The organism is Bacillus cereus group sp. MYBK227-1, assembly GCF_051916325.1.
In the GTDB taxonomy this organism is placed as follows: Bacteria; Bacillota; Bacilli; order Bacillales; family Bacillaceae_G; genus Bacillus_A; species Bacillus_A cereus.
The window spans coordinates 288,357-403,699 of record NZ_JBQAGK010000003.1 but is presented as its reverse complement, the minus strand read 5'-3'; the positions used below and the strand labels follow the sequence as shown (position 1 = coordinate 403,699).

Here is a 115,343-nt window from a genome sequence, read left to right as displayed (position 1 = left end):
GTAAATTCTATATTCGCTGTCAATTTAGGCCCTTTCGTATCAATTGCCTCTTTCACAACTTGTACGAGTATCGCTTGCCCTTCATGTATACGATAAGAAGATGGTACATCATCGTATGAAAGGTAAGCATGTTTTTCTAAACCGATGTTTACAAAAGCTGCATTCATTCCAGCAATTGTTCTTACGACACGTCCAACATAAATATGCCCAACAATCTCTTGCTCTTCATTACGTTTCCATAAAAACTCAACAATCTTTTTCTTCTCTTCAATTGCAACGCGCTTTTCCGAACCAGCGTAATTCACATATAACGTTTTCAAAATTATTTCCTCACTTTATAATCTTCTTTGCTTTTACAATAATAAAAGGTTAGTGCTATCGTCAACACTAACCGATTAATTCTTCAACTGATGAAGTTGTTCGTTTTTCAGTAAAATATGCATAGAGCAATTCATTTTCATCCAATGTGTAATGCTCTTTATATTTTCCACGGACGATAATAGAATGCTTATATCCTCTACGAAATTTTGTGAAGATCGTATATAAACGATCTTCCGTTTGCACTTCAATAGGTGCAATCTTTTCGATTCCTCTTTTGTTTCCATAATAACGTTCTAATAAAAAACGCATAAATGCATACCGTCTTTGTTTCCACTCTTGATATAATGACACTGCTAAAAATATGAGTAGTACCCACATCATAATATTGTTACTATTCCAGAGTAACTGCCATCCTAATATTACACTAAAAAAAACACATGACAATTGCATCATCTTTTCATGTGCTTGTAAATAAGGGAAACGATATGATAATACATTAAACAATACTTTCCCGCCATCTAACGGCCAAATAGGAAGTAAATTAAATGCTAAAATAATTATATTATTCCACATGAAGAAATAATATAAATCTGCATTCAACCAACCAGCTTTGAACAACATATAACCTACCAGCATCATCCAAACATGTTGAATCGGTCCAGCAATTACGACAACAAGTTCCTCTTTCAATGACTTATTACCATGTTCCTCAAGCTCGGCAACGCCACCAAACGGCAAAAGCTGAATTCTTTTTATACGCCAATTATAGTGTGCTGCTGCAAAAGCATGCCCAAGTTCATGAATAAGAACAATACAAAATAACAGTAGTAACTCTTTAAAACGCGCAGTAAAAATACCAATGACAATAATAACCCAAAATAATGGATGCACGGAAATTTTCGTTAAAACGTCCCTATATTTAATCAAATGATATCACCTGGATCGGATCAATAAATTTCTCATTCTTTTTTATCGCGAAATAAAACTTTCCATTTTTATCATTTGTATCATTACTCACCGTTCCAATTTTTTGTTTCTTTGAAACGTAATCATATAATTTCACTGACATATCGTTTAAGTTTGCATACCATGACTCCGTACCATCTGCATGTTGAATTTGAACTGTATTTCCAAGTTCCTCTTTCTTGCCTGCAAAAACAACTAACCCTTCATTTACTGACTCCACTTTTGCATTTGTAGCTGTTTGGACAAATACACCTTGGCCATTTTTTTGAAACCCTTGCATTACCTTTCCAGAAGCAGGAATTGCATAATCTTTTTGCTGAATACTTCCTTCTTTTTTCTCGTTCGGCGAATAGAATACAAGCGGTTTTCCAAATTGCTTTTCGTACCATTTCGCTACAGTAGCAAACTGAAATTCCTCTTTCATCACTTTTTCTGTAACAGCTTTAGCTCCATTGAATGAAGAAGGAGCATTCTTATATAAAATAGCAACCGAAAGAACTAATATTGCTGATAATAAAACTTTGAAGAAAAAGACTTCCTTTCGAAATAAAGGATGCATTTCCTTTTCTCCATCTTCAATAAATACTGCTTCACTATCAAAATTCCCTCCGTTAAAATACTGCTCTTCCTCCATCCTTTCTTGCTCGGCCTTCCTTTTTGCAATCCGCTTTTTAATTTCTTCTACGCGTCTATTCTTCATACTGTCTCCTTTCTTTCGTTAAGCTAATTTCATTAGAAACAGTTGTATACAGTTTGTACATATGTATGAGCTAAGAAAGAAAGATATTCGTGTGAAGAAAAAAGAAAGCACCTCGCATATGTGCGAAGTGCTCTTAACGGATTCCAAAGAAGTTTTTCACCTTTGCAAATACCGATACCTTTTCTTGTTCAAATGCTTGTAATGGTACATTCTCACCTAACAAGCGTCTTGCAATATTACGATAAGCCAACGCTGCTTTTCCGCTTGGTTGCAACGCCACAGGTTCACCTGTATTTGTAGCTCGAATAACTTCATCGTCATCTTCGACAACACCAAGAAGCTCGATTGACAATGTACGTACAATTTCATCAACATCTAACATATCCTGTTCATGAAGCATATGACTACGTACACGGTTAATAACAAGTTTGGGTGGTTCAATATCCTCTTTTTCTAAAAGCCCAATAATACGATCCGCATCGCGCATTGAGGATACTTCTGGAGTCGTAACAACGATTGCTTTATCCGCACCAGCTACCGCATTTTTAAATCCCTGCTCAATCCCCGCAGGACAATCGATTAATATGTAATCATAATCTTGACGTAATACTTGTATTAATTCATCCATTTGTTCAGGTGTTACCGCTGATTTATCACTCGTTTGTGCTGCAGGTAATAAATAAAGATCATCAAAACGTTTGTCTTTAATAAGAGCCTGAGGTAAACGGCAACGCCCTTCAACGACATCAACAAGATCAAATACAATACGATTTTCCAGCCCCATTACTACGTCTAAATTTCGAAGACCGATATCTGTGTCAATTAAGCACACTTTCTTTCCAGATAACGCTAGGGCCGTACCAATGTTCGCAGATGTAGTAGTTTTACCTACTCCGCCTTTTCCAGATGTAATTACTATTGCCTCTCCCACAGCTATACAATTCCCCTTTCTAACTTTGTTAAATTAGGTCTAAGATGAGTGAGAAGTTGCAGGCGATCGACAACAATGTGATTGTTCTCATTAATATACGCACATTCTGCCGCCTCCGCTCCGTCTTCTTTCTCTTCCGGAGCCCGCATTGCCACATCACTAATTCGAAGTTGCATCGGGTTCATAACAGATGCAGCGATTACAGCATCCGAATCCCCATAATACCCAGCATGTGCAATTCCTCTTAATGATCCTACGACAAAAATATTCCCCCCAGCGATAACCGTTCCGCCTGGATTAACATCTCCAATTAACAACAAATTTCCTTTTACATGTAAAACTTGTCCAGAGCGAACAATTTTGGAAATAGGGACAATTTCTGTTTCTTCTTTCCAAGCTATTGCTTCTGCTTTAGTGATAACATCACTTTCAATTGAATCCACAACAAGATTCTTTTTATTACGAATTAACGTACGAATCTCTTCTTGTTGGACTTCTGTTAAATAACGATTTCCTACTTTCACATGCACTTCAATTAAAGAGCGCCCATCACCATCGTAGTAATGTGTAGAAAGTTTTTCGTCTAATTCCATCAATAATTCTGAGAATGAACAACAATCATCTAAATGAAGCGTTATCCCATCTTTTGTCCCTTTTATCGTTACATTTTGTTGCTTTTTTTCTTCCACTAAAGTTCACCCCACCGATTCAATTCGACATAAAATTAGAAAATCCTTTTTTCTTTTTCTTCCATCGCTTTTGAAAGACGCACTATATATCGTCTCAGTGGGAAACAAACTATCAATAAGAAAATAGCATTTAACAATAAAGTAGAAAGGAGACGATCTGTGAAAAAGACATACGCTGGCATATGAGTACGTCCTAATAAAGTTAAGAATCCATACACATAATACTCTAGTGCTACAACGCTAGCTAATATGATAGACACAACAATAAATAAATTCAATTGTAGTACTTTCATCACACTATATACTAAATAAGCTAAAATCGGATAAGCAAAAATATATATCCCGACAAGTTCTGTGTATACGGTATCAAATAAGAAGCCAAATAATAGTCCGTAATAAATCCCTTGGACCGGACTATAATACACTGTAATAAAACATAAGACGATTATAAAGAAATGCGGTGCTGCTATGCTGTCTTTCCAAAATACATCCGTTGGAACAACAGTAGCAAACATATTTTCAAATAGAAACACAAAAAGGAGCAAAAGAGGAAGAGCTGCTCTTTTTAATATCTTCATCATCTCTTCTTCTCCTCCTATTCTAATGGCGCTGAAGGTGTTGCACGTTTAGCAACCGTAATATGCTCTACGTCATTTAAATCAGCGGCAGGTTTTACATAAGCTGTTTTTGTTAAGCCATATGCATCCGGCTGAACTTCAACGATTTTTCCAATTACAAGACCTTTCGGGAAAATATCACCCAGTCCAGATGTTACAACTAGTTGATCTTTCTCTACCGGTGCATCAGAGCCAATCTTTGTGAAAAGAAGTAATTGCTTTTCTTTGTCATAACCTTCAATCAATCCAAAGATTTTCTCTTGCCCTTGTACAATAGCAGAAACGCGATTTGTTCGGCTCATAGAACTTAGTAATTCTACTGATGATGTAAACTGAGATACACTTTTCACTCTTCCAACTAACCCTTGTGAAGTTACTACAGCCATATCTTTTTTAATTCCTTGCTGTGCCCCTTTATCAATTCCAATTAAATCGTACCATTTATCTGGATTACGAGAAACAACAGTAGCTGGAATTTCAGTATACCCGCTATTTAACTCTTTTTTACCAGTTAGCTCTTGTAACTTCTTGTTATCATCTTCTAATTGTTTTACTTTCCCTGATAGACCTGCATAATTATCTAATTTTGCTTTTAATTCTTTATTCTCTTCATACGTGCGCTTTACATCCTCTACATTTTCGAAGAATCCAGCTACGTATTTCGCTGGCTTTTGGAATACACGTTCTACAACACCGACAGTATCTTTAACAAACTGCTCTGGCCATGTTAAACTGTTCCGTTCTTTCAATGAGATTCCAATCAATGCCACGAGAAGAATAATACTAACCAACAAAACAATTAATCTTTTGTTTAAGAAAAACTGTGGCACGTTCACACCCTCTTAATTTCACTGATTTTTATTTTGCAATATTATCGAGCAGCAGTTTTGAAAAGATCGATATTGTCTAATGCTTTACCTGTTCCAATTGCTACGCAATCTAATGGATCTTCTGCAACAAGAACTGGCATTTTCGTTTCTTCACTAATTACTTTATCTAAATTACGTAGTAATGCCCCGCCACCTGTTAATACGATACCGCGGTCCATAATATCAGCCGCTAATTCAGGTGGAGTTTTTTCTAACGTATTTTTAACTGATTCTACAATCGCATCTACTGTATCTTTTAATGCATCTGCAATTTCTTCTGGCTGAATTAGTACTGTTTTTGGTAAACCACTTACTAAATCACGACCGCGAATTTCCATAGGCTCGATACCTTCTGGCTCGCCTGCAGAACCAATTTCTAATTTTAATGCTTCAGCTGTTCTTTCACCGATCATTAAGTTATAGCTTTTCTTAATGTACTGAATGATTGAATCGTCCATATCATCACCAGCAACACGGACTGACTGGCTTGTTACAATACCACCTAGAGAAATAATTGCAACTTCTGTTGTACCGCCACCGATATCAACAACCATACTACCAGTTGGTTCCCAAACAGGTAAGTTTGCACCAATTGCTGCTGCAAATGGCTCTTCGATAGGATAAGCATCACGAGCACCCGCTTGACGAGTCGCATCGATTACTGCACGTCTTTCTACAGCTGTAATACCAGATGGTACACATACCATTACATACGGCTTACGTGAGAAGAAACCGTTTGATTTTTGAGCTTGTTGAATGTAATATTTCATCATTGTTGCAGTTGTTTCATAATCAGCAATTACACCGTCTTTCATCGGGCGAAGTGCCACAACGTTCCCTGGTGTACGACCAATCATTTGTTTTGCATCGCTACCTACAGCAACGATTTGTTTCGTATCAGTTTGTAACGCAACTACTGAAGGTTCACGTAAAACTACACCTTTTCCTTTTACATATACAAGCGTGTTCGCAGTTCCTAAGTCTATTCCAAGATCGCGAGTAAATCCACCAAATCCAAACATATTATTTATCTTCCTTTCTTGTTTTCACGGACTCATTTTTTCTTACTTTATATTATAAAAACAGTACGTTTTTTATATCTTTATCCTTTTTGTAGATAAATTTCTACAAAAAACTCATAAATCACATTATAAAACAAAATAAGTAAAAAGCATAGTCTTAAATATGACCTTTTTCCTTTAAACTCACGAATTTATGGTCACCTATTATAATATGATCAAGCACTTCAATTCCGATAATCTGGCCGCATTCTACTAAGCGTTTTGTTACTGCAATATCTTCACGGCTCGGCGTGGGATCTCCTGAGGGATGGTTATGAAGACATATGATAGAGGCTGCTGCACGACGGAAGGCTTCTTTAAAAACTTCCCTCGGGTGTACAATTGACGTGTTTAAACTTCCAATAAAGATCGTTTGCCTATGTATAACTTGATTTTTTGTATTTAAATATAAACAAACAAAATGCTCTTGTTGTAAAAAACGCATTTCTTCCATCATGTATTTCGCACAATCTTCTGGACTTCGAATACTATATCCATTTTGATATTCTAAACGTACCATTCTTCTGCCTAGTTCAAAGGCTGCCATAAGTTGCGATGCCTTTGAAATCCCAATACCATGTATACTAATTAGCTCTTCTAATGTTGCATCTTTCAACATACGTAAGCCATCAAATTGATGTAAAATTTTATCTGACAACTTTAAAACTGTTTCTTCTTTAGAACCTGTTCTGAGTAACACTGCGAGAAGCTCTCGATTTGATAAACTTCCAGCACCTTCTAACAATAAACGCTCCCGTGGCTGTTCTTCTCTTACAACATCACGAATACCGTTCATCTCTCCACCCCTTTATTTGTTCTCTCAAAGAAAACCCCATGCAATTTTACGCATGGGTTACATCAATATCAAATTGTTTTAATTCCCGAACGAGACGTGCAATTGGTAAGCCAACTACACTATAGTAGTCCCCTTGAATATTTTGAACGAAAATAGATCCTTTACCTTGAATCCCATAACTACCGGCTTTATCAAAAGGTTCTTTCGACGCGACGTATGTATCAATTTCCTCTTCTGTTAACTCCCAAAATGTAACTTCTGTACGCTCATAAAAAGTAACCGTTTTTTCTTTTGCTATAATTGCAACACCTGTATACACTTCATGTGTTTTCCCAGATAGTAATTGCAACATCTCTTTCGCCTCATCCTCATTAGAAGGCTTACCAAGAATACGCGACTCATATGTAACAATTGTATCTGCACCTAACACAATGTGATCACTATTATTTTCTGCCACCGCTGATGCTTTTTGCAAGGCAAGCGACATTACAATATCAGAAGGCGATGAATATGCACCAATTGTTTCCTCTACTTCACTTACAACGATTTCAAATGGCACACTAGCTAACTCAAGCAATTCCTTCCTCCGAGGTGACCCTGAAGCTAAAATTATTTTTCTCATATTTTCTCCTTCCTTTCTCACATGAAGCAGAACAATTTATATTAATCGTATCAAAGGAATAGTTTGCCCACAAATGAAAGAAATATTAATTTCTCTAACTAAAATAACACTTCTTTATTGCATACGATTATATTCCTGTCATAGAGAAAGCACTTTGCTCTAAATTCAAAAGAAAAGAAAGAAGTATATGTACTTCTTTCTTACTCATTTTATTATCCTATCATTTCACTTTCTACGAAACAATTTTTTCATACGAGAGTAAACCATCAATAATAACTTGATTTAATTTCGCCAAAGATTCCTTATCCATCTTCCCATCTTTTACTGTTTGTACAGCTACCGACGTATACATATACAGTTTCTTTGCTTCTTCTTGTTTCATACTTTTCCCTTCTTTTTCAACCTTTTTCCATTCTTTTTCAATTACTTCTATATCTTTTGCGCTGCTTTTTCCACCAACTTGTACGCTAGAAGCATATTTTGCTAAATGAGTGTATAATGGCTGCACTTTTGTTAAAAATGTTCCTACTTCTTTATCATCTTTCAGCAATGCTTTATCTGTTATATCCCAGTTCTTTTTTAAAACGGAGACACCATCATTTTTATACTTAGTCATTAATTGATTTATAGACTGTTCATCGCTAGCAATACCAACAACTATTGCATACTTATCACCGCTCGGTCTCAAAGCACCAATGCCCCCATTGCCTTTCCATTCTTCAAGAGCTGCCTGTCCCTTTTCTTCAGAAGAATAAAGCCCCCCTTGAACAAAAAATAATTTCATTGGATCCAATGACGTTCCTGCTTGTGCTTTTTGTTTTTCTTCTTTCGGTGCTGGTGTTTGTTCTGCCGTTCCACCCACCTTTGATTCTCCATTTCCAGTCGGCCTTGAAGCTGTCACTTCACTTCCTCCTGTCGTTCCTTGTCCAGTAAGTAAATGAAGCATCCCCATTCCAAACGCCGTACCGATAATGATTGCAGTTGCAACGATTACAATTAATGTATTACTCCACTTCTTTCGGTATTTTTCCACAGACATTGATTTCGCTTTTTGAAACGGAACAACATTTTTCGGTCGTTCACTTTCTACTACCATCCATTCAAATTCATCTTTCTTTTTTTCCTCATACTTCGCTTCTGTTCCATTCACTTTCACTGAGATCGTTCGTGATTGCTTGTCCATACACTCACACCTCACCTCTTATCGTTGTCCGCATCATATCATATTCATTTCATAAAAAAACGAGATATTTGTCAGAGGAATTCGCCAAATAACCCTATATATTTATCTTATATGTATGCATTTGACTTCATTTGTAGAACAAAAAAACTAGATAGCAAAGACTATCTAGTTTTTCTCGCAAATATATTTTCGTACTTCAGAAATGAAATAAAGAGAACCTGTTATGATAAAAACATCATTTTCTGCTATCATTTCAACTTTTGTATCAATTGCCTCTTTCCAATTTTCAAAAACTAATTTTGATTCTTTCTGTGAATATGATGCAAGCTTATCAGCAGAAATAGCACGATCAAAGGCGAATGTTGTAAAAATAATTTCATCTGCAATGGTTTCTAATTGGCCTACCATGTTATGTAATTGTTTATCACCAAGGGCAGTAAATAACACTATTACATTTTTATCTTTGTAATGCGCTTCTACTGTTTTCACAAGGCTTTCGATACCTTCTGGATTATGAGCACCATCTATAATAATATCTGGATTACTTTGCATTTTTTCAAAGCGCCCCACCCAATACGCTTCCTGTAATCCAGTTCTTATTTCTTCTTCCTCAATTAAAAATGATAAGTATGTTTTTACATACATGACTGCCATAAGCGCAAGTGCTGCGTTTCCTACTTGGTGGCTGCCTTTCATTGTGATTCGCACATCTTCAAAAGAGGCGAAAGGACAAGTGAAATCGAACTGTTCTCCATCTTCACTAGACTGTTTATGTAATGCTGTAAAATGGTTGCCCATCTCGTATAAGTTTGCATGATTTTCCTTTGCAACATTTTGAATGACTTGCAAAGCTTCTTCATCTTGTACACCAGTAATTACCGGCACGCCAGACTTAATAATCCCCGCCTTTTCATATGCAATTTCTCCTAGTGTATTTCCTAAAATATGCATATGATCGTGACCGATATTCGTAATAATCGTGAGAACAGGGTGTATAACATTGGTAGAATCAAAACGTCCACCAAGCCCTGTTTCAAATAAAACAACATCACAGAAATTGAATTTGCCGAAATAGCAAATCGCCATAACAGTAATAATTTCAAACTCTGTCGCTTCCCCTAAATCCGTTTCATCTAGTTTTTCCACGACTGGTTTTACCAGCTTTACAAGTTCAGTAATCTCTTCGTCTGCAATTGGTGTTCCATTCACACTAATGCGTTCATTAAATGATTCGATGTAAGGAGAGGTAAACGTTCCTACCTTATATTTCACGCCTTCTAACATGTAACGCATATATGTTAACGTTGAACCTTTTCCATTTGTACCAGCAAGATGAACACATTTTATATGACGCTCTGGATTTCCGAGCTCTTCTAGCATCCAATTCATTCTTTCTAATCCTGGTTTAATACCAAATTTCAATCGGCTATGAATCCACCCTATCGCTTCTTCGTATGTATGTATCACGTATGCTTTTCCCCTTTCAAAAGACAACTTTCATAGTTCTATTATACGCAAAGAAAAGAGACTCACCAATATAGTGAGTCTCTAAAAATATTTTTACTTTTCAAGATCTGCTAGACGTTGACGAACTGCTTCGCGTTTTTCTAGGTAATCTTGCTCTTTCGCACGCTCTCCTTCAATAACCGCTGCAGGAGCTTTCGCTACGAAACCTTGGTTAGAAAGTTTCTTCTGTACACGTTCTACTTCTTTATCGAACTTCTCAAGTTCTTTCTCAAGACGAGCTCTCTCTTCATCAAGATTGATAAGATCAGCTAACGGTAAGAATAACTCTGCACCTGATACGATTGCAGTCATTGCTTTTTCTGGCGCTTGTAAGTCCGTTTGAATTGTTAATTCGCTTGGGTTACAGAAACGCTCAATGTAAGAGCTATTTTTCGTAAGTTGAGCAAGTACAGCCTCATCTTTTGCTTTAATTTGCATTTGAACTTTTTTGCTCATTGGCGTATTTACTTCTGCACGGATGTTACGAACAGAGCGAATGATATCAACTAGAAGGTGCATTTCTGCCGCAGCCTCCGTATCTTGTAAATCTTCGCGAACTGTTGGCCACGCAGCTACTGTAATAGACTCGCCTTCATGCGGTAAATGTTGCCAAATTTTCTCTGTTACGAATGGCATGAATGGGTGTAATAGACGCATTGTTTGATCTAATACGTAAGCTAAAATAGAACGAGTTGTTTTCTTAGCTGCTTCATCTTCACCGTATAGTGGAAGTTTCGCCATTTCAATATACCAATCACAGAAATCGTCCCAAATGAAGTTGTATAATGAACGACCAGCTTCACCGAACTCATATTTATCCATGTTACGTGTTACGCTTTCGATTGTTTCGTTTAAGCGAGTTAAGATCCACTTATCCGCAACTGATTTTTCACCAGTTAAATCGATTTCTTCATACTTCATATCATCCATGTTCATTAATACGAAACGTGATGCGTTCCAAATTTTATTAATGAAGTTCCAAGTAGATTCTACTTTTTCCATGCTGAAACGTAAATCTTGACCTGGTGCACTTCCTGTTGATAAGAAGAAACGCATTGCATCTGCACCGTACTTCTCGATAACATCCATTGGATCAATACCGTTACCAAGAGATTTACTCATTTTACGACCTTGCTCGTCACGAACTAAACCGTGAATTAATACATCTTTAAATGGACGCTCGCCTGTAAACTCTAAACCTTGGAAAATCATACGAGATACCCAGAAGAAGATGATATCATAACCCGTTACTAGTGCATCTGTTGAATAGTAACGTTTGAAGTCTGCTGAATCTTCATTTGGCCAACCAAGTGTGGAGAATGGCCATAATGCTGAACTGAACCATGTATCAAGTACATCGTTATCTTGATTCCAGTTTTCAATATCTGCTGGTGCTTCTGTACCTACGTATACTTCACCAGTTTCTTTATGGTACCAAGCTGGAATACGGTGTCCCCACCATAATTGACGAGAAATACACCAGTCATGAATATTTTCCATCCAACGTAAATATGTGTTTTCAAAACGCTCTGGTACGAACGTTACTTTTTCTTCTTCTTTTTGTTGAAGCGCTACTGCTTTTTCAGCAAGTGGAGCCATTTTTACGAACCACTGTGTTGATAAATAAGGCTCAACAACCGCACCGCTACGCTCACTATGACCTACTGAATGCATATGTGGCTCGATTTCTACTAATACGCCAGCTTCTTGTAAGTCTTTTACTAATTCTTTACGGCATTCGAAACGATCCATACCGTTATACTTACCAGCTTTTTCGTTCATCGATCCATCTTCGTTCATTACTAAGATGCGTGGTAAGTCATGACGGTTACCTACTTCAAAGTCATTCGGGTCATGAGCTGGTGTAATTTTTACAACGCCCGTTCCGAAATCTTTTTCTACGTACTCATCAGCAATAATCGGAATCTCACGGCCTACGATTGGAAGTGTAACTGTTTTTCCGATTAAATGTTTGTAACGATCGTCTTCTGGATGAACTGCTACTGCTGTATCACCAAGCATCGTTTCTGGACGAGTAGTAGCAAGACGAATGTGACCAGAACCATCTGTTAACGGATAGTTCATATGGTAGAATGCACCTTGAACTTCTTTATGAATTACTTCAATATCAGAAAGAGCTGTACGTGTTGCTGGATCCCAGTTGATGATATATTCACCACGGTAAATTAAGCCTTTTTCGTATAATTGAACGAATACTTTATTAACCGCATCTGATAAACCTTTGTCTAATGTGAAGCGTTCACGAGAATAGTCTAGTCCTAAACCAACTTTCCCCCATTGTTGACGAATGTGAGAAGCGTACTCTTCTTTCCACTCCCAAGCTTTTTCAAGGAATTTTTCACGGCCAAGATCGTAACGTGAAATACCTTCTTCACGAAGTTTTCCTTCTACTTTCGCTTGCGTTGCGATACCAGCATGGTCCATTCCTGGAAGCCATAGTACATCGTATCCTTGCATACGCTTCGTACGAGTTAAAATATCTTGAAGAGTTGTATCCCAAGCATGACCTAAGTGTAACTTACCAGTTACGTTTGGAGGTGGAATTACAATTGTATACGGTTGTTTCTTCTCGTCTCCTGTTGCTTCAAAATATTTGCCTTCAAGCCACCATTGATAAAGGCCTTCTTCAACGGACATATGATCATATTTAGTTGGTAAATTCTTTTCCGTGTTTGACATTATTTTCCCTCCTTAAAATAAAAAATGTCCCTCATCCAAAAAGGACGAGGGACATCGCGGTACCACCTTTATTTACAAACAAATTCATAATTTGCTTATACTCTTAATTTGATAACGGACAAATCCGTCTTTTCCTAATAAGAACTATTCCGTTCAGAAAAGATGCTCCAGGGCTACCTTCTAACATAACTATCTAGAGAATCTCCCAGCTAATGATTCTCCTCTCTGAAGACGTTTCATGTTATACTCTTCCCCTTCAAGGCATTTATATGATTGTTAATTATTATATACAATAGTGTAAAAAACGAAACCTTATTCGTCAAGATAAATTTAAAACTACAGCTTTTGGTGCCAAAAAGAAGATAAGTAGAATCCTCTACTTATCTTCTTTACCCCGCTATTTGTGGGCAGTAAGACCTCCACCTCAAAACTCAGCTGAAGCAAAGAAGTTAGATGGGAGCCCTGGTGCCCGTAAACGCCCAATTAGTGAAGGCTAATCATCAGCGGGGAATGTTTACTTTATCCGTTCCCTTGCTGGGCAGCTTGTAATTGTGACAGGAAATATTCTATATTGCTAACGAGCCAATGCGATTGTTGCAAACTCTTTACTCCGCGCAGTTCATTTTCCTCGTTACGATTATCTCTTCTTTTCTTATAAGACTGGATTTGCCGAATAAATTGCGATGGATACGTCATATACGCAAACATAAGTAGTTGCTCTTCTTTCGTAAAAGGGAAATTTTTTTGATAAATTTGAAACCATTCAAACCGATCACTTCTTGCGATTGGATATGTGTTTAAAGACCGTGAATAAAAACCTACTATATCTTGCACAGGCGTTGCAAACTTCGATTTTTCTAAACTAATAAAATAGCCATTCCGTTCATAGTCAAATAAAAAATGATTCAGTGACACATTACCATGCACAAAAGTAATACGCGTTTTCTCCTTTTCTTTCATCGCATCGTTCCACTCATTTAATTGCTTCGTTGCAAATTCACGCGCTCTCATTACATGATGATAGTACGTACAATATTGCAATTCAAACGGGGACATATACCATTTTGATTCAGATTCTACGAGAAACTCTCCTAACATCTCACCATCATTTTCCCAACGATCGGATATACTTGTATAATGTTTTTCTAAATCTTCTTCCGTATACGTTTCTTCCTTCATAGTTTTTTGATGCAACGTTCCAAGTGTCTGAAACATTTTATGGTATTGATCATTGTCCTCACCGTTTCCTTCTGCACGTTCTAACCAAGGCATTAAATAATAATTATACGTCCCGTCACTTAAAATATAACTTCCATCCGTCGCATGATATATAGGTACATAATTTGAAAAACCTTTCTCCTTCAAATATTGAATATGATGCAGAAAGTTATTCCGCTCTAACTTTCTGCCTTCTATTTTCTTGAGTGCATATGGACCTTGATTCGTATAAATTTTCATTACATTTCCGTGCTCTTCCATATGCTGCGTATCCAATCTATATTGCCTCACGATAGGTTCATAGTGATTTCGCAACTCAATATCCATACGAATAACCCTTTCTATTCAAAACATAGCCTCTAAGAAAGGAAGTGAGTGAAAACACTCACTTCCTTATTTCGCCTTTACCCTTGAAACGGGAATATAAATAATTTGCCCCGTATTTAAAAATATATCTTCTGTTTGATTGACACGGTATAAATTTTGTACAGACGTTTCATAACGGTCTGCAATAGATTCAATTGTATCCCCTTCTTGCACGAAATACATTCTTAACTTTGTAAATTCTTCTTCCGGTTCTTTCGTAAATAGTTTTGTTAAATAAAGCGCATTTTCATCTCGCTGTGAGTACTCTTCTTCTTGTTCTTCCTGCTTTTTCGCTTTTTCTTTCTTGAAATCTTTTCGTCCGAACAGTTCAAATTGCGGCGTTGTTTCTTGCTCCTCTTCACGTTCCACAAATTCATGTTCTTCTATTTTCTCTTCTTCTAATTCCTGCTCTTTTCTTTCCTCTAATTGGAACGGTTCAAATGCGTAATCTTCCCACTCATCTGATTCCTTATATGCTGGTTCTTCTACATGCGGCGCCGGTCTATTTTCATCCTCTTGCGCTGAATCTTCTTCTAACTCAGCATACACCGTTTCTTCCTCTTCAACTTCATCCTCGCTTCTCTCTTCATCACACAAACCGGTAATAGATATATCCGCTAATAATTGTAAGCAACCATTTTCCTTTAATTCATAATCAAATTCCTCGATTGATACATATAGCTCTTCAATTACTTTCACTCGATTTCTCGGAATTGATATTTCAAGTGGAAAGGAATGAACAAGTTCATTAACCCCATCTTCTCTTGTTTCTACATAATCAATTGACTTTGCTGGCGATAGTTCTCTTAATGAATACGCGGAATCATCTTTTCGTGCAACATACTCTCCCGTTAAATCTAATTGTCCTCTCACGATTACTTCATGATCAAGCTCTTCTATCTCAACGTCTGGATCTAACGAAATTGACAAAAGTTCTTCGACTTCCTGTCCTTTTTGGAACCACACAGATTCTTTTAATGAAAATCGTAATGAATGATCTGTAGCCACTTCTTTTCCCCCTCCCAAACTATATGTCATTACAGATTTATGTGTGGGAAGCTTACTTTATGAATAAAAAAAATCGCTCCCCTTATGGAGAGCGATTTTCTCTAATACACTACGCTTTTAATTTTGACATTGCAATTTCAGCTGCTGCAATCGTCGCTTCAATATCTGCATCACTATGTGCTGTCGATAAGAATAAACCTTCGAATTGAGATGGTGGTAAGAATACACCTTGTTCTACCATTTCACGATAGTAAGCCGCAAAGAATTCTAAGTTTGAAGATTTTGCTGCATCGTAATTAATAACGGGTTCATCTGTAAAGAAAATACCAATCATAGAGCCTGCACGGTTAATATGATGCGGAATGCCATGTTTTTCAGCTGCTTTACGTAATCCAGCTTCTAACATTTCAGCTTTACGCTCAAATTCTACATATGATTCTGGCGTTAACTGTACTAACGTTTCATAACCTGCCGCCATTGCAAGTGGATTACCTGATAAAGTACCAGCTTGGTAAATCGGTCCGCTTGGCGCAACTTGGCGCATAATTTCTGCTTTACCACCGTATGCTCCTACCGGTAAACCACCACCGATTACTTTACCTAGGCATGTTAAATCAGGCGTTACGCCATAATAACCTTGGCCACAATTATAAGCTACTCGGAACCCTGTCATTACTTCATCAAAAATAAGCAATGCACCGTTTTGTTCTGTTACTTCACGAAGACCTTCTAAAAATCCAGGCTGCGGAGGAACAACCCCCATATTTCCTGCTACTGGTTCTACAATTACACAAGCAATATCATCACCGAATTGTTCAAACGCGTATTTTACGCTTTCTAAATCGTTATAAGCTACTGTAATCGTATTTTTCGCTACACCTTCTGGTACACCAGGACTATCTGGTAAACCTAAAGTCGCCACACCAGAACCAGCTTTAATTAATAACGAATCACCATGACCGTGGTAACAACCAATAAATTTCAAGATTTTATTACGACCTGTATAACCACGAGCTAAGCGTAGTGCACTCATTGTTGCTTCCGTTCCAGAGTTAACCATACGCACAATCTCAATTGATGGCACGCGCTCAATAACAAGTTTTGCTAATTTATTTTCAATTTCTGTTGGTGCACCGAAGCTTGTACCTCTTTCAGCAACAGATTTTAACGCTTCTACAACACGATCATTTGCATGACCATGAATTAAAGGACCCCATGATAATACGTAGTCGATGTATTCATTCCCATCGATATCATATACTTTAGAGCCTTTTCCACGCTCCATAAACAACGGATTCATCCCAACAGACTTAAAGGCACGAACCGGGCTATTTACGCCACCAGGCATTAAGTCTTGCGCCTCTTCAAACGCTGCAATTGACTTATCAAACTTTTTCATTATTTAGCGCCTCCTTCTTGTAACCATCTTGCTGCATCTTTTGCATGATACGTAATAATTAAATCTGCCCCTGCACGTTTCATACTAATTAATTTTTCAAGAACAACTTCTTTTTCATTAATCCAACCATTTTGCGCTGCCGCTTTAATCATCGAATATTCACCACTTACATTATAAGCGACAACTGGTAAATTAAAGTTATTTTTCACATCACGAACGATATCTAAGTAAGAAAGAGCTGGTTTTACGATTAAGAAATCTGCACCTTCCATTACATCTGATTCCGCTTCACGGAATGCTTCCATACGGTTTGCCGGATCCATTTGATATGTTTTACGGTCACCAAATTGCGGTGCACCGTGCGCAGCATCACGGAATGGTCCATAAAATGCTGATGAATATTTCACAGCGTACGACATAACTGGCACGTGTCCAAAACCATTTTCGTCTAATGCATGACGAATTGCTGTTACGAAGCCGTCCATCATGTTTGATGGCGCAATAATATCCGCTCCTGCTTTCGCTTGACTTACAGCTGTTTTCGCAAGAACTGCAAGAGACTCGTCATTTAAAATAATCCCATCTTCAATTACACCGCAATGACCATGGCTTGTAAATTGACATAAACATGTATCTGCAACTACTACTAGCTCAGGGAAATCACCTTTAATTTGCTGAATAGCACGTTGTACAATTCCATGATCACAATATGCTGATGATCCAACTTCATCCTTTTCAGCAGGTAAACCAAATACAATAACAGAACGAATACCTAAATCAACAACTTCTTGCATTTCAGCTTGCAATAAATCTAAAGACATTTGATATACGCCCGGCATAGAAGGAACTTCATTACGAACATTTTCACCTTCTAATACAAAAATAGGGTAAATAAAATCTTCCGTATGTAAAAACGTTTCACGCACAAGTGCACGCATGCCCCCGCTTTGTCTTAAACGACGATGACGATTAAATTGTAAAGAGTTCATAGATTTCTATCCCCATTCTTTCATTTTATAGATTCACAAACATATTGTAGTAATGCTTCTACAGTGTACTCTTTCGGCACAATAACAGACGGAAAATAAAGACTTGCCTCTTTTTCCGTAATAGGTCCTATACAAGCAATTGTACATTTTTTTGTCCATTCTCTCCAGTTTGTACCCTCAAGTAAACGAACAAAACTAGTAACAGTTGAAGGGCTCGTAAATGTAATAATGTCTACTTTCCCTAACTTCAATGCTGCTATAAGTTCTTGCTTTTTTTCTATATTCACTTTCGTACCGTATACGATTAGCTCATCTAGAGAAACACCAATTTCCCGAAGTGCAACCGGAATTACCTCTCTTGCTAAATTCCCTTTCGGAAATAAAATACGTTCGTTTCCACTTAATTCTTTTAGAAACTCTTCTGCAAATGCTTCTGCAACAAATGAAGTCGGAACAAAATGAACTTGATAGCCCCTTTTTTCTAACTCTAATTTTGTTTTCACACCTACCGCAGCGATTCTAATGGTTAGCGGTAGTTTCTTTTTTAAACTATCTAGAAAAAAAGCTACACCATTTCTGCTCGTAAAAATAACCCAGTCGTATGAATGTAGCTGCTCTTCAATATGTTGAATTTGCCTATGAGACATACCTTCCATACGCAAAAGCGGAATTTCCAATGGAATTCCGCTCTTTTCTTTCACTGCTACACTCATTTGTTTCGCTTGATGCTGGGCACGTGTAATCAATACCGTTTTTCCAGCGAGAGCGTTCATATTTATTGTTGCTCCTTATTTGCAGCAAGAATGAGTTCTTTGGCGCCTTGTTTAATTAAACGGTCCGCGGCCTCTAACCCTACTTCCTCAGGATTAGTACCCACTACTGTCTCTTTTAATAAAACAGAGCCATCCATAGAGCCGACAAGAGCTGTTAATTCGATTGCATCGTTTTCTGTAAGGGTTGCATATCCAGCAATTGGAACTTGGCATCCACCTTCAAGTTTATGAAGAAATACTCGCTCCGCTGCCACTGTTCTTTCTGTTATCGTATCATTAATATGCGCTAACAACTGCAATAAATCCTTATCATCCTCACGACACTCAATCGCTAATGCACCTTGTCCTACAGCAGGTACACATAACGTATCATCTAAATGTTCTGTAATAACATCATTATCCCAGCCCATTCTTTGTAATCCAGCTGTCGCTAAAATAATCGCATCGTAATCTTCTTCTTTTAATTTACGTAAACGTGTATCGATATTCCCGCGAATCCACTTCACTTGTAAATCTGGTCTCGCAGCGAGTAGCTGTGCACTACGTCTTAAACTACTCGTACCTAAAATAGCACCTTCCGCTAACTCTTTAAACGATGCTCCATTTTTTGAGATAAAAGCATCACGAGGGTCAACACGCTTTGGTGTACAGCCAATCATTAAACCTTCTGGAAGTACGGCTGGCATATCTTTCATACTATGTACAGCCATATCGATTTCTTTCGTAAGTAACGCATGCTCAATTTCTTTAACGAACAAGCCTTTTCCGCCTACTTTTGAAAGAGTAACATCTAAAATAACATCACCTTTTGTGACAATTTCTTTCACTTCAAATTCATATGGTAGACCTAGGGCTTTTAACTGATCAATAAACCAGTTTGTTTGCGTTAATGCTAGTTTACTCTTTCGTGATCCTACAATAATTTTGCGCATAATTCTCTCTCCTCATTATAAATACCAAAAGTGGAAATTGGACAAACTGCTTAATAGAAAAATGTTTACTAGCATTACGAGAAACGATCCGATATTCCACTGTACAATTTTCTTACCTTGCAACACATCTGCCGCTCGTAAATATAAACCTGTGCAATACACAAATAGCACGACAAAAGATCCGATTACTTTCGTATCATACCAATGGAAATTATCCAATTTTGTATATCCCCATATACATCCTAATAAAATTGCTAGTAAGAAAAATGGAACAGAAAATAAATTTAATCCGTAAGACATAGATTCTAGCTTCGGTAAATTCCCTAACCTTCTTAATCTCGCATTCCATTTTTTCTTTTTTAATAGGCGATATTGCAATAAATACATAATAGAAAAAATGAACGATACAGTAAACGTTGCGTAAGAAATAATTGCCATACCGACATGCACGTATACAAGTTCTGAAACTAATTGTTCCGCAAGTACTGGCGACATCTTTCCGAGCGGTGTAAAAATAGAAAAAGCGCTTACGCCAAATGCTACAACATTTGTAAAAAAGACTAAAAAGTCAATTCTCATAAATCGATTAATAACTAACGACATCGTAATCAATAACCAAACATAAAAATAAATCCCTGATAATAAAGTTAAAATAGGATTCGTTTCTGAATCTGTAGCTCTAAGCAACATAAAAATAGACTGCAGGACCCATACAATCGCAAGTAACCAAAAAGCAAATCGGTTCGCCTTTCGGTTACTTTGGAAATAATCTATAAAATATAAACTAATGCTACAAGCATATAAAATAATTGCAATATGATAAATAATACTGTTATTTAAAAAACTCATCCGATCATCCTTCCAAATTATAAAGATGGAACGGATGGTGTCCACACTCTTTTATGTTCTACTTCTTCCGCACGACTCTCTACTTCTTCCGTTTCTAAATCAAAAATCTTTGCAAATAACGCTAATTTTTCGCTCGCTCCCTCTTCAGCAGCTATTTCTTTCGCTACTAAAATTGGGTCTTTTAATAATTGATTAATAATACTTTTCGTATGCTTACTAATAACTTTTTTCTCACGATCACTAAGGTTTGGTATTTTTCGCTCTAGGCTTACCATCGTTTCACTTTGGATTGCAAGTGCCTTATCACGAAGAGCTGATATTAATGGAACAACACCAAGTGTACTTAACCACGTTTTAAATAGAACAATTTCCTCCTCAATCATAAATTGAATTTTCTCTGCCTCTTTCAAACGCTCAGCACGGTTTGCCTCCACTACTCCTTGTAAATCATCAATATCATACAAGAAAGAACCTTCTAGCTCATCAATCGCTGGATCAATATCACGCGGCACTGCAATGTCAACCATAAATAATGGACGACCAGAGCGCATTTTCTCCACCTTTGTCATCATCTCTTTCGTAATGACATACTCAGATGCACCAGTTGAACTAATTAAAATATCTGCTTCTAATAATGCACATTGTAATTCACTTAACGATTTTGCATGTCCCATATATTTCTCAGCCATTACTTCTGCTTTCGAAAGCGTCCTATTCATAACTGTTACTTTACGAGCACCACTTCCATATAAGTTTTGTAGTGCAAGTTCGCCCATTTTACCAGCACCAAGAATAAGCACATGACAATCTGTTAACTCGCCAAATATTTTCTTTCCAAGCTCAACAGCAGCATAACTAACAGACATTGCACTTTCCCCGATTGTTGTTTCTGAGTGGGCACGTTTTGCTAATGTAATGACTTGCTTAAACAATTCATTAAAAATTGTGCCTGTTGCTTTAACTTGTTGCGCTTCTAAAAAGCTATCTTTTATTTGACCTAAAATCTGCGTTTCTCCGACTACCATTGAATCTAAACCGCACGTTACGCGAAATAAATGATCTATTGCGCCATCTTGTTCAAAAATAGTTAAATATGGCGCGACTTCTTCTATTTCAAGCTGAAACCAATCAGCTAAAAACTTCTTAATATAATACCGTCCCGTGTGTAATTGATCGACAACAGCATAAATCTCAGTGCGATTACAAGTTGACACAATGACATTCTCTAACACGCTCTTTTGATTTTGTAATGTAGTCATCGCTCGCTCTAGTTCTGCTGCCTGAAATGTGAGTTTCTCACGAAATTCTACAGGGGCTGTTCGATAATTTACACTAACAACAAGAATATGCACGCAGCATGTCCCCCTTCACCCGTTTTATCACTTTATCTACTATCATAATACAACTTTCCTCTTATGAATCTGACAATCGTGTGAACAACCGATTATTTTTTAATTATTCTCCGTATGTAATAAAGGAGATTCAGTAACACTAATAAAAAAATTTCTACTTTATAATGATTATAAATTAATAACTCTATTTGTACGTTACCAAAAAAAGCCCTCATAATCAAGTGATGGAAACTATTCCATATAAATTATAACATCATCTTCCCTATCTTCTTTCATCATGAAGGAAAATATGTATGATTGTTCCAAAATGTAACAAAGACTTTCTCAATACAATGTATTTGACATTGCATTTCTTTTTCGTTATATTAGTTTTACAAAATTAAATTGTGCACAACTTAATTAGAAGGGAGTTATTTATGACAGAAGACTCTTTGCATCTAGATAACCAACTTTGTTTTTCTATTTACGCCTGCTCTAGAGAGGTTACTCGTTTTTATCGACCTTATTTAGAAGAAATGGGTATTACGTATCCCCAGTACATTACTTTACTCGTACTATGGGAGCAAGATGGACTAACAGTAAAAGAAATTGGAGAACGTCTATTTTTAGATTCTGGTACGTTAACACCTATGTTAAAACGTATGGAATCATTAAAACTTGTAAAACGTGTTCGTTCCAAAGAAGACGAGCGAAAAGTTTGTATTGAATTAACAGAACAGGGCAAAGATTTAAAGGAAAAGGCTTGTTCATTACCGACAACGATGGCTACAAACTTAGGAATTACAGAGCAAGAATATCGCTCTTTATTAATTCAACTAAATAAACTGATTGACACAATGAAAACAATTAATGATGGAAAAGGGGAATAAATATGGATAAATTATATACTGCTTCAGTAACAGCAACAGGTGGAAGAAATGGGAAAGTAGTTTCAGATGATGGCATATTAAATCTTGATGTAAAAATGCCGAAAGCACTAGGTGGTGCAGGCGGAGAAGCAACAAATCCAGAACAACTATTTGCAGCTGGTTATGCAGCTTGTTTCGATAGTGCATTACAACTTGTCATTCGTACAAAACGTGTGAAAGTAGAAAGTACAGAAGTAACTGCTCACGTTTCTATCGGAAAAGATACAGATGGTGGTTTCGGCCTATCTGCTGTACTTGATGTACATGTGGCTGGCGTTTCACATAGCGAAGCACAAGAACTTGTAGAAGCGGCTCACGGTGTATGTCCTTACTCGAAAGCAACACGAGGAAATATTGAAGTTACATTAAACGTACGCTAAAAAATTTAGCAAAACAAAAACGCGCGACATTCGTCACGCGTTTTTTGTTTTTGTAAATTTATGAATTGCTTTCCACGCTTCTTCTTTTCCAAGTCCTGTTTCAGAAGAGAATAGAACAATTTCATCGCCAATTTCAACAGCAAGCGTTTCTTTTACAACTTTTAAATGCTTTTGCCATTTCCCTTTCGGAATTTTATCGGCTTTCGTCGCAATAATAATTGTTGGGATTTCATAATGCTTTAAGAAATCATACATCATCACGTCATCACTTGTTGGTTGGTGACGTAAATCAACTACTAATACAGCTGCGTCTAATTGTTCACGCGTTGTAAAGTACGTTTCAATCATTTTCCCCCATGCAGCGCGCTCCGATTTAGATACTTTCGCATATCCATAACCTGGAACGTCAACAAAGTGCATCATCTCATTGATTAAGAAAAAGTTCAGCGTTTGCGTTTTTCCTGGTTTAGAAGAAATACGTACTAACTTTTTACGATTTAAAATTTTATTAATAAAGGAAGACTTCCCCACATTTGAACGACCTGCTAATGCAATTTCTGGTAAATCACTGTCTGGATATTGTTCTGGTTTAACAGCACTAATTACAATATCTGCTTTTGTTACTTTCATTGTTTCACTCCTACTAATGCGTGCTCCAATACTTCATCTAAATGAGATGCAAGCACAAACGTAAGGTTTTCTTTTACGCTCTCTGGAATATCATCTAAATCTTTCTCGTTTTCTGCTGGCAAAATAATTTTTGTTAAGCCTGCGCGGTGAGCACTTAATGTTTTTTCTTTTAAACCACCAATTGGTAATACACGACCACGAAGTGTAATTTCACCTGTCATACCGACTTCTTTACTTACAGGAATACCTGTTAGCGCAGAAATAAGTGCCGTTGCCATCGTAATACCTGCTGACGGTCCGTCTTTTGGAACTGCTCCTTCTGGAACGTGAATATGAATATCATTTTTCTCATGGAAATTCGGATCGATCTGAAGCTCTTCTGCACGAGAACGTATATAACTAAACGCAGCTTGTGCTGATTCTTTCATAACATCCCCAAGTTTCCCTGTTAAAATTAGTTTCCCTTTTCCTGGCGCTACAGAAACTTCAATGGCAAGTGTATCGCCGCCTGCTGCTGTGTAAGCTAGACCTGTTGCCATACCAACTTGGTCTGTTTTTTCAGCTTGCCCATAACGGAATATGTGTTTACCAAGTAAATCAACAATCTTTTTCTCTGTCACAACGATACGTTTACGTTCTGCTGTAACGATAATCTTCGCTACTTTACGGCAAACTTTTGCAATTTGGCGCTCTAGCGTACGAACACCAGCCTCACGTGTATAATAACGAATAATCTCAAGCAGCGCTTCATCACGCACTTGTAAATTACCTTTTCGTAAGCCATGTTCTTTTAATTGTTTCGGCAATAAATGCTCACGAGCAATGTGTACTTTTTCAAGTTCTGTATAGCCAGCAATCGAAATGATTTCCATACGGTCAAGTAATGGACCTGGAATACTTGAAAGTGTATTAGCAGTTGCTACAAACATAACTTTTGATAGATCATATGGTTCTTCAATGTAATGATCACTGAAGTTATGGTTTTGTTCTGGATCTAATACTTCAAGTAATGCCGCTGATGGATCTCCACGGAAATCGTTAGACATTTTATCAATCTCATCTAATAAGAAGACTGGATTAACTGTTTTCGCCTTTTTCATACCTTGAATAATGCGTCCTGGCATTGCTCCAACATATGTACGGCGGTGACCACGAATTTCAGATTCATCACGCACACCACCAAGAGATACACGGACGAAGTTACGATTCAATGATGTTGCAATTGAACGCGCTAACGAAGTTTTGCCGACCCCAGGAGGGCCTACTAAACAAAGGATAGGTCCTTTTAATGAATTCGTTAACTTCTGTACAGCTAAATATTCAAGTACACGCTCTTTCACTTTTTCAAGACCGTAATGATCGTTATTTAAAATCTCTTCCGAATGAGCAAGATCAATTATATCTTCTGTTGCCTCTGTCCACGGAAGCGCTAATAACCAATCAATATAATTGCGAATAACACCACTCTCCGCAGAACTTGCTGGTAACTTTTCATAACGATCTAATTCTTTCAGCGCAGCCTTCATTGTTTCTTCCGGCATTCCTGACTGTTCAATTTTCTCACGAAGTTCTTCTACTTCTCCGCCCTTGCCTTCTTTGTCGCCAAGTTCAGTTTGAATCGCCTTCATTTGCTCACGTAAGAAATATTCTTTTTGCGTGCGCTCCATGGAACGTTTCACTTTTTGCCCAATTTTCTTTTCTAGGCTAAGTAACTCTTGTTCATCTTGAATAATTGAAATAAGTGTTTGTAATCGTTCTTTTACAGATACAATCTCTAGAATCTCTTGTTTCTGCTTCGTTTTAATCGGCAAGTGAGAAGCAATTAGATCAGCTAATCTCCCTGGTTCTTCCACATCAGCTACCGTTGCAAATGTTTCATTTGAAACTTTTTTCGAAACTTTAATATATTGTTCGAAATGCTCCAGTAACGTACGCATAAGAGCTTTCTCTTCTAAATCATCTTCTACTTCTTCAGTTACCGTTTTAATCGACACTTGTACTACATTTTCTTCTTCGATAAACTCTATTACTTCTGCTCTATGTAAACCTTCCACAAGGACACGAAGCGTACCGTTCGGCAATTTTAACATTTGCTTCACTTTCGCCACCGTACCTACACTATATATGTCATCTTCTTTCGGATCATCGATATTCATTTCTTTTTGCATTGCTAAAAAGATGATATTTTCATCCATTGCCGCCTGCTCTAGTGCTTGTATCGATTTATCACGTCCTACATCAAGATGCAAAACCATCGTTGGATATACGAGAACGCCTCTTAATGGTAGGAGGGGCACGATTCTTTCGTTCGTATTCATACTAGACATAGCACCTCCATAATAAATTAAACTCCTGTTCAACTATTTTATATTACAATACACCTAGATGCAATTGCTGAGATTCCGCGCAATTGTAAATAGCTTGTTTTTCTACCTCACGAAAAGAAAAAAGACTCCGATTAAGCATACAAACTTAAACGAAGTCTGGCAAATTTTATTATTGTTTATTTTCACATAGATTGTGCATCAGTTTCGTCTACCTTAGTATGTACATCTAGCTCTCTATGCATATTTTCTTGCATAAACGTTAACTCAAATACTTCTTTTAACTTACGGACAGGAATAATTTCAATTCCCTTGATCGTATACAAAAATGGTTGCATATTTTCAGCAGGAATAATGACTTTCTTAGCTCCCGCTTTTTTCGCAGCTTTTATTTTTGCGTACACGCCACCAATAGGTTTTACTTCTCCGTGTATACTTATTTCCCCTGTCATCGCTACTTCATTATTTACATACGTGCGGTGCACCGCAGAATATACACCTGTTGCCATAGCGATTCCTGCAGAAGGGCCATCAATCGGGATACCACCTGGAAAATTAATATGTATATCATATCCTTCTGGCAACACATCTAAAGAACGAAGTACTGTTAATACATTATCAACAGAGCCTTTCGCCATACTTTTACGACGAATCGATTTCGTTTGACTACCAATACTTTCTTCTTCCACAATTCCGGTAACATTTACCGATCCTTTATCTTTCGCCTTGATTGCTGTTACTTCAATTTCTAATAACGCACCTGTATTTGGTCCGTATACAGCAAGACCATTTACAAGACCAATCCTTGGAATCGGATAAATGCGCTTTTCATATTTCGGTGTAAGCTGACTTGAGTGAACAACCCACTCTATATCTTCATCCTTAATGAAAGAACGTTCTTCATTTATCGCCATACCAGCAGAGATTTGCACGAGATTAATCGCTTCTCGTCCATTCCTTGCATACATCCCGATCATTTCAATACCATTTTCACCTATTTGCATTTCCACTTTTTCCGCGGCATTTTTCGCTACTTTTTGAATTTCTTCCGTATCTAATTCACGGAAAAATACTTCTAAGCAACGTGACCGAATAGCAGGAGGAATTTCCTCTGGCGAACGTGTCGTTGCTCCAACTAAGCGAAAATCTGCCGGTAAGCCTTTTTGGAAAATATCATGTATATATGTTGGGATCATCGTATTTTCTTCACTATAGTACGCACTTTCTAAAAATACTTTTCGATCTTCTAACACCTTTAACATTTTGTTCATTTGAATCGGATGGAGCTCGCCAATCTCATCAATAAACAAAATACCACCATGTGCATCTGTTACAGCACCTTTTTTCGGTTGCGGAATACCTGCTTGCCCCATCGCCCCAGCACCTTGATAAATCGGATCATGCACCGAACCTATTAAAGGGTCTGCGATACCACGTTCATCAAACCGAGCTGTTGTCGCATCAAGTTCAATAAATGTTGCATTCGTACGAAATGGAGATTTAGGATTTCGTTTCGCTTCTTCTAATACAAGACGTGCTGCCGCTGTTTTCCCAACACCTGGCGGGCCATATATGATTACATGTTGCGGATTCGGACCACAAAGAGCCGCTTTTAACGACTTAATTCCGTCCTCTTGCCCTACAATATCTAAAAAGGTTGTAGGACGCACCTTTTCTGCTAGCGGCTCTGTTAAAGAAATCTCACGCATTTTACGAAGCTGTTCTAATTCTTTTTTCGATTCTCGATCAATTGAAACTTTTTGTGTTCGTTGATTTCGAAGTAAATGCCAGAAATACAATCCGACAATTACACCAAAAACAAGTTGAACAACTAAAAATATATTTGTCCAGCTCATTATTTATTTCCTCCCGCAATATTTTATCTCTTAGTATTTCCGCGGAGGAACGTAGCTAAACATAAAGAAAAACAGCAATTATAAAAATTGCTGTTTCCCTTTCGCATTATGCAGATGTTTTTGTATCAAGTACAGTACCGTCTTGTAACACCAATTTTGGCGGCTCATTATCAGCTACTGTTTCTTTTGTAAGAATACACTTCTCGATATCTTTACGAGATGGAAGTTCGAACATTACATCAAGCATTAAGCCTTCAATAATAGAACGAAGTCCACGAGCACCCGTTTTACGTTCAATTGCTTTTTTCGCAATTTCGATTAGTGCACCTTCTTCAAACTCTAACTCAACATCGTCAAGCTCCAATAATTTTTGGAATTGCTTAACAAGTGCATTTTTCGGTTTCGTTAAAATATCAACAAGAGCATCTTCATCAAGTGGCTCTAGGTTCGCAATAACTGGAAGACGACCGATAAACTCTGGAATTAAACCAAATCTTAAAAGATCCTCTGGTAATACGTGAGATAAAACATGCTTCTCATTCACATCAGCATTTTTCTTCTCAGAACCAAATCCAATTACTTTTTCACCAAGGCGACGTTTAATAATCGGCTCAATGCCATCAAACGCTCCACCACAAATGAATAAGATGTTCGTTGTATCAATTTGAATAAACTCTTGGTGCGGATGCTTACGACCACCTTGAGGTGGAACGCTTGCTACAGTACCTTCTAAAATTTTCAGAAGTGCCTGCTGCACACCTTCACCAGATACATCACGTGTAATTGATGGATTTTCGGACTTACGTGCCACTTTATCAATCTCATCAATATAAATGATTCCTTTTTCCGCTTTCTCTACATCATAATCAGCTGCTTGAATTAATTTTAGTAAGATATTTTCTACATCTTCCCCAACATATCCAGCTTCTGTTAAAGATGTTGCGTCCGCGATTGCAAATGGAACATTTAAAATACGCGCTAAAGTTTGTGCCAGTAATGTTTTACCACTACCTGTTGGCCCGATAAGTGCGATATTACTCTTCGCTAATTCTACATCATCAATTTTGCTGTTAGAATTAATGCGTTTGTAATGGTTATATACCGCTACCGCTAGTGCTTTTTTCGCGCTATCTTGCCCGATGACATACTCATCTAAGATTTCACGAATTTCTACCGGTTTCGGTACATCTTTGAATTCTACTTCTTCGTCCTTCGCAAGCTCCTCTTGTACAATTTCAGTACAAAGTTCGATACACTCGTCACAAATGTAAACACCTGGACCTGCCACTAACTTTCGAACTTGCGTTTGTGTTTTACCACAGAAAGAACATTTTAATTGCCCTTTTTCATCATTAAATTTAAACATATTTTCACACCCCTTACAAAGTGCTAACCTCTTGCCTTCGTATGTACACGATAAATGTATCGTATGTAAATACATATTATGTCACTACGTGGCGAGAAATACAAATAATATGACTAGTTATGTACAAATAAAAAATTTTTAAAACTTTTGAAATATGTATATTCGACTTGTAAAGGAACTTTTCCTTCTCCATCGAAAAGTTTTATAAATATATTTCTATATTTATAAAACAAGGCACGATTTTAATCGTGCCTTGTTATTTTATTATGCAGCGTTTTCTACTAAGAAGTCTACAGCTTTACGCACTTTAAGATCTTCAGCTAAAGCGTCTACGCTTCCAAGAGCTTGCTTGATAGCGTCTACTGGCATACCGTACATTTCAGCCATTTTTTCAACTTCTGCAGTTACTTCTTCTTCAGTAACTTCGATGTTTTCAGCTTCAATGATAGCTTCAAGAACAAGATTGATTCTTACACGTTTTTGTGCATCTTCTTTCATTTGCTCTTTTAATTTGTCAGCATCAGTACCTGTGAATTGGTAGTAAAGCTCAAGGTTCATACCTTGTTGGCTTAAACGTTGCTCGAATTCACGAACCATACGATCTAACTCAGTGTTGATCATAGCTTCTGGAATTTCGATTTCAGCGTTAGCAGCAGCTAATTCTACTACTTCGTCACGTACTTTGTGCTCAGCTTCGTGCTTTTTGCCTTCTTCTAAGTTTGTGCGAAGTTTTGCTTTTAATTCATCAAGAGTTGCAACCGCTTCGTCTGCTTCTTTAGCGAACTCGTCGTTTAACTCAGGAAGTTCTTTTGTTTTGATTTCGTGAATTGTTACTTTGAATGTTGCTGGTTTGCCAGCTAATTCAGCAGCATGGTACTCTTCTGGGAATGATACTTCAACGTCTTTAGACTCACCAGATTTAAGACCGATTACTTGCTCTTCGAAACCTGGGATGAATGTACCAGAACCGATTGCTAGAGAGTAGTTTTCGCCTTTTCCGCCTTCAAATGCTTCGCCATCAACGAAACCTTCGAAGTCGATTACAGCTGTATCACCGTTTTCAACAGTTCCTTCTTCTTTAACAACTAGTTCAGCTTGACGTTCTTGTAAAGATTTTAATTCGTTCTCTACATCTTCGTCAGTTACAGTTGTTTCAACTTTTTCTACTGCTAAACCTTTGTACTCACCTAATTTAACTTCAGGTTTCACTGTAACTTTTGCAGTGAAGATAAGGTTAGCATTTTTTTCGAACTTCTCGATGTCGATTTCAGGATGATCAACTGGGAAGATACCAGCTTCTTCAATCGCTTCACCGTATGCTTTTGGTAAAATGATATCTAAAGCATCTTGGTATAAAGATTCAATACCAAAGCGTTGTTCGAATAATGGACGAGGCATTTTTCCTTTACGGAAACCTGGTACGTTAATTGTTTTTACTACTTTTTTGAACGCAGCGTCGATAGAGTTGTTTACTTCTTTAGCATCAACTTCGATTGTTAAAACGCCAACGTTACCTTCTAATTTTTCCCATTTTGTAGACATTTATTCTTTCCCTCCAACTATAATAATGTATGCACATACCTCTATAGATTAAGATCTTCATTATCTCTTTTTTGAAATAACAAATACACAAATAATCCTCTAGCAAAAGCTTTCAGATATAATGTTCCAATCTACTAATTGCCCAGAAGACAACTACGGTATATTTTGTTCGAGAATAATATGAAACATATTAAGTAAGAGAATTACACTTCTCTTCTCTTACAAACAGGCAGTTTTCTGCCTTTTGCAACCCTTACATTATAACATAGAATATGCTCGTTTCAAGAACTGAACGATTCTTTTTCATAATTATACGGGCAAATATCCTTCTCTTTCAACACGTAATAACCATTGATAGGCAATATGAAACTCTTCCAATTCGATATTGTATGCTGCCATAAGCTCTTCTTCATCAATAGCCAATCCGAAACGCTTTCTTCCAATTCTCTCTAAAACAGCTGACCAAATCTCTTCTTTATCCATTAATAGAGCAAATGGGAAAACACTAATTTGCAATTCTTTCCAATATGTAACCATTGCTTCAAATATATCGGGATAATTTTGCTCTAATCGACTTGATAATTTATGTATAATGTTATTGGATTGCTCCTCATTATGACCTGTAAATGCTGGAATTACCTTAATCGTATTCCCAAACTTTTCTACCTCTATTTCCTCTTCTACCTGACTTTCTATCATTTTATACAAAATAGAAGTTTTCAAATAGGGGTGTTGCTCTTCTTCTATTAAAAATTTCTTTAAAACAGGTAATGCAAGATCTAAGTCTTTTAACGAAAGTCGCTGAATCGCTCTTAGCTTCTGTCCAAAGTTTTCTCCAAAAATTTCATTAGTAAACTCATCCAACTCAAAATTTGAATCCACTAGCGATGCGTCTCCCTCATTGAGCATACCTTCTGCAAATAAAGCAAGTTGCGCTAATTTTTCCTTTTGATCAGGCATTATATCTTTCGTTTGTAAAACCTTTTCAACAGTTTCAATAACACCTTCATAATCATTTGTTTGAACTAAAATAGTCACGTACGTTTCAAGAATATCACCAAATAAGACAACTCCTGTTTTAAGCAACTGTTCACATTTGTCTTTCGCTTCTTCCATACGTTTTAATTCGAGTAAACAAATAACTGAAGCTAATTCCGTTTGTTCCGTTTCCGCATTATACTGACGTAATATTTCAAAGCAGCGCAATGCATCTTCGAACTTCCGCTCTTTCAGCGCTAAAAAACCTTCATCAATATAGCGCTCTGATAGTTGTGGAAACAATACGACCGTATTTTCTTTTTTATCCATACGTCCGCCTCTTTTTCTTGATTTTAATTATGTTCAAAGTAAATATATCAAATGCGTAATGAGAACACAACATCCCAAAACTATTTGTTTGAAATATAAAAATATTTAATTTTTACATTCCAATACGAATAAATCTCTACTAAAAATTAAAATTGTACAAATAAAAATCCCCAGCAACAAGCGCAGAGGATTCATCATTAATGGAAAGCTTTTATAATTGTGGGGTATATTACAAGGGTAATAATTTGGAGAACAATAATTGCCATAACAATCATGCTAAAATAGAAGATTGGTTTACTTCGCTTCATTAAAAACATAATAATAAGCATCGTACAAGCAAACAAACTTAAGAAGAACAAACTTGTTGTCGAACTAAGTATACCACTTGGGACAAAGAACAATAACACTACACTACAAGTACCTATAATTCCAAATAACCATTCCATTCATTCACTCATTCCCTTTCCCTCTCATGGCTGTTTTCTCTAAGCAATCAAATGTTTCACAACATCAACTACATACGTTAATTTCTCATATGCTACAAATCCAAAAGCAACCGTTAAGCCCGTTACAACTAATCCTTTCATCATTTCTGCCTCCTCGTTTTATCGTTGTTATCTTCATTATAAAAGATTAGCAATTTGTTACCATCGAACTACCTTACAGTTACCTTACAGAATTGTAAGATTTCAAAAGAGGATAGAAAAACACCTCACATAGCTTAAGGTGCTTTCACGGAATTTCTCTATAATCACTTGCAAAATTAACTTTTTTCTCTTGGTTATTTTTTGGAGAATCCAATCTTAAACTAATAGATTTACTAAATAATTTAGGATCAAAATAATTATTCATTACTTTTCTTAACTTACCTTCAGATATTTTCGTATTACAAGAAAACAAAGGATGAAAATGATGTTAATATATTTTTATACAATTAAGAATTTAATTTACAAGGGGGATTATATATGTTTAAAAAAATGGCCGCAGATGTATTAGGACTAAGCGATGTAGGTTCTGTTATTACACCTAAAGACTATGATAAGGTCGATGCCGATGATTATGTAATGCATGAAGATGGAGAGAAAATTTACTTTCTAATTAAATCGAAATCAGATGAATATTGCTTCACAAACAAAGGGTTAATTCACTTAGACGGTACAAGCGCAACAAGTAAAAAACGTACACTACGCCGCTTTCGTTATAGTAAATATCAAATTAAAAACGTAGCACTCGAAACTGCAGGAACGATTGATTTAGATGTAGAAATTAAGTTTCAAATGGGCGATGAACATTACTCAATTGATGTTCATAAAAAACATATTGAAGAATTAAAAGATTTATATAAGGCTTTACTTAAAATCGAAGAAATTTCATACGACAACGATATTACATTACAATATGCACATAAAAGTTTAGATATGGCATCTAATGCCTTTAGCCGCATTTCAAACGCACAAGTAAATTTAGCAGAGCAATTTAAAGAAATGAACGAGATTGCCTTTAACTGGCTTGTTGATACGAAGAAACAATATAATGTGAAAGATTATGGTTTTGTATTTGAGAAGTTTATTAACAACTAATTTAAAATACACAAAAAACCTTGTTATCAAGAGATAACAAGGTTTTCTTAGCGTCCCAGGAGAGATTCGAGCTCCCGCTCCGCCCATTTCCGTACTATTTTATATATTTTGATCGCAGTCTTAATATATCTTCTCCTTCGCGAATGCCTGCCGATCCCTTCCTCACATTTTTTACGACAGTCCAATTCGGGTTAGTTTCATCACCGATGTTCTGTACTGTAAAATTGCCATCACCATATTTTCGGTGGCCTTCTGCCAATTTCTCCGTTAAATCATTCTCATTTGATCTCGCCATCTTTGCGCCATCTCCCTTTTTTATACGACCTTCTTAAACCATCTAACCAATCACAGGTCCAGTCAATTGGAGATTCTCATTTTCCGCTTCTATTAATTGTAACACACTGCCGGGGATAAGTTCCGATAACTGCTGCTCAACCGTACTAGAATGGTAAAGAATTTTATAATATTGCAAGTAAACAATTAAGAGAATCTGGATATGGATTTGAGTTCCATCATAAACCTATTAATTCTTTAAATTAAATAAGATGAATAGGGCGCATAAATGGCGCTCTTTTTATTTAAGGAAAAAAAGTACATATGCAACTGCTTAATATCAAAGGAAAGGTCGCAAATATTAAGCATGAACTACACTTATAACCCAAACATCAAATTTTAGACAAACAAAAAACCTTGTTATCTTTTGATAACAAGGTTTTTTTAGCGTCCCAGGAGAGATTCGAACTCCCGACCGTACGCTTAGAAGGCGTATGCTCTATCCGGCTGAGCTACTGGGACATGGAGCGGGTGAAGAGAATCGAACTCTCGACCAGAGCTTGGAAGGCTCTTGTTTTACCACTAAACTACACCCGCATATGTTATTTTCTTTTCTTCGTTAGCGCCGTTGCCCTATCGACAATATTTATTATATGTATAACCACACATAAAGTCAACACCTTTTTTAAAAGAGGATAAATTTTCTTATCCTCTTTTAAAAACTGCCTGTTCAACTAGTTGTCCGTCTAACGTTTCAAAACGAACTTCCATTTGATTTTCATCCATTTCTAATAAAGCAAATGTCTTTTCTACACGCTGACGTGGTAATAAAATACTGCCTGGATTAATAAATAAAACGCCCTCGATTAATTCCGCACCTAATACGTGAGAATGTCCGAAGCATGCAACTTGCGCTCCCACTTCTTCAGCATGGTACGCTAGCGTTTGTAATGTCATTTTTACATTATGTCGATGCCCATGTACAACTAAGAAGCGAATTCCATCTACATCAGTTACAATTTCATCTTGAAAGTTAGCATAATCACAATTTCCTTTTACAACATGGAAACCTTGCAGCTCTTCATGAGCAGGCGTTAGCTCTGAATCACCGCAATGAATCATGATATCTACTTTCCCTTCATACTTCTCTTTTAACTGCTGTAATTCCTTCACAGAGCTATGACTATCGCTTACGATTAAAGCTTTCATCAATCTCTCTCCCTTATTCTCCTAAAAACCATTCAGGGATTTTTTCTTCTAGCTTACGAAGAGCACGTCCGCGGTGACTAATAGCATTTTTTTCATCTGAACTTAATTCCGCCATTGCTTTTTTGTATTCTTCCACATAAAAGATCGGATCGTATCCAAAGCCATTTTCTCCGCGGCGTTGTTCTAAAATAAATCCTTCACATGTCCCGTTTACAATGACAGGCTTTTTATCACCTTCAGGGAAAGCTACTGCTAATGCACAGTAGAAGCGAGCTTTACGCTTATCAAACGGTATTTCATTTAATTCTTGTAAAACTTTATCAATATTCGCTTGATCATCTTTTGGCTCTCCAGCAAAACGAGCTGAATACACGCCTGGTTTCCCGTTTAACGCATCTACAATAAGACCTGAATCATCCGCAATTACAATTGCATTCAACTGTCTACTCAAACTATCCGCTTTTAAGATCGCATTTTCTTCAAATGTTTCACCAGTTTCTTCAACTTCTTCAATATGAGGAAAATCGTGTAATGATTTCACTTCTAAATCAAATCGCTCAAATAACTCAGCAAATTCACGTACTTTCCCCATATTTTTTGTCGCTACAACAACTTGTTTCATACTTTCCACCTCTACTCTATATGAGATACGATGTCACCTAACGCTTCTTTTTGCATATCAATCAGTTGGAAAATGCCTTGTTCTGCTGCATCAAGTAATTCATTTAACTGCGCTCTACTAAACGTCGCTTCTTCTCCAGTTCCTTGCACTTCAACAAACTGACCTTTTCCAGTCATAATTACATTCATATCAACGTCTGCTTTAGAATCTTCTGCATAGTTTAAATCTAAAACAACACCTTGCTCTTCAACAATTCCTACTGACGTTGCTGCTAAATAATCTTTTACTGGAATTTTAGATACTTTTTCTGCTTGTAATAACTTCTCAAACGCTAATACCATCGCTACGTATGCACCTGTAATCGAAGCTGTTCTCGTTCCACCATCTGCTTGGATGACATCACAGTCAATCCAAACTGTTCTCTCGCCAAGCGCTTCTAAATCAACTACCGCACGTAATGCTCGTCCAATTAAGCGCTGGATTTCCATTGTACGCCCTGTTACTTTCCCTTTGCTTGACTCCCTAATCGTACGTTGTTCTGTTGCACGCGGAATCATCGCGTATTCAGCTGTTACCCATCCTTTTCCTTCTCCACGCATAAACGGTGGTACACGCTCTTCAATTGTTGCTGAGCAAATCACCTTTGTATCCCCAACTTCAATTAATACAGATCCCTCTGGATGTTTTAAATAATTCGTATGAATATGTATATGGCGTAATTCTGTTTTCTCTCTACCATCTACTCGCATAAAAATAACCTCCTCTTAATTACTACTCGTTAGTATAGCCAAATTTAAATGTATGATATGTATACAATAAAAGAAGGAGAACCCAAAAAGCAATTCTCCTTTCTTACTTAAGTATATCAAATTATTCAAGATTAAAAACTACCTGTATTCACGTTTTCTGGACGATCTACAGGTTTTATTAACTTTCCGCCCTTTTCATCTATAAGATTTGCTTTTCCATTCACTTCAATAGAAATATTTTTCACACCTTTCTTTTCTGTTAAAGATAAAACTAACGACTTCAATACGTAATTTGAGATCATATTTTTATCTGGGTTTACAAATATATTTTCATTAAAGTTTAATGTAAGATTTCCGTCTTGTAATTTCGGATTCGTAATAAGCTTAACGCCTGGATTAAAATCATTCAGGAGCGATTGATGGATCGGACCTTTTACAAGTTCATCTATAATTGCTGCATAGTCATTTTCTTTACCTTCCGCAACGCGGCGTGTGACTGGTACGTAGTATTGCTGTTTATTATTATTTTGCGCCATAAAATACAGTGTGACTGGTTTTGTATTTGTTACATCTGCTACTTGTTCATCATCGAAGTTAATACCATTTGCACGGCTCACTCCTTCACCAAGCGGTGTACCACCAACCGGCATCTTTGCCAATTTCTCACCATTTATTTGGAACTGCACTTGTTTTATCTCTGTAAATTGCGTCAACGTCCAAGCTATAGATTCAACGATTTGACGCTCTTCTTCTTTCGCATAGTTTTTCATTTCTTTAGAGAAATCAATAACTGCCGTTCCGTCCTTTTTCAAATCTAAAGTCATCGTTGTATTCGCCGGAATGACTGCACGAAACCCATTCGGTAATAAATTCGTTACCGGTCCATCTTTCACAAGGTATTCTAACGTTTGCTTCACAGTCTCATTTGCTTTCGGAGTAGGTATAGCTAACGTTTGTGGTACAACATAACCATTTTTATCAACAAGGTATAGTTCTCTGTTTACCATTTGCCCTTGCTTATCTTTTTTAGCTACTTCTTTCTTCCCACCCTCTGTATACGTAACTTGTTTTGGCGGATCAATTTGTTCAGTTGCTTTCTCTTGATTTATAAAGCCACACCCTGTTAGTAAAACAGCGCTCACAGTAGCACCAACAACCCATTTAAAAGTGGATTTAGGCATGCCATTCCCCCCTAAAATCTAAGTTTGTACTATTATGTATACGAGCTGTTTCACGTTTTAGAACAAGCTGCGCCTCTTATAAATTGAAACTTTAATCAGTAGGGGTCTTACTCCCCAGCAAATAGCAAGATAAAACAAAAACTCCTGATTTCTCAGGAGCTCACTTATATAAATTCTACTATTATTCTTTTTCTAAATGAATATGCTTCACATTTTCAATCGGTTGACCGAACCATTTTGATGCAATTTCTTTAAACAAGCCTATTTTTCCTGTTGTTAAGAAGAGATGATCGCTTTGTTCTTCTCCTTCATTCAACATTTTACTATGATATAAGATTGTACTTACTTCACGTGCTGTTTCATCACCAGAACTAATTAGTTGCACTTTATCTCCCATTACTTTTTTAATAACAGGTCCTAAAATCGGATAATGTGTACACCCTAATATAAGTGTATCAATATCGGTACTTTTCAGTGGTTGCAGCGTTTCTCTTACAACTTCATACGCCATTTCACTTTCGAAATTCCCACTCTCTACAAGTTCAACGAAAGGTGGACAAGCTAAACTTTCTACCATAACACGGTTATTAATAGACTTTAACGCCTCTTCGTATGCACCACTTTTCACCGTTCCAATCGTTCCAATAATCCCAACGTGATACGTGTTTGTCACTTTTAAAGCTGTACGTGATCCTGGGTGAATAACTCCTACTACTGGAATTGGTAATTGTTTTTGCATCTCTTCTAATACAACTGCAGTTGCTGTATTACACGCAATAACTAACATTTTAATATTTAAGTCTAGTAAATGCTCTGTCATTTCCCACGTAAATTGACGTACTTCTTCTCGAGAACGTGGACCATAAGGACAACGTGCTGTATCTCCTAAATATATGATACGCTCTTTCGGCAACTGACGAATTAATTCCTTCGCTACTGTTAAACCGCCAACTCCTGAATCGATAACACCGATTGCTCTATTCAACTTCATCACCCGTTTTCTCATTCATCATCTTTTATGTTTATCATTATATTTTACACACTTTAAGTTCGCTCACTTCAAATGCTTCTGTATGAAAATTTTCATTTTCCCATGTATAGACTAGGACCTTTTTTATTTTGCTCCTTTTTTTCGTAATTTGCAAGATAGAAAAATAACCGACCTTCTATAAGAAAGTCGGTTTCTTCTATATAAAGTGCATATTCATTGCTCCATCTTTTTTTGAAAAGAAGACATTCCCATTAATAAGAAGAAATGAGCAGCAATTAAAATGACGATCAAAATAAAATTCAATCGATAACTATTTGTAGATTCCATAATTTTGCTCGCTACAGCTGGTCCAAATGCCATACCGAAAAAGTTAATTAAATTATATAAACCAAGACCGACTCCAACTTTAGCTGGATTTAATGTTTTCGGGATAAATGTGTTTAATGATACTTGAATTGCCGAATAACTCATAAATGTTAAAATAACCGCAAATAAAATAAAGAGTAAGTTCCCGTCCGGAATAATCCCTAAAATTAAAAAGCCAATGATCATAACTACAGAAGCTACATACATCATCTTCACATTCCCAAACGAAGGAATAATCTTTCCGGTAATAAAACTAGATACAATACCAAAGAGAGATGCAATAAACAATACAATTCCAATAACGAATGGAGACAATCCATGTCCTCTTCCTAACAGTAATGGTAATAATAATAAACTAGCACATAACGCCACATTAATGATAAATCCGACCGCTATTAAACGAAGTAATGGTTTATTTGTAAATAACTCAATATCAATAAACGGCGACTCCGTTCTCTTCATATGAGCCTTAAATAAAAATAGAAAAACAACAGATAACACAAAAAGCCAACTATTAATATTAACTCCTAATAAAATGGTCGTAATCAATACAAATAATAAAATTGCTCCAATGAAATCAAAGCGAAACACTTCATCTGTATGTCGCGCCTCTTCTGGCATAAATTTTACGAGTAAGAAAATACCAATCATTGAAATAACCATAAATAAAAATAAATACGGCCACCCTAACGTATTTGTAATTGCCCCACCTACTAAAGGTCCAATACCAACCGCTAATGCAATAGAAGAACTAATCATTGCTAACGCACCTGGTTTTTTAGCTGGAGCAACTAATTTCGCCACCGCAATCATACTAAGCGCAATAAACGCTGCTCCGCCGCTCGCCTGCACTAACCTTGCGAAAATGATAATTTCATAAGATTGATTCACAAATCCAACAATAGAACCAGCTACAAATATGATAATAGAAATAATTAATAGTCTTTTTACACTGTAACGATCAGCCAGCTTTCCATATATTATCGAACCAATACCGACAACTAAGGAATACCCTACTACAACCCAGCTTACTTTCGATTGACTAATTGATAAATCATTGGCAATATCCTCTAGCGCTACATTAAATAACACAGCGTTCATCGGTCCTAACAAAACAATAAAACATAATGTAAAAACAAACCATTTCGAATGGTTTCTTATATCTTTCCCCATGTGTAACACTCTCCTGATTGCAATTTTAAAACTATCAAACTATAGATAAAAAAATGAACTTATTTAAATGTTGTATCACCACTAAACAACTTCATTAAATGTATAAATGGTGCTAATTTATCGCGCGATAAATTGAATTCGAAACGAAACACGTATGTTGTTCGATATTCATGGAACTATCATAGTTTCAGCATTACAGTTTGTCAACGAAAAATATACAAAGTAAACTAATTAAGTCTTTTTAGTTTACTTTGTTCAAAAGTTATTATACACTAATTTCGAAGCCGATATAAGGAGGACTGGCATGATTATTCAAATTTACATTTTTTAACTTAATAAAATGAAACGCATACAGAACTTTTATATAAAAGAGACATTATAGGAGGATTATGATGAAGAGAAAAATGTTAGTTGTATTAACAAGCGTAGAAAAATACCCAAATTTAAATAGGGCTACCGGACTTTGGCTTGGTGAAGCTGTACATTTCGTAAAAAAAGTAGAAGAAGCGGGTTACGAAGTTGATTACGTCAGTCCACAAGGCGGTTATACACCAATTGATCCACATAGTTTAGCAATGGCGGAGAGTATCGATTGGGAATGGTATCAAAAGAAAGAGTTTATGAATCGCCTCGGTTCTACAATGAAACCAAGTGAAGTGAATCCAGAAGACTACGCTGTTATTTATTACGCAGGTGGCCACGGGGTTATTTGGGACTTCCCAGAAAATAAAGAACTTCAAAATATTAGCCGCAATATTTATGAAAACGGCGGAATTGTTTCTTCGGTTTGTCATGGAGCTGCTGGTTTATTTCATATTACATTAAGCAATGGGGATCGTTTAATTAGCGGTAAGAAGGTAACAGGCTTTTCAAATGAAGAAGAAAAATTAGCTGAATTAGATCAATTCGTTCCATTTTTAACAGAAGATAAACTCATTAAAAATGGAGGACTTTACGAAAAAGCCGCGCAACCGTGGGAAGCTTATGCTCTAGAAGATAATCGTGTTATCACTGGTCAAAACCCAGCTTCAGGTGGTCTAGTAGCCGAATTAGTATTAAAACAGTTGCAAAAATAATATGTACTAAAAAAGCAGATTCTCCTCTATTAAGGGAGATCTGCTTTTTTACGAAATCATTTGCAAAATAGCAATAACTTCTTTTTCAATTTCAGAATCATCAATTGCTTCTATATACTCTGGTTTAAAAAGTTGATACTTCTTTAATTGATAAAAATCAAGTATCGCTTTCTTTAACGTAATATCGTACTGAATACAAAAAGAATGATCTATAATACGTCTTAACATCACATCATCTTGTACCATAAATAATTGTGCATTCATTTTATTAAAATAACCTTGTTCCATACCCGCTTCAAAAAACATTTGCAAATTATGGTTACGATTTTGTTGGGCAGCGACTAATTGATCCGACAAATGCGGATATGCTTCTTTCAAATCTTGCAAAAAAACATCCGAAATATATGTCACACATTTTAAAGAATGGATAAACGTCTTTTGGAAACGTTCTGTAAATGACATACTTTCATCTTGATTATCCGCATCACCTTCGAGTAGATAGTTCATGAAATCCTCTACTACCGCCTCAATAATTTCATCTTTCGAAGAAAAACGTTTATATAAAGTAGCTTTACTAATATCCATATATTTCGCAATTTCATCTATTTTCAATTGGCTAAAACTTGTCTTTCTAATAATGGGCTTTATTTTATTAATATAAGTATTTGCACATGCGACTTTTCTCATTTAAAAGAGCCTCCCCTTTTGTCCATACAAAATAGTATAGCAAATTCACGAATGATTATAAATGAAGTTATTATACTCACTATGCCTTTTTAGTTTATTACATTTTCATATACTATACATAAAAAACTATAATCAATTATTACCAACTGGACGGTTACAAACCAATTTCGAGGCGGGAATTTTAGAATACAGTGAAACTTTAATCAGTGGGGGGGCGTTCATCCCCACTGATTATTAGCTCTCACCAATCGGGGGTCCTACTGCCCGGCAAATAGAGGGATAAAAATACCCACTACCTTTGTTAGTAGCGGGTACTTTTTCTATAATTTATTTACAGCCCTTTTTATAGCCTTACCTATTTCCACGCTAGACTGTGGATTTTGTCCTGTAATTAAATGACCATCTACTACTACATGCGGCGTAAAATTGGGGGCTACATAAAACAAAGCTCCTTCTTCTTTCAACTTACTTTCTAGCAAAAACGGAACGCGCTTTTCTAAATGTACAGCTCTTTCTTCATCGTTTGTATAACCTGTTATACGCTTACCCGCAACAAAAAACGAGCCATCCTTATTTTTCACACCGACTAAAGAGCTTACTCCGTGACAAACAGCCGCTACAATCCGGTTATTGTTATACATATTCTCAATCAAATTTGCTACATATGGATTACCTGGAAAATCTACAATCGCCCCGTGCCCACCACCAAATAAAACCGCATCATAATCCGAAAAATGAACATTTGAAATCGGCTTCGTATTTTGCAATAAAGAAGCTACATGCTTGAATTCGCGAGGTATACCATTCGGAATAGACACTCTATCTATAGGTACTCTCCCGCCTTTTATTGACACAATATCAACATCAAACTTAGCCTTTTTTAATACATGATAAGGAGCTGCGAGCTCTTCAAGCCACAAACCAGTCGGGTGTCCATTCATATCATGAGCACTTGTTGAAACTAACAGTATCCTTTTCAACATATCCCCTCCTTATTACCTATTTATGTATGAAACGTTTTTATCATTCATATAGCAAGTGAAGCAAACAAAAAAATAGCCGACTTTTATATAAAAGTCGGCTGCTTTCTTATAATTCGAGCTCTCCCATACGAAGAAGCTCCACAACTGCTTGTGAACGTCCTTTAACCCCTAGCTTTTGCATTGCGTTTGAGATGTGGTTGCGAACTGTCTTTTCACTTATAAAAAGTTCACCTGCAATTTCCTTCGTTGTTTTATCTTGAACCAGCAATTCAAATACTTCTCTCTCTCTCTTTGTGAGTAAAGGTTTAGATTGATACGCTTTTTCCTTCAACTGGTATAACCCTCCTTGCTTAAGCCAGAGCTGTGTATGTGTAAGTTGGGTGTTTATTTAGTCAAGATATTGTATGAACGAAATGTGCAGGTGGTGAATGAAAATGGGCTTTATTTCCTATGTTATTTTAGACTTTTATACAGTGCGTACACTCTTTTTATCCACTTACTTTCCAACGCGCCATATTTGTTCTAGCAATATACTTACAACCGTACCTACAAATAAGCCATTACCGAATATATATTGCATAACAGACGGCAAGGATTGGAGTGCTCCAGACGGTAAAAACATAACGCCGCTGCCAAATAATACTGCAACGCCTAAAATCGTTACATTCCTTTCACTCATCGGCACTTGTTTTATATTATTAAATCCAATTCCAATTAACTGTACGAACGAAGCCATTAAAACAGCCGATGCGACAGCTGATGGTAAAGATGCTAAGTAACGAATAATACTTGGAAAAAGAGACATTACGACTAGTAACGCACATGCCATTAAGAACGATCGGATATATTTTTGTTTTGTTAAACGTATAAATCCTGCCGTTGCTGGTAACGGAACGACACCTACAGTTGAAAATACAGAAGAGATGATATGCGAAATCCCCCCAACCCATGTTCCATCTTTCAACTGTTTTTGTTCAATAGTCGCTTTATGAATAGTTGCTTGATTAATTGCTATAATAGCTGCCACCGTATTCGAAACTAAAATACATACCATAACAAAACTTGATACAGCCATACCTGTATTCCATTTTGGAAGCCCCCAAGCAAATATATGTGGAAGTTGCACAAAATGAGTTACTTGAGATGGGATTGTCACTTTTCCTGCAATGAGAAAAATAATCCACCCACTAATTAATCCTATTAAAACTGCATAACTTTTGACAAAGCCTTTTCCAAAATTAGATAGTATAATAACGAACAGAAATATACTAAACGCGATCATTGCTGTAAATCCGTCGATTTGAGAAATAGTAGCTGTAATTCCTAACATTCCTTTTAAAAACACACCACTTAATTGTAAACATAATAAAAGTAAAAACGTCCCTGTCACAAGCGGCGTAAATAAAAATAAAATACGTCCTATAAAACCAGTTACTCCTAATCCTATAAAAATAATACCGGAGATTATCATTCCTAATTCTAAAATTTGCAGTGTACTATGTAATTGATCTTGTCCGGCCGTTGCATAAGCAAGTACGGTAAATACACCAACCCAAGATCCAGCCGGCCCATCCGCAATTGGTAGTCTATGCCCAAGCCATCCTTGTAAAAAAGAAGATATACCAACTACAAAAAACGTACGCTGCATTAAATAAAATATTTCTTCCGTCGTAAGATGAAATAATCCGCCAACGACAATTGGTAGTGCGATTGAATTTGCTAATAAAAATATAAACCATTGTAAAGTTCCCATAATATGATTTTGGTTATGTTGATTGTCCAATTTTTTCATCCCTTCTAGCTTTCCTATAAAAATATATTGTAAGAATAAAAAAGAAGAGTTCTATCCTCACCATTAGAACCCTCCTCAAAATATTTAAACGATTCTTCTACACAAGATTATTTAATTCCACCTCATTTAAACTTCCAACAACAATATTTCCTTTATACACGACTAAACGTTTTTCTGTTTGACGCGCTACTGCTTCAGCAGCGCATGTCGCATTCGTCAAAACAAAGCTCGCTTCATCCCCTACATTCGGCCATACTCGCTTCCCTTCCTTATTTAACGTTTCTTTTCCTCCTGTAATAAAGCGGAGTGCTTTTCCTAAAGACCTTTCGTCACTCCACCCAAAACGCTCTGCTAATCGATTCGCCTTTTGAAGCATATCACCTGTTCCAAACGGTGACCAATGATCTGTAATGCTATCATTGCCTAATGAAACCTTAACACCTTTTTTATCTAATAACGGAATTGGGATTACTTGTTTACCAATTGGCACTGTTGAAGTAATATCAATATTTACATTTGCGAGTCTTTCTGCCACTTCTTCAGCCTCTTTATCAGTAACACCACCAAGTCCAAGTGCATGACTAATCGTTACACGGCCTTGCCATCCTGCTTCTTCTGTTAAACTTGCCAATCTCTTCATCGTAAACGTTCCAAGATTATTCGCATCGTGCAAATGAATATCAACATCCGCATTAAATTCGACTGCGATATCCATAATTGTATGTAATGACTTTTCAATGTCATTATCCACTGTAGCTGGATCTACTCCTCCGACTAGATTGGCACCCATACGCATCGCATCTTTCACGAGTTGCACAGAATTACTGCGCAATAATCCATGTTGCGGAAACGCAACAATTCTACTAGATACTCGATTTTTATATGTTTCTAATGCCGCTAACGTCGCCTCCAAATTACCAAGCCCAATAATTGGATCAACATTACAATGCGTTCTAATATTCGTTGCACCATTTTGCAGTAGTAACTCTAGCATATTTTCCGCTCTATTTTGAGCAGTCGCTAATTGCTTTGGTAAAATTTTTTCTTCTTCATTAAAACGTGTAAAAATACTTTCTGCTGGCATACAAGCTTTCCATGGGCCACTATAATATGTTTTATCAATGTGAATGTGCATCTCTTTGAAAGCTGGCAACATTAATAAGTTCTTAGCATCAAAAGTTACTATATCTTCCTCTTGAACAATCCCTTTTATAATTTTTTTAATTCGACCATCTTCAATAAGTAAACTGCATAATTCTGTTTCTGTTTGTGAAATTCTCTCTTCTTCATATGTATATCCTGATTCAAGCATTACGTTAGTCAACCAATATACTGTCATCTCTATTTCCCCACCCTTTATTAAAAATCACCTCATAACTACAAGTTTAATATCCACTGAAAATTAAGACAATTAATACGATCGCTTCTCACAAAAAAATGTAATACAACCCCATAGTCTTCTCATAAATTTCCATATAGAATAAAAGTATGCAGTTTGATATAAAAAGGAGTTGATTGGAATATGTCAAAAAGGTTATGTAAATCCGAAACTGATAAAATGCTATTTGGTATATGTGGTGGTTTAGGAGAATATTTTGATATTAGCTCTACTCTTATTCGTATCATTTGGGTTATTGCTGTTTTATGTTTTGGGACAGGATTTTTAGTTTATTTCATTTGTTTATTACTTATGCCACGTTCGTACTAATGGCATCATTTCACATACTTAAGAAGAGCAAATCACCTATAGAATCCTATAGGTGATTTTTTCATGAAGAATATTTCATCGTTAAATGTAATACCGCCACTTCTTCTTCTTCATTTTTATAAATATGCTTCTTATTCGCTTCAAATTGAATGGAATCAAACTCATTTAATTCGTATACATCATTCTCCACTTGAATAGACATTTTCCCTTTCATTACCGTTACAAGCTCAATCGCACCTTCATGATGAGCTTCTGGCTCATATATACTATTTGATCGTAAACAAGCACGGTGCATTTCCATCCCTGTTTCTTTCGTATAACGGAACATCGTTTCTAAATGCCACGCTTGTCCTTCATCTACTGCAAATCCTTCTCCACAGCGCGCAACAGCTACAGGTTCTCCAGCAACCATTAATCTGGATAAAGGAATTGATAACCCTTTCGTTATTTTCCAAATGACAGCTAGTGTCGGATTTGTTTCCCCTCTTTCTATCTTTCCTAATGTTAATTTACTAACTCCTGTTTTATGGGCTAATTCTTCTAAACTTAATTTCTGTTCATTTCGAATTTGTCTCAATAACTGTCCAACTTGTTGAATGACTTCTTTCGTTTGCATATCTTCATTTTCTTTCATATATAAAACCACCTCAAAGTATAAAATAGTTTACTTTTAACAATTAAAAGTATATCATACTATACATAATTATTTATTTTCGAAAGGAGTGCTATACTTCATGCGCGCAATTTTATTAGGTCTTTTATCATCGGCCTTTTTTTCTGCAACCTTTATTATTAATAGAGCAATGAATGTATCTGGAACGAGCTGGGCTTGGACAGCTTCCTTCCGTTTTTTATTTGCTCTTCCTATTTTATTCCTTATCGTTTTATTTCGCAAAAACTTTAGGGGATTATGGGAAGAGTTAAAAAAACATCCATTGGCATGGATCGGATGGGGTTCTGTTGCCGGTATTGGTTTTTATTCTTTATTAAGTTTCTCAGCTGCCTTTTCTCCAGCTTGGCTCGTTGCTGGAACTTGGCAAGTTACGATTTTAGCTGGTTTACTACTATCACCACTATTTTTCGTGAAAATAGAAACAAAATCAGGTACGAAACTTGTACGCGGAAAAATTCCACTTCGTAGCTTATATGTTGCATTATTTATTTTACTTGGTGTAATTTGTATGCAAGCAACTGCCGCAGGCCATATTACAATGACTCAGTTCATTTCAGGTTTTTTACCTGTCGTATTAGCCGCTTTCTTATATCCGTTCGGTAACCGAAAAATGATGGAGCTTGTTGGTGGACGCCTTGATACGTTCCAACGTGTATTAGGAATGGCAATTGGAAGTCTTCCTATAACAATCTTGCTTGGTATATACGGATTTTCTACTACTGGCATTCCAACATCCAACCAAATGCTTCAAGGATTTTTGTTAGCATTATGTTCCGGCGTTATTGCAACGATGACATTTTTCTTTGCTACTGACTTAGCAAAAGATAACCTCGCTCTACTTGGAGCTGTTGAAGCAACACAAGCTGGAACGATGGTCTTTACCGTACTTGGAGAAATCATTTTCTTAAATGGTTCACTCCCTGGAGGACTTTCTCTCATCGGAATGATTATTATCATGTTAGGAATGGTTGCAAATAGTATTTTAAACCGTTCTGTTCCAGTCGTTAAACAGAAAAAATCGGCATAAAAAAAGGGTATGGTTCTATAGAGATGAACCATACTCTTTTTTATTGTCCCCCTATTTCGCCTTATCAGAATAGTATTTCATTGGCTGTTTATACTAAAACTTATGTTATAATACGTTTCATGCGCATTAATAGGAGGTAAATTATGTTAAAAAAAGCAATCGCTGAATTTATTGGTACATTTGTACTTGTATTATTCGGAACTGGAGTAGCTGTCACTGGCGGCGGAATTGAAGGAATTGGAACATTAGGAATCGCTATGGCTTTCGGCTTATCTATTGTAGCTATGGCATATAGCATCGGAACAATTTCTGGATGTCACATTAACCCAGCAGTATCAGTAGCTATGTTCATCAACAAACGAATGAACGCTATGGAACTTTGTTATTATGTATTAGCTCAAATTTTAGGTGGTTTATTAGGAACTGCAACGTTAGTAACAATTTTAAAATCTGCTAAAACACCTTTAGATAATTTAGGACAAAATGGTTTCGGAACTCTTGGTTTATCTGGAGCATTTTTAGTTGAGTTCATTTTAACTTTCGTATTTATTTTAGTTATCGTTGCTGTAACAGGTAAAAAAGGAAGTTCTTCTTTAGCTGGACTAGTAATTGGTTTCACATTAGTTTTAATTCACTTATTAGGAATTCCGTTAACTGGAACATCTGTTAACCCAGCTCGTAGTATCGCACCAGCTTTATTTGTTGGTGGAGAAGCACTTTCTCAACTATGGGTATTCATCGTAGCACCAATTCTTGGTGGTATCTTCGCAGCTATCGTAGGTAAATTCATTTTAAATACTGAAAAATAGAATTTTCAATATTTCTGAATAAAAAAATGCGAGCCCTCATTATGAGGAAGCTCGCTTTTTTTATTCTTTCATTTTAGACTTTAAATTTGTAACTAATTGATCTACCGTTACATTTGCAAGTACGTTTTCCATCGCTTCTTGCGCTTGCATTAAAATAATTTCTAATACTGATTGAATATTAGCTCCTACTGGACATTCAATGTTGGGATTTTCATGGAAGGAAAATAGTTGTCCTTCTTCTACAACTTCCACTGCTTTATATACATCAAGTAATGTAATTTCTTCTAAATCTCGAGCAAGTGTCGTACCACCTTTACCAGCTTGTACATCAACAAGTCCTGCTCTCTTCAACATTCCTGTAATGCGACGAATCACAACTGGATTTGTATTCACACTACCGGCAATCCATTCAGAGGTACAGCGAGAGTTTCGATCTATCGCAAGTAATGTCAGCATATGAACACCTACTGTAAAACGACTACTAATCCCCATCTGCACACCCTCCTTTTTATTCATTCTATTAAAAGACGACTCTTATTATTATATACTATTTTTAATTTATACATAAAGAAAAAGCATGATTTCAATAGGAAATCATGCTTTTCTCTCATTATTGACGCTTTATAAATTTCGCTAAATCTTTAAATTTCACTTTATCTGAGTAATTCATTACGCCGTTTACGTAAATGCGGCTTGTAACAGCATTTAATACTGCAATTGTCGCCAATAAGACTGCTAATGTTATCGTAATTTCTAGCATACCTGCTTCACCAGCTACAATACGTGAGAAGGTAACCATCGGTGTAAAAAATGGAACGTAAGAACTTACAACAACGATAGTACTATTCGGATCACTTAATGATTTAATACTAATAAAGAATGCAGCCATAATTAAAATCATTACCGGGAAAGATACAGCTTGTAAATCCTCCGTCTTAGATACGACAGCTCCAGCAGCAGCATACATCATCGCATAAAGTAAATATCCCGTAATGAAATAAACAAGAAACATGCTGATAACTTTTGCATCTAATTTTGTAAAGTCAATTGGAATACCAAATAGTGAGGCACTTTCTAAATCGACCCAACCTAACAAATATGGAATAAGATAACCACACGCCAATACGACAAGTTGCAATAACGCCGTTGAAACAACCGCTAAAATTTTCGCATACATCATCGTAAGAGGCTTCACTTTCGGAAGCATTACTTCCATTACACGTGACGCCTTTTCAGATGCAATATTCATTGCGATTGTATTTCCGAACGCTACAATAAACATATATAAAGCAAATGTAAAGAAATAGGCAATTCCGAAAGAAGATGTACGATCTTTTATCGCTTCTTGCTTCACTTGAATTTCTGTTTGTAATTGCTGTGCAATTTCTGGTGAAACATTATTTTTGGCAATCGTTACCATCGTATATTGTTGCTTTAAATATCCTGCCATAATTGCAGAAGTTGCTTGGCTTGGAAATCCATTATACATATATGTAATCGATGGAGCCCCACCCTTTTCCGTCACATGGAATAGACCATCTAAATCGCCTTCTTCTACTTGCTTATGCAGTTTATCAAAATCATCCTTTGAACCAATTGTTATTTTTGCTGATGGCAATAGCTTATTTAGCTCATCTTTTTGTACTTTATATGTGGAACTCTCTACTACAACTGCAATTTTATCTTTATCCTTATTTTTATCATCGCCTGAAGTAAAATGATTAAATGCAAAAATCCCAAACACAACTAAAAATAAAATCGCACTCGTAATTAATGATTTCTTAGATAAAAACGCTTCCCTAAAATAAAATGAAAATACGTGAGAAAATTTACGCATCGTTATTTCGCCCTCTCTACAAAGATTTCGTTTAACGTCGGCTCTAACATTTTGAATTGTCGTAAGCTAACACCTTGCTCTTGCAACTGTTGCAAAATCTTGAGAGCTTCCGCATCGTCTTGTACTTTCACATAAAGAAGGCCTTGTTGTTTTTCATACGATACATGTATAGCTTCTAATCCCTTTTCATTCTCTACTGTATCTTCAATCGTTAAATTACGGAAACCGTATTCTTTCTTAATATCACTTAGCTGTCCTTTTACGACTGCTTCACCTTTTTTCAAAATACATACATGTTGGCAAAAAGCCTCTACTTGTTCCATACGATGACTTGATAAAATAATCGTCTTTCCGCTCTGTACTTGTTCTTCAATAATACTAGCTAACATCCCAGCATTAACTGGATCAAGGCCGCTGAATGGTTCATCTAGAATGAGAAGTTCCGGATTATGAAGAAGAGCAGCAATTAATTGGATTTTTTGCTGATTCCCTTTTGAAAGCTCTCCAGCCGTTTTAAATTTATATTCTGGTATCGCTAAACGCTCTAACCAGTGATCAATAGCGTGATCCACTTCTTTCTTCGACATTCCTTCTAATCTACCAAAATATCGCAGCTGATCTATTACTCTACTTTTTGTATATAAACCTCTTTCTTCTGGTAAATACCCAATTGTTACACCACTATTTCCAAATGCTTTTCCATCCCATGTAATCGAACCTTCATTAGGCGTTAATAATCCGAGAAGCATTTTGATTGTTGTTGTTTTCCCTGCACCATTTCGTCCAAGTAACCCTAGTACTTCACCTTTTGGTAACGAAATTTGCAAACCTTTAACTGCTTTTGATTCCCCAAATTGTTTCGTTAAGTTTTGAATTTGTAAACTCAAGTATAAAGCCTCCCCTTTAGTATCATTCGTACTCTCTTTCAAAGACTATGTTTATTCAAGACAAAATATAGCACCACGCTTCATCCTCTTATATGTAAACATCGTCATGAATCCATCATTTTCTCTATTTAGTTAAAATTGTAAATAAAAAAGTTCTTTTTGTCAATTATAATTGTCATTACGACAATAAAAATTGTCAAAACAACTATTATTATTTTGCTCATCTTTCTAATATAGGACATACTACTATATATACAAAAGACAATATGCAAATGTTCATATAAAAATATTATATTTTAATATATAATATAAAATGATTTTCTAACATCAAGGAGGATACATATGAAGATGAAGAGGGGCATTACCACTTTATTATCTGTAGCGGTTCTATCTACATCACTTGTAGCATGTTCAGGAACACCAGAGAAAACAGTGGCGAAAGAAGAGAAAGTAAAATTAACAGAACAACAATTAATGGCTGATTTATGGTATCAAACAGCCGGTGAAACGAAAGCACTTTACTACCAAGGGTACAACATTGGTCAATTAAAGCTTGATGCAATTCTTGCAAAAGGGACAGAGAAAAAACCTGCTATCGTGCTTGATTTAGACGAAACTGTTTTAGATAACAGTCCTCATCAGGCAATGAGCGTAAAAACAGGCAAAGGCTATCCTTACAAATGGGATGATTGGATTAACAAAGCTGAAGCTGAAGCCCTTCCAGGCGCAATTGATTTCTTAAAATATACAGAGTCTAAAGGTGTAGATATTTACTACATCTCAAATCGTAAAACGAATCAACTAGATGCGACAATTAAAAATCTTGAGCGTGTAGGTGCTCCTCAAGCAACGAAAGAACATATATTACTACAAGATCCGAAAGAAAAAGGAAAAGAAAAACGCCGTGAACTCGTTTCTCAAACCCATGATATTGTCTTATTCTTCGGTGATAACTTATCTGATTTCACAGGTTTTGATGGAAAATCTGTAAAAGATCGTAACCAAACAGTAGCAGATTCAAAAGCACAATTTGGTGAGAAATTCATTATTTTCCCGAATCCAATGTATGGCGATTGGGAAGGCGCTTTATATGATTATGATTTCAAAAAATCAGATGCAGAAAAAGATAAAATCCGTCGCGACAACTTAAAATCATTTGATGTAAAATAAAAGAGGATGGCATTCGCCATCCTCTTTTATTTTACTTTCTCTGTTAAAGGCAAGATAAATACTTCCACACGTCTATTCTTTGCCTTTCCTTCTTGTGTATCGTTTGGAGCAATTGAACGGTATTCTCCGTATCCAATCGCACTAAATTTTTCTGGTTGTAATTCTTTATTTTGCAGTAATACTTGCATAAAATTAACTGCCCGCTGCGTACTTAATTCCCAATTCGACGCAAACTGCGCATTGGCAATAGGGACATTATCCGTATGACCCGATACTGTAATTTCACGAGGTGACGCTGAAACAAGTAAGCTAGACATCTCTTTTGCAATCCCTAAAGATTCTAATTTCACATCTGCTTTCCCCGAATCAAACAGTATATTTTCTAATATTGTCACCATTAATCCCTTTTCAGTTAATTTAGTTTGAAAAGAAGAAGATAATTGTTTTTCATTAATATATTGATCAATCTTTTTTTGTAATGCTTTCAATTCATCCATCTCTTTTTTTTCTTTAGCTCTAGCTTCTTCTTGTTTTTTTGCTTGTTCTGCCTCAAGGCTACTTGCTGATAATTCTTTTTCATCATTTGGCTTTTGATCACTTAAAAATTCTTTGTTACCTGTTCCCCCAGCTAATTCACTTCGAAAAGCAACTGCCATCTGTTTAAACTTCGCAGCATCTATACTACTCATTGCGAATAAAACGATAAACAATGCAAATAACAACGTTAACATATCAGAATATGGGATTAACCACGTTTCATCGATATGCTCATCATGTTTTTTCTTTTTGCCTCTTCTATTTTTCTTACTCCGCATTTTTTTCTGCTCCTTTTTCTAGCTTTTTACGCTCAGTTGCAGAAAGTGCACCTAAAATGCGGTTCTTCATAATAAACGGATATGTACCTTCTTGTAACATTAATAAACAATCAATGATTAAACGTTTTTTCTCAATTTCAGCTGAAGATTTTTGCTTTAACTTATTTGCAAATGGATGCCATAATACGTAACCTGAAAAAATACCAAAAATCGTTGCAATAAACGCACCAGAAATAGCATGACCTAACTTTTCAATATCAGTTAAGTTACCAAGCGCAGCTACAAGACCGATAACAGCACCTAAAACTCCTAATGTCGGTGCATACGTACCAGCTTGTGAAAAAATAGCAGCTCCCTTTGCATGTCTTTCTTCAATTGCCTCTAATTCAGATTCCAAAATCTGCTCTAAATCTTCTGCGGATACGCCATCAATCACAAATTTCATACCGCGCAAAAGAAATTCATCTTGAATTTTGTCTAATTGTTGCTCTAAAGACAAAATACCGTATTTTCTACTTTCAGATGTCCAATGAACAAATAATTCTAGCAACTGTTCATAACTTAAATCCTTTTTATTTGAACCAAAAAGAACTTTAAATAGTTTTGGAACCCTTTTTAGTTGATTCATCGGAAATGCAATACATACTGCAGCAAATGTACCAATAAAAATAATTAATGCTGCGGCAGGATTTAATAAGGCTGTTATGTCAGCGCCCTTGACGACCATCCCTACTACCACTGCTACAAATCCTAAAATAAGTCCAATAATTGTTGCAAAATCCATTCCCATTCACTCCTAGTCTATACAAGAAGTTCTTTATTCTCGATAATCGCTACATCTTCTTATGTATATATATTACATAAAAAATGCAAATCATGAAAGATAAGAAATGAATTATATAAAAAAATACTACAAATTCACACATTTTCTGACATTTTCTTTGCATTTCTATTACGTTATGACTCTTATATTCCTTTTCCAACAAACTAGATTTATAATAAAAAAACAATACACATTTTATGAAGAAGGGACTGTGATTACAAGGCATCATGAAAAAGATAATAATTATTTCTGCCACTACTATTGTAATCGGGATCACATCTTTCGCTTACTTTGGTTCTAAAACACCACTACATAATGAAGCAAAAGCTGTCGAAAGTCAAAAGCATAATAACCATAAAAAAGAAGAGATTCCTGCTTTTCCAAAAGCTGATCATAATGCAAAGAAAATAGACAATGACTTTTCAGTTGTAACAAATCCAAAATCTAATCTTGTCTTAATTAATAAACATCGAAAACTACCAGATGGATACATTCCTGAAGACTTAACGAGACCAAATGTACCATTTATTAGTCCAAAAGATAAAGAAAAAACATTGCTGCGCAAAGATGCTGCCGAGGCACTTGAAAACATGTTCAAAGCTGCGAAAAAAGAAGGGCTTGATCTTACAGCTGTATCTGGTTATCGTTCATACAAACGCCAAAAATCGTTGCATGATACATACGTTAGACGTCAAGGAAAAGCCGAAGCTAATTCGGTAAGCGCAATTCCTGGTACAAGTGAACACCAAACGGGTTTAGCAATGGATATTAGTTCAAAATCAGCTAAATTTCAATTAGAGCCTATCTTCGGAGAGACAGCAGAAGGAAAATGGGTCGCGGAACATGCTCATGAATTCGGCTTTGTCATTCGTTACTTAGAAGATAAAACAGATACAACAGAATATGCCTATGAACCATGGCACTTACGCTACGTTGGTAATCCATACGCTACATACCTATATAAACATCACTTAACATTAGAAGAAGCGATGGAAGACAAAAAATAAGAGAGCAAATTGCTCTCTTATTTTTCTTTCACTCTATTATTGTAGTAATTTCTTCTTCCATTCTTCAGGCCATGGTTCGCCTCTTCCTGTTTTTTTCGAAGCTTGAACCATCATTCCGCGACCTACTAAACAAATCTCTCCTTCTGCATTCTTCACCATATAATGTAAATCTAAAGAAGAATTCCCGACCAATCCTGCCTTTACATACACCTTCAGCTGTTCATCAAAATATATTTGCTTAATAAAATTACATTGTAAATCCGCAACAACGATCATCGTTTCTGATGATGCATGTGTCCACTCTTGCATAAATCCAAGTTCTTTAAACAACGCAATACGAGCTTCTTCAAAATAAGTAAAAGCAACGACATTATTTACATGTCCAAACATATCTACTTCACCAAAACGAACCTTTACAGGGTTGTAAAACGAAAAACCACTTTCCCATTGCTCAAAGTCTTCAATATAAGAAATCCTCTTCATTGTTATCTCTCCTTTTCATCTTGAAATAAACAGAATAAACAGAAAAATATAGTTATAAATATTGCCTCTTCGATATGAAGAGGCAATATTTATTAATAGTTATTATCGCTACCAAAGAAATCTTTGAACGATTGAATTGTTGTATCACGGTTTAATGCCGCAATTGAAGTTGTTAAAGGAATACCCTTCGGACATGATTGCACACAGTTTTGAGAGTTACCACAGTTTGCTAGTCCTCCATCTCCCATAATTGCACGTAAGCGATCTGCTTTATGCATTTCACCCGTTGGATGTGAGTTGAATAAGCGAGCTTGTGATAACGGTGCTGGTCCAATAAAGTCAGACTTACTGTTTACGTTTGGACATGATTCTAAGCAAACACCACATGTCATACATTTTGAAAGCTCATAAGCCCATTGACGCTTTTTCTCAGGCATTCTTGGTCCTGGACCTAGGTCATACGTACCATCAATTGGAATCCACGCTTTAACGCGTTTTAGAGCATTAAACATGCGACTACGATCAACTTGTAAGTCACGTACAACCGGGAATGTCTTCATCGGTTTTAAGCGAATTGGTTGCTCTAATTGATCAATAAGTGCCGTACATGATTGACGTGGTTTTCCGTTAATCACCATCGAACATGCACCACATACTTCCTCTAAGCAGTTCATATCCCATGCAATCGGAGTTGTTTGGTTCCCTTTTGAATCAACAGGATTACGACGGATTTCCATAAGTGCTGAGATAATATTCATATTCGGACGATATGGAATTTCAAATTCTTGGTCAAACGCTTGCGCATCTGGCCCGTCTTGTCTCGTAATGATGAGGCGGATTGTTTTCTCAGACATGTTGTTTATCCCCCTTCTCTTCACCCTTAGCAGCTACATCGTGTTTTGAAGAATAATCACGTTTACGCGGTTTAATTAACGAAATATCAACGTCCTCGTAATGGAATGCTGGTGCATTTCCTTCTCCCTCAAATTTTGCCATCGTAGTTTTTAAGAAGTTTGCATCATCACGATTTGGGAATTCAGGTTTGTAATGCGCCCCACGGCTCTCATTACGGTTATATGCGCCAATTGTAATAACACGTGCTAACTCAAACATATTTGCAAGTTGGCGTGTAAATGAAGCACCTTGGTTACTCCATCTTGCTGTATCGTTAATGTTAATACGTTTGTAACGAGCCATTAATTCTTCAATTTTCGCATCTGTTTCTAATAATTTTTTATTTTCACGAACTACTGTAACGTTATCTGTCATCCATTCTCCAAGCTCTTTATGAAGAACATACGCATTTTCGTTACCATCCATCGTTAAAATATTGTTAAATTTCTCTGTTTCGATTAATTCATTTTGCTCATATACAGTAGATGAAACAGCATCAGATGATTTAGAAAGACCTTTCATATACTCAATTGCGTTTGGTCCTGCTACCATACCACCATAAATTGCTGATAATAGTGAGTTCGCGCCAAGACGGTTACCACCGTGCATAGAATAATCACACTCACCTGCTGCAAATAAACCTGGAATATTTGTCATCTGTTTATAATCAACCCATAGTCCGCCCATTGAATAGTGAACAGCTGGGAAGATTTTCATCGGTAGTTTACGAGGATCATCCCCTGTAAATTTCTCATAGATTTCAATAATTCCACCTAGTTTAATATCTAGTTCTTTTGGATCTTTATGAGAAAGATCTAAGTACACCATGTTTTCACCGTTAATACCTAGTTTTTGCTCTACGCAAACATCAAAGATTTCACGCGTTGCGATGTCACGAGGTACAAGGTTTCCGTAAGCCGGATATTTTTCTTCTAAGAAGTACCATGGTTTACCATCTTTATATGTCCAAACACGTCCACCTTCACCACGTGCAGATTCACTCATAAGACGTAATTTATCGTCTCCAGGAATTGCCGTTGGGTGAATTTGAATGAACTCACCGTTTGCATAATATGCGCCTTGTTGATATACAGCAGAAGCTGCTGTACCTGTATTGATAATGGAGTTTGTTGATTTTCCGAAAATGATACCAGGGCCCCCTGTTGCCATAATCACGGCATCTGCTCCGAAACTTCTAATCTCCATAGTTTGTAAGTCTTGTGCAACGATTCCTCGGCACACACCTTCATCATCAACAACAGCTCGTAAGAAATCCCAACCTTCATATTTCGTTACAAGTCCTGCTACTTCGTGACGACGTACTTGCTCATCTAATGCGTAAAGTAATTGCTGTCCAGTTGTTGCACCAGCAAATGCTGTACGGTGATGTTGCGTTCCACCAAATCGACGGAAATCAAGAAGTCCTTCTTCCGTACGGTTGAACATAACACCCATACGGTCCATTAAATGAATGATACCAGGTGCTGCTTCACACATTGCTTTAACTGGTGGTTGGTTCGCTAAGAAGTCCCCACCATAAATTGTATCGTCAAAGTGGATCCATGGAGAATCCCCTTCACCTTTCGTATTTACGGCACCGTTAATTCCGCCCTGAGCACATACAGAATGTGAACGTTTTACTGGTACTAAAGAAAACAGTTCAACATTTACTCCTGCTTCTGCCGCTTTAATCGTTGCCATTAAGCCAGCCAAGCCACCGCCGACTACTATAAGTTTCCCTTTCATGCTCTCCCACTCCTTACTGGTTTGCTAGCTGTGGATCGATGAACGCTAATAATGCACTCACACCTACATAAGATAAACCTAAGAAAATAGCTAATGTTACATAAGTAGAGATTCTTTGTGAACGTGGAGATACTGTAATTCCCCAGCTGATGCAGAATGTCCATAGTCCATTTGCAAAGTGGAAAATTGTTGAAACAACACCAACTAAGTAGAATGCAAACATAGCTGGATTGTTTAAAATATCTGCCATCATATCATAGTTTACCTCTTTACCTAACATTGCTTGAATACGAGTTTCCCAGACGTGCCAAGAAATGAAGATCAGCGTAACGATACCTGAAATTCTTTGGAAGACGAACATCCAGTTACGGAAATAACCGTAAGAAACCGCATTGTTCTTAGCTGTAAATGCAATATATAAGCCATATATAGCATGGTACAGTATCGGTAAAAAGATGATGAAAATTTCTAGCGCATACCGGAATGGAAGGAGCTCCATAAAGCCTGCAGCTTTGTTAAAAGCCTCTGCTCCTCGTGTTGCAAAGTTGTTTACAATTAAATGTTGCGTCAAAAAGACACCAACCGGGATGACCCCCATTAATGAGTGCCACTTACGAAACGTATACTCGCGGCCTTTCATGTCCCCATTACCCCCCTTGAATGTTTGACTGCTGTTTTCAGATTAGTTTATGACAATAATGTTTTTTCACTATTGGCATAAGAAAAACTGAAAAAATTATTCGAAATATTTCAGCATAATTTGATACCAAGTTCATTTTACTCCTATTTTTGTCGAAGCGTCAAGAAAACGTATACATAATTTGCATATAATTTGCCAATTCTTTTTTTCTTCTTATATATTCAGATTTTCCTAAAGAAAAATCTGTTTTTATAAATGTGAAATGTTATATAATAATCCCTATAGAAAGAGGGGAATATTGTGAGTAAAAATACAATCGATACAACATCTTTAGAAGATGTTTCATTGAACGCCTTCGCTTATGAATTGCTACGTGAAGAATTACTACCTGATTTAATCGGCAACGATTTAGATGGTATTTTATACTGGTCTGGTAGAAACCTTGCAAGAAAATATCCGCTAGAAACAATTGAAGAAGTCATTCAGTTCTTTGAAAAGGCTGGCTGGGGCACTTTAAGCATTGTTGAACATAAGCGTCGTGAAATGCAGTTCCAACTTAAAGGCACACTCATCGCAGAACGTCAAAAACAAAAACGACATTCTTCTTATCAACTAGAAGCCGGATTCATCGCTGAACAAATCCAAAAGCAACGGAACGTCGTTGCAGAGTCATACGAAGAAAAGAAAAAACGTTCTGACTCTATTACATTTCTTGTAAAATGGGATATAAAAGATCTCATTGAAGTGTAAGCATTACCTACAGTCAACTAGACATATCAGTTTAGTTGACTTTTTTGTATTTTCATTCAGATGAGTTTATTTTAAATCTTCAGAAATTATACCAAAAAACAGAAGACGTTGTAAACTACAACGTCTTCTTATCTGTTAAATACGTATAAATCGTCTCCGCGACATTTTTCGGCATACCCGCTTCGACAAATTCCTCTATAGAAGCTTCTTTCATCTTCTTTAATGAACCAAAATGTTTTAACAATACCTTTTTCCGTTTATCACCGATTCCTGGAATATCATCCAATGCTGATTGAATGACAGATTTCCCATGTAATTGACGATGGAATGTAATCGCAAATCGATGCACCTCATCTTGAATACGCTGCAATAAATAAAATTCTTGGCTATTTCTCTCAAGCATCACAGGTTCCGGTGGATCCCCAATAATTAAATGGGAGGTTTTATGTTTATCATCTTTTACAAGACCTGCCATCGGAATATATAATCCGAGCTCATTCTCTAAAATATCACTTGCAGCCGCTAGATGGCCTTTTCCTCCATCAATAATAATCAAATCAGGTAAAGGTGAATTTTCTTTAAGCGCCCTTGTATAACGGCGCCTCACAACTTCTCTCATAGACTCATAATCATCTGGCCCTTGAACCGTTTTAATTTTATATTTTCGATACTCTTTCTTCGCCGGTTTCCCATCGATAAAAGCAATCATTGCAGAAACGGGATTTGTTCCTTGAATATTTGAGTTATCAAACGCTTCAATACGATACGGCGTTTCAATCCCAAGCTGCTTCCCTAAATGATCTACCGCTTTAATCGTTCGTTCTTCATCACGTTCAATTAAGTAAAACTTCTCTTCAAGAGCAATCTTCGCATTTTTATTTGCCAATTCTACAAGGTCTTTTTTCTTACCACGTTTCGGCTGCGTCGCTTCCACTTCTAAAAAGCGCTCTACTAATTCCGAGTCTATACTTCCTGGAACGACAATTTCCTTCGGCTTAAAATGACTACTGTTTTCATAAAATTGGCCGATAAACGTTAAAAAACCCTCTTCTGGTTCATCGTAAATTGGAAACATAGAAACATCACGTTCAATTAGCTTTCCTTTTCGAACGAAGAAAACTTGAACACACATCCATCCTTTATCCACTGCATATCCAAACACATCACGATCCACTAAGTCACTCATAATCATCTTTTGTTTTTCCATAATCGCATCAATATGAGCAATTTGATCACGCAACTCTTTTGCACGTTCAAACTCTAGTTTCTCTGAGGCCTCATACATTTTTATTTCTAGTTCTGAACGAACTTCTTTATGTCCACCATTTAAAAACTTAATAATTTCATCTACAATTTCTTTATTTTGTTCTTCCGTCACTTCTTTCACACAAGGCGCTAAACATTGACCCATATGATAATACAAACACACTTTATCTGGCATATTCGTGCATTTCCGAAGTGGATACATACGATCTAGCAGTTTTTTCGTTTCATGAGCAGATTGTGCATTTGGATAAGGACCAAAATATTTCCCTTTATCCTTTTTTACGTTTCGAGTAATGAGTAAGCGCGGTTGCTTCTCCGCCGTAATTTTAATAAAAGGATATGTTTTATCATCTTTTAATTGAATATTATATTTCGGATCATATTTTTTAATTAGATTTAACTCTAAAATAAGTGCTTCTAAATTCGAAGAGGTTACAATATATTCAAAATCAACAATTTCTCCTACAAGCCGCAGTGTTTTCCCATCATGTGAACCAGTAAAGTACGAGCGCACACGATTTTTAAGCACTTTTGCCTTTCCGACATATATAACCGTTCCTTGCTTATCTTTCATCAAATAACAACCAGGTTGATCTGGTAAAATAGCCAACTTCTCTTTCAAATGTTCGTGCACTCGTCTCCCTCCATTTCTACATACTTAGCATTTTTATTTTCCCTTGAAAACATACTATGCCCAAACACCCAACATACGTTCTTTTATTGTAACGGAAAGACTGTAAAAAAGAAAATAAAAAAAGCTACCAAATGGTAGCTTTTTTATTTTAGAAGTGTTTAGAAACTAATTCTACTAACGCTTCTTTCGGTTTGTAACCTAACGCTTGATCAACTACTTTACCGTCTTTTAATACGAAAAGAGCTGGAATGCTCATTACTTCGAATTGACGAGCAGTTTCTTGGTTTTCATCAACGTCTACTTTTACTACTTTTACTTTTTCGCCTAGTTCTGCATCAATTTCCTCTAATACAGGAGCGATCATTTTACAAGGTCCACACCAAGGTGCCCAGAAATCTAATAATACAACACCTTCGCTAGTTTCTGCTGCGAAGCTTTGGTCATTTGCGTTTACAATTGCCATTTTATTTCCTCCTTCAAGTATATTCTACCAAGAGTATATCATTAACTTATATACGTGGCGAATAATATGTATCGTTATGTATTGTAACAAAAAAATGTTCCTTTATACTATATAAAAATACGGATTAAATACTAAAAAGATGAGAGACAGGGGATCTCTCACCTTTTTCTATATATAGGGGTACTTCACTTGGAACTCAAGGGTACTTAAATCATGAATGTACTTTTAACTTTTTAAACTCTTCTGTTAAAAGAGGTACAACTTCGAATAAGTCACCGACAATACCATAGTCAGCTACTTTAAAGATACTTGCTTCTGGATCTTTATTAATCGCAACGATTATTTTTGAGTTAGACATACCTGCTAAATGCTGAATCGCACCAGAAATACCACATGCAATGTATAAGTCTGGCGTAACAACTTTACCAGTTTGACCAATTTGTAATGAGTAATCACAGTATTCAGCGTCACAAGCACCACGAGATGCCCCAACAGCGCCGCCTAGTACGTCTGCTAACTCTTTTAATGGCTTAAAGCCTTCTTCACTCTTCACACCACGTCCGCCAGCGATAATAACTTTTGCTTCAGAAAGATCCACACCTTCTGCTGTTTTACGGACAACATCTTGAATGATTGTACGTAAATCTTTCACATCAACTGTAATAGAAGATACGTCACCGCTGCGAGACTCATCTTTTTCCAGAGTTGCAATGTTATTTGGACGCACTGTCGCAAATAAGATGCCGTCTGTTACAATCTTCTTCTCGAATGCTTTACCAGAGTAAATTGGACGAGTGAAGATAACATTTCCACCTTCAACCTCTAAAGCAGTTACGTCAGAAACTAAACCAGCTTCAAGCTTCGCTGCTAATTTTGGTGATAAATCTTTACCAAGTGCTGTATGTCCAAAAACGATACCTTCTGGATTTTCTTCAGCATGTACAGCTAAAAACGCTTGTGCATAACCATCAGATGTATATGATTTTAATTTATCATTTTCAACTGTCACAACGCGATCTGCACCGTAATGAATCAATTCATTTGCAAAAGAGGCAACGCTGTCTCCAATTAGAAGACCTACTACTTCACCGCCTTCTGCAATTGTTTTTGCTGCTGCTACCGCTTCAAAAGAAACGTTACGTAGCGATCCATCACGAACTTCACCCATTACTAATACTTTACGAGCCATAGATTTTCCCTCCTGCATATATAATTTCGTATTTTATTAGATTACTTTCGCTTCTGTATGGAGCAACGATACAAGTTCTTTTACTTGATCTTGCAGCTCGCCTTGTAACACTTTTCCTGCATCTTTCTTAGGAGGCAAATAGATTTCAATTGTTTTTGTCTTTGCTTCCACATCATCTTCTTCTAAATCTAAATCATCTAATTCTAATTCTTCTAGCGGCTTTTTCTTCGCTTTCATAATACCTGGAAGCGATGGATAACGCGGTTCATTTAAACCTTGCTGTGCTGTTACTAAAACTGGTAATGAAGTTGCAATCACTTCTGTATCACCTTCAACATCACGCTCAATCTTCACATTTGTACCGTCAATTTCAAGTTTTGTAATTGTCGTTACATACGGAATATTTAACGCTTCAGCTACGCGTGGTCCTACTTGTCCAGATGCACCATCAATTGCAACGTTTCCGCCTAAAATTAAATCTGCATCTTTATCTTTTAAATATTCAGCAAGCACTTTTGCTGTCGTGAACTGGTCACCATTTTCTACATCATCTTCAATATTAATTAATACAGCTTTATCACAGCCCATTGCTAATGCAGTACGAAGTTCTTTCTCACTATCTTCGCCACCAACTGTTACAACTGTAACTTCTCCACCTTGTGCGTCTCTTACTTGAATTGCTTCTTCAATTGCATATTCATCGTAAGGGTTGATGATGAATTCCGCTTCGCCATCGTAAATTGCACCGTTTTTAATTACGATTTTTTCTTCTGTATCAAATGTTCGTTTCATGAGTACGTAGATGTTCATTCCATTTACCCCCTTGTTTTTCAGAAAGATTCTATCAATTTTAATTTTCTGTTAATTTATATTAAAAAAATAATTGAACTACCTGCCACTAAATGAAGGTTTTCGCTTTTCTAAAAATGCAGCTACACCTTCTCTTCCATCTTCACTCGTAAATACTTCACCAAAAATCTGTGATTCACGTTGTACACCTTCATAGTAATGAGACGATTTTGTCGTTTGCAATAACTCTAGTACAGCACGAGTTGTTGCTGGACTTTTTCCAGCAATTTGTTTTGCAACTTTAAGCGTATCATCTAAAAGAGATTCTTCAGAGAACAATCCGTTAACAAGTCCCCACTTTAATGCTTCTGCACCAGTAATTGGTGTACTTGTTAACATCATTTCACAAGCTTTCGCTTTCCCAACATAACGCGGTAAGCGCTGTGTACCTGCAAAGCCAGGAATTAATCCAAGTGTTAATTCAGGTAAACCAAGTTTTGCACTTTCAGTTGCAAAGCGCATGTGGCAAGACATAGCAAACTCAAGGCCGCCGCCCAGTGCCGCTCCATGAATTGCCGCAATAACTGGTTTTGAACATTTTTCAACACGCTCAAACGTAACTTGTCCAAGCTGTGCTAATTCTGTTGCTTGCTTCGCTTCAGTAACAGATGTAAATTCTTTAATATCTGCTCCCGCTGAGAAGAAACGTCCTTCACCGTGAATAACAACAACACGAATGTTATCATCCTTTTCCACTTGATCAATTAATTCAGTAACGTCATGCATAACTTGTGAAGACATCGCATTCGCTGGTGCGTGATTTAATGTCGCCACCGCGATATGATCTTCAACTCTTACAGATAGGAATTTCAACATGATCCCTCCCATTATTGACGATAACCACAAGCTGCAATAAGTAGCCCGTGTACCGTTTTTGAAAGTGCGACCAGATCATACTTATGATCGCTCATTACCCAATTGGTCACAACTTCATCTACTGTTCCAAAGATCATTTGTCTTGCCACGCGAACATTTAAATCTGCTTGAAATTCACCTTGTTTTATACCAGTCTCTAAAATCTCATCCATAACTTGTAAGTAGCCTTTTAATACTTCATTTATTTTAAGGCGCAAGTCTTGATTGGACTGCCTCAGCTCTAATTGCGTAACGATAGCAAGAGGATCATTTTGCGACAACAGCAAGAAGTGCGTTTCTACCAACATGAATAACTTCGATACAGCGCTTTCAATTCCTGCTGTTTTTTGACGAATTGTTTCGACAAATTCTCCCATCTTCTCTTGGAATAAGGATATTAATATATCTTCTTTATTTTTAAAATATAAATAAATCGTGCCATCAGCTACCCCAGCTTGCTTTGCGATTTTAGAAACTTGCGCTTGGTGGTACCCATTCTCCGCAATCACAATGACTGCCGCATCAATAATTTGATTGTATTTCGGTCTATTTTTCTTCACTTTACTGTCCCCTTCAAGAAGATGACTGAATGAATAGTCATTCATATTCTTATAATACTGACTATTTAGAAAAGTGTCAATCCTATTTTTTCAAAAAGAAAGGGCCTTAGCCCGTTTGCTCATCCTCATTCTTTCTCTTCTCTTCATCTATTAGAACACGGCGTAAAATTTTCCCTACTGTCGTTTTTGGCAATTCATCTCTAAACTCATATACTTTCGGCACTTTATAAGCCGCTAAATATTTACGTGCAAACTGATTTAATTCTTCCTCAGAGCACTCCGTACCTTCTTTTAACACAACAAATGCTTTAACTGTCTCTCCTCGGTACGGATCTGGAACTCCAATTGTCACTACTTCTTGCACTTTTTCATGCTCATATAATACTTCTTCAACTTCACGAGGATACACATTAAATCCACTCGCAACAATCATATCTTTCTTGCGATCTTTTACATAGAAGAATCCATCTTCATCCATGTAGCCAACATCCCCTGTATGGAGCCAGCCATCTTGCAATACAGCCGCTGTTTCCTCTGGCTTATTCCAGTATCCTTTCATAATTTGAGGACCTTTCACTACAATTTCCCCTATTTCTCCTGGCGGTAATGCCTCACCAGTTTCAAGTGACATAATGATTGCTTCTGTATCTGGCCACGGAACTCCAATGCTACCTGGCACCCGCTTTTCCCATAAAAAATTACTATGTGTAACCGGAGAGGATTCTGTTAAACCATATCCCTCTACTAGTTTACCACCTGTAACTGTTTCGAACTTTTCCTGTACTTCTACTGGTAGTGGTGCTGACCCACTAATACAAGCACGAATAGAAGAAATATCGTATTCTTTTAAAAGTGGGCTATTTAAAAGAGCGATATAAATAGTTGGTGCCCCTGGAAATAGTGTCACTTTATGCTTCTTAATCGCTTCAAAAACCATTTTCATATCAAACTTTGGAATAAGGACCATTTTGTATCCTTGCATAACACTCAAATTCATAACAGCCGTCATGCCGTACACGTGGAAAAATGGAAGAACCCCAAGAATGACTTCTTCTCCTTCTTTGCAATTATATAACCATTGAACTCCCATTAACGTGTTAGAGACGAGGTTTTTATGCGTTAACATAACGCCTTTCGGAAATCCGGTTGTTCCTCCTGTGTACTGTAAAAGAGCTAGATCATTTTCAGGATCACAAGGCACCTCAACATCCGTATTCACTTCTTTTTCTACTGAATTCCAAAGATGAATCGTTTCACTCTCTGATACTTTCACAACTAAATTTGACTGTTTTTTCTGCACAAATGGATACAATAGATTTTTAGGGAATGGTAAAAAGTCCGCAATACGAGTTACGATAATATGCTCAATTTTTGTAGCAGATTGAACATTCGTTACTCTTGGAAACACTAAATCGAGACAAAGAATTACTTTTGCTCCCGAGTCATGAAGCTGATATTCTAATTCTCTTTCTGTATACAGTGGGTTTGTTTGTACTACGATACCTCCCGCAAGTAATGTGCCGTAATAACCAATTACAGCTTGCGGACAATTCGGCAACATAATAGCAACTCGATCACCCTTTTCCACACCGAGCTTTTGAAGATAATTTGCAAACCTCTTCACCTTATCATGGAAGTCCGAAAACGTAATATCCTTCCCTAAAAAGTGAAGCGCTTTCTTTTCTGGGTAGCGAGATGCCATCTGTTCTACATATCTATGAAGCGGCTGAATATCATAAGAAATCGTACTCGGAATTTCCTCTGGATAACTTTTCAACCATGGTTTTTCCACCTTCATTCCCCCTTCAAATACATAAAAAATAAATGAATGTTCATTCATGATGGTTATTTTCATTATATTATAGTCACCATAGCGTTACAATCATAATATTCTGACTTTTATATAACTATGCTTTACTTCATTAACTTCTTATTATATGTAGAAACTCTCTTAATCTTAAAAGAGTAAGAGAGTTATGGCTTAGCTCAATCTTATTATCGTTAACACTGCTCCTGGGGTAGTTGTTGATAATGTTGCGACAGCTAACAAACCAAATAATTGTAAACTAATAGCATCTCCTGCTGCAAGAGTTGTAATAATTGTTGCACTAAATGATGTGGTTGCTACCGCAGGAGAATTTATCGTCCCAGCAAGTGCCCCTCCATTAATTGTAATCCGTGAACTGACTAATAATGAAGCCGTTATATTAATTGTATATGAAATATAATAATTACCAGCATTTGCAACCGTAAATACTGTGTTTCCACCAGAAACAGTAATTCCTGGACCGATGTTTTGATTATTTGGAAGCGGGACATTCGTTCCACCAAGAACTACCGATATCGCTGTTCCCGACGTATTATTTGCAAATGCATATGTCGCCGTGATACTTGTACCTGTAGCCCCGGTTGAACCCGTTGAGCCCGTCGCTCCTGTTGCTCCTGTCGGACCTGTTGAACCCGTCGTTCCCGTTGGACCGGTTGAGCCTGTTGCTCCCGTTGGGCCTGTCACTCCTGTTGAACCCGTCGCTCCCGTTGCCCCGGTTGAACCTGTCGCTCCTGTTGGGCCTGTTGGACCCGTTGCCCCTGTTATTCCTGTCGCCCCCGTTGGGCCTGTTGCCCCTGTTATTCCTGTCGCTCCTGTTGGACCCGTTGCCCCTGTTATTCCTGTCGCTCCCGTTGGGCCTGTTGCTCCTGTTATTCCTGTCGCTCCCGTTGGACCTGTGTCGCCTGTTACTCCTGTCGCCCCCATTGGGCCTGTGCCACCTGTTGCTCCTGTTGCTCCCGTTGGGCCTGTGCCACCTGTTGCTCCTGTTGCCCCCGTCGGACCGGTTGGACCAACCTTAGGAACTGTCCCATCGCAACTAAAACAGCATGAATCAACATGTACACCATTTTGATTATTACACCCACAATATCCATTTACGTTATTGCTCCATGAAGACATGTTGATCACTTCCTTTACATTCGATCTTTTTAGCGCAATCACCGACTTAAAAAACACCTATCTAAATAACAAAGAAATACTTTGCCTAGTTGGGGATAAAACACAGATTTCCTCCATACATTCTAGTAATTATTACATGCGATTCACTCTCCTTTTGCTTGTACTTTCGCCTTATCTCCACAGACTATTAACAATACACATTACACTATCGTACACAGCCACTTTCCCATTTAAACTTTCCACATTCGCCAATATTTTTAGTAAAGAGGCTTATTCTTCATAAATAGCGACTATAATATATAAAAATCCGTATAGTTCGTTATTTTTCGTCAAAATTTTAAAAATATATTGACACTTAAAATATCCTCATAGTATGATTTGGGTGTTGTAATTGATAACCATTTTCACTTATGGTACTAGTTACAAAAAACACTTAATTTGGGGGCAGAAGATGAAGAAAATTCTCAGTATTTTCATAGTAGTTCTTCTATTCGCTGTTGGATGCGGACAGCAAAAAGAGGAGAAAAAAGAAACAAAAGCGGACAATAAAAATCAAGCTCTAACAATTAAACACGCTGAAGGGGAAACGAAGTTAGATAAACCAGCAAAAAAAGTAGTTGTACTTGAGTGGGTATATTCTGAAGACTTATTAGCACTTGGTGTTCAGCCAGTAGGGATGGCAGACATTAAGAATTATAATAAATGGGTAAATACAAAAACAAAACCGAGTAAAGATGTTGTAGATGTAGGGACACGTCAACAACCAAACTTAGAAGAAATTAGCCGTTTAAAACCAGACTTAATTATTACAGCTTCATTCCGTGGTAAAGCAATTAAAAATGAATTAGAGCAAATTGCACCAACAGTTATGTTTGATCCATCAACAAGCAATAACGATCACTTTGCTGAAATGACAGAAACATTTAAACAAATTGCAAAAGCAGTTGGAAAAGAAGAAGAAGGTAAAAAAGTATTAGCTGATATGGATAAAGCATTCGCTGATGCAAAAGCAAAAATTGAGAAAGCAGACTTAAAAGATAAAAACATCGCAATGGCACAAGCATTTACTGCTAAAAACGTACCAACATTCCGTATCTTAACTGACAATTCTTTAGCTTTACAAGTTACAAAAAAATTAGGTCTAACAAATACTTTTGAAGCAGGAAAATCTGAGCCAGATGGTTTTAAACAAACAACTGTAGAATCATTACAAAGTGTACAAGATTCAAACTTCATTTACATTGTAGCGGATGAAGATAACATTTTTGACACGCAACTAAAAGGCAACCCTGCTTGGGAAGAATTAAAGTTCAAAAAAGAAAACAAAATGTATAAATTAAAAGGCGACACTTGGATTTTCGGTGGTCCTGAGTCTGCAACATCTTTAGCAACACAAGTAGCAGATGTAATGACAGCGAAGAAGTGATTACACAATGAATAGCTTACAACATACACTTCGAGCAAGTCTTGTATTCGGAGGAGGAGCAGCTCTCTTGCTCCTCCTTTTCTTTATTCATATCGGACAAGGTCAAGCAAACATTTCCTATAGTATGATTATTGATGCTCTTATCTCACCGAACCAATCACTAGAACATCAAACTTTAATTATGCTTCGATTACCTAGAGCTGTAATTGCCATTTTAGCTGGAGGCGCTCTTGCTGCATCAGGGGTTATTTTACAAACGTTAACGAAAAATCCACTTGCTGAATCCAGTACAATGGGTATTCACTCTGGCGCATATTTCTTTCTAGTAGCGGCTACAATTTTCTTACCGAAAGATTTACAAATTAATTCTCTTCTGTTCACATTTATCGGCGGTGCTATTACTGCTTTATTTGTATACCGTATTTCTGGTGGAAAAAAGGGAACCCCACTTAGAATGGCATTAGCTGGTATGGTCGTTACATTAATGCTCTCTGCCTTTACCGGAACGATGCAGCTTTTCTATGAAAATGAAACAGCTGGTTTATTTTTATGGGGAGCTGGCTCTCTTATTCAAAATAACTGGGATGGCGTTCAATTTGCTTTTCCATTTATCATTATTTCTTTCCTAGTTTTACTATTTATGTCTCGTAAACTCAACATTCTCTTACTTGGTGATGATGTTGCTATTTCTCTTGGTGAAAAAACAGCAGTAACACGTCTTATCGCCTTCATTGCTGCAATCTTTTTAACAGCAGTAATTGTTACTGTTGTTGGACCAATTGGCTTTGTCGGCTTAGTTGCACCTCATTTAATGCGCCTTATCGGATACCGTCAACACTTTACTCTTCTTCTCTCTTCTTTCTTATGGGGGGCAGTATTATTGCTTGGAGCAGATGTTGTCGGTAGATTAATAGATCCAACCGGTGCAGAACTTCCTGTTGGGGCAGTCACAGCAATGATTGGATCTCCTTGGCTTATTTACTTAGTGTATCGAATGATGAAATCGAAACAATATATGAATGATAACGGTGCGAATGCAGCTGGAGCTAGTTCCCGCTATTACTCTTATAAAAAGGTAATCATTATATCTATCACACTTTGTATTGTGACGATTGCTCTTGGTGTTACAATCGGTAGTAACGCTTATATCGAAAGCATTACTAATGTTATATCAGGTCAATTAACACAATTTGACAAAAATATGATGATGAATCTTCGTTTACCAAGAATGCTCGTTGCTGCTATTGCTGGCGCATGCCTTGCAATAAGTGGGCTTGTTTTCCAAAGTATATTACGAAACCCACTTGCCGATCCTTCTATTATTGGTATTTCATCGGGAGCTGGTGTCGGTGCTTTAACGATTATGTATGTCTTTCCTGCACTTCCTGGTTTCTTCCTACCAATTGGTGCATTTATTGGCGGACTACTTGCAGTTGGAATTGTCCTCTTCTTCTCTTGGAAATCAGGATTTAGTCCAACAGCTCTCGCTTTAATAGGGATTGGTATTTCTGCGCTTGGCTCAGCAATTATTCAAATCTTTATCGTTAGAGCCAATTTGAATGTTGCCGCTGCTTTAACATGGTTATCTGGCAGTACGTATGCAAGAGGGTGGAATCACTTAGAAAATATCATTCTATATCCATCTCTAATTCTTGTATTCATTATCTTTTTCTTAATAAAACAACTTGACGTTCTCGTACTGGGAGACGATTTAGCAACTGGACTTGGGCAACCAGTAAATAAAACACGTCTTGCTCTAATTGTGCTAGCGACACTACTTGCGTCAGTAAATATCGCTGCTGTCGGTACAATTGCCTTTTTAGGCCTTGTCGCACCTCACTTAGCAAGAATTGTTGTTGGTATGAACCATCAAAGACTATTCGTTTGCTCAGCACTGTTTGGAGCAATTCTTCTTTCCATTGCTGACTTACTCGGCCGAACAATTGCATATCCGAAAGAAATTCCTTCTGGTCTTGTCGTCGCTGTACTTGGAGCACCTTATTTCTTATGGTTGATGAGGAAGAGTGGGAAGAAAGTTAATTAAAAAGGAGGCTTCTTGTTAGAAGCCTCCTTTTTATATACTAAATAAAGTGAAACTTTAATTAGTGGGGGGGTTCTTCATCCCCACTGATTATTAACCCAAACCAATTGGGCTTTTATGAGCAGTGGATCTCCCACCTAACTTCTTTGCTCCAGCCGAATCTTGAGGTGGGAATTTTACTGCAGGTGAATAGCGGGATAAATTACTCTGATCTCACTAATTTCACAGATTCAGTACTCCCCATAAACTCATGATATACAGTTAATGTGTTCTCCTCAATTTTTAAATCAGCCTTATGCTTTATTTCCCCCACTAAAAATACAAGCTCTACAGAAATAATCCCTTGGTCCACACTTAATATTCGAAAGTCTCCTATAGTAGTCCCTTTCCCAAAAATATTATGTTCCATAAATTCTCCGCCTGTTTTCTCACTATTAATAGATTCTATTTCCAACCCAACTGGCCTGTCTGTACTTTCTGATGACATCCAAGACCCCTTTAACTTTCCAATATCAGCCTCTTTTTTCTTTTCATTTTTTAACTCTTCCTCTTTTTTCTTAACTTCTGCTTGTTGAGTTAGTAAGCCATCTATTTGCTTATTCAGCTCTTCGGCCCGTTGATTTTGGCCAGTATCGTTAACAATTTTATTTACTATCCCTTTAGCCTCTTCATACTTTTTATCATTCTTTAACTTCTCTGCCTTTTCCAATTGACCTATATATTGACCTTTTAACTCTTTATGCTCTATGAGCGAATCTTTTTGTTCTTTCGCTTGACTTTGAAGGATTGCGGAACCATCTTTCATCTTTTCTACTTCTTGAAACAAACCTATTGCTTGTTCTATATTTCCACTCGATTTCTCTTTTATCGAACTTATCATCTTAGTAGTTTGGTCTTTTAATACCTTTGCTTCTTTATCATCCTTTTTCTCTTCTAATGCTAGCTCAAATGATGCTACTGCCGTGTCATATTCTTTACTCGCTAACGCCAATTTCCCTTGATCCATTGCTTTTTTATAGGTTTCATTGCTACATCCTACCATTAAAAATAAAATTATGATTCCTAAAATCAATCTTTTCATAATATCCCCCTGAATTAATATAATTCTATATACACTCAATAGTATCATAAGATTTATATATAAAATTTTAAATACCATTATTAAAACATAAAGGGAACTTGTCATTTCTTCTCGAACTTAATCTATGAACATAAGTAGAGGGGGATAACAATAATGTACCAAACAATTGAAGGCTTCTTGCAATCATGGACATACGAAGCAGAGTCTACTCAGAAAATGCTTGATTCATTAACCGATGCATCTTTATCACAAGAAATTGCACCTGGACATTGGACGTTAGGAAGAGTCGCTTGGCATATCGTGACGGCAATTCCTGTTATACTATCTGGCACAGGGCTAAAGTTTGAAGGAGAAACGAAAGATTATCCTATCCCAACTTCTGCAAAAACAATTGCAGATGAGTACCGTAAAGTGAATGCGGCTTTTGTTGAAGCACTTCAAAGTAAATGGACTAATAAAGATTTAGCAACTATTAATGACTTCTTTGGTCGCCCTATGCCGAATTCTATATTTTTAATGACACTTATTAATCATCAAAATCATCACCGCGGGCAAATGACGGTTTTAATGCGACAAGCCGGCTTAACAGTTCCTGGCGTATATGGCCCCGCAAAAGAAGAATGGGCTGCGGCTGGAATGGAAGCTCCTAAAATGTAACGACAAAAAAGACAAGGTGTTTACACATCTTGTCTTTTTCTGTAACTTGTTTCATGTGAAACTATTTTTTCTAAATGGTTGTTTTATGGAATATATAGGTTAAAATGAATACATATTACGAAGAGGGGTAACCAAATTGAATACAAAAAATAAAAAAATAGCTATGGGAACTATTTTACTAACTTCTATTATTGGAGTTATTAGTGTATCTCTTTATTTCACCTATTATGGTACCCCTTGGGGAAAACAAACAGCAATTACGGAATCAAAAGAGTATATTACAAAATATTTTAATCTAGATGCAGAAGTCAAAAACACTTCTTACGATGCTAAAATGAATAGCTATGCAATCGCCTTTGAAACAAATAAAGACGGAGAGTTTACTATCGAATATAAAAGTCCTAATAACTTTAATATTTCTCCAGAAGTACAAGCGTATTTAAGCAAACACTCCAAATTTACAGAGTAGTAACGAAGCATACATATACAAAAAAGGAGTTAGTATAACACCAACTCCTTTTACGTATTCTTATCATACTGCTATATCTTCCTTCTCTATATTTTTAATGCCGTAATACGCAATCACAACTCCAATTGCTGCGAGTGCTAGTTGAAGGGGAAGAAAAGTTGCTGTAGAAAACTCTGGGTTGCCATTCATTGCAATTGTGACAACGATAAGAGATGAAACAATTGTAGTTGGCACGGAGCGTTTACGCATTCCGAAATATAATGGGATTAAACTCATCCCCGCAGTTGCAATGGCTAAAGGAACTAGTTTTATTCCTTCTTGCATCAATTGATCTACTGTAAATGAATTAGGAAGAATTGAAAAATAGCTATCTATACCAAAGAAAACTCCTACTACTAAAATGTTAGATACAATAACTGTTATAAATGTTACTATCGCTGTAATAGCCAACTTACTAGCCATCATTTTCTTCCGATTAATAGGGTAAGAAAACATAAGTAGTATTGTTTTATTTTTATATTCACCAATTATTAGCCTTGCGATTAATACACTACCAAAAACAATAAACGTTGCTCTTACTATTGTGCTAGCCATTAACAATATCGTCTCTGGATTCCTTATTTCTGCATCACCTTCTACTTGAGCAATGATGCTCACAAAGATCATTAATGCCAGTATAACAATATTTGCAATAATTGCTCTCTTCACGTACCAACCAAGCTTAAACTTTTTCAATTCTAGCTTCATTAAATGTAGCATGATAGTGTCCTCCTTCCTCCTAAGATTTAATCAATATAAATGACTCCTGTTTCACTTAAAATCTTCGCTTCATTTTTTGCATCACCAATCGTTCCTACTTTTATTTTTTCTGTATTTTTATCTTTCTTAAGTCCTTTTAAATCCACTATTACGTCAGCCGAATTACTTTTAGCCATAAGCTTCAATGATGCCGGGACACCTTTATACCGTACGCCAATATCCCCTGATTTTGTTTCTATAAATAATGATTTTCCTTCTGTCATATCTTTCAGCAATACTTCCCCAAATGTTGAAGTGATGTTCATATTTGAGTTACTTACATTTGTGATATAGTTATCACCAGTCGTAGACTTTATATTTAATTCTTGTACTGAACTATCTTTTACAACTAACTCTCCACTTTGCGATATGAATTCACCTTTCTCGGCTGATAGTCCTACAATCATTCCATCCCCAGATTTGCCTTTCGTCACGATACTTTTTACTACTATATCTCTTATTTTCACATCACCTGATTTATTATTTAATACAATTTTATCTATTTCTTTCTTCGGAATAGCTATACATATACTATTCTTCTTCCTAAACGTAAAACCATTAAAAAATTTGTTCGCCTCTTGTTTTTGCTTAACCATAATTTTATTTTCATCATTTTCTATTTTGACGGGATCTATCTCTTTATCTGCTTGTTCACCTTGAGCGGAAATTATTATTTTATTAGCGTCTGTACTTTTAAATTCAAGATTCCAGTTTTCATTGTCTACTTCTATTTCTTTTATATTATTTATCTCAAAAGACTTTTCTTTCTTAAAATCTTTCCCCTGAAATATCTTAAAACCAAAAACCGCACTAGCAATTGTAATGAATAATATTGCAATTACTATTATTTTTTTCACTATTCATACCCCAGTTCGTTTTCGTTTTAAGCTTGCTTCACGCCACATCGATCTTGTCGATTTTACGAAACGATAGATAACTAATGAAAATTCCTAATAAACAGAGCACGATTGGGATAGCTATAAAATCAAACATACTTACTTGACCGTTTCCAGGACCATAGTTACCACTAATCAGCAAGCCAATTATTACTGCTGAAGTAATCGTTGTCGGTGTCGATTTCTTTCTCATTCCAAAAAATAAAGGAATTAAACTTATACCAGATATCATAAATGCACTTATAATAGTACCTGGAACCATAGCTATTATTTCACCTATCGTAGCAGGTGTTTCAATCAGTCCCATCATTGGACTCACAAAATATACGAGCAAGCTAATAATGAAAGTCGCGATAATCGTGCTCACAAAACAAAAACAGAAAACAATTGTTAATTTCGCACTCATTAGCATTTTCCTTTGTAGCGGATACATAAATGATAGTTGTATCGTTTTGTTCTTATACTCATCAATTACTAAACGTGATAAAATGACTGAACTAAAAATAATGAATGTTATCCTAATAAAAATATTTACTAAAGCCATGTTCTGTGTGAAGTCAAAGAAGAGCACGTCTCCCTCGGCTTTCATTCCCCATGCCATAAGGCTTACTGCAGCGAAAATTGCTATAATACAAATTGCTACACTTTTAAAGTAACTAGATAATTGATGTTTCTTCCATTCGAGCTTCATTAATTTAAACATATAAACCACGCCTCCATTCTTTATATACCTGTCTCTACGCTGCTAACATTCTAATTCCAGCAGTAACGAAGCTTAACATTCCTATCACTAGTAGGATTAACAACCATTTCCGCTCTGGTTTTCTATAATATAAAATTCCACTTACTGGCATTACGATAAATCCACTTACCAGGTTCAGCCACAGTCCATTAAGCATGAATGCCCTCTCCATCCATTACATTTAAGAAATATTCTTCTAAGGAACTATGTTTCTTATTAATACTTTCAATTTCCACATCGTTCATAATAAGTGCTTTGGAAATGGCTTGCTGTGTCACCGCCACTTCATAAACCCGAATCATGTTTCCACTCATTATTTTGTAGTTTTTTATACCAAGTTTATCTTCTAAAATATAAGCTGCACGCTTCACATCAGGAACAGTAATTTCAATGTACTCTGTTTGTTTTCCGTTAATACTCTTCATTGAAACTTCTTTTATTAGTTTTCCATTTTGAATGACACCAATTGTATCCGCCATTAATTCCATCTCACCTAAAATATGGCTAGAAACTAATAATGTAATGCCATATTCTTTGCAGAGCATTTTAAATAAGTCTCTTAATTCTTTAATACCAATTGGATCTAAACCGTTAATGGGTTCATCTAAAATGAGTAATTCTGGCTTTGTTACGATTGCCCTTGCAATACCGAGTCGTTGTTTCATTCCTAATGAAAAATCTTTTACTTTTTTATTATCTATACCTTGCAGCTTCACTAAATGTAAAGCATGGTCAATTTCATTTTTATCGTAATAGCCCATATATTCACAATGTAATTCTAAGTTTTCTTTCGCCGTTAATTTATCATAAAAGATTGGATATTCAATAATCGTCCCCATTCTCTTTAATACTTCATAAGATGTATCTGTTAACTTCTCACCGAAAATTTCAATCTCACCGCTCGTCGGTTTTATTAAATTTGTAATCATTTTCATAATCGTTGTTTTACCAGCACCGTTTGGTCCTAAAAAACCGTAAATTTCTCCTTTTTTCACATGCATGTTAACACCGGAAATAACTTCTTTCCCTTTAAACACTTTCGTTAACTGATTTGTTTTTAATATATATGTCATGTTACTTTCCCCTTTCGCAATACTCTATATTTCTATAATAGACAACGGAAATCTCTTTTTTCTTACCCGTTTCTTACAAATTCCTTACGCTGAAAAAAAGCTTGTAGAATCTACTGCTCTACAAGCTAAAACTGTATCTTTGTTAATACAATTGTAAAAATTGTTTTTTCATACGGTTTACTAGAAAGATGGATTTTTCCATCCATCGCTTCCACCAGTCTTTTCGTAATCGTTAACCCTAAACCGCTTCCTTGGTACAATCTATTTCTCGAATCTTCAAGTGTGTACATACGCTCAAACACTTTATCAATATGAGATTCATCAATCCCTTTTCCTGTATCCCATACGTCTATATACACATTCGTTTCATCATCTCTTAACGTCATACCCAGTATCTTTCCATCGTCTCCATATGTAATTGCATTTGATATTAAATTGTTCAATACCCTACCTAATACTTCTACATTTCCAAGTGCATATATATTTCTTTCTGGTATATCAATATGAACTTGAAACCCTTTCGCCGTCACTAAATCATAAAAAGATAAAATCTTCTCACGACAAACTTCATTCATATTTACTTTTGTCATCTCGATTGCCTTGTCACCAGATTCTAGTTTTGCTAAATCAAAAAACTTATGAATCAGTTCCATTACTTCTAGTGTTTTCACATGCACCTTTTCAAGTAATATTTGCTGTTCTTCTTTATTCATCGTTTTATCCTTATTTAACATTTCTGTATATCCAAGAATAACTGTTAGTGGCGTCTTTAAATCATGTGAAATATTTGAAAGCATTTTTCTCATCGAAATTTCTACTTTTGCATGATCTGCATTCGTTTTCTGTTTTGCATCTAATAATTGATTAATTGCCACTAATAATTTTTGCAATTCTAGATCATCTGTCATAACGAGTAGCGTCTCGCCCGTTTGTAAATTTACAATATTTTCTAATTTTTCATATGTGTATCGTAAATTTTTACTACTATTTTTTCTCATTTTATATTGTATGTAAATGACACATAACAATATAAAAATAATACTTATTAACAAATTGACCATATTACATCACTTCCAACTTATAGCCGATACCCCATAACGTTTTAATATATTCTGGATTAGATGGATCACTTTCGATTTTCTCACGCAACCTTCTCATATGAACATTAATAACGTTATCGTCACCGTAATACTCTTCGTTCCAAATTAGTGTATATATTTGTGCTTTTGTAAATACACGATTTTGATTTTTTACAAACAATTTTAGAATCTCAAATTCTTTTAAAGTAAGTTTGAGAGGCTTCCCGTTTTTTTCCACAGTAAAATTAATTGGATCAATCGTTAAATCACCAATTTGAATCATCTTTTCTGTTGTTTCTGTAGCCGAATATTTCGTAGATCTTCGAATACCTGCCTTTACACGTGCAGCTAATTCAATCATAGAAAATGGCTTACAAATGTAATCATCTGCTCCAAGTCCTAATCCAACAGCTTTATCAACATCTGTATCTTTTGCCGACATCATTAAAATCGGAACAGCACTTTTTTCTCGAATGATTCGTACAACCTCTAAGCCATCTAGCTTCGGCATCATAATGTCGAGGATAATCAAATCAAATGAACCTTTTAAATATGTGTTCACGCCTTCTTCTCCATCAGACGCAATTGTTACTTGAAAGCCCTCTTTTATCAAATACTTTTCCACCATCTCTTGAATTGAGAGATCATCTTCAACTAATAAAATATGATGTGACATATGTCTATCCCCTTTTTACAAACGTTAACAACTCAATTGTATCGTAACTACTACAGACTTGAAACAAATATATGAATTTTCAAACCAACTTCCCTTCCTTCCTTAACAATGATATGATGAAATTCACTACGATTGTTCATAATTAACTTTATATAAAGGAGACTTATCATGTCAGAAAACAAAAAAGTAAGCTTAGCTGATTTAATGCGCGAACAACTTGCTAAGAAAAAGCAAGGAAATGGAAATGGTCAAAATGCAAAAAATCAAAGCCAAGAAACGAAAAAATTACAAAACCAACAAACAAAGAAAACAAACAACCAACGTAGACGTACAGGTGTGTAAATGAACGGACAAAAACGTTCTAATATCGCGCCCGGTCTTGAAGTTGATATTGTATTAAAACAAGATCAACGAACAGGCAAATTAACACGTGGAATTGTAAAAGATATTTTAACAAACTCCCCTTCCCATCCGCATGGCATTAAAGTGCGATTGCAGGACGGACAAGTCGGTAGAGTACAAAATATCGTTCAATAAGAAAAGGAGCTCAAGTAAACTCGAGCTCCTTTTCTTTATTAACCTTTAATTTTCTCGATGAAAACTACTTTTAAGTAGTCTCCTTCTTTAAATTGATCAATGGTACGGAAATCTTCTGGTAAAGAATGTTCTTCTAATATTTTATATTTGCCATTCATTTCTTTAAAGGCTGTATCGATAAAGCCTTTAAACTTTTTCATATCGAATGCGCTACAATTTGTAGAAGCAACGATAATACCGTTATTTTCTGTAATAGCAATTGTTTCTTTTAATAAATTTTTATAATCTTTTGCTGCACTAAATGTATATTTTTTTGAGCGGGCGAAGCTTGGAGGATCAAGTACGACCATATCAAATTTCATCTTTTTCTTAGCTGCATATTTGAAGTAAAGAAATACATCTTCTACAATAATATCTTGTGCTTCATAATCAACTTCATTTACACTAAACTGCTCAATCGTTTTACTTAAACTACGATTTGCAAGGTCAACACTCGTCGTTTTACTTGCTCCGCCAAGCGCTGCAAATACAGAGAAAGCACCTGTATAAGAGAACATATTTAACACTGTTCTTCCCTTTGCATATTTATCACGAATTTGTTTTCGAACGTTACGTTGATCTAAAAATACACCAACCATTGCCCCATCATTTAAATAAACCGCAAAGTTCACACCGTTCTCTTTTACGATAAGTGGGAACTCGCCGCGCTCTCCTGCTACGAAATCATCACCCTCAATATATTTCCCTTTCGTATCAAAACGCTTTTTCTCATAAATACCTTTAAAGTTTGCTACTTTTTGAAGAGCGGCTATAATCTCATCTCTGAAAGTGTAAATCCCTTCACTATACCAACTTACTACGTAGTAGCCATCATAATAATCGATAATTAGTCCTCCAAGACCATCACCTTCACCATTCACCACACGGAATGCTGTCGTATCACTTGATTTATAAAATTGCTTTCGTTTATGTAGGGCAGATTTGATTTTACTTTCAAAGAAAGATTGATTAATTTGTTCACTCTCTTTTCTCGTTAAAATCCAGCCGTATCCTTTATTTTGCTTTCCATAATAACCTTTTCCGACAAAGTTGTTCTTCTCATCTACTACTTTGATGATTGTTCCTTCTTCACGAACATCATTTAAATTTTGAATCGCATCTTTTAAAATAAGCGGATATCCACTTTTAATTTCTTTTATAAATTTCGGTTTTATTTTTACAGTTACTTCTAATCGCATATAATAACTTCCTTTCCATTTGCATGCTTTCTCTACAGGAAGCATTTGAAAAACGAGACTGAAAAAACAGCCTCGTTTCACTATACCATATTATTGCTTTGCTAGTACAACTAGCTCATTCTCGCACTTAACCGCCACATATTTACTATGTTTTGAAATGAAAATCTCACTGTCCAAAATAATAGAAAAAAACTTATATATTTCACATTTACCATTGACAATGATAATGATTTTCATTATCATTTGATGTATATGAGTTCTTGAAAATATAGCTACATTTATAGGAGGAATAAACATGATTATTGTTACAAATACAGCTAAAATTACAAAGGGAAATGGGCATAAATTAATTGAGCGTTTTAATAAAGTAGGTAAAGTTGAAACGATGCCAGGCTTTTTAGGTCTAGAAGTTCTTTTAACACAAAATACAGTTGATTATGATGAAGTAACAATTAGCACTCGCTGGAATGCAAAAGAAGATTTCCAAGGTTGGACAAAGAGCGCTGCATTTAAAGATGCTCACTCACATCAAGGCGGAATGCCAGAATATATTCTTGATAATAAAATTGCTTACTATGATGTAAAAGTTGTACGTATGCCAATGGCTGCAGCACAGTAAGAACAGTCCTTTTTTAAAGTATAGAATATGAGAAGCGTTATCTATCACTTCTCATATTCTATACTTTTTTCTTTAATTTCTTTTTACTAATTTTGCGTGTACAACTAGCCTTCCAGCCTCTGGATCAAGAGCATAATCACAAGTAGAAAGTGTTACGATTTCATCATTAGCCGTCAATTCCGTATCCGTTTTGTACAGTGATTTTTCTTGAATTTCCTTTAAGAACGATGCATATGCCGCATCATTTCCAAAATCCGTTTCAATGTAATAAAAGTCCGTTGTTGTCGTGTATACTGAAAAAACTTCAACGTCGTATCCTTCAAATAATGTATCGTAATATAATTTACGATGAGACATAAAAAAGTCTTCATCCAACATTTTTTTTAAACTACCAAACATAGAACCATCTTTCATACGATGGCCATATAAAATCGTATTTCGATTTTGAGATTTCACATCATTACGATGGTCCATAAAAATGCTTCCCGCTCTCATATCTTCACCTTTATAATTACGAAATAAATAGTAATCATTATCTTTTGCTTGAACGATTGGATAATTAATTTGTGTATCATCCATCGTAATCCATCCGACTATCTCTGGATTAATTTTCTGGAGATCCTGAAACTGTTTACGTACCTCTCCATTTTCTGATTTTTCTTCCATTGGACTTCTTTTATAAATATGTTGTGCCTCAGCCATTACTTTACGATTTTCATAATAATCCATGAAAATCCCGCCCAACTCATACATTGAATAGAAAAAGATTCCTAAAAACACAATTGTAAGTATGCGTTGAAAAAAAGAATTCTTTTTCCGTCCTTTCTTACTATTCAAATTATCACCTCAAAACGGATTATGCTCAGCCTTTAGATTCCCATAGGTACCATGTACAATCCGGTATCTTCATCCTGCTTTACAATGACATCTACACCATATATTGCTTTAACCATTTCTTCTGTTATTACATCATTAGGAATACCTTTCGTAATGATTTCTCCATCTTTCATAACGATAATATGGTCGCTATAACGAATGGCTTGATTAATATCATGTAATACCATTACAATCGTTAGTCCATGCACTTCATTTAACTCTTTCACTAACTCTAATATTTCTAACTGATAGTAAATATCTAAATATGTGGTCGGCTCATCTAAGAAGAGCATTGGTGTATTTTGAGCTAATGTCATCGCGATCCAAACTCGCTGCCTCTCTCCACCAGATAAAGCATAAATTGGCTTATCACGCTTACTTTGTAAATTCGTACATACTAGTGCACGCTCAATCGCTTCTCTATCTTCATCTGTTTGCGGAGAGAATATATTTTTATATGGCATACGCCCGAAGCTTATTAGCTTTTCCACTGTAATATCTGCTGGAGCCTCATTTTGTTGATGGACAACTGCTAGCTTTCTAGCAAACTCTTTCGGTTTATATTCACCAATCGCTTTCCCATCAAGTATTACTTCTCCACTGCTAGGAGCGTGGTTTCTAGACATGACACTAAGTAATGTTGATTTCCCACATCCATTCGGTCCAATGATTGTTGTAATTTTCCCAATTTCTATTTCACTACTAACAGACTTTAAACGATTTGTTACGTTATCGTATGAAAAGGTTACATTTTTAATTTCCATGAACTTTATCACTCTTTCTAAGCAAAAATATTAAGAATGGACCACCAATAACCGCCATAATTGTTGCTGCTGGAATTTCGTTAGGTGGCACAATTAACCTTCCAATTGTATCTGCCGTCAAAATTAATAACGCCCCTGCAAGCGCAGAAAATGGAATTAATACTTTATGGTCTGAACCGACTAATTGTCTTGAAATATGCGGAACTAGTAATCCTACAAAAGCAATAACACCTGCAATCGCTGTTGATACTGCCGCTAAGAGTACTGCAATGGCAGAAATAATAAGACGAACTCTCGTCACGTGCAAGCCTAAGTTTTTCGCAGTCTTATCTTGTAGCGATAATAAGTTACACCAAGCTCCTACGAACAGAGCAAGAATAAGACCAATCGTTCCATAAGTCACCATTATTTCTACATCGCCCCACGTCTTCATTGTTATATTAGAAGTCGTCGTTTGCTTAATACTCTTAATAAAATACCCACAAATCGTAACGAATGATTCATTTAATCCAGTAAACATTGCATTAATGGCAATACCAATTAAAATAATGCGAAGCGGGCTTAATCCTGATTTCCATGAAAACGAATAAACGAGATAACATGCAAGCGCACCACCTAAAAAGGCGAATACGGGTGTCCAGAAAAAGAATTGCGGAAACAACGTAATAATAACGAGTGTCATAAAACTTGCTCCTGAAGATATACCGATTACCCCAGCATCGGCGAGTGGATTTTTCATAACAGCTTGAAAAAGCACACCTGAAACAGCGAGAGCCGCTCCAGTGAACAACGCAATAATAATACGCGGGAAACGTAAATCTTTAATGACTTCAACATCTTCATTTCCACCTGTAAATATCCCTTGTACGAGTTCAACAATACCTACTTCTAAACTCCCTTTCATCGCTGACAATGATGTCATAACAATAAGCAATGCAGTAACAATGAGGAAACTCCAAGTTTTTTTATTCATTCTACTCTTCCTTTATATTAAAATGCATCACGGATACATCATTTTTTTCAATTCATCTAACGCTTCAATTGCTGCTAAATTGCCTGTCGTTCCAAATAAACGCTCTTCTAAATCGTAAACACGGTTATTTTTAACCGCAGCAAAGTGTTTCCAAATATCATTTGTTTTAAATTCTTTATCAAACATTTTTACAACTTCATCAGGCATACCATGAGCTGCTCGTAAAATAATATCTGGATCAGCTTTCTTTAAATACTCTGTATTAGAAGCTAAATATTCTACTTGTTCACCTTGCACAATATTTTTACCACCTAGTTGTTTCACTAAATCTCCAATATAAGAATGCTCTGTTGCTACTAAATAACTTCCCGGCACACCTAATAAAATAAGTACTGTCGGTTCTTTCTTTCCTTTTACTTCTTTTTGAATGCTAGCAACCTTTTTATCTAATTTAGTTACTACTGCTTCGGCCTGTTTTTCACGCCCATATTTCTTACCTAAATGGCTAATAGAACTTTGCATATTTTTCAAACTCGTTAAATCTAAAAAGTTTGCTTTCATACCCACACCATCAAAAACTGGCTTTAATTCATATTCAAGTGTTGTCACAGATAACACTTCTGAAGGCTTTAATGACTTTACCTTTTCCATATCTGGACTCATTGGATTCCCAACTTCAGGTAAACCTTTATATCGCTTCGGTAAAGTTTTAGAGCTTGTTGGAACGCCAACTAAATCTACTTCTAACGCATCCATAATTTCAGTAACAGCCACTGTTGTTGCAACAACGCGCTCTTTACTCTCACTCTTTACCTGCTTTGCTGTTTCTTTTTTTGGTGATGAGCACCCAGCTATACTCATTAACAAAATGATAGCCATTAGTACACTTGCAATTTTCTTCACTCTCAATCACCACTCCTTTCCATACAATATGAAACAAGTCTTGATGCACGCGAATATGCATCAAGACTCCAAAAATTACAATCTACCTGCTCTATATTTACGAACTAGTAAAGCAAGTGAACCTAGCAGTAACACCATATATAAACCAAGTTGTGCTGTATCTGCAGTTTTTGAGTTTTTCTCTTTTTTCGAATCATTTTTTGTATCTTCTTTTTTCTTCTGACCATCTGCATTTCGGTTAAAATCAGGAGTACCTACTGTTTTTACATTATCTACTTTCGGTGTAGTCACTGGATTTTTCGGTTCATTTTTCGGTTCCTCTTTAAGAGTTCCTAACGCGCCGATATTATTTGTATCAAATTGAATTTGCACATCGTAGAAATGATGGTAGTTCATCTCATCGATGTCTACCTTTACTTTTGCGTTTAATTTTTTAAATAGATCTTCTACTTCAAACTGTACTACTCGCGTATTTGCATTTTTATCTTCGCTTACTACTTTCGCATCAGCGAATAGTTCCTTGTTTTCCGTTTGGAATTTCGTAATCCACGCACTATTTTTCAGCACCATCTCAATATATTTTTTACCATCTTTTACGATTAATTTCGCTGGATTTACAACATAGTCATGCATCTTTGAAATCTCATCTGTTTTATCTTTTAATACTTTAAATGTAATATCATATTGGCCATCTACTAAATTTTTCGGATCAACTATTACTTTCGGGTTATTATTTCCACCTTGGTTGTTGTTTCCGTCTTGGTTGTCGTTTCCGCCTTGGTTGTCGTTTCCGCCTTGGTTGTCGTTTCCGCCTTGGTTCCCTAAGGCTTTAATACTGTCTTGATCAAATACAAATTGAACATCATAAAAATGGTGATAATTCATTGAATCAATATCTACTTTTACTTTTGCATTTAATTTTTTAGACAAATCGTTTACTTCTACTTCTACTACTCTTGTATTTTGTTCTTTATTTTCACTTAACACTTTTGCATTAACGAAAGAACCATTTTTCTCAAATTCAAATTTCGTAATCCATGTACTATTTGTTAATGTAAACGATACGTATTTCTTACCATCTTTTACTTTTAATACACCTGGGCTTTTTGTGTATGTGTTCATCATTGAGATTTCATCTGTTTGATCTTTTAACACTTTAAAGCCAATTCTGTATTCACCATCTTTAAGAGCTTTTGGATCAATTGTTGTGTTATTATCTTGGTTATCATTTCCACCTTGGTTGTTGTTTTCACCTTGGTTGTTGTTTCCACCTTGGTTGTCGTTTCCGCCTTGGTTGTTGTTTCCGCCTTGGTTGTTGTTTCCGCCTTGGTTGTTGTTTCCGCCTTGGCTATCTAACGGCTTAATGCTACCTTTATCAAATGCAAATTGAATATCGTAAAAATGGTGATAATTCATTGAATCGATATCTACTTTTACTTTTGCATTTAACTTTTTTGATAAATCTGATACTTCTACTTCCACTACGCGTGTATCAGCTTTTTTATCTTCACTTATTACATGTGCATCAACAAACGAACCATTTTTCTCAAATTCAAATTTTGTAATCCAAGAACTGTTCGTTAACGTAAATGATACATACTTCTTACCATCTTTTACTTTTAGCACACCTGGACTTTTTGTATATGTGTTCATCATTGAAATTTCGTCTGTTTGATCTTTTAATGCTTTGAAATTGATGCTGTATTCACCATCTTTAATTGTTTCAGCATCTGGTTTTTTATTTTCATCTGGTTTTTCTACTTCTGGTTTTTCTGCTTCCGGTTTTTCTGCTTCCGGTTTTTCTACTTCTGGTTTTTTCTCTTCATTTTTAATTTGTTCAAGTTTATCTTGTTCAAATAAAAGTTGTACATCATGCATTTGCTTATAATTTCTTGATGCCATTTCGATAAATACTTTTGTATTTAGTTTTTTAGATAAATCGTTTACTTCAAACTCTACTACTCTTGTATCTTTTTCCTTATCCTCACTCACTACTTTTGCATCAACAAATGCGCCATCTTTTTCCGTTTGGAAATTTTTAATTAATGAGCTACTTTTTAGTGTTACAATTGCTTTTTTCTTACCGTTTTCTACTTTTAATACTCCTGGATTTACCATGTAACTATTCATCTTAGATTCTTCATCTGTTTGATCTTTTAACACTTTAAATGGAATGCTGTACGCACCATCTGTAATTGTGTTAGAATTTGGTTGTTGATCTGGGTCAGGCTTTTGGTCGGGCTTCTGACCTGGATCGGTAGTTTCATTTGGATCTGGCTTATTAGCTGGGTCCTCTTTTTCATTTGGTTTTTCTACATGAATTGGTGTAATGCTATTTTGATCAAATGCAATACGAACGTCGTACTCATGATGATAATTTAAAAAATCAATATCTACTTTTACTTTTGCATTTAATACCTTCTCTACATCTTCTACATCAAATTCTACTACTCTTGTATCTTTTTCTTTATCTTCACTAATTACATTTGTCGCAACTAGCTTACCTGCTTTTTCTGTTTCAAATTTCGTAATCCATGAACTATTTGTTAATGTAAAGGATACTTTCTTTTTCCCATCCTTCACTTTTAAAGTTCCCGGACTTACTGAATATTGATTCATCATCGATTCTTCATCTGATGTATCTTTTAAAACTTTGAAGCCAATTGAATATTCACCGGCAGCCAACTTGGTAGCTGCTTGAACTGCAAGTGGTTGTAATGTTGATACGAATGTAAATATCATTAAAAACATAGCAACAATAATTTTTGTATACCTGTTCAATGGAACGACTCTCCCTTTTGAAAATTATTTAATACTGTTCCCATCAAATACAAAGCGAATATCATACGAAGCATTATAATTAATAATTGGAATATTAATTTTCACCTTGCCATTTAGTTTTTTTGACAAGTCAGCAACTTCAAATTCTACAACTCTAGTATTATCTTTTTTATTTTCACTTAACACGGTTGTTTCTACAAATTGACCATCTTTTTCTACTTGGAAACTTTTAATAGAAGCACTATCTTTCACTTTAAATGAAACATATTGTTTTCCATTTTTAACTGTTAATGTTGCTGGGCTTTCAAAATAACTATTCATTCTAGACGATTCATCTTTATCGCCTTTCCATACAGTAAAAGCAATATTATATTTTCCATCAGCTAGTTTTGTAGCAGCCTTTGCATCTTGTAAACCTAGTGTTGCGATAAATGTAAATAAAACAGCAAATACGGCAATAATCATTTTAAATTGTTTAAACATATATTCATCACCCTTCAAAAGATTTATTTACTCAATTTCACTTTACGAATTAAGAAAGCACCTGAAATAAGAATTAACACTGCAAACAATCCAATACGTGCTTCATCGCCTGTTTTTGGGTTATCTGTTTTTTCAGCTTTTCCATTTTCATTTTTTGTTTCTTTATTCACTTCTTTAGCTGTTTCCTTACTCTCTACTTTTGTTTTCTCTTCTTTTACTTGTGTATCTGTTTTCGCTTGATCATTATTTTTTGTTGTAGCAGCTACGCCATTATCGCCACCTACAGCTTTTACATTTGCATCAAAAGCAAAACGAATTGTGTAGTGGTGGTCATAGTTTGCACTTGGTACAACAACATGAATTTTTACAGCTGCCGGTTTGGATAAATCATCTACTTTAAACTCTACTGTTCTTTTATCTGCCGATTCATCTTTATTAACAACTTTCGCATCAACAAAATTTCCGTTCTCTGGTGCTTTAAATTCTGTAATCCAAGCACTATGATTCATCGGAACTTGTACTCTCATCTCACCGTTTTTCACTATTAATTTTGCCGGCTTTTCAAAATAGTCATTTGCCATTGAAGCTGAATCATTTTCCGCTTTTTGAATTACGTAATTAATATCGTAAGTACCATCAGCTAGTTTTGCTGAAGCATTCCCGTATGGCATTACAAGAAAAGCTAGCATACATACGAACGTTATAATAAAAGCGGGTAATACAGAAACCTTTTTCATTTTTTTTGTTTCCTCCTTGGTTATCTTTCATTTCACTTTTTCCGAAAATGATAATTATTCTCAATTCATAAGAAAAAAATAATCTCTTCTACCTATTATTTAATTAGCATTCTTTTATGTAACATAAGCATTATTGATTATCATTCTCATTTAATATTAAAAATAATATCTCACCCTATTCCTTATACGAAGGCATAGAAACTGAGAAAAAATTATAAAACGTATTTATTGATTATCATTCTCAATGTAAGTCAAAAAAAATAAACTTTCTCTTCTCCTCTTCTTTCACCTCTTCCCATAACAACACTATAGTTATAGAAACCCCGTTTCCCTCACTTCCCTTCCAATATTTCCACAACTAAGTCAATCTTAGCCTACTCATAAATTTTTTGTCAACTATATTACGTATAAAATTTTTAATATCTAAATTTCTCTATATGCGGCTTTTTTTACAAAAAAAGAGACTTTCTATTATAGAAAGCCTCTTTTCTCTATTTTTCTACAGCAATTTCCTGCTTTTGAAACTTAGAAACTATATAACCAAATCCTATACCGATTATACCTGGAACTAACCAACCAATTCCTACACTATATAATGGAATCTTATCTAAAATAGGTGCTAGCGCTGCAATTTGAAGGTTTGCATTGTGTAACCCATCAAAGAAACTTATTGCAAATGCTCCTACAATCCCGCCCACATACATCGCTAATGGAAGACGAACGTAGTTTTCAACAAGTGATAATACGATAAGTACGATTCCAATTGGATAAATTGCGATTAAGATTGGTAATGCTAATGCATTTAACTGAGTTAACCCAAGGTTTGCTACCATAAATGCTAATACACAGAAAATGAAAACGACTTTTTGATAAGAAAGCTTTGGTAATAAGGAAGAGAAGTAATCACCACAAGCTGCAACAATACCTACAGAAGTTGTTAAACATGCTGCTGTAATTGCGATCCCTAGTAATAAAGTTCCGTAGCTACCAAATAAATGATTCACGACATTTGTTAAAATAATTCCTCCGTTTGCGCCCATTCCAAGTGACACACTAGAAGCTCCAAGATAAGCAAGTGCTAAATACACAAGTAGTAGACCAAGCGCTGCAATAAATCCTGCAAAGATTGTTACTTTTGCAATACTGTTTTTATTTGTAATGCCTTTTTCTTTTAACGCATGAATTACAACATTTCCGAATACCAGTGCCGCAAGTCCATCTAAAGTTAAATATCCATCAATAAATCCTTTAAAGAGAGGAGCACTATACGCTTCTGTCGGTGCACCAAATTCTCCAATTGGTGTAATAAGTGCTTTACCTACGATAATTGCAATAACAGCTAATAATATTGGAGTTAGCACTTTACCAATACGACCCACTAATTTCGAAGGATTTAAAGCTAAATAGAAAGTGACTGCAAAGAAAATAAGTGTAAAGATAACAAGTGGATATGACTGACCAGCTATCTCACTTGGTAAAAACGGTGCAATACTCATCTCATAAGCTACTGTTCCTGTACGCGGCACACTTACGAATACGCCTAAACATAAATAAATTGCAGTGATAAAAACAAGTGCGAATATAGGATGTACACGTCCTGCTAGCTCATTAATATCTCCCTTTAAAGCTATAACAATTACTCCTAATAAAGGTAGTCCAACGCCTGTTACGATAAAACCAAACAACGCAATCCATACGTCTGTTCCAGCGCCTTGTCCTAATGCTGGTGGAAAAATCATATTACCCGCACCAAAAAACAGTGCAAATAACATTAAACTTATTGCAAACATCTCTGAAAACTTTAAAGATGATTTCATTTCTACTAACCTCCTAAAATAATAAATTAACAAAATATTCTGAATTAAAATCCGTCACATATCCTCTTTCAAGCATACTTCCCCGTAAAAGAACGCAAAAAACACCCGTCCCTAATAAAGGGACGAGTGTTGAAATCGTGGTTCCACCCTTATTCTAATAAAATGAATTTATAACGAAATAAGCTCATTTTATAGCTCGTGTAAATTGATAACGGTTTTATCCGCCAAGAATTACAATGCATCATGTATGCAGTTCACTCTTGAAGTTTAGAGGTGGTAAGCTTGTCTTTTCGTATTAGGAAGCTCACAGCCTAAGGCTTCCCTCTCTGAGAATCGTAAAATACAACTCATGTCCTCATCATTACTTTTATAAAATATCTTGTCGAAACTTGTTGTTTTTTTATTATATGGGCTATTTTTTAAAAAATCAATAGTTTTATTTTTTCTGACAAAAAAATATAGGGAGAAAATTTTTCCTCCCTATAACTGCCCTATTAAAATTTCTAACTCTTCAGCTGTAACGCTCCGCCACTTTCCAACTTCAAGCTCATTTAGCTCTATATTCATAATGCGTACTCGCTTTAGCTTTATTACAGTAAATCCGAAAGCACGACTCATTCTACGAATTTGCCTGTTCATTCCTTGCGTTAAAACGATACGAAATGTTGATTGATCGACTCTTGTCACTTTGCACGGCTTCGTCATTCCATCTTTAATCTTTACACCGCGGGACATCTCATCAATAAACCAGTCCGTAAAAGGTTTATCGACTGTGACAACATATTCTTTCTCGTGCTCATGATCACCATGTAAAATTTGATTCGCAATGCCGCCGTCATTCGTTAATAAAATAAGTCCTTCTGATGCTTTATCTAATCGCCCAACTGGAAAGATTCGCTCTGGGTAATTGATATAATCAATAATATTATCTTCAATATGATCGGCTGCTGTACAAGTAATTCCGACTGGTTTATGAAATGCGATATACACTTTTTCTTTCTCTTCTTTTACAATAACTTGCCCATCAATCGTTACCCTATCACCATCGCTTACGAGTGCACCGTGCGTACATATTTCGCCGTTAATAGCCACGCGTCCAGCTTTAATGAGACGATCTGTTTCACGTCTGGAGCATAATTTTGCTTCGCTTATGTATTGGTTGATTTTCATGTTCTATTCCTTTTCACATATATTAAAAGCGTCAATCTATGGCAATATCATTCTGCCACGATTGACGCTTTTTCACTTCGCAAAAACAACTAAATAAATAACCCCAATCACCAAAAATATTCCACAACAAGCTAACAATACTTTTGCAAGTTTGTCCATAAACATATAATGGTTTCCCCTTTGTTTCGTTGTTTTCTATTTTAATTCGACAACTGTTACGCCTAGGCCTCCCTCGCCCATGTCACCGTAACGGAAGGTTTTTACACCGCGATGCTTCTTCAAGTAATCTTGTACACCTTGGCGAAGTGCTCCTGTCCCTTTACCGTGAATGATTGATACGCGAGGATAGCTTGCAAGCTGGGCATCGTCTAAGTATTTCTCAACGCGCGCCATTGCATTTTCAAATCGTTCACCACGAAGATCAAGTTCTAATGAAACGTGATAGTCTCTACCTTTTACCGTTGCAACTGCTTTTTTCTCTGTTTGCTTCGGTGTGTTAATGTATTCCATATTAGATTCTTTCACTTTCATCTTCAGAATACCGATTTGTACGCTCCACTCTGTATCGCTTACTTTTTCAAGTAGTTGACCTTTTTGACCGAACGTTAATACTTTCACTTCATCACCTGCACGTAACTGTTGTTTCGGTGCAGTATTTTTCACATTTACTTTTTGTTTCTTAACAAGCTCTGGCGCTGCGCCTTCTAGACGACTCTTCGCTTCAATTAGCTCGTGGTCTTTCACATTTGCAAGCTGTGCTTTACGCAATTGACGAAGTTCTTGAATAATGCCTTCTGCTTCTTTCTTTGCAGCTTCGACTTTTTCTTCTCCTTCTTTTTGCGCTTTTAATAATCGTTCATCACGATCTTCGTTAAATTCAATAATTTGACGTTGCAACTCACGATGAAGTTTCTCAGATTGTTTGCGAAGCGCTTCTGCTTCGTTCCAGTCACGCTCTGCGTTCTTCTGGCTTTCTTCTAACTTCGCAATCATATTTTCAATTTTATTCGTATCTGTACTAATGTGATTGCGTGCTTGCTTAATAACGCGATCAGATAATCCAAGACGTTTCGAAATTTCAAAGGCATTACTACGGCCTGGTACACCGATTAATAATTTATAAGTTGGACTTAATGTATTTACATCAAACTCAACACTCGCATTAATAACTTGCTCACGGTTATATCCGTATGCTTTTAATTCTGGATAATGCGTCGTTGCAACAACGCGAGCACCCCGATTACATACTTCATCTAAAATTGAAATGGCAAGTGCAGCCCCTTCTTGCGGGTCTGTTCCAGCACCTAATTCATCGAATAAAACTAAGCTTTCAAAATCAGCTTTTTCTAAAATATCAACGATGTTCACCATATGTGAGGAGAACGTACTTAAACTCTGTTCAATCGATTGCTCATCACCGATATCAGCAAAGATATTTTTGAATACACAAATCTCTGACTCATCCATTACTGGAATGTGAAGGCCAGATTGCGCCATTAACACACAAATACCAACTGTTTTCAGCGTAACTGTTTTACCACCTGTATTCGGTCCTGTAATAACAATTGTCGTGAAATCTTTACCTAACATAATGTTATTTGGCACGATTATTTCTGGATCGATAAGCGGATGGCGTGCTTGTCTTAAGTCCATGTAACGCTCGTTATTTACAATCGGCTTTGTCGCTTTAATTCGCTTCGCATAAAAAGCTTTCGCAAAGATGAAATCAAGATTTGCAACTACTTCTACGTTTGATAAAACGATATCCGCTTCTACTGCCACTTCTTCTGTTAACATTAATAAGATGCGTTCGATTTCTTGTTTTTCTTTCACACGTGCTTCTTGCAGTGCATTATTTAATTCTACAATGACTTGTGGCTCAATAAATAACGTTTGTCCAGAAGCCGATTGATCGTGAACAATACCACCATATACGCCGCGATATTCTTGTTTTACTGGGATTACGTAACGTTCGTTACGAATCGTTACAATCGAATCAGACAGCATCTTTTGCGCGTTTGAAGAGCGCGTCATATTTTCTAACTTTTCACGAATACGACTTTCCGCAGTACGAATTTGAGTACGAATACCACGCAGTTTATCACTTGCGCTATCGACTACTTCACCGCCGTCACCGATGCAATTTGTAATTTTCTTTTCTAAATCATATAAAGATACAATTTGAGCGACGTGAGTTTCTAAAATCGGAAGCTCGACACCGTTATCAGCCATATCTTCAATGAAGCGTTTCATATTACGACTACCATACATCGTATTTGCAATATCAAGTAATTCATTTGGACTTAACATACTCCCAATTTTTGCACGCTTCACATTTGAGCGAATATCCGTAATACCACCTAATGGTGCACTACCTTTTAAACGAATAACTTTCGCTGCTTCATCCGTTGTATCTTGCATTTCTACAATTTCTTCAAAATCAGTGCTCGGCACTAAATGCTTCACTTTGTCACGACCAAGTGAAGATGCTGTATGTTCAAGTAATTGTTCTTTTACTTTATTGTATTCTAATACACGCAACGTTCTTTCTAACATGTTGCAGGTCCCCCTTGTATTACTTATTACGTTTAATATAGTCTAATAAACGTTCAATATCCCACGTGTTAATCACGTTATCTTTTTGAATCCAACCTTTACGTGCTGCTGCTACACCTGTTTCCATATCTTCTAACATTTCAAGCGTATGAGCATCCGTATTAATCGCTACTTTCACACCAGCATCTTGTGCTTGTTTTAATAATTTCGCGCTTAAATCTAGACGGTTCGGATTCGCATTTAATTCTAAAACTGTATTTGTCTCTTTTGCTAGTTCAATTAATAAATCTGTATCTACATCATAACCCTCACGACGCCCGAGAAGACGTCCTGTAGGATGGGCAATCATTGTGACATGTTTATTCTCAAGTGCAGTACGTAGACGCTTCATAATCGTTTCACGGTCTTGTGAGAAGCTAGAGTGAATCGCTCCAATGACATAATCTAATTCTGCTAATACTTCATCATCAAAATCAAGCGAGGCATCTGGTAAAATGTCCATTTCAATTCCGCGTAAAATTGTAATGTCTGGATACTTTTCATTCATACGTTCAATTTCTTTCGCTTGCTCACGAAGACGCTCTTTCGTTAAACCGTTCGCCACTTTTAAGTATTGCGAGTGATCAGTAATCGCCATAAACTTATATCCACGAGCACGGCACGCTTGTACCATTTCTTCAATAGAAAAAGCACCGTCACTCCAAGTTGTATGCATATGTAAATCACCTTGTATATCGGAAAACTGAATTAAGTTCGGATACTCTTTAATTAATTCAATTTCTTTTCCATCTTCACGCACTTCTGGCGGAATAAATGGCAAACCGAAATGAGCAAAGAAGTCTTCTTCCGTCTCAAATGTTTTCACTTCACCTGTTTCCAAGTTCTCTACACCGTACTCACTAATTTTCTCGCCTTTATCTTTTGCGATTTGACGCATTTTTACATTATGGTCTTTTGATCCTGTGAAATGGTGAAGAGTTGTAATAAACTCTTCTGGTTTTACTAAACGGAAATCAATTGAAATATCATATTCATATTGAAGACGGACAGAAACTTTCGTATCTCCACTTGCTATTACTTCAATCATATTATCAAATTGTAGTAAATGCTCACGTACCGCTGCTGGTTCTGTCGTTGCAATGATAAAATCTAAATCTTTCACTGTTTCACGAACACGGCGCAAACTACCAGCGCGAGAGAAACGAATTACTTCAGCAATATTCGACAATTTCTCCTCTATTTCCCCGGCAATAGGCAATACCATCGCAATTGGTAAACGCTCTGGACGAGAGCCTACTTGATCGATTGCTTCTAATATTTTCTCTTCTGTCTTCTTACCGAAACCTGCTAAAGCTTGTACTTTATTTTCCTCACAAACAGCTTTTAGCGATTCCATATCAACAACACCAAGTTCTTTATATAACTTAGCTACCTTCTTACCACCAAGTCCTGGTAGTTTTAATAACGGCAATAAGCTACTTGGTACTTCTTTTTCAAGTTCTTGTAATACTTCAGATGTTCCCGATTCTATATATTCTTGAATAACGGCTGCTGTTCCTTTTCCGATGCCTGGAATCTTTGTGAAATCTTCAATTTCAGAAAGACTACGATCATCACTTTCTAACGCTGCTGCCGCTTTACGAAATGCAGATATTTTAAATGGATTCGCGCCCTTTAATTCCATAAAAAGCCCGATTGTCTCTAATAATTTGATCACTTGTTTTTTATTTACTTTCATCATTGTCCCGCCTTTCTTTCATAGAAAAAAACTTCTCTTTCCGAAAAAAGAGAAGTTATACTCTGCTACCTGTCTGCCATAGTTCCTTCACCTTTTCAGAGAGAATCGGTGTATCGTCTACAATTATTTTGCTAATTGATGATTGTTGTAATGGTGTTTGTACTTGTTCAATCGGAAGAATGTTCCCAATGATAATTAAGACAAACAAAATAATATATACTTCTAAAAATCCGAGGATTGCCCCCGCAAACGCATTTACTTGCTTTAAAACCGGTATTTCTGCAAACATATTTAACAAATTACCAAGTAATGAAAGTGCAATTTTAGTGATAATAAACAATATGATAAACGCAAGCGCTTGATAAAATACTGTCTCAATATTATTTGCATCAATCCATTCTGGAACAGATACGTTTTTATCAAATGGATACGGAATAAATTTCGCAAGTGCTGGCGCTAAATCTTTACAGTACCAGTATGCAACAAGGTATGCGATAATAAAGCTTGTTAACTTTACAAGTTGCAGAATAAACCCTCTGCGTAAGCCGAGGAAAAATCCCATAACAAGCAGTAAAATGATAATAATATCAATCATGTTATTCCATTCCTTTTTTTGTCATACTTTCTTTCAATTTCTCATGTTCTTCTTTTAATTTTATGTAATCGTGTATGACGTTTACCGCCGTCAATACCGCTAGTCTACTCGTGTCAAGCGAAGGATTCTTGGCATTGAGTTCGCGCATTTTATCATCCACAATCGCTGCTACCATGCGGATATGACTTGTACTTTCATCGCCAACAACTGAATATTGCTGACCATAGATTTCTACATTAATTCGACTTTTCTTTCCCTTTTGTTGTGACAACTCACCGGCCTCCAATCACGTACAGAATCCTAAAGTTTATCATACCATGAACCTTCATAATATGGAAACAGAAAGAACAATCCGATATGATAAAAATAACAATATAAAAAAAGGGGCGACCATTATGTCAAATTCTATCGTAATTCAAACAAATTCTACAGTAATTGAAGACATGAAACAACAATATAAACATTCGCTTAGCCCGAAAACTCCGCAAGGCGGGATCTTCATGGCAAAGGTACCATCTTGCACGATTACAGCGTATAAATCTGGAAAAGTAATGTTCCAAGGAGGCCGCGCTGAAGCAGAAGCTTCTCGTTGGCAAACTGTCTCTCAAACACCGAAAACAGCTGCAAAAAAATCTGTTGATTCACACCGTTATGCACCGCCTGCTTCCATCGGTACAATGTCTATTGTAGGGTCTGATGAAGTTGGTACTGGTGATTTCTTCGGACCGATGACAGTCGTTGCTGTATATGTGGATGCAAAGCAAATTCCACTACTAAAAGAACTTGGTGTAAAAGACTCTAAAAACTTAAATGACGATCAAATTACTGCCATTGCGAAACAACTTCTACACGTTGTTCCTTATAGCTCTCTTGTCCTTCATAACGAAAAATATAACGAGCTATTTGATAAAGGAAACAACCAAGGTAAGTTAAAAGCCTTGCTACATAATAAAGCTATTACAAACTTATTAGCTAAAATGGCACCTACAAAACCTGAAGGCGTCTTAATCGATCAATTCACACAACCTGATACATACTATAAATATTTAGCAAAACAAAAACAGGTACAGCGTGAAAATGTTTACTTCGCTACGAAAGGTGAAAGTGTTCATTTAGCTGTTGCCGCCGCTTCCATTTTAGCTCGCTACTCATTCGTAAAACAGTTTGACGAACTAAGTAAAAAAGCTGGTATGCCACTTCCAAAAGGTGCTGGTAAACAAGTTGATATCGCTGCTGCTAAATTAATTCAAAAGCTTGGTAAAGAACGATTACCTGAGTTTGTGAAACTGCATTTCGCTAATACGGAGAAGGCGCTTCGCTTATTAAAATAGTATCGACAAAAACAGGAGCCTACAAACTCCTGTTTTTTGTTTCACCCTACTATTGTCCTTATAGTTTTGTTATAATTATAATATACAGATTATTCTAACATAGGAGGAGATCCCCATTGCTACTTCTACAAATGATTCTAAATATTTTACTAGGTGATCCACACGAAAGGCAGTTTGAAATTAGGGAAAACATTCAGCTACTAAGTGAACAACGAGCGTTCAACGATCTAATAGAGCGTTATGGTCGCTCTTTCTTATTAAACTTTCGGATTCGAAGATTTATCGGGAAACACGATGCTCGCTCGTTAATACATAATCCAGCAAAACTACAACACTTCTGTGAGGAACTTGAATGTATGATTAGAAAAAGGAGGTTTTTCATATGAACGCTGTAAAAGTTAAAAAGATATTATATGTTTTCGTACACCTCGTAGGCCCACTTTCTTACTTCACTATTTCTACCATTTGAGGAGCTTTTTTCACTACTAAATCCACATTCGAAAATATATCTGATAATCTTGGCGTGATGGCCATCTATTACGTGTTCATGAGTTTACTGTGGTTTTTCTATTTAGATTGATTAGGCAAAGACATAAATAAGATTACAAAAGAAATTAACGATAAGAAGATGTAATACATGAAAAAAGGAGAGTCGCCAAGACTCTCCTTTTTTATGTTAGCTTCGTTTCTGCTTCTTATTTGATGAAGGTACTTTATGTGAACCTGTTTCATGTGTCGTCGTTCCTTGTCCTTCTACTTCTGGAGAACCTAGGCCCGATCTTGAATGATCTTTTTTCACTTTTTTACTCATTTATATTCACCCCTTCGCGTTACTTTTTGCTACAGGGTAATAAACTATGCAAAAGAAAAAGCGAGAGGAAATCCTCTCGCTTTTTTCACATTTTAGAACTCAGAAGAACCTGGAGTTCTTGGGAATGGAATTACGTCACGGATGTTAGCCATGCCAGTGATGTACATTAGGAAGCGCTCGAAACCTAGACCGAATCCAGCGTGTTTTGTACCGCCGTATTTTCTAAGTTCTAAGTACCACCAGTAATCCTCTTCGTTCATACCTAATTCTTTAATTCTGTCTACTAAAACGTCCATTCTTTCTTCACGTTGGCTTCCGCCGATTAATTCGCCGATGCCAGGCACTAGAAGGTCAGTAGCAGCTACTGTTTTACCGTCTTCATTTAAACGCATGTAGAATGCTTTAATGTCTTTCGGATAGTCAGTTACGAATACAGGGCGTTTGAAGATTTCTTCTGATAAGTATCTTTCGTGCTCTGTTTGTAAGTCAATTCCCCATTCTACTGGGTATTTGAAATCAGCACCTGATTCTTGAAGCACTTTAATTGCTTCTGTATAAGTGATGCGACCGAAGTCAGAGTTAATTACGTTGTTCATGCGCTCAAGAACTGTTTTATCAACGAAGCTGTTGAAGAATTCCATTTCTTCTGGTGCATGCTCTAATACGTATTTCATTGCATATTTCAGCATATCTTCTGTAAGGTTCATTACGTCCCCTAGTTCAGCGAATGCAATCTCAGGCTCAACCATCCAGAACTCAGCAGCGTGGCGAGTTGTGTTTGAGTTTTCCGCACGGAATGTAGGTCCGAATGTGTATACATCACGGAATGCTAATGCATAAGCTTCAGCGTTCAGCTGTCCACTTACTGTTAAGTTTGTTTCTTTACCGAAGAAGTCTTTTGACTCATCAACTTTTCCGTCTTCACCTTTTGGTAGGTTATTTAAATCTTGCGTTGTTACGCGGAACATTTCGCCAGCACCTTCTGTATCACTACCAGTGATGATAGGTGTATGAACATGTACGAATCCACGCTCTTGGAAGAATTGGTGAATCGCAAATGCTGCGATAGAACGTACGCGGAACGTTGCAGAGAATGCATTTGTTCTTGGACGTAAGTGAGCGATTGTACGTAAGTATTCAAATGTATGACGTTTCTTTTGAAGTGGGTAATCAGAATCTGATAAGCCCTCGATATCAATTTTTTCTGCTTTAATTTCAAATGGTTGCTTCGCTCCAGGCGTTGCAATTACTTTACCTTCTACTTTAACTGAAGAGCTAAGTGGAAGTTTTGCAATTTCTTTGAAGTTCTCTAATTCTGTATCGAAAACGATTTGAACGCTTTTGAAGAAGCTACCGTCGTTTAATTCGATGAAACCAAATGCTTTTGAATCACGTAAGTTACGAATCCACCCTGATACTTGTACTGTTTGATCTGCATACTTTTCTGTATCTCTATACAGACTTTTTACTAATGTGTTTTCCATAGTGAAATTCTCCTTTGCTCATATATTTAAATACAAAAAAAACCTTTCATCCATAAAGGGACGAAAGGTTAAACTTCGCGGTACCACCCAATTTGTCATAAAGACCAACTTTAACTCGTATGTAATACATACTTCCCGGTTTGTAACAGGCCGGATTCCCGTCTAAGTCTACTCTTGAATACAAGATTCAATTTCGGTTAGCAACTCCAAGGTGTTCTTCACATATACCGCCTCATCAGGCTCTCACCGTCCCTGACTCGCTTTGGATTATAGTATATACTACTTTTCCTTATCATCATCTTTCATTTTGTTAAACTAAAATTAATGTACTACATTCGAGAGAAAGATGCAAGGTGTCGGAAAATATATGAGCGATTTTTGTAATATATCGACTTACCGACAGTGTCCGACAACTAACCCAATAAAAAAATTGCCGGAATATATCCGGCAATTTTCTAATTACTTACGTAACTCCGCACCAAATTTCTCTTCTACCGCTGTTAATACACGGTTATGTGCTTCTGTTACTTCTTCGTCTGTTAATGTACGTTCTGCATCGAAGTAAGTCATAGAGAATGCAAGTGATTTCTTGCCTTCTTCCATTTTTTCACCTTCGTATAAGTCGAATAGTGTTACGTCTTTCAGAAGTTCTCCGCCAGCTTCAGCAATGACTTGCTTCATTTCACCAGCTTTTGTTTCTTTCGTTACTACAACAGCCATGTCACGTGTCATAGATGGGAAACGTGGAATTGCTGCGTAGTAAGTTTCTTCAGCGTCTGCACCGAATACTTTTACAAGAGATAATTCAAATACGAATGTATTTTTCACATCTAATTGTTTTTCTGCTTCTGGGTGCAATTGACCGATGAAACCAATTACTTCGCCATCTAATACGATGTCAGCTGTACGGCCTGGGTGCATACCTTCGCGTTTTGCTGGTGCATATGTGATTTGGTTTGCAACGCCAAGTACGTCGAATAGTCCTTCTAGTACACCTTTCACAACGAAGAAGTCTACTACTTTCTTCTCACCTTGCCATGCATGATGAAGAGCAAGACCTGTCATAACACCTGCAAGATGTTGTTCTTCTTTCGGAAGTTCTCCTTCTTCTGTCGGTAAGAAGATAGAACCTACTTCGTATAAAGCAACGCTGTCGTTTTTACGAGCGACATTGTATGAAACTGCTTCTAGTAATTGCGGTACTAAGCTTAAACGAAGTTGGCTACGTTCTTCACTCATTGGAAGCGCAAGACCTACAGGCGCCTTTTCGTTTGGCTCAACCATATATTGTTTCGCTTTGTCAGCGCTTGTTAATGAATACGTGATTGCTTCATATAAACCAGCACCCTCTAAGAAGCGGCGTACTTTACGACGTTTCGTTTGTGCTGATGTTAATTTACCACGAGTCATCGTTCCAGAAGGTAATGTAACTGGAATGTGGTCATAACCGTATAGACGGCCCACTTCTTCTACTAAGTCTTCTGAAATTGTAATATCAGGACGACGTGCTGGTACATTTACATGGAATGTTCCTTCTACTTCTGTGAATGGGAATTTCAAGTTTGTGAACATTGTACCCATTTCACTCGCAGAAATATTTGTACCTAATACACGGTTTACTTTTTCAGCAGTAACAGATACTGTACGCTCTTGTACTTGTAAGTTGTCAGCTTCTACTACACCTTCAAGTGCTTCACCACCAGCATATTTCGCCATTAAAGCAGCTGCGTGTTGAATTGCTTCAAATGTACGTGTTGGGTCGATTCCTTTTTCGAAACGTGCACTTGATTCACTACGAAGACCTAAGTCTTTTGATGTACGACGTACTGTTTGACCTGCAAAATATGCAGACTCAATTAGAACGTTTACTGTCTCATTTGTAACTTCAGAATCCGCCCCGCCCATTACACCAGCAACAGCTAAAGCTTTCGTGCCGTTTGTAATTACAAGGTGGTGGCTTTGTAATGTACGCTCTTGATCATCTAACGTTTCAATTTTTTCGCCTTCTTTTGCAAGACGAACAACGATTTCTTTTGAACCTAATTTATCGTAATCGAATGCATGTAACGGTTGACCGTATTCCATTAAAATGTAGTTTGTAATATCAACTACGTTGCTAATTGGACGAATGCCAGCTGCCATAAGACGAGTTTGCATCCACATTGGTGATGGACCAATCTTTACGTTTTTAACCATTTTTGCAATGTATAATGGGTTTTCTTCTTTCGCTTCTACACTTACAGAAATATAATCAGAAGTTTTTTCTGCTGTTTCTTGTAAGTCGATAGCTGGAAGCTTTACTTCGCGGCCATAAATAGCAGCTACTTCGTAAGCAACACCTAACATGTTTAAGCAATCTGCACGGTTTGGTGTTAAGCCAAGCTCAAGTACTTCATCGTGTAAGTTTAAAATTTCAAGTGCATCTGCACCAACTTCAGCGTCACTTGGGAAGATGAAGATACCATCTGCGTATTCTTTTGAAACTAACTTTCCATCAATACCAAGCTCTTGAAGAGCACAAACCATACCGTGAGAAGCTTCACCGCGTAGTTTTGCTTTTTTGATTTTGAAGTTACCAGGAAGTACAGCTCCAACTTTTGCAACTGGTACTTTTAAACCTTTTGCAATGTTAGCAGCTCCACAAATAATTTGAACTGGCTCTTCTTCACCGATATCGATTAAGCATTTACTTAATTTATCAGCTTCTGGGTGTTTTTCACATTCTAATACGTGACCAACTACAACACCTTTTACACCTTTATTTAATACTTCAACGCCTTCTACTTCAATACCACTTTTCGTGATTTTGTCTGCTAGTTCTTGTGCTGTTACATCTTTAATATCTACATACTCTTGTAACCAACGATATGATACGAACATACTTATCCTCTCCTTCCCTTACGCTCGTTTGAATTGTTGTAAGAAACGTACATCATTTGTATAGAAATGACGAATGTCATCTACTCCGTATTTCAACATTGCGATACGCTCTGCGCCCATACCGAATGCGAAACCTTGATATTCTTTTGAATCATAACCAGCCATTTCAAGTACGTTCGGGTGAACCATACCTGCGCCTAGAATTTCAATCCAGCCAGTTCCTTTACAAGTGCCGCAGCCTTTGCCATGACACATCATACAAGAAATATCCATCTCTACAGATGGCTCTGTGAATGGGAAGAAACTTGGACGAAGACGGATTTCACGATCTTCACCGAACATCTTTTTCACGAATACTTGCAGTGTACCTTTTAAGTCACTCATACGAATGTTTTTATCAATTACAAGACCTTCAATTTGCATGAACTGATGTGAATGCGTCGCATCGTCGTCATCACGGCGATACACTTTACCAGGACAAATAATTTTAATTGGGCCTTTTTCTTTATTATTTTCCATCGTACGTGCTTGCACAGAAGATGTATGTGTACGTAGTAACGTTTCTTCTGTGATGTAGAATGTATCTTGCATATCACGCGCTGGGTGATCTTTCGGTAAGTTTAGTGCTTCGAAGTTGTAGTAGTCTTTTTCTACTTCTGTTCCTTCAGCTACTTCATAACCCATACCGATGAATACATCTTCAATTTGCTCAACAACAGCCGTTAACGGATGGTGACAACCTGTTTCAACAGGACGACCTGGCAATGTAACATCAATTGTTTCAGTAGCTAATTTCGCTTCAATTACTGCTTTTTCTAAGTTACTAATTTTGTCGTCTAGACGCGTTTGAATCGCTTCACGTACTTCATTTACTAATGCTCCCATACGTGGACGCTCTTCTGCTGATAATTTTCCCATGCCGCGTAATACTTCTGTAATTGGACCTTTTTTTCCTAAATACGCTACGCGTACGTCGTTTAAGCCTTTCAGCTCTTTCGCTTCTTCAATAAGCTCTAACGCTTTTTGCTTTAGCTCTTTTAAACGTGCTTCCATTTTGGAACCCTCCTAATTTTAAAAATAAAAAAACCTCGCTCCCAAAAAGGGACGAGGTAAATTCGCGGTACCACCCTAAATTGACAGAACATGTCTGCCCACTCATTAGTTATAACGATCAATTCTGACCGGAACGCCTTTACATATACATGGTCCTGGCGTCAACTCCAGAGGTGAATTCACTTTCGTCTACCATAAGAATGCTTTCAGTCTACGGCACTCTCTCCCTATATGGCGATTTTGTAAGCTACTCTTCTCTATCAACGTTTTTCGTTATTTAACTTTTAATATAATGTACTTCAACTTATTATAAGAAGTTTTTTATTTGTTCGCAACCGGGCTTTGCAAATAATACGTTAAAATCCCTGCTGCAACCGCAACATTTAATGATTCTGCCCCGCCGTAAATCGGAATATACAAGTTTTGATCCGTTTTTGCAAGAATTTCTTGGCGTACGCCATTTCCTTCATTTCCTACAATTAATGCAAAACTGCCAGCCGGCGTTACTTCACCATACGGAACTCCATTTTCAAGAGCTGTTCCATATACAGGAACGTTATTTTCTTTTAACTTGTCTACCCATTCTTCTAAGTTCCCTTTTACAATTGGTAAGTGGAAAATAGAGCCTTGTGTAGAGCGGAGTACTTTACTATTGTAAACATCAACACAACCTTCTCCAAGCACAACGGCGTGAATACCAGCTGCATCAGCTGTACGAATAATTGTTCCTAAATTACCTGGGTCTTGCAGGCCATCTAATAAAAGGAATTTCCCATCAGTAAGAGCTACTTCTTTCTCATGCTTCTCACAAACAGCAAATACACCTTGCGTCGTTTCTGTTTCACGAAGTATTTTTACAATCGCCTCAGGTACGATGTACATTTCCACATCATTAACTGTCCAATCTTTCGGAAGGTCTGTCTGATCTGAAACGATAAGTTCTGTTACAATTCCTGTCTTCAAAGCTTCCTCGACTAAGTGGAATCCTTCTACAAAAAATAAACCTTTTTTATCGCGTTCTTTTTTCGTTTGCAGCTTTTTCCACTGCTTTACACGCGGATTTTGTACTGAATCAATGTTTTTCATAATATGTATTTCCCTCTCTTCTTGTCTTATCATTATAGCCTATTTTTCATACATATTTACATAAAAAAGAACAAAAACTAACGTCAGTTTCAATTCTGAAGAAGAGGTGAAAGCAATGAGTTTTAATTTACGCGGTGCCGTATTAGCGAATGTATCTGGAAATTCACAAGATCAATTACAAGAAACAATCGTCGATGCAATTCAAAGCGGTGAAGAAAAAATGCTTCCAGGTCTTGGCGTTTTATTTGAAGTCATTTGGAAAAACGCTGATGAAAATGAAAAGCACGAAATGTTAGAAACACTAGAGCAAGGATTAAAAAAATAAGCAATTTGAAAATCACCTTTGCATAAGCTAAGGTGATTTTTTTGCAGAAAAATTTTTTCTTCTCCTAAACATTTCTACTTTACTAACGAACTATGATGGAGTACAATGTTCAAAATACATTTAAACCGATCGATTTTTCTTCATATACACCATAAGATAAAAGGAGTGAATGTTTTATGCACCGTATTACGCTTGAACAAATTTTTAAACACCACATTACACAAAAATACGTAAACCGTTCTGGAATGGTCCACGCGATCGCTGTCGCTTACCATGCGTTTCACCTAGCCAAAAAGCATCACGCCTCAGTCGATGCTGCCACAAAAGCTGGCTTCCTTCATGATATCGGACATCATACGTGGTACACAGGCGGCGAATGGGATTATGACTTATATAAAAAGAATGATATCCATGCAATTAAAGGCGCTGAAAGAGCACATAAATTACTTATTAGATTAGGAGAACATCCAAAACTAGCAAAAGAAATTTCTATTGCAATTCTTCTTCATACAGATTCTTTCTTAGTGGAACAAGAAATTGAAAGAACATCTCTTCAAAATATTATTAAATGGGCAGACGAAGCAGATGAAGAACCGGGCGGAGCGCATCATTATCGAACAATTTCTTATGAAAAAGCACTTAAAGCAATTCAGCAATTAGATCGATTGGTAGAGCGTGAATTGCAAATAGAGCAAGCAAAATTGAATAACAAGACAGAACATAGTTATCAATGAGAAAGAGGCATCACTACAGGGTGATACCTCTTTTATTATTTTATGGAAAATAAACCTTTATCCCGCATTAACGAGCAGTAAGACCCCCACCTCGAAATTCAGCAAAGACGAGGAAGTTAGGTGGAGAATCAACTGCCCGTAAAAGCCCGATTGGTGAGGGCTGATAATCAGTGGGGGATGAACCTCCCCAATGATTAAAGTTTCACTTTATATGTAATATTTAAATGTTACATTCAAAAACATCTTACTTTATAATTAAATATACAAATATAAAAGAGGTGATTTTACAAATGCAACCCGCTACACAGCTTTCTAATGAACAAAAACACTCGATGTCATGGGGACAATTTATTAGCTCTGTTTTATTCGCCTTTTTTGGAACTGGACTTATTACTATGTTCCTCGCAATGCCATTAACAATTTATACAGCAGGTCTTACAGATAAAAAACAAGTTGCCCTGTATGAATCTATTGCAAATACTGCAAATACCGTATTACAACTAGCTGTATTGTTATTCTTCATTTTTAAATTCGAACCCGCAAAAAAATTACTACTAAAATCTTTTAACTTTAAAACACTGAAAGAATGGCGCACATACGTATACTTACTTCTTTTCTTCGTTATCAACATCATACTCAATTACATCTTGTTAAATTATGTGTTCCAAGACGCAACAAAGCAGCAATCTTCCGCACTAAGCTTAGACGTCTTTAAACAATATCAAATATTATTACTTCTCAGCTTTGCAATACTCACACCCATTTTTGAAGAACTTATTTTCCGTGGTTTTATACTTCGCTTCTTCTCAGAACGCTTTCCATTTTGGATTGCAGCCATCGTAACAAGTTTCTTCTTCGGTATCGCTCATACATACTCACTTGGGGTAATGGTAATTACTTTCTTTATGGGATTATTAATGGCCATTTTATGTAAAAAAACAAAGTCCATTATTCCAGCTATGTTATTTCATATTATGAATAACATGTTGGCATTCTTGAGTTAAAAAGAGGTATCATCGCGATACCTCTCTTTACTCTTTTATCATAACTTCAAACTCTTCTGCGGTTAGCGTTTTTGATAATCCGTATCGTTATTACCCATTTCCTTCAATTTATATATACTCATTAATAATATCCAAAATAAACCTCATGTAGTAAAATATAACTTAATTCACATAAAGGAGTTTACATATGTTCAGTATTATTTGGATGCTTTTCACGCCACTTCTCTTACTATGCGGGATTGCTGGTGGTATTTTTTTAATAGTAACGGGGATTAAATATCGGAAATTACTCGTTGGTTTAATGGGGCTACTTAGCCTATCCTTTGTCACACTACCTTTTGTTCTTTTAAGTGTAGGGATTCATATCGATACAATTTTCCCGATTCCAACTGCTCTTTACTGGACCCTATTTTCTTTAACTGGATTATTAGCAGGGGTAAGTGGAGTACAAGCCAAAATTAAAAGTATACGTAATATGGGATTCATTATTTTTACCATTGGAATATTAGGTGTTATCTTCTGGGAGCTCATGTCTGTAGGTGATTCATTCTATATATAATATTTTTTAGCAACCTACAAATCGGAGGTAATACAGAAGTGTTTGGAATATTAACTTGGATGATTTTAGCTCTTACTTTAATGTTATGCGCATTTATCGTTGGTATTTTTTTAATTATTTATGGTATTAAATATCATAAATCACTCACTATTATAGCTGGTTTAATTAGCATATTACTTATCGTTGTTCCTATCGTTTGTATAGGTTCTGGAATAGATTTAGAGGGGATGGTTCCAATTTCGGGAACTTTATATTGGTGCTTCTTCTCTTTAGCTGGACTATTAGCTATTATAAGCGGCAGGCAAATATCGAGTATTTGTTCTATGGGGATAATTTTGTTTCTAGCAGGACTGTGCTCCGTAACTGGTTATCATTTTTTATATCTCACTCTTTAAAAAGACAAAAAAGCAGGGAAATTAATTCCCTGCTTTTCTATTTGGTTTATTGCCTGATTGTAAGAAGAACGATAACACCCAAGCGATACCTGCTAGTATCGTTGCGATTAAGAAGGCATCGTTAATACCGTTAATTGCAGATAGCTTTGAAATTTGTCCATATAATAGTTGTGTGCTCATCGCGTCTCCTGCTTGAGCTGATCCAGCTAAGGCCGCTAAGCTTTGACCCATGCCGTGTACTTTATCAACTAAAATTGGGTTTGATGTTGTTAACATGTTGCCGTAATCAGCTACGTGAGCAGTCGTTTGTTGCGTCATAAGTGTAATTAAAATAGCTGTTCCGATTGAACCCGCTACTTGTCTTGACGTATTTTGCGTTGCTGTACCGTGAGAAATTAATTTCATCGGCAGCGCGTTCATACCAGCTGTCATAATTGGCATCATAATGAATGACATACCAATTGAACGTATAATGTAATCCGTCATAATAACGCTATACGGCGTATCCATCGATAATTTTGTAAATTCATATGTCGCATACGTCGTAATTGCCAATCCAATTATCGCTAATGGACGAATACCATATTTATCGAATAATTTACCCGCTACTGGTCCCATGATCCCCATAATTAATGATCCTGGAAGAAGTAGTAAACCAGATTCAATTGGCGTAAAGCCACGAATGTTTTGCAGATATACTGGAAGCAATAACATACCTCCGAATAATGCCATCGTAACGATTGCATTAATTACTAAAGTAAAAGTAAATACTGGATATTTAAATACTTGTAAATCAAGCATTTTATTGTCCGTTGTTAACTCTCTCCAAATAAATAACGCTAAACCAATTACACCGATAACAAGTGAAATAATGACTTCTGCACTAGTCCAACTATTATTTCCAGCTTCACTAAATCCGTACAATAAGCTTCCTAGTCCAATACTTGAACTAACCACACCGAATATATCTAATTTCGTTTTAGACACCGGCTGAGCTAGTGTAAAGAATTTTAAAGATAGGAACGTAATAATTAAACCAATAATAAACATCGCATAGAACATTAAGTTCCAGCTATAGTTTTCAATCACCCAACCTGTTACAGTTGGTCCGATAGCTGGTGCTAAAATCATCGCTACACCTAGTAATCCCATCGCCGCTCCGCGTTTATGAGGCGGGAATAACGTCATGAAGATATTCATACCAACCGGCATTAAAATACCCGCACCAACTGCTTGAATTACGCGACCTGTCATCATCATTGTAAAGTTTCCTGAAGTAGCACAAATGATAGATCCTACCGTGAAGAATAACATTGCTGCTACAAATAATTTACGATACGTAAATCGTGAAACTAAAAAGGCACTAATCGGTACTAAAATACCATTTACAAGCATGAAGCCTGTAATTAACCATTGTGCTGTTGAAGTTGATACATTAAATTCATTCATTAACGGAGGTAATGCAACGTTAATGATTGTTTGGTTTAAAATAGAAACGAACATGCCGAGAATTAATACAGCTACAACTGCTTTTACGTTCACATTCTCTACAGGCATAGACATTTGTTTTTTCGGCACTTCTTTTTCTTGTTTTACTTCTTCTTGCTTTCCTGTTTCTAACTCAACTACATTAGAAATTTCCGATTCTTGCTTTCGTTCAATTTCTTTCTCTTCTGTTTCAACTTTACTTACTTCTATTTTACTTACGGCTGGGACTTGTTCTTCTCCCATTTTCGTTTTTTTCTTTCGTAAAAGACGATTTACAAGGAAGAAGACGATTATACAAAATAGTGCATATCCTGCAATTACAATTGAGGACATCTCATCTCCCCCTTACTTATGAATACGAACTGTCACATTCATGCCAGGAACAATATTTACTGATTTGCTATGATCTAAAGAAATTTTAACTGGTACTACTTGTGTTACTTTCGTATAGTTCGCTGTTGCGTTGCTTGATGGCAACATAGAGAATGTATTCGCTGTTGTTAAGCCAACTTGTTCTACTTTTCCTGTTAACGTTGTATCTGGGTATGCATCTACATACACATCTACATCTTGACCTTTTTGAACATCATCAACATCTGTTTCTTCAATGTTTGCTGTTACCCATAAATTGTTCATATCAAATGCATAAGCAATCGGGCTACCCGCTCCAACGAAAGCATTTGTTGTCGCGTTTGATTGTACAACTGTTGCATTTTGTGGAATTGTTACATCTACTGTTTGTTCTCCATTAGCTGCCGCTACAGTAACAGTACCTAATTTATCGTTCTCATTATAATTTTTTCCTACTTCAGCTTTCCAGTCAGTTAGTTTACCTGCTACTGGTGAAGCAACCGGAATTACCTTTCCATCAATCTTTGCATTGTCTGTTTTTAAGTAATTTTCCGTTTGATTGTAATAGTAATAACCGCCAATACCGCCGCCAACTAGTACAATTAATGTGATAATGTTGATAATTACCATTCTTCGAAACTGATTCATTGCATTCCTCTCCTTATATCGCATATAATTTTTTTCTAAACTATTTATGTCCTTATTGTTTAGATTGTTTAATTGTTAATTATATTAACCTTTTAACAAAAAAATCACACCATCTGCAGCGTAAATCGAAACTTCTCTACCTGCGAGCGGTGCTGATTTCTGAAGGACTATCGTTTATAATTATAAATAATTATTTTGAATCTACAACCGACAATTTACGTATGAAATGTCGTTTAAACAACAATATAATACCAATATGTTGTTTAAGTATAGAAAATTAAACGAGGGGAAATAAAAATGTCTATTAAAAATACAAATGATCCACGTGTAAAACGGACGAGACAACTCATACAGGATGCTTTTGTCGCTTTAGTAGGCGAAAAAGGTTTTGAAAATGTTACTGTGCAACATATCGCAGAACGCGCTCCTGTAAACCGCGCTACATTTTATAGCCATTACCACGATAAATATGACTTACTAGACAAAAGCATTGAAGAAATGTTAGAAAAGCTAACTGAAGTAATTAAACCGAGAAATAGAAATAAAGAAGATTTCCAACTAACATTTGATTCGCCACATCCAAGTTTTTTGGCCTTGTTCGAACATATTGCAGAAAACACTAACTTCTATAACGTCATGCTTGGTGATAAAGCTGCTGGAAACTATACGTATAAGATGATGAAAGCAATTCAAACGCATTTAACATTAAGCCTCTCTATTTCACAACCTAACGATGAAAAACTAATGGTTCCACGCGATATTCTCATTAGTTATGTTACTGGTGCCCACCTAGGAATGATTATGTCATGGCTAAAAAGAGGGATGATATATACCCCGCATTTTATGGCGATGCAATTAACTCGTTTAATTATTTTAGGGGCTCATACTGCTGCAGGATTAGAAAGGCCTTTTTAAAACATAAAAAAGCGAAGGAGAAGCTCCTTCGCTTTTTCTATTAATTAAATGTAATGTTATGTACAGCCTCTTTATCAAGACGTTTAATAACTTCTACAATTAACTTCACTGCATTTTCATAATCATCACGATGTAACATTGCCGCATGAGAATGGATATAGCGCGTTGCAATTGTAATTGCCATAGAAGGAATACCATTTACAGCAATGTGAATCGCACCCGCATCCGTTCCTCCGCCTGCTACTGAATCATATTGATACGGGATTTGTAATTCATCAGCAACATCAACTACGAAATCACGTAAACCTGTATGTCCAATAACAGAAGCATCATATAAAATGATTTGTGGTCCATCGCCCATTTTACTTTGTGCTTCTTTTGACGTTACACCCGGTGTATCTCCAGCGATACCAACATCTACTGCGAACGCGATATCTGGTTTAATATAATTCGCAGATGTTTTTGCGCCACGAAGACCAACTTCTTCTTGTACAGTTCCAACGCCATATACAACATTTGGATGCTTTTCATCTTTTAATTGTTTTAATACGTCAATTGCAATTGCACAACCGATTCGGTTATCCCATGCTTTTGCAAGTAACATTTTTTCATTCTTCATCACTTGGAATTCAAAGTAAGGTACAACTTGATCTCCTGGTCGTACGCCCCACTCCATCGCTTCTTCTTGGCTAGAAGCACCGATATCGATGAACATGTCTTTAATTTCAACTGGCTTTTTACGAGCTTCTGGAGGTAAAATGTGCGGTGGTTTTGAACCAATTACACCTGTTACATCTCCTTTACGCGTTACAATCGTCACGCGTTGCGCAAGCATAACTTGTGACCACCAGCCACCAACCGTTTGGAAGCGAAGGAAACCTTTGTCATCGATTTGTGTAATCATAAATCCAACTTCATCTAAATGACCTGCAACCATAATTTTCGGGCCGTTTTCTTCCCCTACTTTTTTCGCAACTAAACTCCCTAAATTATCAGTAGAAAGTTCGTCCGCAAACGGCTCAATATATTTCTTCATTACTTCACGTGGTTCACGCTCATTACCAGCAATACCACGTGCATCTGTTAATTCTTTTAGCATTGTCAATGTCGCGTCTAATTTTGTCATTGCCAACACCCTCCTTTTTCTTCAGTCAATTCATTATACAATAATTAAATTGAAATATTCAAAAATTAAATTAGTATCCTTGTGTTTGACGCTGATGATTTACTTCATTTTTATCTAAATATGCTTTTTCAATCTCTTCTTGTTCAAATTCAAGTGCTTGTCCAAGTCGAAGATAGCTCGTAAATAATTCAATATAGTTTGTAATAGATGGTTGATCTGTAAAACGAATTACTTTCGCATATGTGTCTAAGAAAATTTCCACTTGTGTTTTATTCGTCTGTGCACATTTATAGAATAGGAAGTTTTTATCAATACCTAAATCAATTCCGATTGATAAAATAAAATGCAAACCATCTACGTATTCTTCTAATATTACTTCACGTTCTGATGCTGGTTTGTTGCTCCAATATTTAAAACAACGTGTTTCATTTGCAAGTTCTCCAATTTCTACAAGAAGAGCTAGCATTTTTTCTTTTAACAATTTTTTCGGTTGTAAGTCATGTTCTTTTGCAATACGGTCATCTAATTCTTTTTGTAATTTAAATAGTTGTAGTAAGTCCATTCTATTGTCCTCCTCCAACATCGCATTTTACGCAACAATGTTGTTTCATCTCAAAGTTCATTATTATGTTTCAGTTCTTATGAATAAGTCAGCTATCTAACTCTTTATAAAATAGCTTGTCCTTAATTTACAAATACGTTTCAGTCATCGCTCTTAAATTGTTCATCTGATGAAAGTTCCATATCATCTTTCCATTATAGCAGTGTCGTTTCAGCTAGGAAAGATACTCTTCTTTCCAAACGAGCAGAATTGAAAAAAGCCAGGAGTATTCTCCTGACTTCATATGTATATTCTTCTATACTGCTATAACTTTTATATTGATTTTGTCATATTGATAACAACATAGCCGTTAATCTTTAGAATTTCTTTCACTTCTAACTTCTATTTGAATACAAATAAAAAAACCTTAGAAGAAAATTCTTCTAAGGTTTCAACTAATTAATTAGTTAATGTTGTTTTTTGCAACTGTTGCTAATTCAGCGAAAGCTTTTTCGTCATGAACAGCTAAGTCAGCAAGCATCTTGCGGTTAACTTCGATGCCAGCATTTTTAAGACCGTGCATTAAGCGGCTGTAAGAAAGACCATTCATACGAGCTGCTGCGTTGATACGTGTAATCCATAATTTACGGAAGTCACGTTTCTTTTGACGGCGGTCACGGAATGCATACATTAGAGATTTCATAACCTGTTGGTTAGCAACCTTGAATAATGTATTTTTTGAACCGTAGTAACCTTTTGCTAATTTAATTACTTTTTTACGACGTTGACGAGTAACTGTACCACCTTTTACTCTTGGCATAATATTACCTCCTAATTGTTCTATATATCAGCCGAACTTATTTTAAGTTGTCAAGCATTTGACGAATGCGTTTGAAGTCACCAGCGCTTACTACACCAGCTTTACGTAGTTTACGTTTAGCTTTTGTAGATTTGTTAGCGAATAAATGGCTTGTGTAAGCGTGAGAACGTTTCAGTTTACCTGATCCAGTCT

The 115,343-nt window shown here is 36.3% G+C and carries 116 protein-coding genes, 2 tRNA genes, 2 pseudogenes and 4 other annotated features (2 of these 124 cut by a window edge); of the genes and pseudogenes, 27 read left to right on the top strand and 93 right to left on the bottom strand.

The genetic code is table 11. From position 1 onward, the window contains the following. The 21 genes from ACTFRM_RS15355 to hemA form a co-directional block, all read right to left on the bottom strand. On the bottom strand, positions 1–320 hold the start of the coding sequence (locus ACTFRM_RS15355; protein WP_000855491.1) for an Rne/Rng family ribonuclease. 1,069 nt of this gene lie to the left of the window's left edge; only the first 320 of its 1,389 coding nucleotides appear in the window; its start codon is at positions 318–320; the stop codon falls past the left edge of the window. Positions 321–387: 67 nt separating this feature from the next. Continuing rightward, the gene (gene spoIVFB / locus ACTFRM_RS15350; protein WP_000599058.1) at positions 388–1,248 is read right to left on the bottom strand and encodes a stage IV sporulation intramembrane metalloprotease SpoIVFB; all 861 of its coding nucleotides are present in this window, start codon (positions 1,246–1,248) and stop codon (positions 388–390) included. Further along, positions 1,241–1,987, bottom strand: coding sequence for a stage IV sporulation protein SpoIVFA (gene spoIVFA, locus ACTFRM_RS15345; protein WP_000797471.1), 747 nt, complete (start codon positions 1,985–1,987; stop codon positions 1,241–1,243). Before spoIVFA ends, spoIVFB begins: the two co-directional genes overlap by 8 nt. Positions 1,988–2,120: 133 nt before the next feature. Beyond that, the gene (minD, locus tag ACTFRM_RS15340) at positions 2,121–2,918 is read right to left on the bottom strand and encodes a septum site-determining protein MinD (protein ID WP_000503309.1); all 798 of its coding nucleotides are present in this window, start codon (positions 2,916–2,918) and stop codon (positions 2,121–2,123) included. A 2-nt stretch (positions 2,919–2,920) separates the two neighbouring features. Beyond that, a complete protein-coding gene (minC, locus tag ACTFRM_RS15335; RefSeq protein ID WP_000391521.1) occupies positions 2,921–3,607 on the bottom strand; it encodes a septum site-determining protein MinC in 687 nt (228 codons plus the stop codon). A 35-nt stretch (positions 3,608–3,642) separates the two neighbouring features. After that, positions 3,643–4,188 (bottom strand): rod shape-determining protein MreD, encoded by a 546-nt coding sequence (mreD, locus tag ACTFRM_RS15330; RefSeq protein WP_000975766.1) that lies wholly within the window; start codon positions 4,186–4,188, stop codon positions 3,643–3,645. Positions 4,189–4,202: 14 nt separating this feature from the next. Then, the gene (mreC, locus tag ACTFRM_RS15325) at positions 4,203–5,054 is read right to left on the bottom strand and encodes a rod shape-determining protein MreC (protein ID WP_001135488.1); all 852 of its coding nucleotides are present in this window, start codon (positions 5,052–5,054) and stop codon (positions 4,203–4,205) included. Positions 5,055–5,095: 41 nt separating this feature from the next. After that, positions 5,096–6,115 carry a cell shape-determining protein MreB gene (gene mreB, locus ACTFRM_RS15320; protein ID WP_000466736.1) on the bottom strand — a complete coding sequence of 340 codons (1,020 nt, stop codon included), beginning with the start codon at positions 6,113–6,115 and terminating at the stop codon, positions 5,096–5,098. Positions 6,116–6,272: 157 nt separating this feature from the next. Further along, positions 6,273–6,950 (bottom strand): RadC family protein, encoded by a 678-nt coding sequence (gene radC, locus ACTFRM_RS15315; RefSeq protein ID WP_440043446.1) that lies wholly within the window; start codon positions 6,948–6,950, stop codon positions 6,273–6,275. A 46-nt stretch (positions 6,951–6,996) separates the two neighbouring features. After that, positions 6,997–7,572 (bottom strand): Maf family protein, encoded by a 576-nt coding sequence (locus ACTFRM_RS15310; RefSeq protein WP_001226290.1) that lies wholly within the window; start codon positions 7,570–7,572, stop codon positions 6,997–6,999. Between the two features lie 232 nt (positions 7,573–7,804). Then, a complete protein-coding gene (locus ACTFRM_RS15305; protein WP_000361009.1) occupies positions 7,805–8,755 on the bottom strand; it encodes a stage II sporulation protein B in 951 nt (316 codons plus the stop codon). Positions 8,756–8,920: 165 nt separating this feature from the next. Beyond that, the gene (locus ACTFRM_RS15300) at positions 8,921–10,222 is read right to left on the bottom strand and encodes a bifunctional folylpolyglutamate synthase/dihydrofolate synthase (RefSeq protein ID WP_440043445.1); all 1,302 of its coding nucleotides are present in this window, start codon (positions 10,220–10,222) and stop codon (positions 8,921–8,923) included. Positions 10,223–10,315: 93 nt separating this feature from the next. Next, positions 10,316–12,961, bottom strand: coding sequence for a valine--tRNA ligase (locus ACTFRM_RS15295; RefSeq protein ID WP_000072244.1), 2,646 nt, complete (start codon positions 12,959–12,961; stop codon positions 10,316–10,318). A gap of 37 nt (positions 12,962–12,998) precedes the next feature. Then, positions 12,999–13,230, bottom strand: a binding site (T-box leader). 250 nt (positions 13,231–13,480) lie between these two features. Beyond that, a complete protein-coding gene (gene ysxE, locus ACTFRM_RS15290; RefSeq protein WP_440043444.1) occupies positions 13,481–14,506 on the bottom strand; it encodes a spore coat protein YsxE in 1,026 nt (341 codons plus the stop codon). A gap of 66 nt (positions 14,507–14,572) precedes the next feature. Continuing rightward, positions 14,573–15,583 carry a stage VI sporulation protein D gene (gene spoVID / locus ACTFRM_RS15285; RefSeq protein ID WP_002024850.1) on the bottom strand — a complete coding sequence of 337 codons (1,011 nt, stop codon included), beginning with the start codon at positions 15,581–15,583 and terminating at the stop codon, positions 14,573–14,575. A gap of 79 nt (positions 15,584–15,662) precedes the next feature. Then, the gene (gene hemL, locus ACTFRM_RS15280) at positions 15,663–16,952 is read right to left on the bottom strand and encodes a glutamate-1-semialdehyde 2,1-aminomutase (RefSeq protein ID WP_000712943.1); all 1,290 of its coding nucleotides are present in this window, start codon (positions 16,950–16,952) and stop codon (positions 15,663–15,665) included. After that, positions 16,952–17,941 (bottom strand): porphobilinogen synthase, encoded by a 990-nt coding sequence (gene hemB, locus ACTFRM_RS15275; RefSeq protein WP_001087065.1) that lies wholly within the window; start codon positions 17,939–17,941, stop codon positions 16,952–16,954. The genes hemL and hemB overlap by 1 nt, the downstream gene beginning before the upstream one ends. A 20-nt stretch (positions 17,942–17,961) precedes the next feature. Then, positions 17,962–18,714, bottom strand: a complete 753-nt coding sequence (gene hemD / locus ACTFRM_RS15270) for a uroporphyrinogen-III synthase (RefSeq protein ID WP_000992353.1) — start codon at positions 18,712–18,714, stop codon at positions 17,962–17,964. Positions 18,715–18,716: 2 nt separating this feature from the next. Beyond that, positions 18,717–19,646, bottom strand: a complete 930-nt coding sequence (gene hemC, locus ACTFRM_RS15265) for a hydroxymethylbilane synthase (protein WP_001226407.1) — start codon at positions 19,644–19,646, stop codon at positions 18,717–18,719. Between the two features lie 15 nt (positions 19,647–19,661). Beyond that, complete coding sequence (locus ACTFRM_RS15260) at positions 19,662–20,495, bottom strand: cytochrome c biogenesis protein (RefSeq protein WP_000008991.1); 834 nt, start codon at positions 20,493–20,495, stop codon at positions 19,662–19,664. A 17-nt stretch (positions 20,496–20,512) separates the two neighbouring features. Further along, positions 20,513–21,847 carry a glutamyl-tRNA reductase gene (gene hemA, locus ACTFRM_RS15255; protein WP_000547868.1) on the bottom strand — a complete coding sequence of 445 codons (1,335 nt, stop codon included), beginning with the start codon at positions 21,845–21,847 and terminating at the stop codon, positions 20,513–20,515. Positions 21,848–22,263: 416 nt separating this feature from the next. On the opposite strand from hemA, the gene ACTFRM_RS15250 reads away from it, so the two are divergent. Beyond that, the gene (locus ACTFRM_RS15250; RefSeq protein WP_000133916.1) at positions 22,264–22,716 is read left to right on the top strand and encodes a MarR family winged helix-turn-helix transcriptional regulator; all 453 of its coding nucleotides are present in this window, start codon (positions 22,264–22,266) and stop codon (positions 22,714–22,716) included. A 2-nt stretch (positions 22,717–22,718) separates the two neighbouring features. Beyond that, on the top strand, positions 22,719–23,135 hold the full coding sequence (locus ACTFRM_RS15245) for an organic hydroperoxide resistance protein (protein WP_000359781.1): 417 nt from the start codon (positions 22,719–22,721) through the stop codon (positions 23,133–23,135). Positions 23,136–23,168: 33 nt separating this feature from the next. Here ACTFRM_RS15245 and ysxC read toward each other — a convergent pair whose 3' ends face one another. The 7 genes from ysxC to ACTFRM_RS15210 form a co-directional block, all read right to left on the bottom strand. After that, positions 23,169–23,765, bottom strand: a complete 597-nt coding sequence (gene ysxC / locus ACTFRM_RS15240) for a ribosome biogenesis GTP-binding protein YsxC (RefSeq protein WP_000869116.1) — start codon at positions 23,763–23,765, stop codon at positions 23,169–23,171. Beyond that, positions 23,762–26,092 (bottom strand): endopeptidase La, encoded by a 2,331-nt coding sequence (gene lon / locus ACTFRM_RS15235; protein ID WP_000097289.1) that lies wholly within the window; start codon positions 26,090–26,092, stop codon positions 23,762–23,764. The genes ysxC and lon overlap by 4 nt, the downstream gene beginning before the upstream one ends. Before the next feature lie 182 nt (positions 26,093–26,274). Beyond that, a complete protein-coding gene (lonB, locus tag ACTFRM_RS15230) occupies positions 26,275–27,945 on the bottom strand; it encodes an ATP-dependent protease LonB (RefSeq protein ID WP_000119176.1) in 1,671 nt (556 codons plus the stop codon). 106 nt (positions 27,946–28,051) lie between these two features. Further along, the gene (gene clpX / locus ACTFRM_RS15225) at positions 28,052–29,311 is read right to left on the bottom strand and encodes an ATP-dependent protease ATP-binding subunit ClpX (RefSeq protein WP_000472289.1); all 1,260 of its coding nucleotides are present in this window, start codon (positions 29,309–29,311) and stop codon (positions 28,052–28,054) included. Between the two features lie 264 nt (positions 29,312–29,575). Further along, complete coding sequence (tig, locus tag ACTFRM_RS15220; RefSeq protein WP_000105215.1) at positions 29,576–30,853, bottom strand: trigger factor; 1,278 nt, start codon at positions 30,851–30,853, stop codon at positions 29,576–29,578. A gap of 309 nt (positions 30,854–31,162) precedes the next feature. Beyond that, positions 31,163–32,161, bottom strand: coding sequence for a hypothetical protein (locus ACTFRM_RS15215; protein ID WP_000358277.1), 999 nt, complete (start codon positions 32,159–32,161; stop codon positions 31,163–31,165). A gap of 197 nt (positions 32,162–32,358) precedes the next feature. Continuing rightward, positions 32,359–32,607, bottom strand: a complete 249-nt coding sequence (locus tag ACTFRM_RS15210) for a hypothetical protein (RefSeq protein ID WP_001983650.1) — start codon at positions 32,605–32,607, stop codon at positions 32,359–32,361. A gap of 519 nt (positions 32,608–33,126) precedes the next feature. Here ACTFRM_RS15210 and ACTFRM_RS15205 point away from each other — a divergent pair. Next, the gene (locus ACTFRM_RS15205; protein WP_000473863.1) at positions 33,127–33,741 is read left to right on the top strand and encodes a PH domain-containing protein; all 615 of its coding nucleotides are present in this window, start codon (positions 33,127–33,129) and stop codon (positions 33,739–33,741) included. Between the two features lie 94 nt (positions 33,742–33,835). On the opposite strand, the gene ACTFRM_RS15200 is transcribed toward ACTFRM_RS15205, so the two are convergent. Then, a complete protein-coding gene (locus tag ACTFRM_RS15200; RefSeq protein ID WP_000124460.1) occupies positions 33,836–34,036 on the bottom strand; it encodes a hypothetical protein in 201 nt (66 codons plus the stop codon). Between the two features lie 152 nt (positions 34,037–34,188). Here ACTFRM_RS15200 and ACTFRM_RS15195 point away from each other — a divergent pair. Next, positions 34,189–34,281, top strand: a pseudogene (locus tag ACTFRM_RS15195) (DUF6572 domain-containing protein); the annotation flags it as partial. Positions 34,282–34,462: 181 nt separating this feature from the next. Here ACTFRM_RS15195 and ACTFRM_RS15190 read toward each other — a convergent pair. From ACTFRM_RS15190 to ACTFRM_RS15155, 8 genes are all read right to left on the bottom strand, one after another. Then, positions 34,463–34,536: transfer RNA gene (locus ACTFRM_RS15190), tRNA-Arg, on the bottom strand. Between the two features lies 1 nt (position 34,537). Beyond that, positions 34,538–34,611, bottom strand: a tRNA-Gly gene (locus ACTFRM_RS15185). A 108-nt stretch (positions 34,612–34,719) separates the two neighbouring features. Continuing rightward, positions 34,720–35,223, bottom strand: coding sequence for a metallophosphoesterase (locus ACTFRM_RS15180; protein WP_000645488.1), 504 nt, complete (start codon positions 35,221–35,223; stop codon positions 34,720–34,722). Positions 35,224–35,236: 13 nt separating this feature from the next. Then, positions 35,237–35,845 (bottom strand): XTP/dITP diphosphatase, encoded by a 609-nt coding sequence (locus ACTFRM_RS15175; protein WP_000815939.1) that lies wholly within the window; start codon positions 35,843–35,845, stop codon positions 35,237–35,239. 11 nt (positions 35,846–35,856) lie between these two features. Then, positions 35,857–36,594: a ribonuclease PH gene (gene rph, locus ACTFRM_RS15170; protein WP_001261765.1), complete on the bottom strand. Its 738-nt coding sequence runs from the start codon at positions 36,592–36,594 to the stop codon at positions 35,857–35,859. Between the two features lie 131 nt (positions 36,595–36,725). Next, positions 36,726–37,775, bottom strand: coding sequence for a spore germination protein GerM (gerM, locus tag ACTFRM_RS15165; protein WP_001126746.1), 1,050 nt, complete (start codon positions 37,773–37,775; stop codon positions 36,726–36,728). A gap of 181 nt (positions 37,776–37,956) precedes the next feature. After that, positions 37,957–38,766 carry a glutamate racemase gene (racE, locus tag ACTFRM_RS15160; RefSeq protein WP_000774005.1) on the bottom strand — a complete coding sequence of 270 codons (810 nt, stop codon included), beginning with the start codon at positions 38,764–38,766 and terminating at the stop codon, positions 37,957–37,959. Between the two features lie 213 nt (positions 38,767–38,979). Next, positions 38,980–40,305 (bottom strand): MFS transporter, encoded by a 1,326-nt coding sequence (locus tag ACTFRM_RS15155; RefSeq protein ID WP_000513856.1) that lies wholly within the window; start codon positions 40,303–40,305, stop codon positions 38,980–38,982. Between the two features lie 392 nt (positions 40,306–40,697). On the opposite strand from ACTFRM_RS15155, the gene ACTFRM_RS15150 reads away from it, so the two are divergent. After that, a complete protein-coding gene (locus ACTFRM_RS15150) occupies positions 40,698–41,381 on the top strand; it encodes a type 1 glutamine amidotransferase domain-containing protein (protein WP_000823849.1) in 684 nt (227 codons plus the stop codon). A 48-nt stretch (positions 41,382–41,429) separates the two neighbouring features. Here the strand turns inward: ACTFRM_RS15150 and ACTFRM_RS15145 are convergent, their stop codons facing one another. The 5 genes from ACTFRM_RS15145 to ACTFRM_RS15125 form a co-directional block, all read right to left on the bottom strand. Next, on the bottom strand, positions 41,430–42,068 hold the full coding sequence (locus ACTFRM_RS15145; protein ID WP_001233006.1) for a TetR/AcrR family transcriptional regulator: 639 nt from the start codon (positions 42,066–42,068) through the stop codon (positions 41,430–41,432). Between the two features lie 320 nt (positions 42,069–42,388). Next, the gene (locus ACTFRM_RS15140) at positions 42,389–43,051 is read right to left on the bottom strand and encodes a type 1 glutamine amidotransferase domain-containing protein (RefSeq protein WP_000919607.1); all 663 of its coding nucleotides are present in this window, start codon (positions 43,049–43,051) and stop codon (positions 42,389–42,391) included. A gap of 106 nt (positions 43,052–43,157) precedes the next feature. Next, positions 43,158–43,382, bottom strand: a complete 225-nt coding sequence (gene gerE / locus ACTFRM_RS15135; protein ID WP_000659484.1) for a spore germination transcription factor GerE — start codon at positions 43,380–43,382, stop codon at positions 43,158–43,160. A gap of 165 nt (positions 43,383–43,547) precedes the next feature. Next, positions 43,548–44,843, bottom strand: coding sequence for a purine/pyrimidine permease (locus ACTFRM_RS15130; RefSeq protein ID WP_322372365.1), 1,296 nt, complete (start codon positions 44,841–44,843; stop codon positions 43,548–43,550). A 97-nt stretch (positions 44,844–44,940) separates the two neighbouring features. Then, positions 44,941–46,182: an amidohydrolase family protein gene (locus ACTFRM_RS15125; RefSeq protein ID WP_000219567.1), complete on the bottom strand. Its 1,242-nt coding sequence runs from the start codon at positions 46,180–46,182 to the stop codon at positions 44,941–44,943. Between the two features lie 183 nt (positions 46,183–46,365). Between ACTFRM_RS15125 and ACTFRM_RS15120 the strand changes: the two genes are divergently transcribed. Then, entirely contained in the window at positions 46,366–46,551 is a 186-nt protein-coding gene (locus ACTFRM_RS15120) for a PspC domain-containing protein (protein ID WP_000044334.1), read from the top strand. A gap of 61 nt (positions 46,552–46,612) precedes the next feature. Here the strand turns inward: ACTFRM_RS15120 and ACTFRM_RS15115 are convergent, their stop codons facing one another. After that, positions 46,613–47,185: a helix-turn-helix domain-containing protein gene (locus tag ACTFRM_RS15115; protein WP_322372364.1), complete on the bottom strand. Its 573-nt coding sequence runs from the start codon at positions 47,183–47,185 to the stop codon at positions 46,613–46,615. A 100-nt stretch (positions 47,186–47,285) separates the two neighbouring features. Between ACTFRM_RS15115 and ACTFRM_RS15110 the strand changes: the two genes are divergently transcribed. After that, a complete protein-coding gene (locus ACTFRM_RS15110; RefSeq protein WP_078386211.1) occupies positions 47,286–48,251 on the top strand; it encodes a DMT family transporter in 966 nt (321 codons plus the stop codon). A 143-nt stretch (positions 48,252–48,394) separates the two neighbouring features. Further along, positions 48,395–49,060 (top strand): aquaporin, encoded by a 666-nt coding sequence (locus ACTFRM_RS15105; protein WP_000913213.1) that lies wholly within the window; start codon positions 48,395–48,397, stop codon positions 49,058–49,060. 60 nt (positions 49,061–49,120) lie between these two features. Here the strand turns inward: ACTFRM_RS15105 and ACTFRM_RS15100 are convergent, their stop codons facing one another. From ACTFRM_RS15100 to ACTFRM_RS15090, 3 genes are all read right to left on the bottom strand, one after another. After that, positions 49,121–49,552 carry an Rrf2 family transcriptional regulator gene (locus ACTFRM_RS15100; protein WP_000512998.1) on the bottom strand — a complete coding sequence of 144 codons (432 nt, stop codon included), beginning with the start codon at positions 49,550–49,552 and terminating at the stop codon, positions 49,121–49,123. Between the two features lie 118 nt (positions 49,553–49,670). After that, a complete protein-coding gene (locus ACTFRM_RS15095) occupies positions 49,671–50,897 on the bottom strand; it encodes an ABC transporter permease (RefSeq protein WP_001224982.1) in 1,227 nt (408 codons plus the stop codon). A 2-nt stretch (positions 50,898–50,899) separates the two neighbouring features. Next, positions 50,900–51,784, bottom strand: a complete 885-nt coding sequence (locus ACTFRM_RS15090; RefSeq protein ID WP_059303423.1) for an ABC transporter ATP-binding protein — start codon at positions 51,782–51,784, stop codon at positions 50,900–50,902. A gap of 342 nt (positions 51,785–52,126) precedes the next feature. On the opposite strand from ACTFRM_RS15090, the gene ACTFRM_RS15085 reads away from it, so the two are divergent. After that, positions 52,127–52,954, top strand: a complete 828-nt coding sequence (locus ACTFRM_RS15085) for a 5'-nucleotidase, lipoprotein e(P4) family (RefSeq protein WP_000782767.1) — start codon at positions 52,127–52,129, stop codon at positions 52,952–52,954. Between the two features lie 26 nt (positions 52,955–52,980). Here ACTFRM_RS15085 and motB read toward each other — a convergent pair whose 3' ends face one another. Both motB and motA read right to left on the bottom strand, forming a co-directional pair. Beyond that, positions 52,981–53,769 (bottom strand): flagellar motor protein MotB, encoded by a 789-nt coding sequence (motB, locus tag ACTFRM_RS15080; RefSeq protein ID WP_001256734.1) that lies wholly within the window; start codon positions 53,767–53,769, stop codon positions 52,981–52,983. Further along, complete coding sequence (motA, locus tag ACTFRM_RS15075) at positions 53,759–54,553, bottom strand: flagellar motor stator protein MotA (RefSeq protein WP_000344853.1); 795 nt, start codon at positions 54,551–54,553, stop codon at positions 53,759–53,761. The genes motB and motA overlap by 11 nt, the downstream gene beginning before the upstream one ends. A 266-nt stretch (positions 54,554–54,819) precedes the next feature. On the opposite strand from motA, the gene ACTFRM_RS15070 reads away from it, so the two are divergent. Further along, positions 54,820–55,599 carry a M15 family metallopeptidase gene (locus tag ACTFRM_RS15070; protein WP_000720201.1) on the top strand — a complete coding sequence of 260 codons (780 nt, stop codon included), beginning with the start codon at positions 54,820–54,822 and terminating at the stop codon, positions 55,597–55,599. A 36-nt stretch (positions 55,600–55,635) separates the two neighbouring features. On the opposite strand, the gene ACTFRM_RS15065 is transcribed toward ACTFRM_RS15070, so the two are convergent. The 4 genes from ACTFRM_RS15065 to sdhC all read right to left on the bottom strand — a co-directional run bounded on the left by ACTFRM_RS15065 (position 55,636) and on the right by sdhC (position 59,362). After that, positions 55,636–56,082 (bottom strand): acyl-CoA thioesterase, encoded by a 447-nt coding sequence (locus ACTFRM_RS15065; protein ID WP_000822731.1) that lies wholly within the window; start codon positions 56,080–56,082, stop codon positions 55,636–55,638. Positions 56,083–56,174: 92 nt separating this feature from the next. Further along, a complete protein-coding gene (sdhB, locus tag ACTFRM_RS15060) occupies positions 56,175–56,936 on the bottom strand; it encodes a succinate dehydrogenase iron-sulfur subunit (protein WP_001291827.1) in 762 nt (253 codons plus the stop codon). Then, a complete protein-coding gene (gene sdhA / locus ACTFRM_RS15055) occupies positions 56,929–58,722 on the bottom strand; it encodes a succinate dehydrogenase flavoprotein subunit (RefSeq protein WP_000676750.1) in 1,794 nt (597 codons plus the stop codon). The genes sdhB and sdhA overlap by 8 nt, the downstream gene beginning before the upstream one ends. A gap of 13 nt (positions 58,723–58,735) precedes the next feature. Continuing rightward, positions 58,736–59,362: a succinate dehydrogenase cytochrome B558 gene (sdhC, locus tag ACTFRM_RS15050; RefSeq protein WP_000678354.1), complete on the bottom strand. Its 627-nt coding sequence runs from the start codon at positions 59,360–59,362 to the stop codon at positions 58,736–58,738. A 300-nt stretch (positions 59,363–59,662) separates the two neighbouring features. On the opposite strand from sdhC, the gene ACTFRM_RS15045 reads away from it, so the two are divergent. Beyond that, positions 59,663–60,112: a YslB family protein gene (locus ACTFRM_RS15045; protein ID WP_000042226.1), complete on the top strand. Its 450-nt coding sequence runs from the start codon at positions 59,663–59,665 to the stop codon at positions 60,110–60,112. 115 nt (positions 60,113–60,227) lie between these two features. Here the strand turns inward: ACTFRM_RS15045 and uvrC are convergent, their stop codons facing one another. From uvrC to ACTFRM_RS15005, 8 genes are all read right to left on the bottom strand, one after another. Beyond that, positions 60,228–62,012, bottom strand: coding sequence for an excinuclease ABC subunit C (gene uvrC / locus ACTFRM_RS15040; RefSeq protein WP_000544296.1), 1,785 nt, complete (start codon positions 62,010–62,012; stop codon positions 60,228–60,230). Between the two features lie 148 nt (positions 62,013–62,160). Next, the gene (gene trxA / locus ACTFRM_RS15035; protein ID WP_001018943.1) at positions 62,161–62,475 is read right to left on the bottom strand and encodes a thioredoxin; all 315 of its coding nucleotides are present in this window, start codon (positions 62,473–62,475) and stop codon (positions 62,161–62,163) included. A 211-nt stretch (positions 62,476–62,686) separates the two neighbouring features. Then, positions 62,687–63,664 carry an electron transfer flavoprotein subunit alpha gene (etfA, locus tag ACTFRM_RS15030; RefSeq protein ID WP_000101945.1) on the bottom strand — a complete coding sequence of 326 codons (978 nt, stop codon included), beginning with the start codon at positions 63,662–63,664 and terminating at the stop codon, positions 62,687–62,689. A 36-nt stretch (positions 63,665–63,700) separates the two neighbouring features. Beyond that, positions 63,701–64,474 (bottom strand): electron transfer flavoprotein subunit beta, encoded by a 774-nt coding sequence (gene etfB / locus ACTFRM_RS15025; protein WP_001029028.1) that lies wholly within the window; start codon positions 64,472–64,474, stop codon positions 63,701–63,703. Positions 64,475–64,552: 78 nt separating this feature from the next. Further along, complete coding sequence (locus ACTFRM_RS15020; RefSeq protein ID WP_000911292.1) at positions 64,553–65,329, bottom strand: enoyl-CoA hydratase; 777 nt, start codon at positions 65,327–65,329, stop codon at positions 64,553–64,555. An 11-nt stretch (positions 65,330–65,340) separates the two neighbouring features. Further along, the gene (locus tag ACTFRM_RS15015) at positions 65,341–65,928 is read right to left on the bottom strand and encodes a TetR/AcrR family transcriptional regulator (RefSeq protein WP_000742223.1); all 588 of its coding nucleotides are present in this window, start codon (positions 65,926–65,928) and stop codon (positions 65,341–65,343) included. Between the two features lie 106 nt (positions 65,929–66,034). Then, positions 66,035–67,720 (bottom strand): long-chain-fatty-acid--CoA ligase, encoded by a 1,686-nt coding sequence (locus ACTFRM_RS15010; protein WP_000414743.1) that lies wholly within the window; start codon positions 67,718–67,720, stop codon positions 66,035–66,037. A gap of 189 nt (positions 67,721–67,909) precedes the next feature. Further along, a complete protein-coding gene (locus tag ACTFRM_RS15005; protein WP_440043443.1) occupies positions 67,910–68,875 on the bottom strand; it encodes a BclA C-terminal domain-containing protein in 966 nt (321 codons plus the stop codon). A 451-nt stretch (positions 68,876–69,326) separates the two neighbouring features. On the opposite strand from ACTFRM_RS15005, the gene ACTFRM_RS15000 reads away from it, so the two are divergent. Further along, a complete protein-coding gene (locus tag ACTFRM_RS15000) occupies positions 69,327–70,301 on the top strand; it encodes an ABC transporter substrate-binding protein (RefSeq protein WP_000722826.1) in 975 nt (324 codons plus the stop codon). Between the two features lie 7 nt (positions 70,302–70,308). After that, positions 70,309–72,345, top strand: coding sequence for a Fe(3+)-hydroxamate ABC transporter permease FhuB (fhuB, locus tag ACTFRM_RS14995; protein WP_001087088.1), 2,037 nt, complete (start codon positions 70,309–70,311; stop codon positions 72,343–72,345). A gap of 199 nt (positions 72,346–72,544) precedes the next feature. Here the strand turns inward: fhuB and ACTFRM_RS14990 are convergent, their stop codons facing one another. Continuing rightward, the gene (locus ACTFRM_RS14990) at positions 72,545–73,423 is read right to left on the bottom strand and encodes a hypothetical protein (protein ID WP_440043442.1); all 879 of its coding nucleotides are present in this window, start codon (positions 73,421–73,423) and stop codon (positions 72,545–72,547) included. A gap of 153 nt (positions 73,424–73,576) precedes the next feature. On the opposite strand from ACTFRM_RS14990, the gene ACTFRM_RS14985 reads away from it, so the two are divergent. After that, on the top strand, positions 73,577–74,080 hold the full coding sequence (locus ACTFRM_RS14985) for a DinB family protein (protein WP_440043441.1): 504 nt from the start codon (positions 73,577–73,579) through the stop codon (positions 74,078–74,080). A gap of 136 nt (positions 74,081–74,216) precedes the next feature. Continuing rightward, positions 74,217–74,549 carry a YfjL-like protein gene (locus ACTFRM_RS14980; RefSeq protein ID WP_001093296.1) on the top strand — a complete coding sequence of 111 codons (333 nt, stop codon included), beginning with the start codon at positions 74,217–74,219 and terminating at the stop codon, positions 74,547–74,549. Between the two features lie 63 nt (positions 74,550–74,612). On the opposite strand, the gene ACTFRM_RS14975 is transcribed toward ACTFRM_RS14980, so the two are convergent. The 7 genes from ACTFRM_RS14975 to ACTFRM_RS14945 form a co-directional block, all read right to left on the bottom strand. Beyond that, on the bottom strand, positions 74,613–75,308 hold the full coding sequence (locus ACTFRM_RS14975) for an ABC transporter permease (RefSeq protein ID WP_000902926.1): 696 nt from the start codon (positions 75,306–75,308) through the stop codon (positions 74,613–74,615). 26 nt (positions 75,309–75,334) lie between these two features. Further along, complete coding sequence (locus ACTFRM_RS14970; RefSeq protein ID WP_000720988.1) at positions 75,335–76,204, bottom strand: DUF4097 family beta strand repeat-containing protein; 870 nt, start codon at positions 76,202–76,204, stop codon at positions 75,335–75,337. A 37-nt stretch (positions 76,205–76,241) separates the two neighbouring features. Beyond that, positions 76,242–76,946, bottom strand: a complete 705-nt coding sequence (locus ACTFRM_RS14965; RefSeq protein ID WP_000475552.1) for an ABC transporter permease — start codon at positions 76,944–76,946, stop codon at positions 76,242–76,244. A 34-nt stretch (positions 76,947–76,980) separates the two neighbouring features. Beyond that, on the bottom strand, positions 76,981–77,142 hold the full coding sequence (locus ACTFRM_RS14960; RefSeq protein WP_440043440.1) for a hypothetical protein: 162 nt from the start codon (positions 77,140–77,142) through the stop codon (positions 76,981–76,983). Then, complete coding sequence (locus ACTFRM_RS14955; protein WP_000221069.1) at positions 77,135–78,058, bottom strand: ABC transporter ATP-binding protein; 924 nt, start codon at positions 78,056–78,058, stop codon at positions 77,135–77,137. The genes ACTFRM_RS14960 and ACTFRM_RS14955 overlap by 8 nt, the downstream gene beginning before the upstream one ends. Positions 78,059–78,183: 125 nt before the next feature. After that, positions 78,184–79,119: a HAMP domain-containing histidine kinase gene (locus tag ACTFRM_RS14950; protein ID WP_000247684.1), complete on the bottom strand. Its 936-nt coding sequence runs from the start codon at positions 79,117–79,119 to the stop codon at positions 78,184–78,186. Between the two features lies 1 nt (position 79,120). Continuing rightward, positions 79,121–79,813, bottom strand: a complete 693-nt coding sequence (locus tag ACTFRM_RS14945; RefSeq protein ID WP_000018056.1) for a response regulator transcription factor — start codon at positions 79,811–79,813, stop codon at positions 79,121–79,123. 168 nt (positions 79,814–79,981) lie between these two features. Between ACTFRM_RS14945 and ACTFRM_RS14940 the strand changes: the two genes are divergently transcribed. Together ACTFRM_RS14940 and ACTFRM_RS14935 are read left to right on the top strand one after the other, a co-directional pair. Further along, positions 79,982–80,155, top strand: a complete 174-nt coding sequence (locus ACTFRM_RS14940; protein ID WP_001293578.1) for a hypothetical protein — start codon at positions 79,982–79,984, stop codon at positions 80,153–80,155. Beyond that, positions 80,156–80,350 carry a YwbE family protein gene (locus tag ACTFRM_RS14935; protein WP_001014310.1) on the top strand — a complete coding sequence of 65 codons (195 nt, stop codon included), beginning with the start codon at positions 80,156–80,158 and terminating at the stop codon, positions 80,348–80,350. Between the two features lie 38 nt (positions 80,351–80,388). On the opposite strand, the gene ACTFRM_RS14930 is transcribed toward ACTFRM_RS14935, so the two are convergent. Further along, on the bottom strand, positions 80,389–81,588 hold the full coding sequence (locus tag ACTFRM_RS14930; RefSeq protein ID WP_001235507.1) for a class I SAM-dependent rRNA methyltransferase: 1,200 nt from the start codon (positions 81,586–81,588) through the stop codon (positions 80,389–80,391). A 295-nt stretch (positions 81,589–81,883) separates the two neighbouring features. Here ACTFRM_RS14930 and isdG point away from each other — a divergent pair, with 295 nt between their 5' ends. Continuing rightward, complete coding sequence (gene isdG, locus ACTFRM_RS14925) at positions 81,884–82,207, top strand: heme oxygenase (protein WP_000587818.1); 324 nt, start codon at positions 81,884–81,886, stop codon at positions 82,205–82,207. Between the two features lie 72 nt (positions 82,208–82,279). Here the strand turns inward: isdG and srtB are convergent, their stop codons facing one another. The 13 genes from srtB to zapA form a co-directional block, all read right to left on the bottom strand. Further along, positions 82,280–83,044, bottom strand: a complete 765-nt coding sequence (gene srtB, locus ACTFRM_RS14920; RefSeq protein ID WP_001086126.1) for a class B sortase — start codon at positions 83,042–83,044, stop codon at positions 82,280–82,282. Positions 83,045–83,076: 32 nt separating this feature from the next. Then, on the bottom strand, positions 83,077–83,847 hold the full coding sequence (locus ACTFRM_RS14915; protein WP_000403758.1) for an ABC transporter ATP-binding protein: 771 nt from the start codon (positions 83,845–83,847) through the stop codon (positions 83,077–83,079). After that, entirely contained in the window at positions 83,837–84,820 is a 984-nt protein-coding gene (locus ACTFRM_RS14910; protein WP_001036848.1) for a FecCD family ABC transporter permease, read from the bottom strand. The genes ACTFRM_RS14915 and ACTFRM_RS14910 overlap by 11 nt, the downstream gene beginning before the upstream one ends. 27 nt (positions 84,821–84,847) lie before the next feature. Beyond that, a complete protein-coding gene (isdE, locus tag ACTFRM_RS14905) occupies positions 84,848–85,729 on the bottom strand; it encodes a heme ABC transporter substrate-binding protein IsdE (RefSeq protein WP_033685303.1) in 882 nt (293 codons plus the stop codon). 69 nt (positions 85,730–85,798) lie between these two features. Beyond that, positions 85,799–88,504, bottom strand: a complete 2,706-nt coding sequence (locus ACTFRM_RS14900) for an NEAT domain-containing protein (protein ID WP_440043439.1) — start codon at positions 88,502–88,504, stop codon at positions 85,799–85,801. Between the two features lie 24 nt (positions 88,505–88,528). Beyond that, positions 88,529–88,987 carry an NEAT domain-containing protein gene (locus tag ACTFRM_RS14895; RefSeq protein WP_000476164.1) on the bottom strand — a complete coding sequence of 153 codons (459 nt, stop codon included), beginning with the start codon at positions 88,985–88,987 and terminating at the stop codon, positions 88,529–88,531. Between the two features lie 23 nt (positions 88,988–89,010). Next, positions 89,011–89,724 carry a heme uptake protein IsdC gene (gene isdC, locus ACTFRM_RS14890; protein WP_000757944.1) on the bottom strand — a complete coding sequence of 238 codons (714 nt, stop codon included), beginning with the start codon at positions 89,722–89,724 and terminating at the stop codon, positions 89,011–89,013. Positions 89,725–90,215: 491 nt separating this feature from the next. Further along, entirely contained in the window at positions 90,216–91,541 is a 1,326-nt protein-coding gene (gene brnQ6, locus ACTFRM_RS14885) for a branched-chain amino acid transport system II carrier protein BrnQ6 (RefSeq protein WP_000842635.1), read from the bottom strand. Positions 91,542–91,656: 115 nt separating this feature from the next. Continuing rightward, positions 91,657–91,912, bottom strand: a binding site (T-box leader). Between the two features lie 109 nt (positions 91,913–92,021). Further along, complete coding sequence (locus tag ACTFRM_RS14880; protein ID WP_000700716.1) at positions 92,022–92,711, bottom strand: 23S rRNA pseudouridine(2604) synthase RluF; 690 nt, start codon at positions 92,709–92,711, stop codon at positions 92,022–92,024. Positions 92,712–92,906: 195 nt separating this feature from the next. After that, positions 92,907–95,267: an endonuclease MutS2 gene (locus ACTFRM_RS14875; RefSeq protein ID WP_440043438.1), complete on the bottom strand. Its 2,361-nt coding sequence runs from the start codon at positions 95,265–95,267 to the stop codon at positions 92,907–92,909. A 19-nt stretch (positions 95,268–95,286) separates the two neighbouring features. Beyond that, positions 95,287–97,005, bottom strand: a complete 1,719-nt coding sequence (gene polX / locus ACTFRM_RS14870; RefSeq protein ID WP_000867532.1) for a DNA polymerase/3'-5' exonuclease PolX — start codon at positions 97,003–97,005, stop codon at positions 95,287–95,289. Between the two features lie 55 nt (positions 97,006–97,060). Then, positions 97,061–97,600, bottom strand: a complete 540-nt coding sequence (locus ACTFRM_RS14865; RefSeq protein ID WP_097952023.1) for a CvpA family protein — start codon at positions 97,598–97,600, stop codon at positions 97,061–97,063. A gap of 1 nt (position 97,601) precedes the next feature. Next, positions 97,602–97,871, bottom strand: a complete 270-nt coding sequence (gene zapA / locus ACTFRM_RS14860; protein WP_000082701.1) for a cell division protein ZapA — start codon at positions 97,869–97,871, stop codon at positions 97,602–97,604. Positions 97,872–97,995: 124 nt separating this feature from the next. Here zapA and rnhC point away from each other — a divergent pair, with 124 nt between their 5' ends. The 3 genes and pseudogenes from rnhC (at position 97,996) to ACTFRM_RS14845 (ending at position 99,511) form a co-directional block, all read left to right on the top strand. After that, positions 97,996–98,931 (top strand): ribonuclease HIII, encoded by a 936-nt coding sequence (rnhC, locus tag ACTFRM_RS14855; RefSeq protein WP_033695585.1) that lies wholly within the window; start codon positions 97,996–97,998, stop codon positions 98,929–98,931. 116 nt (positions 98,932–99,047) lie between these two features. Then, positions 99,048–99,317 (top strand): hypothetical protein, encoded by a 270-nt coding sequence (locus ACTFRM_RS14850; protein ID WP_000925539.1) that lies wholly within the window; start codon positions 99,048–99,050, stop codon positions 99,315–99,317. Further along, positions 99,314–99,511: pseudogene (locus ACTFRM_RS14845) on the top strand (hypothetical protein). The gene ACTFRM_RS14850 and the pseudogene ACTFRM_RS14845 overlap by 4 nt, the downstream one beginning before the upstream one ends. A gap of 96 nt (positions 99,512–99,607) precedes the next feature. Here the strand turns inward: ACTFRM_RS14845 and ACTFRM_RS14840 are convergent. From ACTFRM_RS14840 to ACTFRM_RS14820, 5 genes are all read right to left on the bottom strand, one after another. Further along, entirely contained in the window at positions 99,608–99,742 is a 135-nt protein-coding gene (locus ACTFRM_RS14840) for a YuzL family protein (RefSeq protein ID WP_000039588.1), read from the bottom strand. A gap of 92 nt (positions 99,743–99,834) precedes the next feature. After that, positions 99,835–101,226 carry an asparagine--tRNA ligase gene (gene asnS / locus ACTFRM_RS14835; protein WP_000432177.1) on the bottom strand — a complete coding sequence of 464 codons (1,392 nt, stop codon included), beginning with the start codon at positions 101,224–101,226 and terminating at the stop codon, positions 99,835–99,837. 53 nt (positions 101,227–101,279) lie between these two features. Next, positions 101,280–101,531, bottom strand: a binding site (T-box leader). Between the two features lie 154 nt (positions 101,532–101,685). After that, a complete protein-coding gene (gene pheT / locus ACTFRM_RS14830) occupies positions 101,686–104,106 on the bottom strand; it encodes a phenylalanine--tRNA ligase subunit beta (protein ID WP_078187112.1) in 2,421 nt (806 codons plus the stop codon). Positions 104,107–104,124: 18 nt separating this feature from the next. Further along, positions 104,125–105,159 (bottom strand): phenylalanine--tRNA ligase subunit alpha, encoded by a 1,035-nt coding sequence (gene pheS, locus ACTFRM_RS14825; protein ID WP_000388219.1) that lies wholly within the window; start codon positions 105,157–105,159, stop codon positions 104,125–104,127. Positions 105,160–105,203: 44 nt separating this feature from the next. Further along, positions 105,204–105,432 (bottom strand) — a binding site (T-box leader). A 48-nt stretch (positions 105,433–105,480) separates the two neighbouring features. Then, positions 105,481–106,278 (bottom strand): TrmH family RNA methyltransferase, encoded by a 798-nt coding sequence (locus ACTFRM_RS14820; RefSeq protein WP_002026395.1) that lies wholly within the window; start codon positions 106,276–106,278, stop codon positions 105,481–105,483. An 82-nt stretch (positions 106,279–106,360) separates the two neighbouring features. Here ACTFRM_RS14820 and sspI point away from each other — a divergent pair, with 82 nt between their 5' ends. From sspI to ACTFRM_RS14795, 5 genes are all read left to right on the top strand, one after another. Next, positions 106,361–106,570 carry a small acid-soluble spore protein SspI gene (sspI, locus tag ACTFRM_RS14815; RefSeq protein ID WP_000009509.1) on the top strand — a complete coding sequence of 70 codons (210 nt, stop codon included), beginning with the start codon at positions 106,361–106,363 and terminating at the stop codon, positions 106,568–106,570. Positions 106,571–106,746: 176 nt separating this feature from the next. Further along, a complete protein-coding gene (locus ACTFRM_RS14810; RefSeq protein WP_000554786.1) occupies positions 106,747–107,304 on the top strand; it encodes an HD domain-containing protein in 558 nt (185 codons plus the stop codon). A gap of 290 nt (positions 107,305–107,594) precedes the next feature. Beyond that, positions 107,595–108,308 (top strand): CPBP family intramembrane glutamic endopeptidase, encoded by a 714-nt coding sequence (locus ACTFRM_RS14805; protein WP_001182107.1) that lies wholly within the window; start codon positions 107,595–107,597, stop codon positions 108,306–108,308. A gap of 187 nt (positions 108,309–108,495) precedes the next feature. After that, positions 108,496–108,867, top strand: coding sequence for a hypothetical protein (locus ACTFRM_RS14800; protein ID WP_000491395.1), 372 nt, complete (start codon positions 108,496–108,498; stop codon positions 108,865–108,867). 38 nt (positions 108,868–108,905) lie between these two features. Continuing rightward, the gene (locus ACTFRM_RS14795; protein ID WP_000467057.1) at positions 108,906–109,262 is read left to right on the top strand and encodes a hypothetical protein; all 357 of its coding nucleotides are present in this window, start codon (positions 108,906–108,908) and stop codon (positions 109,260–109,262) included. Between the two features lie 21 nt (positions 109,263–109,283). Here ACTFRM_RS14795 and ACTFRM_RS14790 read toward each other — a convergent pair whose 3' ends face one another. Both ACTFRM_RS14790 and ACTFRM_RS14785 read right to left on the bottom strand, forming a co-directional pair. Beyond that, a complete protein-coding gene (locus ACTFRM_RS14790; RefSeq protein ID WP_000095295.1) occupies positions 109,284–111,083 on the bottom strand; it encodes a DHA2 family efflux MFS transporter permease subunit in 1,800 nt (599 codons plus the stop codon). Positions 111,084–111,095: 12 nt separating this feature from the next. Beyond that, complete coding sequence (locus ACTFRM_RS14785) at positions 111,096–111,749, bottom strand: HlyD family secretion protein (RefSeq protein WP_001071419.1); 654 nt, start codon at positions 111,747–111,749, stop codon at positions 111,096–111,098. A gap of 297 nt (positions 111,750–112,046) precedes the next feature. On the opposite strand from ACTFRM_RS14785, the gene ACTFRM_RS14780 reads away from it, so the two are divergent. After that, complete coding sequence (locus ACTFRM_RS14780; RefSeq protein ID WP_000023672.1) at positions 112,047–112,664, top strand: TetR/AcrR family transcriptional regulator; 618 nt, start codon at positions 112,047–112,049, stop codon at positions 112,662–112,664. Between the two features lie 40 nt (positions 112,665–112,704). Here the strand turns inward: ACTFRM_RS14780 and ACTFRM_RS14775 are convergent, their stop codons facing one another. The 4 genes from ACTFRM_RS14775 to rpmI all read right to left on the bottom strand — a co-directional run. Continuing rightward, positions 112,705–113,790 carry a M42 family metallopeptidase gene (locus ACTFRM_RS14775; protein WP_000163555.1) on the bottom strand — a complete coding sequence of 362 codons (1,086 nt, stop codon included), beginning with the start codon at positions 113,788–113,790 and terminating at the stop codon, positions 112,705–112,707. 70 nt (positions 113,791–113,860) lie between these two features. Continuing rightward, entirely contained in the window at positions 113,861–114,352 is a 492-nt protein-coding gene (locus ACTFRM_RS14770) for a dUTP diphosphatase (RefSeq protein WP_000365050.1), read from the bottom strand. A gap of 442 nt (positions 114,353–114,794) precedes the next feature. Further along, the gene (rplT, locus tag ACTFRM_RS14765) at positions 114,795–115,151 is read right to left on the bottom strand and encodes a 50S ribosomal protein L20 (protein WP_001138362.1); all 357 of its coding nucleotides are present in this window, start codon (positions 115,149–115,151) and stop codon (positions 114,795–114,797) included. A 37-nt stretch (positions 115,152–115,188) separates the two neighbouring features. Next, positions 115,189–115,343: the 3' portion of a 50S ribosomal protein L35 gene (gene rpmI / locus ACTFRM_RS14760; RefSeq protein ID WP_001125945.1), read on the bottom strand. Its footprint extends 46 nt past the window's final position; 155 of the gene's 201 nt are visible here — the last part of the coding sequence; its start codon lies beyond the right edge, outside the window; its stop codon occupies positions 115,189–115,191.

Bases quoted from the DNA above. Each gene is read 5' to 3' on its own strand.
- spoIVFA (WP_000797471.1), bottom strand. From the start codon at position 1,987: ATGAAGAATAGACGCGTAGAAGAAATTAAAAAGCGGATTGCAAAAAGG.
- mreD (WP_000975766.1), bottom strand. From the start codon at position 4,188: ATGATGAAGATATTAAAAAGAGCAGCTCTTCCTCTTTTGCTCCTTTTT.
- mreB (WP_000466736.1), bottom strand. From the start codon at position 6,115: ATGTTTGGATTTGGTGGATTTACTCGCGATCTTGGAATAGACTTAGGA.
- radC (WP_440043446.1), bottom strand. From the start codon at position 6,950: ATGAACGGTATTCGTGATGTTGTAAGAGAAGAACAGCCACGGGAGCGT.
- ACTFRM_RS15310 (WP_001226290.1), bottom strand. From the start codon at position 7,572: ATGAGAAAAATAATTTTAGCTTCAGGGTCACCTCGGAGGAAGGAATTG.
- ACTFRM_RS15305 (WP_000361009.1), bottom strand. From the start codon at position 8,755: ATGGACAAGCAATCACGAACGATCTCAGTGAAAGTGAATGGAACAGAA.
- ACTFRM_RS15295 (WP_000072244.1), bottom strand. From the start codon at position 12,961: ATGTCAAACACGGAAAAGAATTTACCAACTAAATATGATCATATGTCC.
- ysxE (WP_440043444.1), bottom strand. From the start codon at position 14,506: ATGGATATTGAGTTGCGAAATCACTATGAACCTATCGTGAGGCAATAT.
- spoVID (WP_002024850.1), bottom strand. From the start codon at position 15,583: ATGACATATAGTTTGGGAGGGGGAAAAGAAGTGGCTACAGATCATTCA.
- hemL (WP_000712943.1), bottom strand. From the start codon at position 16,952: ATGAAAAAGTTTGATAAGTCAATTGCAGCGTTTGAAGAGGCGCAAGAC.
- hemB (WP_001087065.1), bottom strand. From the start codon at position 17,941: ATGAACTCTTTACAATTTAATCGTCATCGTCGTTTAAGACAAAGCGGG.
- hemD (WP_000992353.1), bottom strand. From the start codon at position 18,714: ATGAACGCTCTCGCTGGAAAAACGGTATTGATTACACGTGCCCAGCAT.
- hemC (WP_001226407.1), bottom strand. From the start codon at position 19,646: ATGCGCAAAATTATTGTAGGATCACGAAAGAGTAAACTAGCATTAACG.
- ACTFRM_RS15260 (WP_000008991.1), bottom strand. From the start codon at position 20,495: ATGAGTTTTTTAAATAACAGTATTATTTATCATATTGCAATTATTTTA.
- ACTFRM_RS15250 (WP_000133916.1), top strand. From the start codon at position 22,264: ATGACAGAAGACTCTTTGCATCTAGATAACCAACTTTGTTTTTCTATT.
- ACTFRM_RS15245 (WP_000359781.1), top strand. From the start codon at position 22,719: ATGGATAAATTATATACTGCTTCAGTAACAGCAACAGGTGGAAGAAAT.
- ysxC (WP_000869116.1), bottom strand. From the start codon at position 23,765: ATGAAAGTAACAAAAGCAGATATTGTAATTAGTGCTGTTAAACCAGAA.
- lon (WP_000097289.1), bottom strand. From the start codon at position 26,092: ATGTCTAGTATGAATACGAACGAAAGAATCGTGCCCCTCCTACCATTA.
- lonB (WP_000119176.1), bottom strand. From the start codon at position 27,945: ATGAGCTGGACAAATATATTTTTAGTTGTTCAACTTGTTTTTGGTGTA.
- clpX (WP_000472289.1), bottom strand. From the start codon at position 29,311: ATGTTTAAATTTAATGATGAAAAAGGGCAATTAAAATGTTCTTTCTGT.
- tig (WP_000105215.1), bottom strand. From the start codon at position 30,853: ATGTCTACAAAATGGGAAAAATTAGAAGGTAACGTTGGCGTTTTAACA.
- ACTFRM_RS15215 (WP_000358277.1), bottom strand. From the start codon at position 32,161: ATGGATAAAAAAGAAAATACGGTCGTATTGTTTCCACAACTATCAGAG.
- ACTFRM_RS15210 (WP_001983650.1), bottom strand. From the start codon at position 32,607: ATGGAATGGTTATTTGGAATTATAGGTACTTGTAGTGTAGTGTTATTG.
- ACTFRM_RS15205 (WP_000473863.1), top strand. From the start codon at position 33,127: ATGTTTAAAAAAATGGCCGCAGATGTATTAGGACTAAGCGATGTAGGT.
- ACTFRM_RS15200 (WP_000124460.1), bottom strand. From the start codon at position 34,036: ATGGCGAGATCAAATGAGAATGATTTAACGGAGAAATTGGCAGAAGGC.
- ACTFRM_RS15180 (WP_000645488.1), bottom strand. From the start codon at position 35,223: ATGAAAGCTTTAATCGTAAGCGATAGTCATAGCTCTGTGAAGGAATTA.
- ACTFRM_RS15175 (WP_000815939.1), bottom strand. From the start codon at position 35,845: ATGAAACAAGTTGTTGTAGCGACAAAAAATATGGGGAAAGTACGTGAA.
- rph (WP_001261765.1), bottom strand. From the start codon at position 36,594: ATGCGAGTAGATGGTAGAGAGAAAACAGAATTACGCCATATACATATT.
- gerM (WP_001126746.1), bottom strand. From the start codon at position 37,775: ATGCCTAAATCCACTTTTAAATGGGTTGTTGGTGCTACTGTGAGCGCT.
- racE (WP_000774005.1), bottom strand. From the start codon at position 38,766: ATGAAGTTGAATAGAGCAATCGGTGTTATCGATTCAGGAGTTGGCGGT.
- ACTFRM_RS15155 (WP_000513856.1), bottom strand. From the start codon at position 40,305: ATGGGGAAAGATATAAGAAACCATTCGAAATGGTTTGTTTTTACATTA.
- ACTFRM_RS15150 (WP_000823849.1), top strand. From the start codon at position 40,698: ATGAAGAGAAAAATGTTAGTTGTATTAACAAGCGTAGAAAAATACCCA.
- ACTFRM_RS15145 (WP_001233006.1), bottom strand. From the start codon at position 42,068: ATGAGAAAAGTCGCATGTGCAAATACTTATATTAATAAAATAAAGCCC.
- ACTFRM_RS15140 (WP_000919607.1), bottom strand. From the start codon at position 43,051: ATGTTGAAAAGGATACTGTTAGTTTCAACAAGTGCTCATGATATGAAT.
- ACTFRM_RS15130 (WP_322372365.1), bottom strand. From the start codon at position 44,843: ATGAAAAAATTGGACAATCAACATAACCAAAATCATATTATGGGAACT.
- ACTFRM_RS15125 (WP_000219567.1), bottom strand. From the start codon at position 46,182: ATGACAGTATATTGGTTGACTAACGTAATGCTTGAATCAGGATATACA.
- ACTFRM_RS15120 (WP_000044334.1), top strand. From the start codon at position 46,366: ATGTCAAAAAGGTTATGTAAATCCGAAACTGATAAAATGCTATTTGGT.
- ACTFRM_RS15115 (WP_322372364.1), bottom strand. From the start codon at position 47,185: ATGAAAGAAAATGAAGATATGCAAACGAAAGAAGTCATTCAACAAGTT.
- ACTFRM_RS15110 (WP_078386211.1), top strand. From the start codon at position 47,286: ATGCGCGCAATTTTATTAGGTCTTTTATCATCGGCCTTTTTTTCTGCA.
- ACTFRM_RS15105 (WP_000913213.1), top strand. From the start codon at position 48,395: ATGTTAAAAAAAGCAATCGCTGAATTTATTGGTACATTTGTACTTGTA.
- ACTFRM_RS15100 (WP_000512998.1), bottom strand. From the start codon at position 49,552: ATGGGGATTAGTAGTCGTTTTACAGTAGGTGTTCATATGCTGACATTA.
- ACTFRM_RS15095 (WP_001224982.1), bottom strand. From the start codon at position 50,897: ATGCGTAAATTTTCTCACGTATTTTCATTTTATTTTAGGGAAGCGTTT.
- ACTFRM_RS15085 (WP_000782767.1), top strand. From the start codon at position 52,127: ATGAAGATGAAGAGGGGCATTACCACTTTATTATCTGTAGCGGTTCTA.
- motB (WP_001256734.1), bottom strand. From the start codon at position 53,769: ATGCGGAGTAAGAAAAATAGAAGAGGCAAAAAGAAAAAACATGATGAG.
- motA (WP_000344853.1), bottom strand. From the start codon at position 54,553: ATGGATTTTGCAACAATTATTGGACTTATTTTAGGATTTGTAGCAGTG.
- ACTFRM_RS15070 (WP_000720201.1), top strand. From the start codon at position 54,820: ATGAAAAAGATAATAATTATTTCTGCCACTACTATTGTAATCGGGATC.
- ACTFRM_RS15065 (WP_000822731.1), bottom strand. From the start codon at position 56,082: ATGAAGAGGATTTCTTATATTGAAGACTTTGAGCAATGGGAAAGTGGT.
- sdhB (WP_001291827.1), bottom strand. From the start codon at position 56,936: ATGTCTGAGAAAACAATCCGCCTCATCATTACGAGACAAGACGGGCCA.
- sdhA (WP_000676750.1), bottom strand. From the start codon at position 58,722: ATGAAAGGGAAACTTATAGTAGTCGGCGGTGGCTTGGCTGGCTTAATG.
- sdhC (WP_000678354.1), bottom strand. From the start codon at position 59,362: ATGAAAGGCCGCGAGTATACGTTTCGTAAGTGGCACTCATTAATGGGG.
- trxA (WP_001018943.1), bottom strand. From the start codon at position 62,475: ATGGCAATTGTAAACGCAAATGACCAAAGCTTCGCAGCAGAAACTAGC.
- etfA (WP_000101945.1), bottom strand. From the start codon at position 63,664: ATGGCTCGTAAAGTATTAGTAATGGGTGAAGTTCGTGATGGATCGCTA.
- etfB (WP_001029028.1), bottom strand. From the start codon at position 64,474: ATGAACATCTACGTACTCATGAAACGAACATTTGATACAGAAGAAAAA.
- ACTFRM_RS15020 (WP_000911292.1), bottom strand. From the start codon at position 65,329: ATGTTGAAATTCCTATCTGTAAGAGTTGAAGATCATATCGCGGTGGCG.
- ACTFRM_RS15005 (WP_440043443.1), bottom strand. From the start codon at position 68,875: ATGTCTTCATGGAGCAATAACGTAAATGGATATTGTGGGTGTAATAAT.
- ACTFRM_RS15000 (WP_000722826.1), top strand. From the start codon at position 69,327: ATGAAGAAAATTCTCAGTATTTTCATAGTAGTTCTTCTATTCGCTGTT.
- fhuB (WP_001087088.1), top strand. From the start codon at position 70,309: ATGAATAGCTTACAACATACACTTCGAGCAAGTCTTGTATTCGGAGGA.
- ACTFRM_RS14990 (WP_440043442.1), bottom strand. From the start codon at position 73,423: ATGAAAAGATTGATTTTAGGAATCATAATTTTATTTTTAATGGTAGGA.
- ACTFRM_RS14985 (WP_440043441.1), top strand. From the start codon at position 73,577: ATGTACCAAACAATTGAAGGCTTCTTGCAATCATGGACATACGAAGCA.
- ACTFRM_RS14975 (WP_000902926.1), bottom strand. From the start codon at position 75,308: ATGCTACATTTAATGAAGCTAGAATTGAAAAAGTTTAAGCTTGGTTGG.
- ACTFRM_RS14965 (WP_000475552.1), bottom strand. From the start codon at position 76,946: ATGTTTAAATTAATGAAGCTCGAATGGAAGAAACATCAATTATCTAGT.
- ACTFRM_RS14960 (WP_440043440.1), bottom strand. From the start codon at position 77,142: ATGCTTAATGGACTGTGGCTGAACCTGGTAAGTGGATTTATCGTAATG.
- ACTFRM_RS14955 (WP_000221069.1), bottom strand. From the start codon at position 78,058: ATGACATATATATTAAAAACAAATCAGTTAACGAAAGTGTTTAAAGGG.
- ACTFRM_RS14950 (WP_000247684.1), bottom strand. From the start codon at position 79,119: ATGGTCAATTTGTTAATAAGTATTATTTTTATATTGTTATGTGTCATT.
- ACTFRM_RS14945 (WP_000018056.1), bottom strand. From the start codon at position 79,813: ATGTCACATCATATTTTATTAGTTGAAGATGATCTCTCAATTCAAGAG.
- ACTFRM_RS14940 (WP_001293578.1), top strand. From the start codon at position 79,982: ATGTCAGAAAACAAAAAAGTAAGCTTAGCTGATTTAATGCGCGAACAA.
- ACTFRM_RS14935 (WP_001014310.1), top strand. From the start codon at position 80,156: ATGAACGGACAAAAACGTTCTAATATCGCGCCCGGTCTTGAAGTTGAT.
- ACTFRM_RS14930 (WP_001235507.1), bottom strand. From the start codon at position 81,588: ATGCGATTAGAAGTAACTGTAAAAATAAAACCGAAATTTATAAAAGAA.
- isdG (WP_000587818.1), top strand. From the start codon at position 81,884: ATGATTATTGTTACAAATACAGCTAAAATTACAAAGGGAAATGGGCAT.
- ACTFRM_RS14915 (WP_000403758.1), bottom strand. From the start codon at position 83,847: ATGGAAATTAAAAATGTAACCTTTTCATACGATAACGTAACAAATCGT.
- ACTFRM_RS14910 (WP_001036848.1), bottom strand. From the start codon at position 84,820: ATGAATAAAAAAACTTGGAGTTTCCTCATTGTTACTGCATTGCTTATT.
- ACTFRM_RS14895 (WP_000476164.1), bottom strand. From the start codon at position 88,987: ATGTTTAAACAATTTAAAATGATTATTGCCGTATTTGCTGTTTTATTT.
- isdC (WP_000757944.1), bottom strand. From the start codon at position 89,724: ATGAAAAAGGTTTCTGTATTACCCGCTTTTATTATAACGTTCGTATGT.
- brnQ6 (WP_000842635.1), bottom strand. From the start codon at position 91,541: ATGAAATCATCTTTAAAGTTTTCAGAGATGTTTGCAATAAGTTTAATG.
- ACTFRM_RS14880 (WP_000700716.1), bottom strand. From the start codon at position 92,711: ATGAAAATCAACCAATACATAAGCGAAGCAAAATTATGCTCCAGACGT.
- ACTFRM_RS14875 (WP_440043438.1), bottom strand. From the start codon at position 95,267: ATGTTAGAAAGAACGTTGCGTGTATTAGAATACAATAAAGTAAAAGAA.
- polX (WP_000867532.1), bottom strand. From the start codon at position 97,005: ATGAAAGTAAATAAAAAACAAGTGATCAAATTATTAGAGACAATCGGG.
- ACTFRM_RS14865 (WP_097952023.1), bottom strand. From the start codon at position 97,600: ATGATTGATATTATTATCATTTTACTGCTTGTTATGGGATTTTTCCTC.
- rnhC (WP_033695585.1), top strand. From the start codon at position 97,996: ATGTCAAATTCTATCGTAATTCAAACAAATTCTACAGTAATTGAAGAC.
- ACTFRM_RS14840 (WP_000039588.1), bottom strand. From the start codon at position 99,742: ATGAGTAAAAAAGTGAAAAAAGATCATTCAAGATCGGGCCTAGGTTCT.
- asnS (WP_000432177.1), bottom strand. From the start codon at position 101,226: ATGGAAAACACATTAGTAAAAAGTCTGTATAGAGATACAGAAAAGTAT.
- pheT (WP_078187112.1), bottom strand. From the start codon at position 104,106: ATGTTCGTATCATATCGTTGGTTACAAGAGTATGTAGATATTAAAGAT.
- pheS (WP_000388219.1), bottom strand. From the start codon at position 105,159: ATGGAAGCACGTTTAAAAGAGCTAAAGCAAAAAGCGTTAGAGCTTATT.
- ACTFRM_RS14820 (WP_002026395.1), bottom strand. From the start codon at position 106,278: ATGATAAGACAAGAAGAGAGGGAAATACATATTATGAAAAACATTGAT.
- sspI (WP_000009509.1), top strand. From the start codon at position 106,361: ATGAGTTTTAATTTACGCGGTGCCGTATTAGCGAATGTATCTGGAAAT.
- ACTFRM_RS14810 (WP_000554786.1), top strand. From the start codon at position 106,747: ATGCACCGTATTACGCTTGAACAAATTTTTAAACACCACATTACACAA.
- ACTFRM_RS14805 (WP_001182107.1), top strand. From the start codon at position 107,595: ATGCAACCCGCTACACAGCTTTCTAATGAACAAAAACACTCGATGTCA.
- ACTFRM_RS14800 (WP_000491395.1), top strand. From the start codon at position 108,496: ATGTTCAGTATTATTTGGATGCTTTTCACGCCACTTCTCTTACTATGC.
- ACTFRM_RS14790 (WP_000095295.1), bottom strand. From the start codon at position 111,083: ATGTCCTCAATTGTAATTGCAGGATATGCACTATTTTGTATAATCGTC.
- ACTFRM_RS14785 (WP_001071419.1), bottom strand. From the start codon at position 111,749: ATGAATCAGTTTCGAAGAATGGTAATTATCAACATTATCACATTAATT.
- ACTFRM_RS14780 (WP_000023672.1), top strand. From the start codon at position 112,047: ATGTCTATTAAAAATACAAATGATCCACGTGTAAAACGGACGAGACAA.
- ACTFRM_RS14775 (WP_000163555.1), bottom strand. From the start codon at position 113,790: ATGACAAAATTAGACGCGACATTGACAATGCTAAAAGAATTAACAGAT.
- ACTFRM_RS14770 (WP_000365050.1), bottom strand. From the start codon at position 114,352: ATGGACTTACTACAACTATTTAAATTACAAAAAGAATTAGATGACCGT.
- rplT (WP_001138362.1), bottom strand. From the start codon at position 115,151: ATGCCAAGAGTAAAAGGTGGTACAGTTACTCGTCAACGTCGTAAAAAA.